Source organism: Bdellovibrio bacteriovorus (genome assembly GCF_001592755.1).
In the GTDB taxonomy this organism is placed as follows: Bacteria; Bdellovibrionota; Bdellovibrionia; order Bdellovibrionales; family Bdellovibrionaceae; genus Bdellovibrio; species Bdellovibrio bacteriovorus_E.
Map to the genome: position 1 here is coordinate 251646 of NZ_LUKF01000017.1, position 114093 is coordinate 365738.

Here is a 114093-nt window from a genome sequence, read left to right on the forward strand (position 1 = left end):
AGCTCTTCCATAAAAAGTTGCACGGCGTTTCAGGGTGAAGGGGAATATAGGGCAGGGCTTTTGTGGCCGCGCCAGCGTTTAGGTGCCTGCTTCTTTTTTGTACTGCTGTGTTTCATTTTTTTATTTTTTCCAAAAGGTGCCAGGGGACTTTTGGTTTTTTTGATTTGGAGAATTTGTTTTTTTAGATGGGATTCATTTTGTTTTTTGGTCTAGGGGAATGTGAATGGCCGCTCTTTGTAGCGACTTTGGGTTGGGATTTTGAAAGGGTGTTGAGAGTGGTTTATGGATCTTAGTTTTATTCTTCTTGTCGAAGGTTGATCTCTTTTCTTAATTACGAAATAGTTTGTTTGTTCAACAACATTGAACGACATCTTTTAAGGAGAAAATGATGAAACTAGTTTTGAGTGCATTGTTGGTTCTTTCGGCTGTTTCTGCTCAGGCGGCTGATGTTTATAAAATTGATACGAAGGCTTCGACTGTTGCTTGGAAGGGCACTAAGAAAGTTGGAAGTGCTCATGATGGCGCTATCGCGGTTAAAGAAGGTGATGTGACTGTTGATAAAGGACAGTTGAAATCAGCTAATATCGTTATTGATATGGCTACTATCACAAACAACGATGTGAAGGATGCTGAATACAATAAGAAACTTGTGGGTCACCTTTCTAACGATGACTTCTTTAACGTTCCAAAATTCCCGACTTCTACTTTCAAACTTACTAAAGTGACTCCAAAATCTAAAGAGGAAGTCACTGTCAAAGGTGAGTTGACGATCAAAGGTGTGACTCAACCTATCGAGTTCCCAGCGAAAGTTGTTGTGGGTAAAGATACTGTCACTGGCACTGCGGTTGTTAAAGTAGACCGTACTAAATGGGGTATCAAATACGGTTCAGGCAACTTCTTTAAAGAACTTGCTGGCGATAAAATCATCAGCGATGAGTTCGAATTGAACTTGAACCTGGTTGCTAAGAAGTAATTCAGAAAATTGAATTCTAAAAAAAAGCCTCGCTAAATATGCGGGGCTTTTTTTTATTCAACGAACGATACTCGTTGTTAATTTTTTAACGATGAATCTAAAAGAGAAACATTAAGTCGCCTGAAGTTTTTCAAGATCCAGTTTCCGCAAAGAAGGTGATAGATAGCCGATCAATCCGACCGTCAGAATGCACATGATCCCACCAAAATAAACAGCGGGCACAGTTCCTAAAAGCTTTGCGGCTATCCCAGATTCAAGTTCGCCAATTTCGTTTGATGAGCCGATAAAGATTGAATTCACGGCCGAGATCTTTCCACGCATATGATCCGGGGAAGACAGCTGGACGGCGGCAGAGCGAATCACCATGCTGATGCTGTCGAAGCTTCCACTGAGCGCTAGAGCAGCTACAGATAAATAAAAATTCGTACTTAAGCCAAACACCAAGATGCAAAAACCAAAACCGGTAACTGCACTTAAAAGCCATCGTCCGGTGCGCATTCCATTTGTTCTAGATAAGTAAAGACTCATCATGGTTGCACCGATAGCTGGTGCCGCTCTTAATATGCCTAGTCCTTTGGGTCCTACAAAAAGAATTTCATTCGCGAAGATGGGAAGAAGGGCGGTCACGCCTCCAAAAAGAACCGAGATCATATCCAAAGACAAGGCCGGCAGAAGAATCGGGTGTTTGAAAACGAATTTTCCGCCAGAAAGAAGTTCATCTTTGATTGAAGCATGCTGCACGGTTTGTTCCGGTGCTGGTAAGTCCTTACGAATTAACATCAGAGAAACTGAAGCTATCACCAACAAGATGCAAACAATACTTGAAGAGGCGACAGGTCCCCAGAAGCCAAAGATCAATCCACCAACCGCAGGCCCACCGATGCGGGCTACTTGCATCACCGAGCTTGAAACAGCACTGGCGCGCATAAGAAGACCGCGCTCCACCAGTCTTGGCACAATCGCAAAGATCGCCGGTTGAGAAAACGCACGGGCAAGACCCGTTAAGAAAGCGGCGAAGTATAGAAGCCCCACTTGAGTAGACACATTCATGTCGTGTGCGAAAAGATGCTCCGCTAGTACCACGAGACCTGAAAGCAAGCTCACGAAAATGACTCGACGATAAACCATCAAGGGGCGTAAACGATCCACCAGGTATCCCGCATACAGAGCAAAGCCAATCGCCGGAATCGCCTCCGTTAAGCCGATAAATCCTAAATACAACGGATCTTTCAAGAGATCATAAATACGCCACCCAAGAATGACGGCTTGCATTTGCACGGCGAAAGTAAAGAAGAAGCGGGCACTGACGAGTTTCTTAAAATCCAAAGGCATGCTCTTTATCTGCGCCTGGATTTCTTCTTTGGCAAGTTCTCATTTTGTGACGTCTGATTTCCTATCAATAGCAGTCCTAAATTGTCGCTATCTCAGACCGAGACATGCCAGCTCACTTATAGGGGAGCCCCTATGGCACCCTCCTTGCCTTTATTCATGTTGAGACGAATTTTTTGTTCAGGAGGGTTCTATGAAGATCCGTACCTTTAAAGCTTTAACAATGGCGATGGCGAGCACTTTTATCGTAGGCATGGCGGCACCGGTTTCTCAGGCTCACGCTTTCACGATGCCTTGGAAAAAGGCCGAAGCGGCTCCGCAAAAGGTACAAACAATTGTGATCGGCGTAGACGGACTTAGTTATTACGCTTTCAAAGCCGCACAACGCGAAGGTCTCTTTAAGGAGTTCTCACAATCAGGTGCGCACGTAGCTCCATTTCCTTCTATGACAGATCTTTCCTGGGCCTCCGTGACTCACACGGCAGACATCTTCGGTAATGCCGGTCGTATCAAATCTGTGGAAGCGACTTATTTCGATGATGCCACTCAATCCGTGCAAGGTGATCCTCGCGATTACTATCGTCGCCTTTCTTTTCCGAAGTACTACATGGGCGCTTTTGAGTTTTTCTTTAATCCGTATGTTGAAGCCTTGATGTATTTCCCAACAGAAGAAGTTCCAAAACTAGAAATCAAAACAGTTGTCGATGACCTTATTGCTGCTAAACCAAAGCAGTTCCTAACTGGCTATATCGGTGCGATTGATTCTACAGCGCACACTCAAAAGGACCGCTTATTCCCAGTCATGCGCATTCTTGATGCTGAATTAAAGCGTCTTTTAAAATCTTATAAAGACAAAGGCCAAGATGTTGAAGTGGTTCTAGTTTCGGACCACGGTAATATCGGACGATTCCAAGAAGGTAAGCCTGAAGAAGAATTAATAGGCGTTAACATTGGAGACGTAATTCAAAGAGCGGGTCTTAATAATGTTCAACAACTGAAAGATTCAAAAGATGTGGCTGTCCCTCTTATGGCATTGGGAACCTGGGCCCCCGTTTATCTAAAAGACCGCAAAAACATGCAAAACTTGATCGGAGAGTTCCGTAAGGAAAACTGGTTCGATCTTGCAGTGACTATCAATCGTAATAACGAAAGTGAAACTTTGATGGCCGTGACTTCTCAACAAGGAAGCGCCGTCATTCAGTACGATAAAAAGAACAAACTTTATTACTACTATGCCGAGACTGGAAATGCTCTTCGCATCGACAAAGAGTATATTTCTACGAAAGCGGCTCCCAAAGCCATCCAGCCTAAAGATCTAGTTAAAGCTTCTGAAAACTCATTATACCCAGACGCGATCTATCGTTTGGTCGAATCAGCTTCCGAAAGAAACTTCGACTTCCCAGATTTCATCCTGACTTTAAAAGATGGTTACTATATCAACTCTTCATTGGGCGCATTTACAAAAATGTACCGCACACACGGTTCATTGACGGCTTCATCTTCTTACGGATTGATGGCTTCAAATAAAAGAGCGATCCCTGGTCAAATCCGTTCTAAAGACATTCTTCCTTACCTTGGTATTGAACCTAAATCCCTTTTCGGAGAAACATCTCGCCGTTCTGATTTTTCAGCTCAGCAAGCGCTTGAAGACGTTGTGAAAAATGCCACTCGCGGTGTAGAGACGGAAGCAAAAAATCTTTCGCAAAAACGCATCTTCCAACATATTTCAAGATTCGTTTCTGACACGCGTCCGTATTTCCTAGTTTCAGAAATGAAAAGTTTCATGGATGCTTTCAAATTCGATCCATTCCAGAAATCGCCATCTCAAGCTCTGACTCCAATGAGCTTTGATATCAGTAAGTTCGACGTGACAACAATGATCAGCCCTGAAGATATCGGTGCGGTCACGGATGCAGTTCTAACTTCAGGTTCAGTTGATAACTTGATGAATGACCCGCGCGTGCAAAAAGTAAAAGAAAAAGTAGGTCTATTGCAAGACTCTAAAGGTGCGGGTATTGAGTGGAAGCAAGAAGAAGGGGCGACAGGCCTAGATTCTACTTTGAATAAATTTAAACAATACATCCTTCCGGCAAAACGTGCCGTGATGAAGATGTACCAAATGCCATATCTTTTAGAAAAATCCATCGTGGTTCAGGAAAAGCCTTACATCCCTGAAACTCGCGATCTGCAATTTGCTCGCACGTGGACTTCTAATAAATCTGACTTGGTTAAGAGTTATAAAGCTCTAAATTCTCCAAGCAATAAGCAAGTAGCCCAAGTTCAATCTCTGTTAAAAGAAGCTATCAAAGAAGCAGAGTTGGAAGAACGCGTTTACCCAACGGCTCTTTCTAAAGTCTATAATGAAAAACTTGATGACGTGACTCTAGTTTATGTTCCCGGCATCTATAACAGCATCTTTGACAGAGAAATCTTCAGTCTAGGCCTCAACGCTGTCAGCGATGAAATGGGTGTACGTGTCATCACGCCACCAGTAGAAGCAACATGCTCTAGTGATTACAATGCAGAGATCATTCTAAAATACCTTCGTGAAGATTTTAAGGCCCGTCAAGCGCGCGGTCATAAAGCTCCTCGCTACTTGATCGTGGGTTACTCTAAAGGTGCTGTTGATACACTTCATGCCTTTACAAAAGCAGGTTCTTTTGTGTCGACATACGTAAAAGGTTTCGTGGCAGTCGCGGCTCCTTTGCATGGCTCTAGCATCCTAAATACAACAGACGTTCCTTTCGCGTTGGTTTCAGCTCTTTCTGAAAATGAAGGTCCTGAAGTTTGTAAAACAGAAAAGACAGCTTCTAAGTCTATCACGCCAACAGCGATGGAAGCTTTCTGGAGAAAAAATGAGACATCCCTCATTGGTCTGACTCGTTACTTCTCTGTGACTTTCGAAAGTGATCCTGAAGATTCACACATCTTCATGAAAGCGACGAAAATCATCGGTCAGTTTGATGAAAGCAATGACGGTGTTGTGACGGTGTCTTCTTCGAAGTTCCCGAAAAAGCTGATGGCCTTGGATATGGGAACTATCAAAGCCGATCACTTGGCAGGTATCTTGTCTTCTCGCTTTAACCAAAAAGCCTTTATGAAAGGTTTGGTTCAATCGATGGCAGAATTGAATGTGACCGATGACAAAGAAAATCTTCGCTGGAACACGCAAGTGATCTTAGCTGAAGCGAATCGTCATCCCTTCAAAACTCAAAGCTACGCTCGTCTTGGAAAAGACGGTCTAGCGAAAGTGTACTCGTTAAAGGCTGAGCACTTGGTAGATTTCCTTCCGTACGGAAACTCTCACGAGTTGAACCGTCAATTAATCCCGGCGGTGAATGACCCGGCATCAAGCTATGAAGTGAAAACAAAACTTCCAAGCTCTCAGTTAAGCTATGATCCGTATGCGGTGTTGGATGTACAAAAACTTCCAGACATTATGGCGGTGAAAAAAGTCAGCCCAGCAACTCGCGCGAACATGCCAAACGGCATTAACATTGAGTACAATCACAAGAACATGGTGCACTTCCGTATGGATCACCAGTTCAATTACGAGTCGCGCTCTCCGGGTGGTTTGGATGACAACAAAGACTTTGGTTATATTACGGCGGAATACAATGGCGAGCCATGGGCTTTGATGAAGAGTGTTAATAACTCTATGCGCATGACTACTTTGGCCTACAGATTTTCACCGGTCGAGTTTTCAAAAATGAACTTAAAGCTGGCTGTAACCAAGGGTGTTAAAGGCGCGGACCCTGTAAAAGGCAAAACGGGCATTGATGACTCTGCTTTCCAGGTGTGGTTCACAGTTCGTATTGGTAAAGCGAACGGCGATCGTACTTTAGTAGATCCAAAGAATGACAAGGTTGTTCTTTTCGGTTACTACTGGGGTGATGAAGTTTCTGGTGAAAAAAGACAAGCCGGACAGATTTTTGAAAACTGGTACTCTAACAAAAATATTGTCGTAGCGACTTTGCCAGAGGCAAAACAACTTTTGCTAAACAATCAAGACATGCTGGGTAAAGCACAAAACTACCAGCGCAACTTGGCTGAAGACTTGGCAAAAGCTTTCCCGGGCGTTTCAGTTGATGATATGGAGATCGCAGCGATCACTATCCAGCATGACTCTAACGACGCGAAAGATTCTTCGGAAGCTTATTTCAAAGGATTGAGCTTCCAACCATAAAAGGAAGTTCATGTCGGGTTCTAGAGAGTGGGTCTTAATTCGTGGCATCGTCAGTGAAGAATTTCACTGGTGGGATTTTCTGCCCGAAATGAAGACCCGCTTCCCGCAAGATCTTCTGCATACTCCGGACATCATCGGTAATGGAAAGTTTTTTGAAAAGACCACTCCTTGGAGAGTGAAACCCAATATCGAAGGTCTTCGTTCCCAAGTTCCGACAAATAATAAAAAAATTCTTTTTGGGTTTTCTTTAGGCGGAATGCTTTCGCTTGAATGGGCGCATACCTACCCGGAAGAGGTGAGGGCGGTCGTTCTTGTAAACTCCAGTCTTAACAATTCTCCTTTTTATCGCCGAATGACTCCAGGAGCATTTCTGAATATTGCAAAGCTCGCGGCTGTGAAAGATCACGTCGTAAAAGAAGAACGCGTCTTAAAGATGACAAGCTTCCTTCCTGAAGAGCGAATTAAAAGCATGGCTCCTGTCTGGGGCGAACGAAGTCAGAAGTATCCACTGCGTCCTACCAACTTCTTGTGGCAATTGGCGCTAGCTTCGCAGATTCCGCAAAGGGAAAAACCCCAGATTCCGGTCTTAGTTTTATCGTCGGGTAAAGATAAGGTCGTGCATCCATCTTGCTCAGAGCGAATTGCAAAGAAATGGAATCTTCCTTTGATCACGCACCCCGAAGCAGGGCATGATCTTTTCTTGGACGACCCACACTGGATCCTGAATCAGCTGCAAAACTGGTTAGAAAAAGAAAAGATTTAAAACTGTGTGAGCCACTGATCAATGGCTGGAGAAAACTTCTCTGCCACCGTGAACATCCACAGGGCTGTGACTGCACCCGCAAAAACGTCCATCGTCCAATGAGCTCTTAATAAAAGAACAGTGATTACTTCGTAAATCACAATGAAAATAGCTAGCGCGGTAAATAAGGGCCCGCCTAAAGAAGCCACTTCTAAAGCACCAAAGACTGCTAAGGCCGTGTGACCAGAGAAAAACAAATCGTTCGAAACACCGTAAGTCACAAATAAGGAAGGAAAGCCCGGGTCTTTCCAAATCATACCTTCCGGCGTAGGCAATACGGTGATGACTTGATTGATCTGACGAAGCGCGAACAGAAAGAACAATCCAAAAAGAGGTCGGATGGACGGGCCCAATAAAGCCGATGCAATCAGAAAGATCCCCAAAGCATCCACAATCAAAGAGCTTGAGATTAAAAGCGCGCGTGATCCCCAAGGGTGATGTTGTAAAGTGGCGTTGATCTTGTCGGTGAACTTATGAACAGAATCATGAATAGCACCCGCATGCTTCTGATTTCTTTTTCCCAAAAGTTTTTGCGAGAATAACCAAATGGCGACAGCTCCTGCCGCGATCAAGCTTTTAATAACCAAACTCATAGCCCACACCTGCTTTGAGGTCACCATAGCCCATTGCTGCTTTTCAGAAAAGAAGAACTTGTAGATCCCTTGGGCGGCCCTCGACAAAATCTGTCTTCAGGCGCTTCAAGGCGTTCTGAGGTCTTCGTCTTATAATGAGAATCGTTAGAAATATCAGGAGATTAGAAGAACTCCCCAATGGCTTTTTCTTTGCACCGTAAAGAAGAGATCGAGGTGTATATGAAAGACGCTAAATTTTTAATCATCACTCTTCTTGCAGTAGCGGCAATGTCCCTCAGTGCGTGCGCGAAAAAGGATTCCGAATTTGCAGCTCGTTATCAAAGAAATAAAATGGGCGCAAAAGTGGTTGATGGCCCAAAAACCCAAGCCGCTGGCGAACAAGCTGCCGCGCAAGGTTTAGAAGCGGATGTTGTCAACGTCACTCGTCATTGGACTCCCGAAGGTCAGCCAGGCCCTCGCGTGGTCGTTTCAACAATCCTTGTGAATAACCAAGAAGTCCCTGTGACGACGGCTCATACAGGAACGGAACAAGTTAACGGCCGAGTCGATATTGCGGGTTATGTTGTAGCCTTCCATGCCATGTGTGGAAACGCGACTTGCAATCCCTACTATGCAACGATGGAAGTCTATCAAAACAATCGTATGCTTATTCAAGAGGGCGTGCGAGTTTTCTTCGACAAGCAAACTCCTGCTGATGAAGATCGCTATCAATGGTTTAAGCCTGAAGAGTCTTTGCCTTTAGTGGGCGCAGGCGGGGTGAGTGATCCATCAGGAATGGTGGGTTACTTCAACACGACCCAAGCCGTGATCGGTTCAGGTCGTATCAAATAGTCTGTCTTCTAATATTAAGTCAGTTGTGACGGAGAGTTCTTGCGCAGTCTCTCCGTTTTTCCTTTTTCGATCTCTTCATTTAGAATTTCTGAAAGATGTGTGTTTCGAGTTTTCACTAAAGAATCTATCTTAAGAAGATAATCGGCCAGATGATGAAACAGTCTTTCAATCTCTGAGTCCGTTTCTAAGCGCCCTTCCTCTTCTTTAATCTCCTCGGTCAGGCGATCCACAATAAAAAGGGCCGCGTTTAAGGAAATACCAATCTGATGAAGATAATCACGCTCGAGATAGAGTTGGCGTTGCGACTCGTCCATGAGGCCTCCTGTTCTTCTCAGTATCAAAAGCTCTTACGCGCTGGGCAACTTGTAGCTTTGCAAGTGAATTGGAAGGGTGATGAAAGCTGAATATTTTTCAGTGGAGTTTGTGAATTACTCATTCTTAAGCATTGGCCATCTGTGTCTAAAGTCACTTTGAACCCAGCAAATTCCGTCAGATCAAATTTAAGAGGTTTTTATTTTAGGTTTTAGTTAAGAAATGGTGTTGAAACGGGACTGAAGTCGTGGCACCTTACTTGCTCATTAGGGTTCGGTGGCTCCAATTTGGGACCAGTTTGACTCCTTTTTTCAGCCCCATTTGGTTTGGGTGCCGAAAGAACGTGAATTTGATTTTTGATTTAAAGTTTTTGGGAAGTTTAACAAGAACAAAAAACCATTAAGGAAAGGGAAACCAGTGAAAAAACAAATTTTGATGTCACTGATTTTGGGAACTATGGTTACTGTAGCTGCTCATGCAGAAGAGCAAGCACAAAACCAAACAGCGAACACAAGCACTGTAAAAGTGACTGACGTTCAAAACAAAGAAGAACAAAAGAAAGATATCGACGAAGAGATCACGAATGCTCGTATGCGTTCTGAACTTGGTTCGAAATCTCAATGGTCTTTCAAATCTAGCCTTGGCTACAACGGTGGATCTCTTCAAAGACCATTCGATGCTATCCGTCCTAACTACCGCGCGTCTGCTTCAATCGAGTCCTTGACTCAATTGTCTGGTAACGTAGGTGTTAACTACCGTGTTTCTAAAGGTGGTAACCTTTCTTTCGGTACTGGTATCGTTGTAATGGATCCTCTTCACGGTGACATCACGAAGGATTTCCAAGATCCTCGTAACTCAAACCGTAAAGTACGCCGTTCTCAAGTTTCTACTCCGTACCTTGATTACAGCCACGGTTACCGCGCTTTCGACATGCAAATGATCTCTAGCGTGACTTACTCTCACTACACTGAAGAAGATTCTACTGATTACTACAACCTTTTGGGTAACGTATCTGTAAGCCAAACTGTGCTTGCTGATTTCGGTTCTTCTAAATGGTCTGGTGGTGCTTCTATCTCTATCGATAAAGACATCGCTAAAGGCGCAATGGACCAAGTTGATGCTCGTTATGACTACGGTGTAGGTTTGTTCCCATTCGCGGAATACACTTTCAACGATACATTCTCTTTCAGAACAGTTTTCGGTTACTTCCAATTTGCTAGATACGAAGACTACACTGAAGAAGGTCTTTACCAACTTGAGCCATACCAATCAGTTGGTATCGGTATCTCTGTTACTCGTGATATCTACGTTTATCCAAACGTACAATTCACTCCTAAAGATATCCGCGACGACCGTACAAACGTTGCAGTATCTGCTAACTTGAACTTGTTCTAATTTGAACTCGCTCATTTGAGTGAAATAGAAACCCACGGCCACAAGCTGTGGGTTTTTTTTTATGTCTATTCCTCTTCTGTTTTCTCAGGATTGTTTTCAACTGGAGGCGTCTGCAATCGCCGCCCCGGTGAATAAAGAGATACCTACAAGGCAAGCTACCAGATACTTCGACGTCATAATCTCTCCTTTGTTTCAAACTGTACGGACAGTATTCAAAACAAAGCGTCCTTATTGGATCTTAAATAGGGGATTCTGTCTTTATACAGAAATTAGCGCTGCGGGCACGGGGCACGAGAAGCTCGTCTTCTTAGAAAGAAAAAACCCACTTTGCAGTGGGTTTTTGAAGTTTGATTTAAAGTTTTGCTGTCGCTGACATCGGCAACAGAGGAAGAGGATCAATCGGACCGCGATCTTTGCGGATCTCGAAGTGCAAATGAACGCCTGTAGCGCGTCCTGTACGGCCCATGGCGCCGATAACTTCGCCTTGGTGAACTCTTTGGCCTTCCGACACCAAGATCTTGTCAAAGTGAGCGTAAAGCGTTGCCCAGCCATCGCCAGACTCGATCAAAACCATTTTTCCATAACCACGGAACTCACGACCCGCATAGATCACAGTTCCTGATTGAGAAGCCAAAATCGGCGTTCCTTTAGGAGCGGCCAAATCAATACCCAAATGAGGGCGTTTTTTCTTAGGTAAAAAACCACGTGTCATACGAGCGCGATCCACGGGCCAATCAAACGTCAACTGTTGTTGTATCGAAGGGCTGTGGTCAGAAGCCGTGCTGCGAGCGTCAGACGCGCCGCCCGGCTTGAAATACTCGCGTGAAAGGGGAGTGTGAAAAGTGGTGCAGGAGCCCAACGCTCCTACAAAGAAAATGCATCCTGCAAATTTAACTAGCTGATTCCATCCTGGTGTCATGCTTTGAGTATACTTAATAACCCCGCGGATCCAAAGCATTATTTTGGAATTACCGGATGATAATTCCAAAACGACACAGGTCTTTTAATACTAATAAATGGGGAACTGTTTGCAGAGTTGCTTCACATCTTCATGAATTTTGGACTTCATTGCGACATCTTCTGGATTATTCAGAACTTGCGCAATCCATTTAGCAATCTGCTTCATCTCGGAAGTGCCCATACCTCTTGTTGTTAAAGCAGGTGTTCCAATACGAACACCACTTGTGACAAACGGCGAGCGCTTTTCATTTGGCACAGTGTTTTTATTTACAGTGATGCCGGCCTCATCCAAAGAATGTTCCGCCACTTTGCCTGTGATTTCACGATCGCTCAAATCCACAAGAATCAAGTGATTGTCTGTGCCGCCAGTCACAAGTTTGAAGCCCAAAGAAAGCATTTCATCGGCCAAAGCTTTCGCGTTTTGAATCACTTTTTCGCTGTATTGCTTAAACTCGGGCTTTAAAGCTTCGCCGAAAGCCACGGCTTTTCCGGCGATAATATGTTCAAGCGGTCCACCTTGGATGCCCGGGAAGATGCGTGAATTCATGGTCTTCGCTTTTTCTTCTGAGTTCGTCAGAATCATACCGCCACGAGGACCGCGCAAAGTTTTGTGCGTAGTAGTCGTGATATAGTCTGCATACGGAACGGGAGAAGGATGATGTCCTGTCGCCACAAGACCTGCAAAGTGAGCCATGTCGACAAGCAACTGTGCGCCGACTTCATCTGCGATCTCTTTGAATTTTGCGAAGTCCAAAAGGCGAGGGTAGGCGCTGTAACCAGCGATAATTAACTTCGGTTGTGTTTCTTTCGCTGTGGCGCGGATTGTATCATAATTGATGCGACCCGTTTCAGCATCTAACTTGTAAGAAGCCGCTTTAAATAAAAGTCCGCTGAAGTTCACCGGAGAACCGTGAGTTAAATGTCCACCGTGGGAAAGATCCATTCCAAGAATAGTGTCACCCGCTTTACAAGCCGCCAAGTAAACAGCCATATTTGCTTGAGAGCCTGAGTGAGGTTGTACGTTCGCAAAACCCACACCAAAAAGTTTTTTGGCTCTTTCGATTGCAAGACTTTCTACAGTGTCGACGTTGACGCAACCACCGTAATAGCGTTTTCCCGGGTAACCTTCCGCATACTTATTTGTCAAAATGGAGCCTTGAGCCTCCATCACCGCACGCGAAGTGTAGTTTTCAGAAGCAATCATCTCTAATCCGAATTGCTGACGATCTGATTCTTTGTTAATCGCCGCTAAAATTTCAGGATCAACTTGCGCTAAAGATTGAGACGTAGAATGCATAAAAGCTCCTTCATGGCTTCTGATTAGAAGGATTATTGCGTGAATGGGACTTAATGAAAAGCCTCAACAACCAGTGTCGCTGTTAGGATCTTTTGAAGCTTCTGATGCAAAAAATGGAATCAACATCGGCATTATCATCGCCAATGATCAGTTTCAGGAGGAATTATTTCTAGCAGGGAAGTTCGAGCTTATTGACTCGATTTCGATGTCGGCCGCCAGCAAACTTCGTTTCTAAAAAAGCTTTGATCATTTTCACGGCCAAATTAGGCGCAATGAAACGAGCCCCCATGCAAAGAATGTTTGCATTATTATGTTCCCTTGAAAGACGAGCGACATCTTCGTCCCAACAAAGAGCGGCGCGCACTTGCGGGTAACGATTTGCACGGATCGCCATACCTTGGCCTGATCCACAGATCAAAATACCCAAAGCAGGACCTTCAAGTGAATCTTGAACTCCGTTTTTCTTGTTTTGAAGTTCTACTTCAACAATGTTTTTGCAAACTTTGTCGGCGTAATCGGGATAATCGATAGAATCGGGTGTGTGTGTCCCTAAATCCTTCCATTGAAGGTCGGGGAAGGCTGCCATCACTTTCAGTTTTAAATCCAACCCTGCGTGATCACAACCTATGTACACAACCATGTTTCACCCTATTTTAATTTTGAGAATATAATCGACGCGTTTGTTCCGCCGAAACCGAAGCTGTTGTTGATAACATTATCAATCTTACCTTCACGAGCTTTGTTAGGAACATAGTCCAAATCACAGTCTTCGCTTGGGTTTTCTAGATTGATTGTCGGTGGAGCTACTTGATCGCGAATCGCCATCACACAGAAAGCAGACTCAATCGCACCTGCAGCTCCCAACGCGTGACCTGTCATAGATTTCGTAGAAGAAACCCAGACCTTCTTCGCGTGATCGCCCAAAAGACGTTTGATAGCTGCGGACTCAAGACCATCACCCATCGGTGTGCTTGTGCCGTGTGCGTTTACATACTGAATGTCAGAAGCTTTCAGACCTGAATCTTCCAAAGCCATTTTCATCGCACGGAAGCCACCTTCTCCTTCTGGAGCTGGGGACGTCATGTGATAAGCGTCGGAAGAAACGCCGTAGCCCGTGATCTCGCAAAGAATTTTAGCGCCACGTTTTTCAGCGTGCTCTAAAGACTCAAGGCAAAGAACTGCGGCCCCCTCTGCTAGCACAAAACCATCACGGTCTTTGTCCCAAGGACGGCTGGCTTTTTCCGGGGCATCATTGCGAGTGGAAAGAGCTCTCATAGAAGCAAAACCACCGACGGCAAGTCCGCAGATAGTGCTTTCTGCTCCGCCCGCAAGCATCACTTCCGTATTTCCATCACGAATGTAGCGAACAGCATCACCAATAGAGTGAACGCCAGACGCACAGGCTGAAGTGATAGAATAGTTAGGACCTTTCAGTCCTAAAGCGATAGAAACTTGTCCAGCTGCCAAGTTGGTGATGACAGCAGGGATGAAGAAAGGACTGATGCGGCCTGGTCCTTTTTCCTTCAATTTTATCGATGTTTCCTCGATGGTATGAAGACCACCGATACCCACACCGATAATGACTCCCGTTTGATCTTTCACATCTTGAGTCAGCTCCAATTTGGCCATTTCAAGAGCCATCTTGGAAGCTGCGATCGAATAGTGAATGAACTCGTCCATTTTCTTCTGTTCTTTTTTCTCGACGTAAAGATCAGCATTAAAGCCTTTCACTTCGCCGGCAAAAGTAACATCGAAACCCGTTGTATCGAATTTAGTGATCTTAGCAATACCAGATTGCCCACGTTTTGCGGCAGACCAGCTATCCTCAATGGTATTACCAAGGGGAGTGACTGCGCCCACGCCAGTGACGACGACTCTTCTTTGCGGTTTTGATGGACGTTCAAATCGGGAGTTCATAAAAAATTAAGCTTTTCCTTTTTTCTCAAGGTAAGAAGCTACGTCTTGAACAGTTTTCAACTTCTCAGCGTCTTCGTCTGGAATTTCAAGATCGAATTCTTCTTCCATAGCCATCACAAGTTCAACGATATCAAGGCTGTCTGCACCTAGGTCGTCGATGAAAGAAGCTTCAGGCTTCACTTTATCTGGATCTACGCCTAATTGCTCAACGATGATGTCTTTTACTTTTGGATGAATTGCCATTTGTCCTCCTAATATGCGTTCATCTAATTTAATTCACAAGTCTAGTCGTCATCTGCCTTTTAATTGCAGCTGACTTTTTATTTTTGCGAATAGGCTCTGAAAACAGAGTTCTATTCAGCAAAAAAATTTAATTCATATGCATGCCGCCGTTTACATCCAGAGTATGCCCTGTGATGTATTTCGATTCGTCACTGAGAAGGAATCGAACGGCTTGCGCAACGTCTGTTCCTTCGCCGATTTTAGCCAAAGGGATTTTCTCCATCATCTTGGCTTTAACGTCTTCAGAAAGAACTTCTGTCATTTCAGTTCCAATAAATCCAGGCGCTACGTTGTTCACGCGGATATTGCGTGAGGCAAGTTCTTGAGCCACGGATTTCGCAAAAGCGATAGTTCCAGCTTTAGAAGCCGCGTAGTTCGCCTGTCCGGCATTTCCAATTTCACCAATGATCGAAGTGATATTCACGATGGAACCTTTGCGAGATTTCATCATCGGTTTAGTGAAAGCTTTCGTGACTAGGAAAGTGCCACGAAGATTTGTATTGATAACAGAGTCAAAGTCTTCGGCTTTCATGCGCAGAAGAAGTTGGTCTTTAGTGATACCCGCGTTATTTACCACGCCATCCACTTCAGGCCATTTTTCCAAAATGTGTTCGACAGCTTCGTTTACGGAAGCTTCGTTAGCGATGTCCATTTTGATGTAGAAGTGACCTTCACCCGGAAGAGTGTGAGCAACTTGTTGAGCGGCTTCTTCGCGTGAAGAGTAAGTGAACGCTACCTGAGCGCCTTCTTCCGCAAGAAGTTTTACGATAGCAGCTCCAATGCCGCGGCTACCGCCAGTTACAACGATTTTCTTTCCTTGAAGAGATTTTCCACTCATGTGCAAGTCCTTTTCAGCACACTTTGGCCGAACTCAGAGTAAAGCTCAAGAAATTTCAATGACTCGAAGCTTTCAAAAAATCCTCAATATTTTTAATATCTTCCATGCTTGTTGTGGTCATCACTTTGAAGTAATCACCATCAATCTTTTTTAGAAGACCTTGAAGGACTTTACCTGCGCCACATTCGATGATTTGAGAGTGACCCAGGGATTTTAAAGTCTCCATGCTTTGAGTCCAACGAACAGGTGCAGAAACTTGGCGAATCAAATTTTCGCGAAGAACAGAACCTTCTGTTTCAGATTTAGCATGGAAGTTTTGAATAACAGGGAATGCGGCCTTGTTGAATTCCATCGCAGTCAGCACTTCGCGCATTTTATCTTCGGCAGGCTTCATCATTTCGCAATGAAATGGTGCTGACACCGTCAATGGAATAAGTTTGGCTCTTTTTGGAGCATCGGCAAAGATAACTTCTGGTTTGAAGTTGTCTTTCAACCAATTGATAGCGGCCTGTGATCCTGAAATCACGATCTGTCCCGGAGAGTTGAAATTCGCTGGAGAAAGTGGCCCCACTCCGGAATTTTTCACGACGTAATTGCAAAGGGTTTCAACTTGATCGGGCTCTAAGCCAAGAACGGCAACCATGCCACCTTTACCAACAGGAACAGCCGATTGCATAGCTTGTCCACGAGTGCGAACCGCGCGCATGCCTTGATCAAAACGAATCACATCAGCTGCAACTAAAGCCGCGTACTCGCCGATAGAGTGTCCAGCCGCTGCAGAAACTTTCAAATTAAATTCATTGCGCAAAACTCTTTGCGTGGCTGTTGATACCAAAAGCAATGCGGGTTGAGTGTTTTCCGTCAAAGCAAGATCTGATTCACTGCCTTCAAAGCACAGTTTTTTCATGTCTTGCTTCAGAGCTTCAGAGCCTTCTTCGAAAGTCTCTTGAGCGATTTTGAAGTTATCAAACAAAAAACGGCCCATGCCAGGTTGTTGGCTGCCTTGTCCAGGAAATGCTAATGTAAACATTTTTAGTACCTCAATAGAATACTGCCGGAAGTAAGACCTGCACCGAAAGCGGTAAGCAGAATCGTCTGACCCCGTTTGATTTTTCCATTTTTAACTGCCCAATCAAAGGCAAGAGGGATGGAGGCTGCAGAAGTGTTACCTGTTTCTTGAAGGTAAACAATCACGCGCTCCATAGGGAACTTGAACTGATCTGCAACAGCTTCGATGATGCGCTTATTGGCCTGGTGAGGCACGATCCAGTCAACTTGTTCAGGAGAAACTTTATTGTGCTCAAGAGCTTCTTGGCAGCACAACGCCATTGTACGAACGGCATTTTTGAAGATTTCACGGCCCTTCATTGTCATGAAGTTTAAGCCTTTATCAATCGCCTCATGAGATTGAGGGATGCGACTTCCGCCCGCAGGTAAAATCAAAAGCTCAGCTAAAGTTCCATCCGCATGCAGATGTGAACTTTCGATGACGTTTTTATCGCCTTCAGCCGCACGAGAAAGAACCCACGCACCCGCACCATCTCCGAAAAGAATGCAAGTTTCGCGGTCTTTGTAATTCATGTAGCGAGAAAGAACTTCGGCACCAATCACCAGAACGTTTTTGTACATTCCTGTACGGATGAATTGGTCCGCGATGGAGATACCATAAAGAAAGCCGGAACAAGCGGCATTCAAATCCACCGCCATGATGTTTTTAGCCCCCAACTTGGCTTGCACGAATGCAGCCGTGGATGGCATCTGGTGGTCACCAGTCACGGTGCCCACAAGAATCATGTCGATGTCTTCGATTTTTAAATTGGCGTCTTCAAGAGCTCTTTTGGCGGCGATCACGCAAAGATCAGATGTAGCCTGATCTTCGGATGCGATATGGCGGCGTTCGATCCCTGTTCTTTCAACGATCCATTGGTCGTTTGTCTCCACCATTTTTTCAAGATCCTTATTTGAAAGAATCTTTTCTGGTAGATACGAGCCTATCCCTGAAACTCGAGATCGATACATTCCTGCCATGGAGTCAACCTTGCTGTAAGTGATTACTTAGCTGCGCTGATTTGTTTGCCTTTGTAGTACAATGCACCGTCAGCACCTTTAGATGCACGGTGAGGGCGTACTAGCTCGCCAGTTTTCTTTTCAACAGCTACTGCTGGAGCAGATAGACCGTCATGAGAGCGGCGCATGTCACGGCGAGAGCGAGACGTTTTCTTCTTAGGAGTTGGCATTTCAAACCTCTTTTTGAGTCATTTATAATTGAAGCACGTTAATTTAACCAAAGAACAATAAAAATCAACACTTTAATTGAGTTTGATATTCTTTAGAACCGCAAATGGGTTCTGGGGCTTTTCTGAGGGCATCTCTTCATTGTAGCTAAAGGGCTGTCCTTCCTCGGGAATTCTGCAATCCGAAGGCTTTCCGTCGACAGTTTCCGGGCATGCTGGATTAAAAGGCGCAGCAAGAGCCACGATCTCATGAAGGAATTCCCCCATATCAAACACCATATTTTCGTATTCAGAGAATTCAGGGCCTTCCGTTGGAAGATCACTGACGTGGTTCACCTTTGAATACTTGCTATTGCGAGGCTGATCTTGTTTAGGGATCAGGATCTCGTGAAACTTCTCATTCACTGGATAATCAATGTCGATACCGCAGCGAGAGCACACTTCCGGAGACTTCGTCACGATACGGCCCGTAAGTTCGAAATCGCGAGAATTTAAGGGTTTAATGAAAAACTCAGTCTGATAATGATTCTTACCGACGATATCCTTCAGAACGGCATTGGCCTCGCCCGTTTCTGTGGACCAGGAATAAGAGCGTCCTTCTTCAGGAACTTCGGTCAGTTTAATTTTCATAAGAACTCCTCAAGTGCGGCCAAAATCAAGACTTTAACTAGTGGCAAGCAGGATGTTTTAAGGCATTTGGAAGCGCTAGGTCAAGCCCTGTTTTGCCCCCTTTTTCCTAATTGGAAATAACGGGGATTAGACGGGAAAGATTCTAGGCGGCCTCAAAATAGGCGGTTTTAAGATTGTTAACATAAAGGCCCCGAGGCTTTTGGAATCCCACGGCAACTTGTTTATTTTTATATAAATCACAAGGAGAGACTCATGAAGCGTTTGGTTTTAGCTTTAGCAGCGGTATCTATGTTTCATTCATTCCCGGCATATGCCGCTATCAACACGGCGAACATTATTCAGGTTCAGGCGACCGTGGTTTCGGTAGATCAGAAAAGTCGCAAGATTGTTTTAAAAACAGATTCTGGTGAAGAGGTCGCAGTGGTCGCTGGAGACGAAGTTAGAAACTTCGCCCAAATTAAAAAAGGCGATGTTCTGAAAGTCGACTATCAAGAGTCCCTAGCTTGGGATATTAAAAAAGGGGGCGGGGCTCCGGTGGCGATGAGTGAGTCGACTGAAATGGATGAGGCGCAACCCGGACAAAAACCTGCCGCGCGCATGGTGAATCAAGTGACGGCGACAGGCACTGTGATCAAAGTGAATTCAAAAGCTCAGGCTATTACGGTGAAAGGTCCGGAAAGAACTATTGTTCTTCAGGTGCCTAAACCAGATGTCTTAAAAAGTATAAAAGTGGGAGATCAGATCCAGGCCTCTTATACAGAAGCCATGGCTGTCTCTGTTGAATCCGTGAAAAAATAATTAGTAGTTCGTATAGAGGTCTTCAGCTTTGGGTGAAGACTTAATCAGCTTTAGATCCTTTAACTGTTGAACCAAGGTGCTCCAGCGGGTGGAACTCATGGAGCCCAAGGTTTCTTTTGTTTCAATCAAAGGCTTTTGAACTTCTGCCGCCTTATTGAAAGTTTGCAAATCAAAGGCTTTGTTCAGTGTAGCCATGTGTTTATTCGTCTCTTTAGGATCTTTCAGATAGGCGATCCAACCTTCACGCGAAGCTGCGACAAACTTTTTAACTAGTTCTGGCTTTTTAGAAAGCGTTTCTTCTGTGGCGCCAATCACCACCAGATAGGGGTTAAAACCCTCTTCGGCAATTAAGAATGTCTTTACTTTAGCTCCGGCTTTTTCTGCGCTTAAAGGCTCTGTTGTGATGAAGCCCTGCTGAGAGAAATTCTTGTCGTTCAAAAAGTTACTCACTCCGCCAGCGTAAGGCACTACTTTCACTTTGGGTTTGCCGAATTTTTTTACGAGGTACTGATAGTAAGGCAGACCCGACTGCATCGAAAGAATGCCTTCACTCATAAAAACATCTTTCAGGTTTTTATAATTTTTTTCCGCGTGGCTCATCACGATGTAAGGTGATGTTTGATAGACAGCAAACAGACCTTTGACTTTGTTTTTCGAATTGCGATCTTGAGAAAGAATCACTTCATCAGCACTGACAATAGCGAATTCCACTTTGCCGTTTGCAAGCATTTGTACTGTGGGCGTGCCAGATCCACCTTCTAAGATTTTCACATCTAAACCATGCTTTTTGTAAATCCCTTGAAGGGCGGCCGCATAAAATCCACCGAATTCTGGTTCTGCTTTCCAATTCAACGCCAGTGTGACTGACGTCGGTGTTTGAGCAAAAGCCGGGGAGACTAAAAGAAAAGCGAAACTTAAAAGCCAAGATTTCATTTCAAAGTCCTTATTCTTGTGATGAAGAGGCAAAAGGTCGTCGCAACACGATGAGTTTGTGTACGGCTGTTAGTGTGCCCATAAATAATAGTCCCATGAGTGATAACAATAATAATGCCGCAAAGACGATGTCTACTCTTTGCTGTGTGCGTGCTGAATCAATCAAAGCACCTAAGCCGCCACCGCCGACGAACTCCCCCGCGATGGCTCCGATAATGGAAAGACCGGCTGAGATCTTTAGTCCAGAATAGATATAAGAGTAGGCCGAAGGGATGCGAAGTTTTAAAAGCATTTGCAAACGAGACGCATGATAAATCCGAAAGAGATCTTTTTGAGATTCACTGGCACTTTCTAGGCCCATCAGTGTATTTGCGATAATCGGAAACAACGAGACGATAAAGCTAGACGCGATTACTGTGGGCGCTCCAAAGCCGAAATAGATCACCAATAACGGAGCAATGGCGATAATCGGGACAGTTTGAAAAAACACGGCAAACGGCAAAATGGCGCGTTTTAAGAGATCTGACAGTGAGAATACAAACGCGATCAAGTTGCCGATGAGGATACTCAAGGCGAGTCCAGCAAGAACATTGAAAAGAGTTTCTTTAAATGCCGTCGCAAGGTCCTCATGTATTTCTTGAAGTGTTTTTAAGACGGATGTTGGTGCAGGAATTAAAGTATCACTTATAAGACCTATTTGAACGGCTAGTTCTAAAAGCAAAGTAAGAACAATGAAGCTTATCACTGCAGGAAGAAAGCGTTTCATTCTTTAAACCTCGCCGAGATACTTCTAACAATATGGTTTAAGTCTTCAGATGTGCGAAGCTCTTCCGTGCGATGGGCGGGAAGTTCCACTTTTTGATCAACGACTTTTTTTGCACCAGGTCCTTTTAACATAATAATTCGCTCAGAAAGATAAGTGGATTCAAACAAAGAATGAGTCACAAACACGATCGTCATTTTTTCTTTCTTCCACAATTCTAGAAGCTGATTTTGCATTTCAAAGCGCGTGTTTTCATCCAGGGCGGCGAAAGGTTCGTCCATTAACAAAAGTCGAGGTTGGTTGACTAAAGCCCGCGCTAACGAAACACGCATTTTCATTCCGCCAGACAGTTCATGGGGAAAAAGATTTTCGCTGTCTTCCAGGTGAACTTTTTTAAGTGCCGCACGGACGCGATTTGATTTTTCGTCGGCAGAAACTTTTTTTAAATCATCACTGAGCTCAAAAGGCAGAGCGACATTTTCAAAGACATTGCGCCAGGGGAGTAGGTTGGCTTCTTGAAAAACGAAACTAAAAATATTTCTGCCAGACGGGGAGAGGCTCACCTCCCCTTTTGTGGGTTTTTCTAGACCTGCGATCAATCTCAAAAGAGTGGACTTGCCGCAACCTGACGGACCGACGAGTGAAACAAACGAGCCGGGTTCAATCTTTAGATTCAGATCCTGAATGACTTCACGCTTTTGAAAGCTTTTATGAAGATCTTTGATTTCAATGCCCAAGCCCTCGCTCATCCCTACACCCAGTCGTAATTAAAGCTGATGCTAATGCGTTCTTTGTGGGCATCGTTCTTAGGCACTTCATGACGAAGCCAGCTTTCAAACAACACCACGTGACCTTCTTGAGGTGCTAAAGAGTAATGACGTTGGTTATGGTCTTTCGCATTGTGTTTGCGCGGGGGCGACGCCATAAAAGAATCAAGGCGTGGGTCTTCAAACTTGATGGAAGAACAGTTTTTCGGTGTTTGAACATAATAAGTTCCGCTGATCACCGAAAGCGGATGAATGTGCATGGTGTGAATCACATCCGTCGGCATGATATTCACCCAGCAGGAAGTCATTCTCAGCTCTTTGGGGTCGATATCCATCTCTAGATGCTTTACGAATTTACGAACATGTTTGTTGATTTCTTTTTCTAGCGTTTCAAATGTCGAAGAGTAGCGATGCAGTTGCGATAAAGAACCATAAGAAGTGTAGCCTCCTTTATAATTCTTTTTTGACCATGCCTGTCCTTCTTCATCGATCTGGGCAAACTTGTACGCTTCATCTTTAAGTTCTTTAAGAAGTTTTGGCTGCCCCTTCACTGCCAAAGGGGAGTAATAAACGAATGTCGGGAACAGGGTTTTGATCATTTTGAGACGCCTTTTAAAGTCGCTTTATTAGCTTTCAAGATAGGGCGAATCCCGTCTCATTTCAAGAAGTTCACTACTAGTTAGACATGTGTTAGGCGCTTTTTCGGCGTCACCTCTGTCAGCGCAAAAATAACGGGGTTCCGCGTGGCACCGCACTTGCTTTAGTAATCAGTATCCACAAGGAGTGAAACTATGAAAAAGCAAGTTCTTGTAACAATCATCGCTATGATTCCTGCTGTGAGCTTCGCTAAGATCTCGGACTTTAACGCTCTTATTTCTGAGAACGTAAAAGCTCAAGGCGAGTTGCACTCTACAGTGAAGGGCAATATTGATGAAGCCCGCGATCAAGCCGCTGCAGCTCAAGTTCGTGAGCGTATCGTTGTTGTTGAAAATTCAGGCGTGTCTTATAATTCTCCGACTAAAAAAGATCTTTTGGCTTTTAAAAAGGAAAAGAGATCTCACCGCGCTTCTGAATCAAAACAATTCGAGCGTTTGGCTTCTGAAATCAGCTCTGCAGAGTAATTTTCTAAGTTAATTTAAATATGAACCACCAACGCCTTCCTAAAAAGAAGGCGTTTTTTTATTGAGCAAAAGGCCGGGTTAAGTGCCGATCAGGCGGTTAGTTTAAAACCGCGACATATCTGGAGTTAAAGGATGAGCTTGCGAAGCTCTTGTTGTGAGTAAACGTAGTCTGCGTAAACCATCGTGTTCGTGATGTTTCTATGGCCTAAAGCTACCTGAACTAGGCGCAAATCCTTTGTCTTCTGATAGAGTTCGATCGCAAAAGTATGCCTTAACGCATGGAACTTCTTTGGAACGGGGCGATATAGCTGCCAGACCTGATAGAGACGATCATAGGTGATAGGAAAAACCTTCGTTCCACCTTGGTTTTCGGCGAAGCGATGAAGTCTTGCAAAAAGCTGGGAATGAAGCGGGATTTCACGGTCATTCGAGCTCTTTAAACCCCGGATAAAAACCGTTTCATCATAAGGGTTCAAATCGCTGCGTTGAATGTTCAAAATTTCCTGAGCCCGGGCGCCAGTTCTTAATCCCACCCAAATCATCAAGCAGTTGCGGGGATCGCGATCTTCAAAATCTGTGAGAATTTTTCGCAAACGTTCTGATTCGGGCGCGAGAAGATATTTGTTTTTATTGAGCTGATACCGAGGTGCTGCCGATGCCATAACTCATCATCAAGAGTCCAGGTGGCTTTGACAACCGATATTCGTGACGCTTCGCATCCAAAGTGGTGATATATAGAAAATCTTTGTTTAGACGCAATGCGTGATAAATAGATGCACCGCAATAGCCGGGGATCCCTCAAAAACCATCAATAAAATATCTAATAATATCAATAACTTAATACTAAAGAATATAACTATAAGCTTTAGGCGAATTTGAAAAAAGGCATGCTGGGGTACCACTGGATGGATTCTTTTGTGGTTTCAATGACTTAGCTTGACTCCTCAAAGACCCTCAAACAATCATATATGTATTATACAACGTTATTTATTGTGAGTAACAATATAAATATTGTGAAATGCAATAGTCCTGAAGGGGTTTAAATGGAAATGGACGTTCTGGGTCTAGGTCAGGAGATGGATGAAAAGACCACTTTAAACGAGGGCTTTTTGGAGGGGGATGCAGGCCCCCGTTCAAAGACATCGCTTCGAATCCATTACGAGGCTCAAGTCTCAGTCATTCAAAAACAGATCGGGAGCTTGGAAGAAATTCGCGGGATTTTAGGGCTTTCTCAACGCAAAATGGCCCAACTTCTTTTGGTCGATCCTTCCAGTTGGACGCGTTGGACGAAACAGAGTGATGAAGCACCCCCACATATTTGGCGGGCGTTGCAATGGTATATGGCTCTTCGCGAAAAGATTCCGGGTTTAACTCCTCAGTATTTTATCAGTACAAATCCCCAGGTTTTGCATCAAAAGGCTTTAAAAGAAGTCGATTTGGAACGTCAGCAGCGCATGGAAGACATGGCGCAATTGTCGGTAAAATTAGAGGGAATCGCTCATGAACGCGATACTCTTCGCGGGGAGATTTCTTCGCTGAAAAAAGACCTGAATTTTCATAAGAAGATGAGTATAGTCATCCTTTTAATTAGTTTATCCTGGTTCGCCGTTTTGTGGTTTTGGAAAGGCCTATGATTAAGCACGACTCAATTCGACTTTTAGCTACGAAAAAAATCTCTGAAGCCATTCAAAAGATGGGTCAAAGCCTTTCGGAAGAAGAAATCTATAAAGCTCTTGTTGAACCTCCTCAATCAGATATGGGTGATCTGGCTTTTGGTTGTTTTACGTTGGCAAAAGCTTTAAAAAAAGGTCCTCCACAAATTGCCGGAGAAATCGCGCAGAATTTTTTAGCGGATCCATTAATTGAAAAAGTTCAGGCGGCAGGTCCTTATTTAAATATCACTTTTTCTCCTGTTTGCCATGGAACTCAAGTTTTAGAGACTATTTTAGATGGCAGTTTCTTTAAGAAGCCTTTGGTCGAAAAATCTCCAAAAACAATGATCGAATATTCTCAGCCGAACACTCACAAAGAACTTCATGTGGGTCATATGAGAAATCTGTGTCTTGGTGATGCAATTGTTCGCATGCTTCGCTATGCGGGTCGCGATATTGTCGCTTCCACTTTCCCGGGCGATATGGGAACACACGTGGCGAAATGCCTTTGGTATATGAAAAAGCACAACCAAGAGCCTGTCCCTGAAACTGGCAAGGGCGAGTGGTTGGGCCGCATGTATTCCAAAGCCAATCTTCTTTTAGAAGATCAAAACGGAACTCCGCAAGAAGCTATTAATAGACAAGAATTGACAGACATTCTTCATCAGTTGGAATCTAAATCCGGTCCTTACTTTGATCTATGGAAAGAGACCCGCGAATGGTCGATTGCCTTGATGAAAAAGGTCTATGACTGGGCCGGTGTTCACTTCGACGAATGGTATTTTGAATCTGAAATGGATTCTCCATCTGTGGCTTGGGTGAAGGATCTTTATGCGCAAGGAAAGCTTGAAAAGTCAGAAGGCGCGATCGGTAAGAATTTGGAAGCTGAAAACTTAGGTTTTTGCATGCTTTTAAAATCCGATGGCACAGGTCTTTACGCGACGAAAGATTTGCTACTTGCAAAGCATAAGTTTGAAGATGTGCACATTGAAAAAAGCGTTTACGTCGTGGATATGCGCCAGGCTTTGCATTTTAAACAAGTTTTCCGCGTTCTTGAGATGTTGGGTTTTGAGCAAGCTAAAAACTGCTTCCATCTTCAATATAATTATGTGGAACTTCCTGATGGCGCCATGAGTTCTCGTAAAGGAAATATTGTTCCCTTAACTGAGCTTGTCCATCGCATGGAAGAACACGTTAAGACGACGTACTTACACCGTTATGAAAACGAGTGGAGCAAAGAAGATATTGTGCGCACGGCTGAACAGGTGGCTAAAGGCGCGATCTTCTATGGAATGCTTCGTATGGATACAAATAAGAAGATCGTGTTCGACATGAACGAGTGGCTGAAGCTAGATGGGGAGTCTGGACCTTTTGTTCAGTACTCTTATGCGCGTATTGCAAGTCTGGGACGGAAGTTCCCGCGCACGCAAAAGAATGTGGATTGGTCTAAACTGACTCACTCTTCAGAGCGTCAGTTGATGCAGGCCCTGTTCGGGTTCAATACCGCGGTTGCGCAAGCGGCAGAAAACTTTAAGCCGGCGGCGATCTGTACTTATTTGTATGAGTTGGCGAAAAAGTTTAACGTCTTTTATCATGAGTGTCCGATTGGCACCGAGAAGGATGAAACAACTCGTGAAGCACGTCTTGCTTTGGCGTCCGCAGTGGGTGTCACTCTTAAAAACGGCCTTTCTGTTCTAGGAATGCCGGCACCAGAGAAAATGTAATGGGAATGTCCCTCTTTCCAGAGGGATTTTCGCTCTCTTTTTATGCAATTAATGCGGTGAACATATTCGCCGCATTAACGCTAGTCTTTTTACTCAAATGGACACATGATCTCCTCGCACTTAAATAAATGAAGGAGCCTACTTTGGGAACTTTTGAGCTTATTTCTAAGCATGGAGACCATGAGCAAGTTGTTTTCTGTAACGACCCTCACGTTGGTCTTAAAGCCATCATCGCAATTCACAACACTTCTTTAGGGCCTGCTCTTGGTGGTACACGTATGTGGAACTACAAGAATGAAGATGAGGCTTTGGTAGACGTTCTTCGTTTGTCTAAAGGTATGACTTACAAAGCAGCTGCTTCAGGTTTGAACTTGGGTGGCGGTAAAGCGGTCATCATCGGCGATCCAAAAACTCAAAAATCAGAAGGCCTTTTCAGAGCTTTTGGTCAGTTCGTAAACTCTTTAAATGGTAAATACATCACGGCTGAAGACGTAGGTACTTCAGTTCAAGATATGGAACACATCTACATGGAAACTCCTTGGGTGACAGGTATCCCTAAGGATTTCGGTGGTTCTGGTGACCCGTCTCCTTACACAGCACACGGTGTTTTGATGGGGATCAAAGCTTCTGCGAAAGAAAAATTCGGTACAGATTCTTTGAAAGGTTTGAGAGTGGCGGTTCAAGGTCTTGGTAACGTGGGTTCCAACCTTGTGAAGTACTTGAAAGAAGAAGGCGCGGAAATCACGGTTGCGGATATCGATATGGGCCGCACTAAAAAAGTCGCTGAAGCTTCGGGTTCTAAGGCCGTTTCTCCAGACGAAATTCTTTCTGTAGAGTGTGATATCTTGGCGCCATGTGCGTTGGGTGCGATCGTCAATGATCAAACTATCACGAAGTTCAAAACTAAAGTGATCGCTGGTGGAGCAAACAACATCCTTGCTGAAGCACGCCACGGTGATCAATTGAAAGAATTGGGCATCCTTTACGCTCCAGACTACGTGATCAATGCCGGCGGCTTGATGAACGTCTTCGTAGAGCTAGAGGGTTACTCTCAAGAACGTGCGTTCGAAAAAACGAAACGCGTTTACGACAACATCCTTAAAGTTTACGAAATCGCAAAACGTGACAATATCGGAACTCACACTGCGGCAGACCGTTTGGCTGAAGAGCGTATCAACACGATTGGTCGCTTGAAACAACGTCACCCAGGTAAGTCTTCTCGTTCATTCACTACGCTTAAAGAAGTTTATAACCGCTAGTCCGCGGCAGCGGGCAGAGCACCGACGGATGTCGGTAGAGCCGAAGCGCCTTCGGGCGCGCAGGCTGAAGCAGCATCTGCGCTTTACAAACTTCCTAGCAAAATCAGGGGCCCCAAAGCCCCTTTTTTTATGCGCCGAGTGATACGAAATCTCTCTCTGGCCCCATTTCTTGACAAGCCACCTCGACCAAAGAACAATCTTTCCTCGTAAGTATTTATTAACAGCGAGGAATTATCTTGAGCACAAAGATTTCTAAAGAAGATTTGAAGTCCCCAGATCAGGTTACACAAACTTTGAGAAAGGGTTTTATTTGGACAACAACTCACTCCAAAATGGTGATTATCGCCGTGATTGCTTTTGTGGTTGTTGGTCTTGGTGCTTCTATTGCGGGTTATTTGTCGCAAAAGAAAGAAGTGTCTCAACAGGAAAAGTATTTCCTTCTGGAAAAGGCTTATAACGAAAAGAAGGCTGGCTTTGAAGAAGCGGCTCGCGCAGAAATCATGGCTGCTCAAACAAAAGATAAAAAGAACGTTCCTGCGTTTGATCCAGCTAAAAAAGCGTCTGGTGATTTGCAAAAAGATTACGGCACTGTGATCACTGGCTTTGAGTCATTTATTTCTGAGGCGCCAAAAACAAAAGCGGCGCAAATGGCGGCTTTGAACGTTAGCGAAATCTATGCAAACTACGGTAAGCAAGATGAAGCTTTGTCGACACTACAAAAAGTAGAAGCAGGTCTGGATAAAGACGATATGCTAACGGCTTTGGTGTGGATGCAAATGGGCAACATCCTTGCTGCGAAAAATGACTGCAAAGGTGCGATTGAAAAATGGCAAGCTTTGTCTGGTCAGAAGTCTTTGGCGTTTGCGCATGACGAAGCTAAACTTCGTATGGGCCTTTGCTTTGAATCTATGAATGACCTGACTAAGGCTGAAGAGATTTACACTGAGATCGCGAAAAAAGAAGATCAAAATACGACAGACTTTGCAGCCGCACGTGAAGCTCAAAAATATCTTCGTCTTTTGAAAGCTAAGAAGAACCTTTAATCTGGGGCTTTAATGAAGAATTTGCTTCTAGGATCTCTTTTATTATGTCTTGCGGGGTGTACGACCATGGATCGCACCCTTGAGCAATGGAGTTCTAAAAATAACAATAAAAGAGAATACGAAGTTAAAACAGCTTGGGTTCGTCAGACGACCGAAAAAGACAACCTAGGCTTTCGTAAAATCAATCGCATGACTCCAGTTCTTGCGGGGGATTTAGTGATTCAAGGAAATGGTCTTGATGGCTTGGTTGCTTATGAAAAAGAAAGCGGCCAGTTGAAATGGCGTCTTCCGATCCAGAACGGGATTGAGCCTAGCGCTACGATCATTCGCGATCGCCTTTTCGTCGGCGCGAGTGACGGGAATTTCTATTCTATTTCTGCCAGTACTGGCGAAATTCAGTGGTCTTTTGCAACGAAGGCCGAAAATCTTTCAGCACCTTTGCTTGAAGAAGGGGTTGTTTACTTCTTAGCTGGAAATAACGTTTTTTACGCGTTAGATGCCGCTACCGGAAGACAGATCTGGCTTTACTCTCGCCAGGATACGTCTCAGTTTTCTATCCGTGGTGGCAGTCAGGCCGCATTTAAGAACGGAACCTTGTATGTCGGATTCTCGGATGGTTCTTTAGTCGCGTTGAACGCGCAAACGGGTGCGGTCGTTTGGGAGCTTCAATTAAATCGTAACAAACGTTTCCGTGATATCGATGCCACTCCGGTGATTGATGGCAATCAGCTTTATATCGCAGGCTATGATGACAAGCTTTACTGTGTGTCCGTTGATAAAGGTGAAGTCTTGTGGCGTATTGATGGCGGTGGTTACAGTGCTGTGACTATGGCCGGAGATAAAATCTTTTACCCTACGACGAACGGCGAAGTCTGGGCTTTAAAAAAGTCCAACGGCGACAAAGTGTGGACTTATAAATTAAAAGACGGCATCGCTTCTCAGGTAAAGACATATAAAGGAACATTGGTGTTTGGAGAATCTCAAGGAAGCCTTCGTTTCTTAGATCCAAATACAGGTTCTGCTTTGGGAAGTATCGAGCCAGGACGTGGTATTCTTTCATCTCCCCAGGTAGATGAAAAAGCCGGCCGTGTGTATTTCATTTCAGGCGAAGCCAATCTTTTTGCGATTCAAGCAGGTTGGATTAAAACACCTTATTTTAAGGAGTAAGAGATGAAACAGCTTTTGGCAGTTCTTCCGTTCGTTTTGGTTTTAGGTGCATGCACACATGGAAATTGTCGCACACAGAAGCAGCCCGATAAGGCGGCCGCCACTGCGACTGGCGCAACAAGCGAGGCTCCCGTGACAAAGTCAGCAGCTACAGATCGTGTGAAAGTTCATAAACCTGATGGTTCTTTGCAATGCGGTCAGGGAAAAGCCATTCCTGTCGCGGAAATGCAAAAGCAGCTTAAAGGGATTAAAGTCTATTCTTCTTCGAATCAGAATGACGGCATGATGCGCATTCAAGTGTGTGGAAGCCCGACGGGTATGTCGAATGTTTATGAAATCGATCGCAAAGATCTTGAAGCCGCTTTAAAGCTCGGCTTTAAGGAATGGACTTTAGAATAAGTCCGAAAGAGCAGGGGAGATGATCTCATTCTGAGACGTCTTCCCGATTGACAGGGGAGTGACAAAGCTTGAAAAGCCTCCCCGTCTCATCTTGAGAATCTCAAGTATTATCGCCACTTAAGTAATGCCACAGAGCTTGCATAGATACCCTGTGAGGTGTTTTCTATGCGTAAGATCTATACTCTGCTTTTAGCGTTCCTGATGTTCCAAGGCAGCCTTCATGCGCGCGCGGAATTAACAGCAGAACACAAAGTTCAACTTTCACAGCTGGAATATCTTTTAGCTGTAGATCGTTTGGATTTCTATTCTGATGGTCTGGCAGACTATTTGATGGACCATGAACAAAAGCTCGCAGCAGAAGCCATTCGTCGCATCGAACCCGAAGATCTTGCAAAAGAACAATTCAACTCTCGCGATTTAAATAATCCTGATAAATGGAATGAACTTATTCTTTCCGTGTTACATAAAAAATTCCCAGAATTTAAGCACCTCACTTTGAAAGATATCGAGTGGAATTATAACTTCTTCCGTAAAAAGTTGATGGAAGGCTTTAAGGCAGATCCGATTGCTTTAAAACGTGAAGCTTCAGTTTCAGACTTAAACAAAGGTCCTGTTGCTTACAATAAAAGATCCATTCCTAAATTGGATGGCAAAAGCATTTTGTTAGATGCGGAAAGATATATCTCTGAAAAAACAACGCGCGCCCTTTTCTGGGATGCGGCTTTAACGGATAAATCTGTTGAATTTCACTTAGGAACTGAGCGTGATTTCCGCCAAAGAATCTCTCAAGAAGAGCGTGAAGTCGTTGCGGAAGTAAAAACGCGCGCGGCGAATTACAACAAAATCTATCTGGTATTTGATCCACGTTCGAAAGAATATTCTTACGCCTTTACGCGTATTTCGGGCGATGACCGTGTGAAACACTTGATCGCTCAATTGCGCATCCTGAAATACGATAACAAAGTCGCTTTGAAAGACGATTTTGTGCGCGTGTACGGAAATGCCAATGAAGTGCACCGCGATCAAGAAAAACGTTTGTTGGATATGTTTAAAACTCTTCCTAAAGCCGACATGGTTGTAATCGGTCAAAAGTCAGCCATTGCAAATGTTATTACAATGGCTGGCATGATGTCTCAAGTTCAGCCGAACCCTCAGGAGTCAGTAGGTCCTGCGAAATCACAAATTCAAAAGCTTTCAGAAAGAGTTAAAGAAACAGGTTCTTACTTTTCTGTGACGACAAAAGCCTCTGTTGTAAAAACGGAGTTTGAGAAAATGACGAATCCAATGGCTTCGAGTTTTGAAATCTTCAATTCAGAACAACCTAGCCATGATGTTTCAGATGTTCTTTTAGAAACTAAAGACGGTCGTATTGTGCGCTGGAGATTTATCTCTAACATGTGGGGAGATGAAGTAGTTCCCGTAGCTCGCGCGCTTAAAAACTCGGGCCACGACAAAGTCGTTTATATCGGCACAGCCGGTGGAATCATTGGTAAAGGTCTTAAAGTCGGGGATGTTGTGGCTCCTGCTTACACATACACTCAAGACGGTAAACTCTTGCCTTTAGAAAAGCCGACATATGGAACTGACTTCGTAAAGATGGGTCAGACTTTAGGTCAAGTGACGTCTCCGTTTGATGAAACTAAGAAATGGTTCGCGAAATGGGAAACTAAAATTGACGTTGTTGAATTAGAGACAGGTTATTTGAAAGAAAATCTAGGTCCCAAAGTCAGCTTCCAGCCATATCTTCTTATTTCTGACGTGGTTGGTTCTGAACACGAAAGCTTGGCCGTGGCTGCAGCGGACTCTGGAAAGCGTAAGAACGGTCAATTAAAGCTTTTAGAAAGTTTATTTATCAACAATGGTATCAGATCTCCGATTTCAAACTTTCAAATGATCTCGGCAGAATCAGCTGTACAAAGAATGTATCATAAAATTGATACTCTAAGACCGTCTCGCGATGTGACTTCTAAATTGCAACTAACTCAATTGGCTCTTCGTCAAGGTCTTACGACCGATGCTGAGTTGGAAGCATTAATTAAAAAAGAAGCTTCATTTGATCGTCAGATCCTAATGGATAAGCTAGAAAAATTCAGCGGCGGCCTAGAGCTTCTTTCTAAAAAGTTCTCTGGAGTTTCTTTCGCGATCGTTGGTGGCGAAGAACTTTTAAATGGAACCTGGAACCCTAAGAAAGCATTAAAGCTTCAAGTAATGGTTGGCAATACGACGGCAGAAAAAGCCAAGTCTGTATATCAAACAGAGCTTGCGAAGATTCAGTCCGCAATGGGAGCTGAACTGCAATTGGAACTTGTGAATTATGATGCAGAAAAAACGCGCAATGCGATTTTCTTTAATTCAAATTCACGCAAAGTTCTAGTTCAGCACTACGAAGGCACGATTTTAAAGAAATTAGGTTTAACAAAAGAAATCGATAAAAACGGCGGTGTCCGTTTCCGCGAGATCATCGAAACTTCTGGAGGTATGAGATGCGAAGCCATCCTTTTGTAAAAAGAACTCTTCCTTGTTTGGCAGTGATTGTTGCCTTGAGTTCGACGTCTCCGGCTTATGCGGCGAACGACGGTTTCTTTGGGAAACTTAAGAGTGCGGCGACTCACTTTATCAACGCGGCAACAAAACCAGGTGGTCCGACTAAAGTCGTTCAGCCAGAAAATAAGCAAGACGGAACGGCGGCACAGAAAAATGCCTTTATGTCGATGGATGCTTCTTTAGATTCTGTTGCAGAAGGAAAGCAGCCGTTTTCTTTTGAAAAAGACTTTGTTGAAAAAGCAATTGGTGCTACGAACCAGAAAGCCTGGAACTCTTCAGATCTTCGTCGCAGTGCCACGGGTCTTTTAGAAAAAGTAGAATCTGTCTCTACAGCGACACATACTGAAATCGTTCCTGAATATACTAAAGACGGTCTGGTCTTCCGTTTGCGCTATGACGAAACAGCTTTGCAAAACAAAGAGACTTTGATTCGCGATGTCGCTTTGATCACGGCCTTAACTAAAAATGGTGGCTACGGAATCTTTGAACATGTTTCTTTGGGCGTGTCTGTTTCAGCAGAAATTGAATCACCGCACTCTATTGCTGAGCTTCTGACAAACGCGCGCGAAGGAAGTCCGACGGCGCAAGCTCGTCTGAATCTTCTATTCTCTAAAATATTAGGACAAATGCGTGTATCACAAACGATGTTAGCGCAAATGGGTCTTACTCAGGATGGTCTGTTAAATCAAGCCAATGAATTGAAAGACCGCCAAGCCGCTCTAGATGAGCTGGCCGCTAAACATCAAAGAAAACAACAAAAGGCTTTGGATGCTTGGAAGTCCGATACAGGTGCCTTAGATAAGCTTGAGGCGATGAACGAGAAACTGGATGATTTGATTTTAAAGAACGATCGTAAAGGCGTTCGTAAGATGCTGGAAGCCTATCTTCCATGGGCTGTTATGGAGCCGGTAGAAGCGAATACTTGGAAAATCTGGCTTGAAGCAATTGAAAACCCGAATCACGAAAAGTCTGTTATCGCGTTCCGCGGTTTAAAATACGATACGGATAAAATCCAACGCAAACAAACAGCTCAAGGTGAAGTGTTTGGATTTATGTCGACTGTTTTAACTAAAAACCAGGGAAGCTACACGCGCCGCTTGCGTTCGCTATCAACGAATCGCGAGAAAAACGGTGATGTTTCTTTCGTTAGATTGGCTCAAGAAAAGTCAACGGACATTCAATCGATCCGTATTACTGATCAAATGACTGCACATGCAAGAGATCCAAAGGCATCTAGCTTTATCTCTTTCACATATGATCCCAACGTTGCTTATCGTTTCATGGGGAACGACGTAACAAAGCAAATAAAAGGGGAGAGTGTAACAGTTCCTTACGGTGGAATCTTGGTGGTGAAAATGGATGCTCGCCGTATGATTCCGAATGTTCCTTCCATGTACGGTAACGAGATCGAACTTTTAGCTCCACTTATCGTTTTCCCGGATGAGGTTGTAAAATACAAGGAAGGTTCATTCAAATCGGGCGAATACGCTACGTTTGTTAAAGAAATCTCTGAAAAAACCGGCGTGAATTTTGCTCAATGGAATACGGCAAAAGATGGTAACGATGAAAGTCTTAAACAACGTTACAACCGTGATGGTCATGAGTTCTTAAAACAAATGATCGATACGAAGTACTTAAAAGCCATGTCTTGTTCGAAAGTCTTTTAATAATCTAGCCAAAGTCCCGGCCGATCTATAGAGTGATTCTTATTAACGAAGGATCACTCTATGGAAATCGGATTTCTTGGTGGTGCGAGCACCGTTACAGGCTCTAAGTTTTTAGTTCACAATGAGGGAACCCGTATTCTTGTTGATTGCGGCATGTTTCAAGGTCTTAAAGAGCTTCGTGAATTAAACTGGTCTGACTTTCCAATTGATCCAAAACATATCGACGCCGTTGTTTTAACTCATGCCCATTTAGATCATTGCGGCGCTTTACCTTTGTTAGTACGTAAGGGATTTAAAGGGGAGATTCACTGTACAGAAGCGACTTTAGAATTAACCAAGATCATCTTGCTCGACTCTGCAAAAATCCAGGAAGAAGACGCTGAATACGCGAATAAAAAACGCTTCTCAAAACATCATCCGGCGCTGGCTTTATATACGGTTGATGATGTCGCTAAAACTTTGCCGTTATTTAGAACCCATAAAGTCCATGAAGAATTTCAAATTGGTTCTTTATCTATTGAGTTGTTTAATTCAGGACACATCCTGGGTGCGTCTTCGGTGTTAGTTTCTAATGGAGAAAAGAAGGTTTATTTTTCGGGAGATCTAGGTCGTAATAATGATCCTTTAATGTGGCCACCAGAACCTCCGCAAGAGGCCGATTATATCGTGATGGAATCCACCTATGGAAATCGTGATCATTCGGAAATTCCCTCTAAAGAAGTCTTAAAACAATGCATTCTAGAGATAGCGAAATCAAAAGGGGTTCTTCTTATTCCGAGCTTTGCCGTGGGCCGTGCGCAAAACTTGATGTATGAAATTGTCGAATTAAAAAGGGCAGGGGAAGTCCCCTCGCAAATCCCCGTTTATTTAAATACCCCGATGGGACAAGAGATTTCCAATTTCTATGAGCTCTACCCGTTTTTTCACCGTCTAGGTCCAGGTCAATTCGCGGAAATTATGTCTGAAATTCACACCGTTAAAACCGCCGAAGATTCGAAGGTTTTAAATGAGCGCTCCGGACCCATGATTATTATCGCTGCCAGCGGAATGCTAACTGGCGGCCGAGTTTTACATCATTTAAAAGCTTTCGCCCCAAACCCACGAAATATCCTGTTATTAGCAGGCTTTCAAAGCGCTGGGACTCGTGGGCGAAAGATCTTGGATGGAGAAAAAGAAATCAAATTGCACGGAATGTATGTAGATATCGCATGCAAAGTGGTTCCTTCGGATTCATTTTCAGCCCATGCAGATCGCAGTGATCTAATGAACTGGTTAAAACAAGCTCCTAAAACCCCGCAGAAAGTGTTTTTAGTGCATGGGGAAAGGTCAGCGTCGGAAGAGTTCGAAAAACGCATTAAAACGTCTTTAAACTGGAATGTCGAAATTCCAGAAATGAACCAAATAATCAGGCTTTAAAGCGTTTAAATCAAAGCTGACATATAGGTATCGTTACATAATATAACTTATCAGAAGAATATATCTAGACCTTCCCGAGCTTCCAGATTCGTGGAAATCAACGCGCTTTTCGCCAAAGTATGTTGTTTCCAAGCTTAAACGATTCCATGACTCCATGGTCTTTCAAACAATTTAGCGAAGCTTGAGTGATCACAATACTTTCTGGTAAGCCACCCCAATCAATCCAATAATAATGAATTCCTTCAACCGTATCTGCGGCATTAGGTTCTTTCGTAATATGGATGATGATCTGGTCTTTGGCGAAATCAACGAATCGATCGCCGCAACTGAATGCTTGAGTTGTTGATGAAACGAATATTACTAACGCGATAATAGAAAAAATATTTCTCATTCAATCCCCGTCAATTCTCAAATTGATTTATTTCTGAACGACGAAGTTGTCACGATAATTTCATTTACTGAAGAATTTCTTCCTATTACAGATGCTCTAAAATATTCACCGTTCGTCCAAAAGGATCTAGGACAAAGAACCGACGTACATTCCAAGGCTCTTCCGTTAAAGGATAGACGATTTTAAAACGGGCTTTTTTCATGCGGCGGTAAGCTTCATCGACATCATCAACCTCAATCGACATGTCCGGCACCTTGGTATTTGAACCGCCTTGTGAAGCGAAGTTCACTTGAACTGTCATTTTAGAATTAGAACCGTATGTTTTAAGCCAGCCATGATCCATAAGGACCTCTAAGCCCAAAACCTTTTCGTAAAACCGACGAGCGGCGGAAATCTTCTTTGTTTCAAAATTAGCGACGATACGTTTGACTTTCATATCCAAATCTCACCACATCAACCCTGGCCTGTCATCTATTCCAAAGGACAGAAACCTTCCAATAAGTTCTGGTAAATCGACAAAAAACCGTGGAAAACCTATGACGAATTTTGCTGGAAAGAGAAATTTTTGTAAGGCAAATATTATTTCGCCCAAGATCGAAGCACCTTATGGAATGATACGTTCATTTAATTAAGGAGTTCTGTATGAAAACCCTCAAAAATGCGTCTTTTCTAAGTGCACTCATCATCGGCTTTTCTTCGCTTTCCCAGGCCGCCCATATTGAATGTTCTGGCAAGGATGGAAGTGGTCGCCAAGTCCTTATTCGGTTGGTCAATATCGCAAAAGATGTTGAGGGATACGGCGTCGGCACTTTGCAAGCCGTGACTATTGATGGATTAGGTCTGATTTCATCAGATGCTTATGCCGTCGGTCGCCGTGGAAAAGTCGAAGATCCTGCCTATGGTCTTAATAAAGACCTCTACATTGAAGGTGGCGAGGCTTTTATGAACCTTAAAAAGATCGGCTCTCAGAAGTATACTGGTGAGTTCTGCGGCCCACAGAAGAACTCTAACGTTGGCGGCGTTCGTCTTACCGACAATGACTGTATTTCTGTTTCATGTATATCTAAAGGCTTAAGCACCCTTCGCGATCTTTAATAGAAACAAACCTTCGCAAAAATTTTTGGGCCTGTCTAATTTCTGAACGATCCTAAAAATGCTTCACGAGTTGCAAAACCCCAGGGCTGTGAAATTTGACGAAGGTCTTTTCCCACAGTAAAAGTGCGAAATCACCCCTAGGAAGACACTTATGAAACACGTGGCTCTTACCATACTGACTCTTTTAATCACATCCACAGCTGGCGCTGTCACGGCGGAAGAATTTGTCCGTGATTTCACCATACAGACTGAAAGAAGCTTAAAGTACATCAACGAAGAAAGAGCCCTTGAAGGAAAGCGTCTTTACTGCGAAAAACTGAGCGATGAACAAGTCGCCGTTATCGCGGAAGCTGTTGAAAATCCTGAAACAACAGTCGCTGAATTTGTTGAATATGTCGGAAATAATATGAAATGTTACCCAGAGTTTTTCGAACCCCTAGGTCGCGAAAATTTAGGTGGATTTCTTTTAAATACCAAAGCTTATGTCATGGACGTTCTTATGATACATGAGGTGTTGGAATCACTGAATGAAGGTCGAAGCCCTCATGATTCAGAATTGATTCTAGAAAGCTACGATCCGGACTATCTAGAAAGACTTCTTAACTCTCAATAAAGAAAAGGCGCAGAAAAAAACTGCGCCTTCTTTGTTTTATTATTCAGGATCCGGTGTGCCGCCTGTTGGTGGTGGCGTTGGAACTTTTTGGCAAAGAACTCCGCACTTCACAAAGCAACCACGATATTCATTCCAGCAGTACTTCGCAACCGGACGAGTGCCTGATGGGCAACCTCGTAGCATCGGTTCAATCACCGCATCCGCCGGCATTTCGGCTTCAGTTCGAAATTCTTCAGCATGAGCATTAATACTAGCCAAACATACACTCGCAAACAAAACTGCAATCCATTTCTTCATAGGTCCTCCGTTGTTGAGAACGCAAGCATAGAAGCCTGTATTTTATTTTGACTATGACAAAGAAGAATCACTGCTATATTTCATAATTCTCGCGTCCGACTAAGTACGAAGACAAAGACTGAGGTCCTTATCCAAGTTTATTTTGCCACCAGTCCTCGCCGATTCTTTACTTCGCCCCGTCCCCTTTTAGAATCAGGCCAGGAGGATTTATGAAATCACTGCTTTCACTCATCGCCTTTTTATCTTTGAGTATGTTTACTGAAGCAGCCATCGCTTCACCGGGAAACACCGGAGGACAAGGAGCGCTGGAAAACGTATTTCCACTCTCAGAAGAAGCCATGAGCTTACCTGACTTCGCAGAACGTCTTCAGACGCCCCAAGGAGACGTGGAAAATAAGACCTACACTTGCAGGGCCTGGACGACATGCCCAAATGGTGGAAGGATTTCTTGTTGGTCTCAAGGGTATCGCTGTTACTCTTCGGTGACTCCGGGCCACCGAGTTTACTGTAGTGCTACATCTCGAAGCGGTTACACACGCTACTGGGTTTACTATTGTTACTGATTTGCAAAAAAATTTCTGTAAGAGGAGTTCAGAAACTCCTCTTATTCTTGTCAAAACTACGCAAATACCTTCGTACAATCGACAACTCACAAAGAAGAAGTGCGGCATTTTGATTGTTACCAAACGGACCATTTAAGAATTCCATTCCCCTACCAAAGCATGGCTTACTTAGCTCATGAAAAAACTCATACTACTACCCCTAACATTATTGGCGTTCATCGGTTGTGCTAACTCTTCAGACGATTCTCCAGGTGGAGAAGTTCTTCAAGGAACAGAGTCTGTGGTTGATGAAGCTTCCGCTGAAGAAAGAAACATTGTCGACGAAAACATGGCGCTAATCCGCGATTATGCCGCTCAGTTTTCTATCAACGTGGATTGGAACAAAATCCCTGTTGTCGTATCGAAGACTCACTTGCAACGTGAATCTTCCTCTTGCGTCAGAGATGCAAACGGTGTTGGAACGAAAATCGTTCTGAACAAAAAGTTCTTCTCTGCACGTGTGTTTGATAAAGAGACAGGGTATGCATCCCCACTTTACAACTTGTTGATTCATGAAATCGGTCATTGCTACATGAACCGCAATCATGAAGAAGCCTTGTTGAAAAAAGCGGGCTATCGCGCCCAATTCGTGATCGATGGTAAAAACGGCCGTCAGGTGGTTTCTTACCCATCTATCCAAGTGTCTATGATGCAAAACGCTTTCTTCCAAATGCCTAAAGTCTTGATGCCATACTATGTAGGTGAAATCTTCGGTGCTTACCGCGCGAAGAGCTTGGAAGATTTGCAACAACGCTACGAATTTGACATCGTACGTGCGTCTAACTTCGTAGAAGAAGCGCAATAGTTCGAACTTAAAATTTTAACTTTAGCGGCGCGAAGGAAACTTCGCGCTTTTCTTTTTAAAGAGACATCTGAACAGACGATTCCTGCGTGAGTGACGAAGCACGATAAAGCTGGCGCGGATCACGAGAGTATTTGCTAAAGAATCTTTCTCGCTCACAAACCATAATGGCTGAAGTTCGTTCGGGGAGCTGAATGATTTCTCTTTGCACAAAACAAGTCGCTTCGGCATAAGTCAGTACGGCCTTATTACGAATGTCTGGCTCGCCAATAATATTTTGTGTTCGCGAATCACTAAAGATGAGCTTCATAAAGGCGGCTGTGGCCGACGAAGTATGACTTCTCCCCAAAAACTCAGGCTCACCGATCAGAAAATGCAGGCCCTGATCAAAACTTTCATGCTGAATATGATTTCCCAGGACGTCTTCTGAAATCCAATATCGCTCCCAATAACTAACAGGAACCCCATCAATAAGGCCGATATAAAGAAGTTGGTGACTGTCTTCAAGTTCAGAAATCAGTTTTCGCGTCAGATCTTCACGGGTCTGCCCACGTCCCCACCATTGAGCAACATAAGGTTGTTGCATCCACTTGCAATAGAGATCGATATCTTTATCAAAAGAGAGAGGACGAAAAGCGTAGTAGCTGTTATTTCGATGATTATAGACTTCGAACTCAGAACCCAACATAGGATCTAAAGTTTTAAAAGGCCTTCCCGACAGGGGCAACCCCCGGTCTGAAATGGCCTTTAACTGAAAAGGAACTGAGTTTCAAATGAAAGCTTATTGCAAATGGAATCCGCAGGAACACCAGAACTAGAACGTTTCCATCTTATACGGGTATTTCTACAATAGAACGGATCCCCGTTCGTGCCGTCATTGCATGCACAACTGCACGAAGACCCATGATTGTTTTACCCTGACTTCCGATCACCTGACCGAGGTTTTCTTTTGCACAGTTCACACGATACACCGTCGTCTTCGGCCCCACATAAGTCGTCACTGTCACGGTCTCGGGCTGATCTACTAATAAGCGAGTGATGTGCTCTACCAAAGAGCGAATCTCTTCACGGTAAGCCTCCTGTGCTTCCAAAGTCAGACCTTTAGGATTATTGGTTTCATCAAATTTATAGGATTCCATCTCAGTCATAAAAGTTAATCTCCCATGATGAAGTAAGCCGTGTTTTTTCTATTAAAATTGCAGTGACCACCCGGAACCGGGACCCATCTGGATAAGAAGGACTTCCCGTGAGCCATATCATAAAAATCTTTCGATCCTTCTTGGAAGCCATATCCATCGATCATGCCGGTAGACAGATAGAATTTTGCCCGTTTAGAAGAGTTGTATTTTTTTAACAAATTAAAGGGATTGTGAAGATCCCAGTCCTGTTTGTTAAGAAAAATAGACCGCGAAATATTCAACATTTTTTTAACAAGTCGCAGCTTCGCTCCCGTACGGGCGACATATTTGTGGATGTCTTTTTCTGAATCATAAGGCCCGATGTGAGTGATCGCAGGACATAACAAAGCCACCCGCGAAAACATCCCGGGATTACGTAACGCTATTTGGGTCGCATTAAAACCGCCCATCGACTGACCGATCACGTGACGTTTCCCGCGTCTTAATCCTCCCATGCGCTTTTCCATCATCGGCATGATTTCTTGCGTGAAGAGTGGAAGCAGCGGATATTTTTTATTATTTACTAAAAGCCACTTCGGGCCAAAAGAGATCGACACAACTCGCGGTTGATATCCCCGGAAGTACCACCATTTTTGGATAAACCAAGTTCCCCAAAATTGACGATGCCAACTTTTTTCAGATCCATAAAGACCGTGAAAGAAATAGACAATGTCGTCGTTGTTCGTGGCCGAGGACTTCCGGTAACAGTATTTGAATTCAATACCGCGCGCAGAATCAGTTCCACACTGATAGTTGAAACTTTCGATTTCTATTTCGTTTTGGATTTCTTCTTCAGATTGTGCCCACGAATTTACTGAAACGTACAGAAGGAGCAAGAATACGGATACGCTTTTCATAGCCTCCCCCTTGAGAACTCATTCTGGTGGAGGCTATGAGAAAATCAATTTGCAATGTCGAAATCTTCGCGGATTCTGTCCTTAGACACCTGCACAGTTTCACCTGTGTACATGCACTTCAAAAACAAATGATTGTAAGCTCTGTTAGTCACCACGAAGCGACCCGGATTTGTCGGTGTGACTTTACGGCAAAGCACATCGCCCACTTCAAGCTTTTCATACTTTCTAACAAGCTTTTCGCTGATGTTGCTGCGAAGGGCGTGCAGCCACAAAGCAACCACACCCAATACAAAACCAACAGCGCTACACAAAGGCCACTGGATTTTTTGATTCAACATCAGCGTGAAAGAAATCGGCGCTAGCACCGACACCAAAACCAAGGCTCCTGTTAGAAGTCTTTCTTGTTTTTGATATTTCTTAAATTCTTTCACGAAAGATGACATAAATCCTCACGCCTCAATGGGGCTTTGCAATTTAGATTGTAGGGGGATGTCCCTATAGAACCACGAAGCTCGCGGACCTTCGAGTCCAGATTTTGTCATTTTTTTAATGTCGCCACGCTTTACTTACTGACAGCGGATTTCCGTTAGGTTCTGCTTAATAAAGAGGTGTTTATGAAACCACATTGTTTGTTTTTCTTAACATATTTTTTGATCTCGTCAGCATTTGCTAGTGATCCCGTTTGTAAGAACGTTGTAGAACGCGGTGGCAGCATTCAGATTCAAATGAATACGTTCTCAAGCGGAGAATGCTTCTTGTCCGTGCGCAACTATAAAGCTCAGAACCTGATTTACAGAGACTATATGTTCACTAAAGGTGGTGACTTTATGGTCTTTAATTCTTTCGGCCAGGGCTCAAATTCTGAAGACACAGGCGCCAGAGAATTCTATTTGTTCCCACGTAAAACTGTCATTCCACAGTATAAGTGGAACGTGGAAACCCGCCAACTTGAGGTGACCTCAGTTGCTGGCAATGTCTTTTATTTTGATTATGAAACCGCCGACGTCGTGACGATTTCTAATGCCTCCGTGAAAGTGGCTTCTGAAATCTCTAGAAACAACCGTGGCGGGGTTGAAATCACAAACTACAAAGGTCTATTGCTGGACGCTGGATTCACTAAAGGAAGAGCTCCTACAGAGGTTCTGTCTGCTTCCTCCGTACTGACAGATGAAAAAGGCAAAACTTGTAAGATTAAAAACAGCGAAGTCTTTGCCAAAACTTCAGATGGCGACGTTTACTTTAAACATTCCGATAAGGCCTTCGCAAGTTTGCTAAAAACCCGCTGCCCTCAATTGACATTCACTCCGTAAAAATTAAAAAGCCCTCGCGAAGAGGGCTTTTTTTTATTCTTTTAATCTTGGTGTGATCTTCAGATCGATCACTTTTCCATCACGCAGAACTTTCATGATGGTTTCTTTATTCGGCTTCACAGCCTGTAAAGTATAAACATAATCATAAAGATTTTCGATCTTGGTATTATCAAACTCAACGATGATGTCTTTTTCCTTCACTCCCGCGGCTTCTGCAGGACTGTCTTTAGAAGCGCCCGTGATACGTACACCTTTTACGCCTTCTTGGGAGTAATCAGGAATTGTTCCCAGATAAACGCGGAAGCTGCGACCTTCTAGTTTATTTTGAGAACCCGCGACTTTGACGTATTTCACCATTGGCAAGGAAGAGTCCGCCAAGACATCACTAAAGCCTTGAACGACTTTCAGAACCTTAACGACGCCTTCGTAATTCACCAGGTCGGCCGTGTCGCGAGGAGTGTGGTATTCACTGTGTGAACCTGTGAAGAAGTTAGCCGTGGGTACTCCAGCCATATAAAATGCCAAAGAATCCGTTGGAAGGTAGGGATCTTCTTGCACCACCATCGGAACTGCAGAGCGAATTCCCACTTCTTCGGCTAACGGAACCCAGTGATCTCCAGAACCCAAACCTTGTACAAACAAACGGTCTTTCAAGCGACCGACCATATCCATGTTCAGATAAGCGGCGATGTTATGTTTCGCAATATTCTTAGTGAAGTGAGAAGAACCAAGATTTCCCAATTCCTCCCCGGACCACACGCCGAAGTAAAGATTCTTCTTAATCTTATTGGGAGAAACCTTCGCTAGATTTGCGTAATAATGTGCGAGTTCCATCACGCCAGAAACGCCCGAAGCATTGTCGTCAGCGCCGTAGTGTGATTTACCGATTTCATCACCACGAGCGAGTGTGCTACCGAATTGCCCGTTCCCAAGGTGATCACCGTGAGCTCCAATCATCACGGAACTCTTCGCTCCCGCAACTGGAAGTTTCGCGACCACATTAACGCCCGTTGATTTTTGGAATTGTAAATCGACTTTGGCTTTGATGTAAGCCGATGGAATAACAACAGCCTCGACAACCTCTCCCTTATCTAAGCGTTTTTGCAAAGCACCCAGGTCTTGACCTGCATACTTCAACAGATCTGTCGCTGCAGCCTCAGACATTCTTAAGACCGCAAGTGTGCCCTCTGACAAAGAGCCTTCAAATTTGATCTTGCCAAACTTTTCAGGCAAGCCACTAGCTGGACCATTCGCAATGATGATACCTAATGCTCCCTCGTTCTTTGCTACCGTCACCTTATGTTGCAGACGAGAATACAGATTCAGATAGTGACGTCTTTGGGATGTGATATCCCCCGGCAGATCCGTCAATGCCAAGACCCATTTACCTTTAACATCCAGTCCTTTATAGGAATTGTATTCAGGCTCTTTATCACTGGCTGGAGCTTTAATTCCGTACCCGACAAAAACGATCGGTGCTTCGCGGAAGTCACCAATTTTAGAGAACGAAATCGGCTCGAAGTCTTTAGAAACTTCGTATTTCTTTTTATAAGAACCCACAACTTCAAGTAAATTCTGAGGTCCCAATTGAACACCTGAAGTGAATTCGAAAGTATCAAAGTAAGAACCCTTAGGTCCGGCACCTTGCAAACCCCAAGACTTAAAGAGTTGCGCTAACTTTTCTGTATAAACCTTTTCTTGAACAGACCCTGTTCCACGCCCTTGAAACTCAGGTGATGCCAAATAGTAAACCCACTTCTTGATGTCCTCGACCTTCACTTCAGGAGAAAGAGAACCCGCCGCCGGATCTTGCGCAGGAAGCCCTAGAAGTTTTCTTGCTAAGACATCGTTCCACTTGGCAATCAGGATTTGCGACTCCCCTTTTTCGTTTCTATGAGTCCAGGAAAGGCTGTTGCCATCGGGAGTGAAAACAGGAAGACCATCAAAACCATCATCAAAAGTGACGCGGACTGGAGCCTGCTTACCGTCAGCATCTACGATGAAAAGTTCAAAGTTAGAGTAACCTAGAACGCTTGAACCAAATATTATGTAATCTCCGGAAGGATGAAAGAACGGCGCCCACGACATGGACTTTAAACGCGTGATTTGTTTTTGGTCAGAACCATCTACATTCATCGTATAGATTTCAGCCGTTGATCCATTCGGGGCAAAACGGCGCCACGTGATCTTTTTACCATCAGCGCTAAAGAAAGGACCGCCGTCATAACCTTTTGAATCCGTCAGACGCTTTACCTGAGAGCCGTCGGATTTCATGATGTAGATGTCCATCATATAAGAAGGGTCTTGCTCAAAAAGCTTTTTGTCTTCGCCTTCTAATTTTTCAGTGTATCCAGCGCGATTTGAAGCAAACGCAATCCACTGACCATCTGGAGAGTAAGAGGCTTCTGCATCATAGCCTTTTTCTTTCGTCAGACGATGAATGCTACCTCCTTGAAGATTTGAATCAAAGATGTCGTAGCTATCATCAAAGCTCCATGAATAACGGGCTTTGACAGCTTTTTTTCGATTGTCGATTTCCTCTTGGGTCTTCTTTTTTGTTGCGGGATCTAAATGCGTAGAAGAGTAAAGCACCTTCTTCATCGAAGGATGAATCCATCCGCATGTCGTTTTCCCTTGCCCCGGCGAAACTCGCACAGTGTCACCACTGACTAAATCCATCACGTACATTTGATAGAAGGGATTTCCCGGCTCTCTTTCACTTTGAAAGATCATCTTCTTTCCATCTGGACTGAAATAGCCTTCTCCTGACTTAGGTCCAACAAAAGTCATCTGGCGAGATTCAGTCATCAGCTGATGGGGCTCATTCACGAAAGAGCCGCTGGAGGCAGCCACAGTCTCAGACTTGGACTGGGTGGGTTTTGCCTCCTTGTACTGGCAGGAAATAGCAGAGAAAATGCAGGCACTTGTAAGAAGAACTTTCACTTTTTTCATAGTGCGTGTAGCCTAAAAGTACGACAGTTTTATGTCAACCGCCGGAAGGAAAAGAATGAATATGATGCGCACGTTTCACGGATTTATCATTTCACTTTCACTGACTGCCTGTGCAAGCTCATCTCCTTACAAGCTCTCATCGCTGCACTATAACGAGTCAGACCTTAAAGTTTCCAGCCGCTCCATCGCGTCGGTCGATCACAAAAGCCCTTCGAACTATCTTTCATTGGATCTTCCCTACACGGCCTTTGAAAAACTGCGTGTGGATTTAGAGAAATCTCAACACGTTTCCTTACAACACCGGGGAGAGGCTCATATCACCGTGATCACTCCGCCGGAGTATAAGAAAATTCAGAAGAAAGTTTCGATGAAAGAGATTCAAGCCTTGGCTGATAAGATGGATCTTAAGAAAGCACCTTACAAACTTTTGTGTGTAGGCCAAGGATCACTGGAAGATCGCGGGCATAAAGAATCTACCTACTACGTGGTCGTAGAATCCGATCGTCTTTTCCAAATTAGAAAAGCCGTGCAAATGCTCTATACATCAAAAGGCGGAAAAGCTCAGGATTTCAATCCCGAAGCTTTCCATCCGCATGTCACACTGGGTTTTACAAAAAGAGATCTTCACTTAGAAGATGGAATCACGAAGGACGCAAGCTCATGTATCTACTCACTGCGCCCTGAAGAAACAGCCAAGAACTAGTAAGTTTTTGAAAGGGCGCGATCCAAGGCTTCGTTCGAACCGGAGCCTGCGCCTAACCACAAAGTGGTCTCTTCAATCAAAGAACCATCATCAAAACGGCAGATATTAAACGTACGACCCGAAGTGTCTTTTCCTTCGATAAGTTCCGCATCAAAGGCGCCACAGACACCACCGCGAGGTGATGAGGATTTGCGGTGCTTGTAAGCGTCGATAGCGTCACCCACACCGGCATTGGTTTTAAAAAGAAAGAAAGTCTCAGCTCCGATAGAGGCATCACCAAACAAACACAGAGCCTGTTCGTCACTGCCTACCTTAATTGTCCAGAATTGGCCTTGATCGATACGGCATGTGCGCATCCAAGGATTATTAGCAGCCTGTGCTGTTAGTCCCGCGAAAATCATTGTGATGGAAAGCAAGAAAACCTTCATCATCCCCTCCAATACCTGCTAAAATAGGTGTTCAGAAATATATCACCGAAAAGGTCGGGGCAAGCATTCAATGGCAAACCTGTTAGAAAAAGAAAACTTTGACCACCAAGCTGTGGTACCTTGCCCGTATCAAGCTGATTGCTCGGGATGTCAATCCCTGGGAGTGCCTTATGGGGCCCAAATAGAGCTTAAAAAAGAGCAACTAAAGCAATTATTTAGAGCCTCAAACCTTCTTTCATCCTCACCAATTCAAGCTCTGTCCGCCGGGCCGGGGTTCTTACGTGACCGCCTTGATTTCAGCCTCGAAGACGGTCGTTTAGGGCTTTATCATAAAGGCAAACGAGAGATCGTCGACCTCGCCATGTGCTCCCAGCTTTCGCCGGAGCTTTCTGCTTGGCTGACTGAGTTTCGCGAGTTTCAATGGCCCTTTAAAAAAGGCTCCATCCGCCTGCGTGTAGGACCGCAAGGTCAAAAGGGGGTGTGGCTTGATTTTGCCAATGTCGATATCAAAGCTTTGTTAGATGAAAAAAACCTTTTACGTCGCCTCCAAGAAAAAGCCTTCGTCGAAATCGGCCAGCGACGCAAAGTTCCTTTTTGGAATGGACAAGAATACAAACTGCGAGATCCTGAACTTCATGTTTGGTTTCAAACGTGGATGGGACATCGCCCGGTGGATTTGTATTGCCAAGTGGCGAGCTTCACTCAACCCAGTCTTCGCGCCAATAAAGTTATCTGTGACGTGATCAATGCCTGGATCGCTTCGTTTCCCCGCAGTCGCATTATCGAGTTTGGCTCGGGGATCGGCAATTTAACTTTGCCTACCCTTGCGGCGGCAGAAAGTGTTTTAGCCTGTGAAATTGACGAGCTTTCCTTAGATGGTTTGCGAATGACTCTAGATCATTTGCCTTCGGATCTTCAGCATCTTAAATCGAAGATTGAAATCCACCGGGGAGATTTTCAGAAAAAACTCACCGAAGATTTTTCTCAGTTCGATGGCGTTTTAGCAAACCCACCGCGATCGGGATTGATGAATTTCTTAAATCCCCTAGGCGAACTTTCTTTAGAAAAGCGTCCGCCGTTTTTTATTTACATGTCTTGTTTTCCAGAATCCATGGTGAAGGATTTAGAACGTCTTCAGGAGTATGGTTATGAGTTGCGGGAAACTTTCATCGTCGATCAGTTCCCGCAGACAAATCACTATGAGGTTTTAGGATTACTTCAAAGAAAACAGTCTTAAGCCAGAAAGCACTCCGGCAAGATCTTCTCCTGAAAGCAAAGAAAGCACCGGCAAAGTCACAACACCTGTGAGTAAAATCAAAGTGCTACGCAAAGCGACTCGGAAAATATAACCCGACTGCATGCGCTCGTGGGGCTGACCTAATCTTAAATCACATGCCCATTCGCCTATTGTGGATCCCATCAGCGTGCGGATGGAAATCATATAAATCCAACCGAAAACAAAAAACACTTCAGCAAAGAACAACAGCTGATGCTGACTGTGAGTGAGCGTGCCTAAAAGAGACCCCACCGAAGTGCGCATAATAAGTGAGAACGACGCAATAAAAGCACAGCTTGCTGAAATTAAAATCAAGGCATCAATGAAAGAAGCTAGCCACGACCAGAGCGCCAAACGATAGCCTTTACGGCGCGAAGCTCCTCCATGAAATCCTGTATTTTGATCAAAATTAAGAGCCTTGCGATCTTTAAAGATCTCATTCACTTTCGAAGTGGGAGGCGTCCCGGGAGCGCGCCTGCGGCGAATTCCAGGCCCTATTAACGGAACAGGGGCTTCTCTTTTCAGAGGAGCCCGCTGTGGATTTGTCTTATCGTGATTTTTATCAATAAACATTTGCTTCCTTGCAAGGGGCCAGGGTTATCGAACCCCGCCCGCTTTGATTCCATCATCCGTCTTCGTTCCACCTTCTGTGGTGGTGGTCGGAGGAGGCACAACGACCGGTGGCACACACACTCCATTCACCAATGTATTTGGTGCTGGACATGGCGCTGGAGGAGGAGGCTCAACAACTGGTGGAGTCGCCGTAGCCGTTGCCGTCGGTTCTGGCACTGGAGCTGGTGGTACATACACAGGATCTGTGCTCTTCGCTTTGCTGTCTTTTTTGAACAACCACCAGAAAGCACCTAGAGCTAACAAACCAACACCCACTGGAATGATCCAGTTTTTATTACGGCACCAGAAACCACAGCTGTCTTCTTTCGGTGCTACTTCTTTACCGCCTGGAAGATCGCCGCCACCGCCGGTTTCAACGATCATACAGATGCCGCCTTCCCCCTCTTTTTGACCCTCTGGACATTTACATTGTCCATTAGGACCTGCTTGGCCACGGCCTTGATCCGTACAGTTATTGACACCTGGATCTGGATTCGGAAGTGGCGTTGGAGGCGTTGGGTTCACAGCGAAAGCTTGCAACTCAAACGCGCGGTCTTTGATCTCTTGGCAGGCGTTGACTTGGTCTTCACGCTGCTTTTGGATATCTTTCAAAGGCGCTGTATCACAAGCACCGATGGCTGACGAGATATAAGCTTTTAAATCTGTCAGATATGTAGAGATCTGTTTGTATTGCTCTTCAGGAATCTTGTTTTCATCGTTCAACTGAAGATCAATGTTTTGACCTTTGCTTTTCAGATAAGACTCGATAATACGTTTCTTATTCAAAGCCGTTGATTTTTCATCACCACCATTCAGTGGAGACATTGAGTTACAAGTACGAGTTGCATACTTCACGTCAGCGCGGCTTACACAGAACGCTTGACCTGAAGAATTGAAACCATAAACCATTGGATTACAAGCAACACCATTGCTAGCACAAGAAGCGCCACTTGCTGCCATCTTACGTTTTAGATCATCAGCACCTTGCTTGTTACCACCGCAAGATCCGTTTTCACCGTAGACAGATAAGTAACCCGCCACGATACAGTTTTTACCCGTAAGACCTGCGGCCTGAGCTTCCTCACCGAATAGGAAATTTAAAACGAACTCATACTTATTACTGCTATTGAACTCGTTCATCGCTTGGGCGCCGTAGATCGCGGTGTACACACGTTGAGCCGCTTCCATCGCACGACGCATACGAATCATGTATTCCGCTTTTTGACGTGCAGAAAGTTTTACGTATTCTTTGTAAGAAAGAACGAAGTCTTTTCCTAACGGCTTTTGTTTGCCGGTTTTTAGGGATTTGTTGATCATGGGATCTTGTTTTGCCAACTTACCAGCCAAAGCATTAAAGCTGTTATAGTTGAGAAGTTCTTTTTTCTGAACAGGAACGCCATTGACCTTCAACGGATTTTCTTCATCACCCGTGAAATTCAAATTCATTGTTTGACCATCTTTTGTCAGCGTCAAACGAACTTGTTCATTGCCATTAGCATCTTTGAAAGTGCTGGCTTCAATCGAAGGCATCATCTGGTTGCGGTTTAATGCCACCCATTGATCCATTTGTGATTGAAGATGATCTGGGTAAACGTGACGAACCATGCGCCAGTATTCACCGACAGTCATTTTCTTTGTCGTTAAACCCGTTTCTTTCAGGTATTGATTGATCAACTTCTTTTGGTTCGATGCTGCTGCACCTTCAGCTACCGGCGCAATACACATAGTCACAACAGAAATTCCTGCTGCGAGATTTTTTAGCAACGAACTTGGCTTAAACTTCCCAATCATATCGACCTCATGCTTTTGAGTCTTTTCGGTACACTTTTTAAAATACTTAACGAGAACCTAGACTTAACCTTCGGATTTCTGATTCGTCTCAATCTGAGACCGAAACCAGTCGTGCAGATACCCTCGATCCCTACGACTTAAGTCTTTAAATTTCAAGCGAAGCACGTTTTCGTGATATTCCACGACTTTAGACTTCACCTTCACATTACGAATGGCAGGAAAAATCACGTCCACAAAGCGCAAATCCCGCGAACCTCCCTCAAGATCTCTTTTGAGGCGAATGCGCGCGCCCGACACCGAAATGGATTCGGTGACACCCTCAAAGATATCTTGAGCAACCACGTCCACCGGAGTGACGAAATCATAGCGATGCGCCGTTGGGAAAAGCCATTGCGCGCGACGATCTAGATAAGGAAAGCGGAAATAAAAGGCTAAAAGAAGAACTCCGACTGTGACAAAGCTTGAAAGAACCAGTTGGGTTTGCACGAACAGGCCATCACCCTCTAGGGCATGAGTGCTAAAGCGATAGATGTTCAGTCCTAAGACGAACACCAATGAAAGAATAGCCACGGTCCAAGAGGTTTTATGGGCTTTAAAAAGAAGAACTCCAGAAAGGAAAAGAAATCCCAACCAAGACCAATCAAGAATGGAGACCGCTTTTAGAAATTCAATCAATGTGGAAGGTAAATACCAATGAGGAACGCCACTGCCTGCAAAGCTGATCGCTAGATTCCCCAAAGGAGCGAGCATAAAAAGAACCGCCAGCAAATAAATCCCGGTTGGCCTTTTAAGTTCCGCTTCTGTCATGAAAATCCCCCAGAAATATGCTAAACGAAACGCACTTCAGGGGGCACGAATTCTTTGGATTCAACTGGACTTTGGTGGGTGAAAAAGAAAACCCCAAAGGGTCACTTTGGGGTTTCGGTGGTTCTTTATTTTAGGAACGTTGTTATTTGCTCATCGCGCAAATTTCAACCAGGGTGTTTTCTTTTACTAGAGAGTAAATTTCTTCAATTTCCTCATTCTTCACAGCCACACAACCTTGGGTCCAGTTACGTGGATGCCATAAGCTCATGGCATCTTGTTTTCGCTGTTGAGTGGGAAGACCATGAATCATGATATCTCCGCCCGGAGACTTCCCTTGAGATTTTGCATATTCGACATCCTGCTTGTTGGGATAAGATATGTGCAAACTCTTAGTATATTCGCTCTTGGGATTTTTATAGTCTATATGATAGATACCTTCAGGAGTTTTTCTATCACCTTCGAATTGTTTATGGCCTTCAGGATTTAACCCGAAAGCAACGGTATAAGCTTTAACCAAAACATCACCTGAAATTAAATAAAGTTCCTTGCGGTCTTTTGAAACCACGATGCGCTCGATCTTAACGCCTTCATCTTTAAATCTAGCAACATCTTGGGTTGTGCGATCTAAGAGTTTATCGACCTGAGTGATATCATCACAATACTTAAACTTCTTATCCAACGCTTTGGAAGAAGCTGCGAAAGACTGTGCAGAGATCAAACTTAAAGCTATCAGAGGTAAAATGATGTTTTTCATGACTTGAAGTTATACCACAAGGCGAAGACATTTTCTTATGTTCGTGCATTTATTTTTTTGTCATAAGTTTACCGACGCCAGATAGAAATAAAAAGAGCTCGGTGTTTCCACAGAGCCCTTTGTCGTCACTTCTGACTGAAAGTTCGTCAGCGAATTTTCTTACCGCTGCAACGAAGAACAAGACTGGATACAGCTTTCGCGGGCCATTTTTACCCTTGGGGCCATGCAATCCGCGGTGCCTTTGTGGCGAACCACTGACAGAGTGCCTACGTTCGGAGTGTAAGTCTTGCCGTTGAATTTAGAGAGGCACGTGTAATAGGCGTACTTCTCTAAGCCTGTTTTCATCTTGCTGCTAGTTGGAAGATAGTCGCGCGCCTGATAGTAGTTAATTCCAATGCCTTCTTTATTCGGGGAGCTTTGCGCCACCACGAAATCAAAGCGGTCGGAAGTTAATTTTGAACATTCGCTTTCCGATTTCACACTATTGATACCGAATGGATCTGCACCGACTTTATCAATCAAGAGAACGTGACCATAAACCGCGACGATATCGCCGGCCTTCATGGTTGTTGTTGGTGAAACAGAGATCTTATTTAAGCACGTCAAACCATTGTTTTGAGGTTCTACATATGAAGAAGATCCCCACGCCCAAGCATCAGAAGCCTTCAACGCGCGACCGGATTTCAGACGAAGTCCTGCCGTAGCCATTGATGTAAAGACATATCCTGAGCAGTCGATACCAAGAACACTGGTGCCATCGCCGTTGTTTTTAAACATGTCGATTTCAGCATTTGTCGCCGTCGTCGCATAGGGCTTTCCACCGTAGTCGTAGATCAAAGGATTTGAGCGCACATTGAAGCACCCTTGACCGTAAGAAGTCATATCCTTGATGTAATAGTGCGTGCTTTGAACTTTAGAAAGACTTGCGATCTGACGTTTGCTGCCCACTCCATCAGAATGCTTACCCACGATGCTGATCCCTTGAATATTCGGAACTTGAGCATTCAAAGAAGGAAGCTGCACGCTTTGACAGCTTTGATAAGTCGTTGCAAAAGCCCAACGACCACCAAACACCGACAATGGAGTGCCGGAATCTAAAGCTTGTTGTTTGTGCCATTCGTAGTCACGGTTGGGCTCTTCAACAACAGGAGCCGAAGGCTCTGTCGGAGTTGTCGGAGTTTCCGTTTCTTCTTCACCACCTGTAGATGGTGTTCCCGAAGATGCATTGTCATTAGAACAATTCACATCCAAAGCTTGAACTGTTTTTTGCAACTGAGTGAAGTTTCCACGAACCTTGTCTTGCATGTAAGAACGGAAGACGGTGGTGCGATCCCCGACATCGATAGCCGAAAGAAGCATCAAAAGTTGTTCTGGAGTCTCAACTCTTTCTCCTTCCGGGGCTTCACTTAGCAATGAATCCACCAAAGCATCCAGATCGGCGTTCAAACGCTTCACTTCAGCAGAAGTCAATTGAGGATTCTGTTCAGAAAGCTTTTCGACTTGATCATGAAAGGCTTCTTTCATGACGTCGGCCGTCGGAATGGTCTTTTGTTCAATCAAATAAGTTTTGAGGCCATCCCAGAGTTTCGTTTCAAGTTGTTGATCTTTACAAGCGATGTCCTGCACAGTGTCCGACGCGATATTTTGAACCGCATCAAATCCTTGTGGTGCGCAGGCTGTCATCATCATCCCTAAGGCGAAGTATAAACTGTGTTTTCTCATGCCTTACTTATCGGCAGCGGTTACGACACAGATTACCTTCCTCACAAATTTTAGACTCGACTAGACTAAAAAATAGCCACTATAATCAGACTTACGAGGAACACCGCAACTATGGCAGAAAAGTTTATCAAAATTCAGGCACTTTACGGACTTCTTGAACTTGAGCCCTTCATTCTTTTGGGCTGCTTAATCGCCATCACCTGGGTGTTTTATAAGTTCTTTTTGAAAGAGGCTTCTGAAGAAAGACATCGCAGCATTCGCAATCACTTCAGAACTTTGGTCCGCCATTACATCGTACTTAGTTTTTTGTTTTTAGTTTTTATCTTTCTGCAAACTTCAGAACCGCAAATCGGGAATGTCGCTAAGGTCACGCCTTACATAGCCATCGTCACCTTTCTTTGGGGAAACGTTGTCTTTGTTAAGACCAGTCGACTGATCGTCCTGCAGTATCTTTTCTTAGGCTCAATGAAGCATGGCGTGCCTTTGCTTCTGGTGAATATTTTTTCTTTAATCCTTTCTATCGTGCTTTTATTCTGGGGCGTGACTCACGTCTTTGGTTTGCAAGTCGGTCCTTTGTTGGCCACTTCCGCCGCCGCATCCGTCATTCTGGGTCTGGCTTTGCAGGACACCCTGGGAAATCTTTTTGCCGGAATTTCTTTACAGCTTGATAGAAACTTTGAAATCGGTGACTGGCTTGAAATTGTCAGCGGTATCCAAAAGACGACAGGTCAGGTGCGAGAGATCACTTGGCGTTCCACAACACTTGTGGGTTTTTCAGATGAGTTGATCACCCTCCCCAATCGGTTTATGGCGAATGCCACGATCTCGAATTTCTCTCCACCAGAAACACCCATTGTCCGCAGTCAGGTCTTCCGCTTGGCTTATGGAGAAAATGTCGAGCTGGCAAAACAGGTTCTGGAGCGCACTGTGGCCGGCATTGGTGAAATTCGCGGCATTCCAGCGCCTTGGGCGTATGTGAATGAATCTAACGAAAACTGGATTCAAATTAAAATTATCTACTTCCTGGATAATTACGGCTCGCAATTCAACGTGGGCGATAAGGTTCTTATCCGTGGCATCGAAGCACTTAGAGCGGCGAACTTGAAATTAGCTCGACAAGTGATCGAGTTTTCAGATAGAACCCTGAACCATGAGCACGGTAAACTTTGAGCATCCTTTAGCCATTAAAATTCGTAAACAGATCACTCAAGCCCTGAATGACTTCAATATGATTGAAGATGGCGACAAGGTGATGGTTTGCGTTTCTGGCGGCAAGGACTCAAGCGTTCTTTTGGCCTTACTCACAGAGATCCAACGTCGTTCCGAAAGAAAGTTTCAAGTCGAAGCCGCGATCTTAGATCAAAAGCAACCGGGCTTTGATGCGACAGCCTTTAAAGCCTGGGTTGAAAGCATTGGCGTAAAACTTCATATCGTTGAAAAAGACACGTACTCAATTGTTAAAGAAAAGGTTCAAGGAGCTACGTACTGTTCTTTATGCTCACGTCTTCGTCGCGCCATTTTATATGATTATGCTCATGCGCAAGGTTTCACGAAACTCGCTTTAGGACATCATCGCGATGACGTCGTTCATACCGCTTTATTGAACTTATTTTATGTCGGCACTATGGCGGCGATGCCTGCGAAATTAAAATCCGACGACGAAAGAAATATTTTAGTACGTCCTCTGACTTATGTTTCAGAGCGTGACATTGAGGAGCTTGCCGCTGCTTGGAACTTCCCGATCATTCCTTGCAACCTTTGTGGTTCTCAAGATGGATTAAAACGCCAGCGTATTAAAAAACTAGTGCGTGATCTGGAAAAAGAGATTCCCAATGTTTATGCCTCGATCCAAACAGCGCTTGGCAATATCAAACCAAGTCAGCTGATGGATCAAGAGCTTTGGGATTTCAAAAATCTTAAGGTATCACCTTCTTCACTGCAGGACGAGCGCCCACAGCCTGAGCCCAACGAAGAACTGAAGGTTTAGACTCAAACCATTCCGGTTTCGACTTGATGAAGTTGATCAACCAGGGATAGGTCGCAATGTCGGCGATCGTATAAGTTTCGCCGGCAAGATAGTGATTTTTCTCAAGCTGAATTTCCATCACTCCTAAAAGACGTAACGCTTCTTTTTCAAAACGTTCAATAAATCCTGGATTTTCAGGCTTCAGAGTGTGCTTTCCATAGTGGTAATTTCCAAAAATAGGGCCGATCGCTGACATCTGAAACATCAACCACTGCATGACGTGAGCCTTTTCTTCAAGACTATGACCGAAGAAAGCTTGATGCTTTTCTGCGAGATAATAAAGAATGGCGCCACTTTCAAAAACCGTTGTCTTGTGTTCATAAGAGCCGTCCGTATCGACAATCACCGGGATTTTTCCGTTGGGGTTTCTGGCAATAAAGTCGGCGGACTTTTGCTCTTGTTTTCCAAGATCGATATTGTGCTGGTTGTATGGAATTGCTAATTCCTCAAGCATAAGGGCGACTTTGCGGCCATTGGGCGTTTGCGCCGTGTAGAATTCAATCATGATTCACCTCTAAACACTCAGCATACGCCTGTTGTGATAAAAGGTTACCCCTGACCAGCTGCATCCATGATTGCCGCCAAAGGGTCCCGGTGTTAGCTTGAATACTCTTGTGCGGATATAGCGTAGTTGGTAGCGCGCTTCCTTGACATGGAAGAGGTCACTGGTTCAAGTCCAGTTATTCGCACCATTTCCCTTCCCATATATTTTCCAAAAAAAACAAACTCTGTGTTAGCGCAAAGTGAACGACATCACTCAGGCCTAAATGGACTTTCATTTATCTCAATACCTTGCTTTGCATTAGGGCCCGTGACATTCTTAAAAGCCAAAGTATGGCTAAGATTTTACTCATTGAGGACAATTTAACCAATCAACTGATGGTGAAAGAAACTCTTTCAACACATGACGTGACATGCGCAAACACTTTGAAAGAAGCAACGGTGCATATCACCTCCCCTTTTGATCTGGTGATCCTAGATGTTCAGTTGCCAGACGGAAGTGGTTTTGATTTTTACATGCATCACCACGTTCAGCTGCAAGACATTCCGGTTGTGATCTTAACTTCCCAAAGTGAAGTTACGGATAAGGTCGTAGGCTTTTCTTTAGGCGCTGAAGATTACGTGACGAAGCCCTTTGAACCTCTTGAACTGCGCGCCCGTATTGAAGCTAAGCTTCGCAAGAAAACGAAGCCTCATGACTCTGCCGTATTAAAAGTCGATAGTCTTTATTTCGACCTTACCATGCAAAGACTTACTTGCGAGATCAAGGGCGAAAAGAAACCCATTGAGACAACGTCTATCGAATTCAAAATTCTTTTGTATCTCGCAAAACACAAAGATCAAGTGATCACTCGCCAACAACTTTTAGACCAAGTCTGGGGCGGCAGTACCAGCGTCGTAGATCGCGCCATCGACACCCATATGTCGAAACTTCGCAAGAAACTGGAAGGCACGCCTTGGGAAATTAAATCGGTCTATGGCTCCGGTTATCGCTTCGAAAAACACGGCTAGTCTTATCTATAAAACTCTCAGATTCTTACTGTTGCTGGACAAGCTTTGGATTATTTTTGCGAAACTTTCGCTGCAAAACGTCCTTACGTTAAAGCACAGAAGCGCATTTACTCCTAATCACCTGTGTTAAAATAATTTTGAAAGCAGTCATACGGAGGTGGTTATGAGACAAGCTATCATCGTGGCAGCTCTCCTTATCCTTCCACAATTCGTTCAAGGGGCTCCTGAAGATCCCACGGTTCCGCTTAATGGATCCGCGACAGATGCAATGAAAATTGAAACCCAACGAGACCTAGCCGATCGCGTGGATCGACAGCCGACCAACGCAGAACAAGATCCTTCTCTCGTACCCTGCCCCCAAGTCAGTTATGAAGGACAAAAAGATGAGTTAGCCCGTTTAGAAAATCACAGCACCAACTGCCAACCTGAAGAAGGAGCCATTCAACAAAATCCTAATCCCGATCAGCAACTTCCCGACGCTGAACAAAACCAATCCGGCACTCCAATTCATCTTGAGTAGTTGAAAATAAAAAAGGGGAGCTTTAAGCAAGCTCCCCTTTTTATTTTGTTATTATCGTACTAATTATTTTTTCAAAGCATTCACGATGTAAGAGATGTTCGTGACATCTTCACCGCGGCAACCCGTTTCTGTACATCTATTTGAAACAGTACATTGTTTCGCTCTGTCATATGTGAAATCTTGCGCTCCACGCACCAGAATACCTACCACTTCATGAGTTCTTGCGTTGAAAACCGCAGAACCCGAATTTCCGCCGTAAGTGTCTAGGTTCGATGTAAAGTAAGTCCCTTGTTGAGCACGCACTTGCGCGCCATCAGCCACTTTCGTCGGAAGACCTGAAGGATGACCTACAACGTAGATTGCATCACCTGGTTGCGCTGGTGATTGCGCCAAAGTCAAAACGCGGTGACCACGGACAGGGCGATCCAAACGCACTAGAGCGTAATCTTGAGCACTTGTGTATTCACGTGCCACGATTTCCTTACAACCGTAAACTTCACCTTCAGGCAAAGTCTCTGGTGCTGTTTTAGCGTCTGTCATTTTATAACCGAAGACGAAAGCGTAACGAGAGCAATCCGAAGAACTGATGCAGTGACCTGCTGTCGCAATCAAATCCTCACCCACTAACGAACCAGAACAGTTCGCCGCTGAAGGCTGATCGAAGAAAGGCTCGTCCGAGCAAAGATTCATGCTCGAGCCATAACTTGAAGCCAGAATTTTTACCAAACCATTTCCTTGATTTTGAATATCGCGAGTTGGAATAAGAGCCACTGTAGAATCCGCGATTTCGCGAACGTCGGCTCTGGTTACTTGATAGACGTCGACACGATTGTCGTCGCCATAAATAACTCTGGGCGTGATGTTAACAAATCCAACTGAGAACGTTGCTGCAAGCGCGACAGTCATTGTCGCTACGAATGAATTCCTTTTCACTTTTTCCCCTCTGAATGTTCTTCCTGAACATCCCTCTGATAAAGTCTGAGAAAAGTGAGAATGAAAGACAAACTTTATTTTTTGGTTTTCAGAAGATAATCAAATGCCGTTGCGTAAAGTTTGATTTGCTTAAGCATAGAATGCAGACCATTGGCGCGGCTAGGAGAAAGGTTTCCTTCGAAGCCCAAAGCTTTCAAAAACTCGGGAGGTGTCGATAAAATCTCACTGGGAGTTGCGCCGGAGTAAACATACAACAAAAGTCCAACCAAACCCTTCACAATCAAAGCATCACTATCGCCTTGAAGTTGTATTTGGCCTTGATCATTTAAATTTGCAGAGAGCCAGACTTGCGACTGGCAGCCTTTCACAGCGTTTTGCTCTGTTTTCAAATTCTCTGGCATTTCAGGAAGCGCTTTTCCCATTTCGATGATTTTTTTATAGCGGTCTTCCCACTGATTCATCGCTGAAAAATCTTGGATTACTTTTTGTTGTCTTTCTTGGATGTTCATAACTAAACCACTTTCAATTTCGGCAAGAGAGTGAAAATATCTTCTTCCAGCATCTGTCCTTGCTCACCAATAAGTTCGTGAAAGGACTTCTTGTTCATATTCATCACGACATCGTGGCATTTCTTATAGAAACCTTCTTGATCATCGTAATACCCGTTCCACAGATCTTTGGCCTTGGCCTCTGGAAGCACCCAGGATTTTTTTTCAGCGGCCGTTCCATCGTAGCGATTGTGATAGTCTAAAAGATCCATGATTTGACGAGGCGAAAAATCTAACATCACCAAAGCTTCTTCTAAAAGCGCGAGCTCCACATACCAAAGATAGTTGCTCATTTTTTCCCAGAACTTAATTCCAGGTTTTCCGTAAGAGCTTTTGCAGAAGAAGGTCGTACAAACAACACCGCGATTGCGCCACACATTGCAGTTTTGTTTTTCTTTGTTGTAGTAAGGGCAAAGCCAGTCTTCGCGCTGACCGAACTCCCCTTCCGTGCGGTTATTAAACTCAACCTGGTATTTTACAGGCGCTACCATCCCAATCGGCAGAGCGTATTCGCGACGAGCGATTTTATCTCGGAAAATGCGATGAGCTTCTGTTGAAGACTCTTCTTTCAACAATGCTCCGATCATGAAATTTGCGAGGAACGGATGAAAGGTGCAGCACTTTAAATCCTCGCGATAATGAACTTTGCCTTTATGGCGGGGACGAGACATCGCACACGAGTCGCAGGTCGCTTTATTTTCTTCGGGAGAAAACTCCAGAATCTCTCGGGGTAAGAGACTTTCATAGACTCGTGGCAATTGGTACTTTAATAACATTCTTTACATTTTCAGGCGACAGCGGTCGGTCAATTTAAGCTTTAACTGCTTCATTGTATCAAACCTTTGCAGACTGTCGTCCCACTTCCATACGAAGGTTTGGCAATTCACGAAATAAGGAAAAGCCACATCACCCTCTGCCGCATAGCTGCTTGCATAGACGAAATCAGGGACCAGGGTCTTAACCAAAGTTTCAACAGCGGAATAACTCAAGATTCTGGCTTTTTCCAGCTCAAAAGAAATCTCTAAAGGAGTTACAAAGCCTGTCTGGCCATTGTGCAGAGCTGCGCCCCACTCTACAAAGGAATTGCGGTTATAAACGATACGAATGAATTGGTGAAACTCAATGCCCTGATTTGCGTACTCTTGAGCCAGTTGCGCATAAATATCAGCGTCTTGTTCGCCGTTATCGCCAATAAGAATCACTTTGCGAGGACGGTGTTCTTCCATGAGCTTGCGCAAGTTCGTGATTTTATGAACATCGCTATCATATTCGGTTTTTCCAATATAGGTTCCAGCCGGATAGTTCCCGTTTTTGAGGAAATTGCGGTGTGTGCGCCCCATAAACCATTCCGGCGCTTTCGAAAGATAAACCACTTGAATGTCAGAGTTCTCTTTTACAATCTGGTGATAAAGAGCATTCATCCCTAAGAAACGGCTTTTATCGTCAAAGGCATAGCGAGCGGCTTCACTGAGGTCCTTCACATTCGCTAACTTGATCGTGTCATCCACGTCGCTCACGAACAGGGTCTGAGCTTGAGAGGATAAAGAAACAATGAATATCAGAAATGCGATAAAGTTTTTCATGCGTCTTCCTCTTAAATACCTTGCTCGTCAAACCACATCACGAAGCGCTCCGGTGTGGCATGAATCGCAAAAGTCTGAGCCTCATCTTTGAAAGCAAAAAGTCCATTTTCAGAGTGAAACTGTTCAAACAAGGCCTTGGCTTCAGCGCCGCGAACTTCAAAGCGAGCCTTCCCCGGACCAATACGCGCGACATTGGATTTATGAATGTAGATCGCACAGTGGTAATTGTTTTCCGCTTTTTTAGCACAAATGAAATTCAGAACTTTTTTGGGAGCCTCTAGGGATTTTCCACGCCCCAACATAGAATCCTGTTCAGGACGATCCATCGCCAAGTAAAGCTCTTGAGGGGTGCCATCCACCGTTCCATCAACACTGTTTGACGCGATATTGATGATCATCTGCATGCCTAGATATCGACCGCTGGTCACGGCCCATGAACTAGAAACGCCAAAGCTCAAAATCAAAAATAGAAGAATTCTCATCGACACATCCCTTGTCTAAAGTTTATTCATTCGCCTTCCTCAGACTGTCACTGTCAGGCCCAGAAGACGCCCTATCTAGAACTCCCAAAATGAGACTATATTCCATTGTAATATTCAACACTTATACCGTCTCATCATGGGGCGCCATGCTATACCGTGGCCCATCGCTTGCTCTTCTACAAGGCAAGACGGAAATCCTTAAACAGGAGGGACTTATGAAAACGCTTCTAACTATCGCAATCTTGGCTTTCTCTTGCACTTCGTTTGCTTGGAAAAGCTCTGAAGCTCCTTCAAAAGAATATGTCTTTAAGTACAAATTGGCGGGCCAGTCGCTCGAGATCAAACGCGCAGCTGCCAGCTATGAGGACGCTTATGAACAAGCGGCTCAACAGTGCTTTAATTTCTATAGAGGTCGTGGCCCAGTCGCTGAAGAACGCGGACTAGATATCATCGACGTTTGCGCAAACCCACGCTCTTAAGACTTTTGACAAGCAGCATAAGTTCTTCGATTCCGTCTTTCCCTTCTGGCCGCTCCTCGCTTATATTAGAGCCTTATCTAAGGAGCGGTTTTAATGGGAGTTCTAAAAGCCATCGGCGATTTTTTATTTGGTAAAGATCCTGATATCTTCGACGAAAAAGGAAATGTTTCACACAAACTTCCTAAAAAGAAATGGGAAGCTTGGCACAATCGTACAAAGACAGATCCACAGTACAATTGGCGTAATCACACCGGCATCACCGGTGCGACTAAAAAGAAAAACAGCAACTAAAGCTGATACTTCTGCCTCAAGTTCGCGATCAGCTCTTGAGGCTCGCTTCCTAAAGACTTCACGGTAAAGATATCGTCGACCTGACGGCCCCAAGTATGAACACGGGCACTCTTAATACTGACACCCAATTCACTTAAAGACTTCGCCGCTGAGGCCAAGAGCCCTGACTGATCTGGTCCTTTAAAGCTGATCACCCATTCTTTTTCATCCGCACTAACAAGTTGAATCGACTCAAACTTCACGGCCGGAATATTCTTCGACTGCACTTGCGTGTTTTCTAAAATCTTTGTCAGCTGTTGAATGTTTCGAGTTGTCGATACTTGAAACCAGTCATACACGCCCACTTTAGAAAGCGTATGAATCGAGGCATGGCGAATGCCCAAGCCCAGGGAATACAATTGCCCCACATAATCACTTAAAAGCCCTTTACGGTCTTTTTTCTCGTGGAAGCGTATCCACACTTCCCCTTTGCGCGTTTTGTAAACCAAAGGCGCCAAAGAGCCTTCAGCGTGTTCTGCTTTTTTAAGATCGTTGACGAGGTCTTTAATAGCCAGACTGTCTAATAAAACAGGGCCCAATTCCTCGATCACTTCTGAAGATAGTTGCAACTTCTTACGCAAACGCAGAGTTTGAAAATCGAAGTAGTCTTGCGCTTTTTTAGATTCCAGGCTGACGACTAAATCGCGCAACAGTTTGGCCTTCCATTCGTTCCAGGCCTCTGGGTTCGTTGCACGAATATCGATGGCGGTGAATAAAGCCAGACGATAAAGCCTTGCTCCCTCAACCCCCTTGTCCCGCAAATCCTGCCACACTTTGGGGTCTTTCGGATTTTTTCTAAAAGCAGCCTGAGAAATTTCCAGATGATTTTTCACCATCCACTTCACTTCATCCGTGAACAACTTTGAGAAACCATAAGACTTAAAATCTCGTTCAACGATGGTCACGCCAAGATCCGAATGGTGGTCTCCACTTTCAAGGCCTTTTGCTAAATCATGATACAGACAGCTCCAAGAAAGAATGCGCCAGTCCTCTTTCGTGAGTTTTTGGTGCAAAGACTTTAATGGTCCTAGCTGAGATGATTTTTTATAGATACGTTTTACTTCACGGCACGCCTGCATGATATGAGAGTCGGCTGTAAAACGATGATACTGATCGTGCTGAACATAACCCACTAAGCGGCGGATTTCAGGCACGAGCTTATCAATCAAACGCGAGCGAAAAATACTTACCAAAAACTCATCTGTCGCTTTAATATCAAGAATAGATTCTAGAACTTGCCCACGTCGTTTCGCCAAGGACTTCACTTTGGCATCGGGTAAAAGACTGTCCAAGTTTTCACGCACTTTTTTCTGCACTAAAACGCTAGAGTTCTTATGTAACGCAAGCGAAAGATCCTCGAACTTTTTAAATTCGAATCGCTCTAGTTTTTTTAGTTCTTTCTCTGAAGACTCGGCAACTTCCACAATCCAGTCTGAATAAAAATGCACGCGCGATAGACCGCGCTGTAAATCACGCATAAAATCTTTATGCGTTTTAAATCCCATCCATTTCGCAAGATCAAACTGTACTGCATTGGAAAGAATATCGCCATGACCTTCCAGGTGCAGCTTCTGACGAATATTTAAAAAATAATTGCGATAGTAATGAAGAACATTCAGTGCATGTCCAGGGTGCGTGAACTTTTCGGCGAAGAGCTCGTAAATCTGCAAACCTTGTTCAAGATCGCGAAGTCCGCCGGGACCAAATTTAAGATTAGGCTCGAGATAATTTGTGATGGAATCAAAGCGCTTTGCGCGATTTTTTCTTTCTTCTTTGACGGCCTTTAAAAGAATCCGGCGATAGTAGTTCTTTTTCGACCAGATCTTTTTTTGCTGTTCAAAAAGTTTTTGGGCGCCTTCAGGGGTCCAGGGACGAGCTTTTAATAAAGCGAGAATATCAAAGGCCTCGACGTTTTCAGTCCAATCCGAAGGATTATGAGGCATGCGATAGCGAAGCTTAAGGCCTTGCTCATTGGCCTTATCGACGAAGAGTTTTACTTTTTCTTCATCGCCACAGAAAAGAACATCGATATCCGATTTGGGACTTAATTCACCCCGGGCCCAAGATCCTAAAATAATGGGATGACACTTTTCCCACTCGGGGGAGCTTTTAAAAATCTCTTCCAGGCGCGCCGACAGCCAACCCGAAAAGTTTTCGGCTGAAAAGCAAAACACCTGACGAACATCTCCGTCAGGTGTCATAAGTGGTGGTGTTAAAACCTCTTGCGCTTGCTCCCACTGAGTTGAAGACAAAAAAGATCTTGTTGCCATCGTGGCTACACTTCCTGTCCGTTACGAGCGACGATTTCTTTCCACTTCGCGATCTGGTTCATGGCATCCAGTGGACTCATCTGCATCAACGGGTATTTTTCCACTTCCGCCATCAAGCTTTTGATTTCTTCAGGTAAAGTAAATGTCGTGATTGGATCTACGTCCATCGCTGGAGTATCACTATGCAATTGATCTAAAAGTGAAAGCTGACTGGAAGCTTGAACACGTTTTGATTCAATATCACGCAAAAGACCTTTGGCTCTTTTTGTCACAGAAGCAGGAAGTCCTGCTAATTCTGCCACTTGCACCCCGTAAGATTTTAATGCCGGGCCTTTCACCAACGTGTGAAGGAAACGGATTTCACCGTTTCGTTCGGCCACCGTCATGTGAGCGTTTGTGATCTGACCAAAACTTTGATCTAACGACGTCAGCTCATGGTAGTGAGTCGCAAAGAAAGTCAGAGCTTTTGTTTCACTCAATAAGTGTTCAAGAATCGACTGCGCCAAGCACATGCCATCAAACGTGCTTGTACCACGACCAACTTCATCTAGGATCACCAAAGAATCTTTCGTCGCATTTTTTAGCATCGCGGAAGTTTCTGTCATCTCCACCATGAATGTAGAAAGACCTTCTGACAACTGGTCGCTGGCACCAATACGCGTGAAGATCGCATCAAAGACCGGGATCGAAACTTCATCTGCCGGGACGAAAGAACCCATTTGCGCCATAATAGCGATCAAAGCCACTTGTCTCATCAACGTCGATTTACCAGCCATATTCGGGCCCGTTAATAACAGGCAAGAGTGAGGGCGAAGTTCGATGTCGTTAGCAACGAAGTTCTTTTTCACGGTTTGCTCAACCACCGGGTGACGGCTGGCTCTTAATTTTAACGAACCATCTGTCGTGAATTGAGGACGTACGTATTTTTCTTCCAAACTCAGCCATGCCAAGCCTGAAACCACGTCGACCTCGCTACATTCATGAGCCAGCGTCAGTAAAGCCGGGCATTGCGCCAGAATCTCTTTTCTTAAGGCTTCAAAAAATTCAAATTCCAGATCAGCGCGCTTCGTATTGGCACTCAGAACTTTTCTTTCTAGTTCAACAAGCTCGTCGGTGCAGTAGCGTTCCGCATTGGTCAAAGTTTGTTTTCTTTGATAGTGCGCTGGCGCCTTGTCTTTGTGTGTATTCGTGATTTCGATATAATAACCGAAAACATTGTTATAGCGGATTTTAAGACTGGAAATACCGGTCTTTTCTTTTTCTTCCGCTTCCATGCGCGCCACCAAAGCTTGCGAATGAGTCGAAAGTTCAATCAACTCATCCAGCTCCGCAGAAACACCCTGACGAATCAAATAACCTTGCTTTGTTGCTAAAGGTGGATCTTCAACCAACGTGCGCTCAATCTTGTAAGCAAGATCACGCAAAGGTTCAAAGTTCGCCGTCCCCCCGGAAGCATGCACTAAAACTTCAAGCGCGCTGATACCGGCGTGAACACTTCCTGCCAAAGCTAAAAGATCTCGACCGTTGCATTGGGGTTGCGAGATTTTTCCAAGACGTCTTTCAATATCCCCCATTTGTCCCAGGATTTGACGAACCCGTTTTAACTCTAGAACGTGACTGCGCCAGAACTCCACAGAGGTAAGACGTTGTTCAATGGCCTTTGTATCGCGCAACGGGAAACTCAACCACTGACGAAGAAGACGACTTCCCGCAGACGTTTGCGTGCGGTTGATGGCGTGAAAAAGACTTCCCAGACCTTCACCTTTGTAAGTCGAAAAAACTTCCAAGTGACGAAGAACTGTTCCAGAAATTTCAAGACGGTGCTCAAGATCTCTTTCCACAAACGGCGAAAGCGTCTTGATAGACTCTTCACCTGAAAGCTGCGTGACATAAGAAACCAGACGAGCCGCCGACAAAGGTGCGCTGTTTTTTAATAAATCATGAAGAGCCTCTGCGACATCTTCATGGAAGCTAATAAGAACGCCATCAAGACCTTTCAGCAAGGCCTCGTCGTCTTTAGAAATCACAATCTCAGCTACCGGAAGAATTTGTAAGAAACGCAAAAGCTCTGTTGTTTTTTGCGATCTAAAGAAAAAAGCTTCGCCGGTTGTCGTATCTAAGAAGCTGATAGACTCGTTATCCAAACTCACAAGGTAGTGAGGCTTGGTTCCGTCCAAAGTATCAGAGTCATAAACCATGCCCGGAGTCAGGACTCGCGTGACACCTCTTTTGACGATACCTTTTGCCATCTTGGGATCTTCCAACTGATCACAGATCGCAACCTTGAAGCCTGCCGCTAAAAGTTTATTGATCGGACCGGCGATAGAATGATGAGGCACTCCGCACATCGGAGTTTCATCAGCCGATTTTTTATTTCTTTGTGTTAGCGCGATTCCCAAGACCGGCGCTGCTTTCACAGCATCATCGAAGAACATCTCAAAGAAGTCTCCCATGCGGAATAGAAGAATTTTATCTTGGTGAACGGACTTGATGTCCCAGAACTGTTTCATGAGCGGAGTAAGATTTGACATAGCCCAAAAAGTTAACGAAGGCGGGGCAGCAATTCACTCAAAAACGCATCGCATCCGTGAGGGAAAATAGGGCTTTAAAAACGAAAACCGCACTCATAAAGAGTGCGGCGCGTTAGCTATTTCTCTGGAGTGTTCGTATTCACCCATTTTTCGACGATGGCCCGCATTTTAGATGACATCAAGCCCTCTCGTGGCATGGGCGCGTTGGCGTCGTTAATCCTTAGAAGGATTTTTGCGGCCTTGGATTTCGACTGGGAATAACTGCTTAAATCTAAGCCACCCTGACTGCTAGCTCCTTGATGGCACGAGAAACACTGACTGCGGAAAACTCCCAAGTTGACGTCGCTTGAAATCAGCTGAGCAAAAGTGACTTTTTCCGGTGTCGTATCTACAGGCACGGTCACATCAGAGCCCGTTCCACACTTCGTCGAAGCATCGACTTTTTCAATAGAGCTAAACTGCAAGGCAAATTTGTCAGTTGTTTTACGGGAAGCTAAAACGATCAGCTGCGCATTTCCAACCGGTGCTAGATTTAAAGAAACATTCGGGCAGATAACCGCATCAATGCCTCGATAGACAGTGGCGGCATCGTTAAGAACGTTATTGACGTAAAAGAACAAACCTTTCACTCGATATTTTGCACTTCCGGAAGCAATTCCCATCGTTGGATTTTTAATCGCATATCCAACTTCAGTAGTACCCACCTTCGCGACCTGGACTTCTACAGAAATCGTTAAAGGAAATTTTGCAGCATTCGTTGGCATATCGGCGGCGGTGTTCATATTCCAAGAAAGTTTAGACCAATAAGTCGTATCTGATTTTTTATTCACAATATTCGCATCGGCCTTATTTCCAGTCACAACGGACTTATCTTCTACATCACTTCCTTTACACTGTGCCCATGCCGTCACCGCATTTTCCCAATCCGCTTTTAAGCTGCTGATGGTCCCGTTGTGGTGAGCCCCCGTTGATGGAGGATTGTGATTTGCACTGATCGCATTGGCGGAAACCGCTTGATAACCTTTGTCGCGGAAAACCTGATAGGAAGATAAAGAGTTTTTTGAAGCAAATGCCGGCGCTTCGTGCTCCCCATTGTGGCAGCCCGCGCAGTTATTCTTTAAAAAGACATAGTAGCCCGCACCAAACTTCGCATACAGCTGATCTTCGCAGATATCACCTGTGCTCTGTTCTTCAGATGATTCATCATCCGATAAAGATTCATCCACAGGAAGACTGCTGCCTGAGTTGAGTTGCACGGCTTTTGTATCTAATACGAAACCTTCTCCTAGGTTCTGACCGCAGTTTTGAAATGCAATCACCAGAAGAAAACTTCCTGATACAATCCCTAATACTTTAAGAGCTTGTGTTCTTTTCATTCCCAGATTCCCCATTCCCCTAACGAACCCGAACTCACGAACTTCTTTAAGATGCTTTGAGTTTTACAACTTTTTCAACGTCATCGTTTTGCAGTGTTGCCGGAGCTAGCTGCTTAAAGATTCCAAGCTTGTTATTAAGACTTAAGTAATTTGCAAGCACCGTCGCCGCTACGTAATCAGGACGTGAACCAACAAGCGTCGTCGTATCAACGCTCTGATCACTTAAGTAGTGTCCGATCTGATTTCCCGTGGAAGCCAGTTTTCCTTGCGGATGATAAGCGATGATAAACTGCAATGAAGAGCTGTAATCGCTTGACCAGATGGCTGTCGAAGATTCTGATTCTTCAGAAACGCAGGCTCCATCTGTCGTCACCAAAATAAACAATGACTTTTTCATGCGGTGAGCAAGTTCAATCATGCGACCGATTTGTTGACCGGCGGCGAAGTCGCGCTGATCAGCCACGGTTCTTAAACCGGGTGAATGATAGTCATAACCACCCAAAGTGATGCGACCGTGAGAAACGTTGCCATTTAAAGCATTGAAAACAACACCCGCCGTGATAGCACTGGCATTGTTAGCGGCTGTGGAAGCATTGATTCCATAAACAGCTTGAGCCAATGCATCCTTACGGGGATCAACACCGGCAGCGCCACCCGCCTTAATAATATCACCGGACTTGATCCCTGCTTCTTGAAGAGCGACTTTGATACCGTCGTCTTTGGCATTCAGTTTTGCCACTTGGGATTGAGTCATCTTGCCAATGAAACTGCTCAGTTTTTCTTTTTGAGGCTTTGAAAGTAGACCGTTATCAGCCAAGACGCTGGAATAATTCAAAGCGCCGAACATCGAGTCTAAACTTGCCAATTCCAAAACCGAGTTCGGTGCATTAAACACGGGCTTGATGTTTTCACTTGCTGTTCCTTGATGCACAGTTGGAAGGATCTTTCCGACCAAACCGGCTCTTTCAAGAGGACCTGAAAGATCATAGAAAGGGCGAAGTGCTGATTGACCGTTGGTATCGTTAGCCGTATTCGTACACAGAGCAACCAGACGAGATCTTCCTAAAGCCTCTGTGGAACACACAGCTTTGATACCTTTATGAAGCTGCGATGAGGAAGCAAAGTCAGCCCCCATAAGTTTTTCGGTGCCAAACCCTGCCTTACCTAGACCTAGCTTTGTATAGGATTTTAAAAGACTGCCACCGGCATCTTTCACGACGAAGTTTCCGTGCAGAGCTGCTCCACCACTTAGACTTAAAGTTACAAAAGGCATCATTGGTGTTGTTTGTGCGACGGCTTTTTCAGCCATGGTTAAAATAGAAGTCACCGCACCCGGTACTGCCACGCGAGCCGCAAAGGAAAGAACTCCAGCTTCTAACAACTCACGACGTGAAAGTCGAAGTCCTGTCGAGGCCTCATTTGGGTTTTCTAGAATTTTTTTAAGTTTATCGTTCTTCATAACTCCCCCAATTCCCCGCGCGTCCTACAACAAGTAGGATTCAGGCACCGATAACATTCCTGAACAAATAAAGATCGCGAGCTTGTCGGTTTCCGCTGCTTTCCCCATCGCAGCAGAATCCAGAGTGCTGTAGTACTCATCGATCGTTTTAGAAAACATTGTCAGCTCTTCGCTGCTGGGTTTGCGCATCCAGAAGCGATCGGCCATTGTGATATAGGTGTTCAATGCACCCAGCTTCCCGTAAGAGCTAGGGCCTTTGCTGAAATCAATAAATCTGAAAATATCGCGGGTGCCTTTTTTCTCTTTATTCACCGCTTGCTTACAAACCACAGCGGCAAGTGATGTCATGGCAATGATCGCTGGAGAATTCACCAGCGCAATATCGTTCTGTGACGCCAAAAGATTGCGACGATAATTGATCTCGGCATTCACCTCAGTTTGATTGATATCACTAGGTTTTAAATCCAAAAGAGACATCATTGATTCCAAAGTTTGTTTGGCATCCGTAGGCGCACCGTCAATCGCACTTTCTGCTTTCGAGTTCGTGGAATCAACAGAGTGGCCTTCTGGCATCGCCGCTTCTAAACTTGCAAAGTCTGCTTGCTCTGCGCAGTTCTGAAAGGCCATTCCTACAAACAAGAAAGAAAAGGTCATACCAATAGTTAAAGAGATTTTTTTCTTCAAGTTCATCTTAAGGCTCCTTCACGAGACCGCAGCTTGTATCCAAGGCGATATCTTGATAAAGGCTTTTAAGGTTGTAGTTCAATGCTTCAAAGCGATCACCCAAACGAACCAAAGTCGTGTACTGGGTCGTGTCTAATTTTTTAAAGCACACACTTTCATACACGCGTTTAGCCATACACTGACTGAAACGACGGGATTCCGAAATCATACGTCCGAAGTCTTTCACCCCTTGACCGCCCGTCTTGTTAGCTCCGCGCCAGCCAAAGAAAGAAGACTTGCTTCCCAAAGTCGCATTATTCACGAAGTTGTCACTATTCACGGTGAAACCGTAAGCATAAGTTCCTTTATTCATCTTCGTCGCGACACCCGTCTCTGAATCAAAGACGTTACGCGGGAAAAGTCTTAATTGATCTTTAGCTTGAAGATACGGCGCCATTAAATTCACGTTGGATTGACGACCGCGATTTATGAGTTTCCCTTGAAGGCGCGCAATTTCTGTCGCACTCACCTTGTCCGCTGTTAAAATCGCCGTGTAATACGCATAAAGAACGGACATATCTTTTTTTGAATCTAAGTTACACTGCAAGAATCTTTCTTCCTGCACTTTCGCCGTCAATGCTGTATTTCCCAAATGAGCCAAGCACGTTCTTACGTAGTCAGCTTGATATTGAGCATTGTTGCGGTTGTTGCGGAAAATCGTTAAGTCCGCTTGTTTCTTCGCACGATAGTCAGCGATCAACTCAACCACGGTTTGCGGATCACGGATCGTATTTAAAATGCCATTCATTGTCGTTGCGGCTTGCGTTGGCGTCGAACCACGAGTGATTAAAAAATTATAGCGGACTTTATAATAGTCCGATTCCTCCTGATTTTTTTCTAAATCAGGAATTACTGTCGTTGTTGATGGATTCACAACATTGGTTAAATACTCGGAATACTTCGTCGCGATTTTATTTGAGTTAAAGAAATCCCCGTGCACCGTTGAATAAATTCCGGTCGCTGCGGAATTGGTAAAGTTACCATAATCCATTTTTGCAAAAGCCGGGCGCATACCATCCATCACCGAGTGACAGCTCTTACAGCTCGTAAGATATTTATTATAGTCTCCCGCCGGAAAGCGCTCGACGTCTTTACCAACATATTGATCAGAAGCACTTGAATCCGCTGCTTCCGCCATGGAAACGCAAAGGAACTGCTTTAAGGTAAACTCCACCGCGCGACGATTACTGCCGCCGCCCAAGTTTCTTTCCGCAAAAGTACGAGTCGTTAATACACCGGCTGGATCCGGGTGATTAGCCGCCGTTAAAACCGGCGTGCTTTTTTCTTTCTGCATATAAGGCGTGTCGTTCGACGTAATCACCATCTGCTGGCGTGGCTTATAAGTTAAGACCTTCGTCAAATCCAAGAAAGCTGTTTCAACGGGTGTAAAGTTATTTTGGTTATAAAAACGTGTGCGAGGATCGTCATCATTCGCCACACCAGATACGTCGTAGTAATAATCTGAAGTCAGCACTTCACGGAAATCACGGTTGTCACGCACGACACCCACGATCAAAGCAGAAAAATCGTTGAAGCCTACTTTAACCGACTCGTCCTTATTGGAAAGACGTAAAGATAAGTTTTTAATCTGCACATTGAGAAAGTCCGGAGTTGTCGTGATGTATCTTGCCGCAGCTTTATAATCACCGTTCGCGATATGTTCCGCGACCACTTTCAGTTCCGCTCGTTTAGAAGATACTTTAACGCCCGTCATGCGTTCGTAAAGCTTCTTCGCACTTCGCATATCCGCATCTGAAGCAGCAAAAGCGTTTAAAGAAAACGCCGTCACGGCCGCAATGAGCAAATAGTGACCTTTCATACCGTATCCCCCGTGAATCTATTATCGTCCTTTTTACGAAAACTAGAGAGGGTAAATTGATGAAAAAATCCGTAATATCAGCTACATAAAAGTTCGACACTGACGTTCTTCTAAACAGTCGGCACACGACCTAGAATTAAAACGCTGCTGACGTCAGAGAAATTTCAAAGTGACACGTTTTGGGGGAATTTTATCAAGCACAAATTCTGTTCCGCGGGCGGATATCACCCACGGAAATCTGGTAATTGAGTCGAGTCAGAATGAGAATTTACGAGGGAAAATCCTTAATTTAAAGCCGTCATCAACTTTCCGTAGATGCCGTCAAAGCCGCCGTTGCTCATGATGAGGATAACGTCGCCTTTTTTAGCGCGGGCTTTTAAAGCCGCTACGATCTGATCAGCACTATCAAAGTCCGCCGCCGTGACGCCAGACTTTTGCAAATCCTCAACGAGCTCGTGCGATGAAAAACGATTTTCTTCGTCGATCTTAGACTGATCAAAAGCCTTTGCGAGCATGACTTCATGTGAACCTTTGAAGGCCTCTACGTAATCTTTCTGGAAGACTTTACGACGGGAAGTGGCACTGCGCGGTTCAAATACGGAAAAGACTTTGCGGTTGGGGTATTTCTTTTGGATACCTTTCACCGTTTCACGCACTGCTGTCGGATGGTGCGCAAAGTCTTCAATAACTAAAATTCCGCCGGGCTCACCTAAAATCTCCTGGCGGCGCTTGACGCCTTCAAAAGATTCCAAAGCGATCTGAATACGATTTTCAGAAAATCCAAGGCATTTCGACATCGCCACGACCGCCGTTGCATTGAGAATATTGTAGTCCCCCGTAATTTGCATAGCGTAAGGTCCTAAAATCTCGCCTTTGTGATGAACTTCAAACCCGATGCCTTTTTCGTTGTGGAACAGAACTCTCGCTCGGAAATCAGCGTTTTCGCCAAAACCATAAGTGAAAGAGTTCTTACACTTTGCAAGCTTACGAAGTTCCATAACGTTCGCATCTTCTGCACAAGCAAGAAGAGTTCCGTTTTCAGGAATCAAAGTCATCAAGCGCGCAAAAGAATCTTTCACCGCCTGCAAATCTTTATAAATATCGGCATGATCAAACTCGACAGAAGTGAGAATCACGTGCTTTGGTTTGTAATGCACAAACTTCGGTACTTTATCAAAAAAAGCCGTGTCGTACTCGTCACCTTCAATGACAAAGAAATTTCCCTCAGGATTTTTGAAGGATTGAGAAAAGTTTTTCGGAATTCCACCAATCAAGAAACCTGGTTTGACGCCCGCCTTTTCTGCCACCCACGACATCATGGATGTCGTCGTTGTTTTACCGTGAGTCCCAGAGATCACCACGCTTTCACGGTCTCCGATAATGAATTCGCCCATGGCTTTCGGCAATGAGGTGTAAGGAATATTCAACTTCATCAACTCTTGAGCTTCTTCGTTGCTGGCCGAAATCACGTTACCAACAATAACAAAGTCAGGCTGAGGATGAAGATTTTCCGCTTTATATCCCTTCATGATATTAATGCCGAGACTTTCTAGCTGTGTCGACATCGGAGGATACGGATTTAAGTCACTGCCTGTAATTTTAAAGCCGCGATCTTTTAGTAGACCCGCCAAAGAAGCCATCGCTGTTCCGCAGATCCCCATAAGGTGAATGTGGCTGCCTGATTTTAAGTTCATTTGCTACTCCAGTTCCGCGCCGATGGCGCTGCACTCTGTGCGCCTTCGCGCGAGATGCCGCTGCACTCTGTGCGCTTCCGCGCGCTAGACGCCGCTGCGACGGTAATTTTCAACAATCCAATTATGTATTTCAGGACGCAATTTTCCAAAGGCTTTATTGTCTGATCCGTACAAAACACGGTTGGAAAGAATGATGATGCTCATATCCATCTTAGGGTCATACCAAATCGAAGTCCCGGTAAAGCCCGTGTGACCAATAGAATCCAACGAGAAATAGCTGCCACAGCTTGCAGAGCCTGGTGTCGGCATCATATAGCCCATCGCCCAGTCGCCCTTCCCTTCCGGCAGGGCGCGCTTAGCAAAGAGCTGAGCCGTCTTCTGGCGAATAGAATAACGAGCAATACCCATCAACTGCGAGCGCAAGTGCAATGAGAACCAACCCACATCATCAATACTTCCGAAAAGTCCCGCATGCGTAGAAACTCCACCCAAAGACCAGCAGTTCAAATCATGAACTTCACCTTGGATAAGCTTGCGACGTACGGAACATTCCTCTGTTGGGGCAAAAAGACCTGTGCGAATGGAAGTTTGATTATTAGGATGGAATTCTAAAGTCGTTCCTAAATAGAATTTATTCTTAATTTCTTCCCACACATCATGCAAAGGCTTATCAAAGAATTTTTCTAAGATAAAACCTAGAACCAAGAATCCCACATCGGAATACACCGCCGTTTCTTGTTTTTCGATTTTAAGGCCTTGCAGAATTTCGCGAAGCTGTTCTCTTCTTTTTTCTAGTGGTAACTGAGTGTTAATTTCCTGATACAAAGGAAGCCACCACGCAAGTCCCGAAGAGTGTGTCAAAAGCTCAGTAATTCTTGTTTCCTTGTGCGGAAACCAAGAAAGAACATCAGCGACTTTGGTTTCAAAGTTCCATTTGGAAAGTTCAAACGCATACATCATGGCCTGAGTCGTGAAGATCACTTTTGTTAAACTGGCTAAGTCATAATAGGCAAAAGTGTTTCCGGCAGACACGTCACAGATAATACGTCCACCTTGATAGGCGCGCACCATCACTCCGGGAGTGGTGTCACGAATGCGCTCTTCAAGCTGCTTCATCAAATTTTTCTCAAGGACTGAAAACTTCATTTACGCCCTCCTGTTTGAATAATCAAATGACCCTTCCCTGCTTCGACGTTCAGAACGCACGAAGTGTTAAATGGAACAGGTCTTTGAATCATGGCATGACCGGACTCCAAACCTTGAAACATGGGAATATCCAAATCCTGCGCCCAGCGTTTAAATACTTGCTTAAAATTATTCTTCTTCGTTGCAGGTTCTTCGCCACCAACGAAATCACCCAAAATCAGACCGTGGCATTGTTTAAACAAGCCCGCCTGACGGAACTGTTCAAACATGCGATCGATACGGTAGCCGCGCTCCCCGATATCTTCGACGAAAAGCAAAGATTTGCGAGTGTCAATCTGCCAAGGCGTTCCCATGGTGGATTGAAGCACGGTTAGGTTTCCGCCCGTGATTTTGGATTTTAAATTTCTAACTTTACGAGCCGCCTCGTTCAGAGGTTTGATTTTTTTAAATTCAATCTGATTCGTTTGACCAAAAAGAATGTCGTGCATTTCTTTTTCATGCTTCGGCGCAATCAGATTTCTTCCAAAACGATCTAAGATCGGCGCATGCAAAGAAGTCCAACCCCACTCTTGCGTTACAAAGGTGTGTAAAGACGTGATGTCACTTAACCCAATGAGCAGCTTCGGCTCTTTGGGTTTTTTAAGTTTTGCAAGCATCGGCACTAAACGATTGCTGCCGTACCCTCCACGCAAACACCAAATCACGTGAGAGTCCTTCGCCTCTATCGCTGCCTTTAAAAACTTAAATCTTTGTTCGTCATCATTAGCGTGCAAGAAGTGCGGCTTGATCAAGCCTTTGGGAATGCGCGGCTGTAATTTCCATCTTAAAAGAAAATCACGCGAGCCCTCAACATCTTGAGGCTGAGACGGGTAACCGGGGGCTACCACATCGATAATGTCATTTTCTTTAAAATACTTCCAGTAACTCACTATTAAACTCTTTTGATAATGTCTTTGATGGATTTTTTATGTTTTTTGCCCGTGAAAATTTCGTCGATTTCTTTGGGCTTTAAAAGAGCGCGAACCTGATCATCGACCAAAAGTTTGTCTCTTAAGTGTTCTCCGTACCCCATAGAGTGACAAAGACGTTGCACCAAAGCGTACGCTTCTTCACGAATCATTCCTTTGGCGACCAAGGCTAAAAGAACATGAGAACTGAAGAGCTGACCTTGGGAACTATCGATATTGTCGAGCATGCGCTTTTTATTTACGTCCAGACCATCCAGCAAAATGCTCATGCGGATGAGGGCATAGTCTGCGACGATGAAGGCGTCCGGGAAAACCACGCGCTCTACAGACGAGTGACTGATATCACGTTCATGCCATAAGGCGACGTTTTCCATCCCGGCAATCGCGTAACCGCGAAGCAGTCGAGAAAGACCTGTGATGTTTTCAGCACTGATCGGATTTTTCTTATGAGGCATAGCCGAAGAACCTTTTTGGCCCTTCGTAAAACCTTCGGTCACTTCACCGACTTCACTTCTTTGCAAATGACGAAGCTCGACCGCCAGTCTTTCTAGACCTGTTCCTAAAAGGGCCAAGGCGTTGAGCATCTCTGCATGGCGATCCCGCGGGATCACTTGAGTCGCAATAGTTTCCGGTTTTAAGCGCAATTTTTTCGCAACGGCAGCTTCCACTTTCGCGGGCTGACTGGAGTAAGTTCCCACAGCTCCACTCAGTTTACAGATCATCATATTGTCTAAAGCGGCTTTCACGCGCTTTTTATTTCTTTCGGTTTCCGCAAGGAAGCCGGCCATTTTATAACCGAAAGTTGTCGGCTCTGCGAACATGCCATGAGTACGACCTGCGCACAAAGTTTCTGCGTGTTTTTTTACTAAAGACTTTAATGACTTTTCTAAAGTCGTGATGGAGTTCATCAGAACAACGCCCGCCTCACGAATCTGCAAACTAAAAGCCGTATCCAAAACATCGGAAGAGGTCATTCCATAATGAATGTACTTTCCATGAGGACCGACGTTTTCAGCGAGGTTGGAAACAAACGCGATCACATCATGCTTGGTTTCTTTTTCAATTTCAGAAATACGTTTGACGTTGAAGCGTGATTTTTGCGCGATGGATTTCGCAGCGACCTTAGGAATAATACCCATCTGTGCTTGAACTTCAGCAACGGCGATCTCGACTTCCATCATTTTGCCAAATCTGTGGTCGGCATGCCATAAAAGACCCATCTCCGGGCGCGTGTAACGTTCGATCACGTTGCCTGTTCCTTTCTACGTTTTTCTTTTTGCTCTTTCAGAAGTTTTTCTTTCCACCATTGAGTCAAACGACCCAAGATCATTTCGTCACGATCGAAGTAAGCCCCCCAAGAATAATGAGGCCACTCTTCAGGACTGCTTAAGTGCAGATTGCTATAAAGAACTTTTCCGCGACGACTGCTTTGTTTGTCTCCAAAGACCGGGAAGCGCGCGGCACCTAACTGCGCGTAGGTATAATAATACTCTTGCGGAAAACTTAAAATCTGCGGCTCTGAGAGCGACATTCTTTCCGACAAGTGGTGGCGCATACGATCACTACGAACTGTCAGATATTCTTTATTGAAACGCTGAACCGTCGGAATACGCATCCACACATCGAATTGATCAGCCAGTGTGGTTCTTTGCAAAATCAGCATGTTTTCATGTGTCCATGGTGACTGCATATCATTCATCACCAGTGTGTGCGAGGGAAGATGATCGCGCTCAAAACACTGCTGCAAACTTACACGATAGCGCACCCAACACCACTCGGGTTCCAACGCTCCTTCGGGAAAAAAGTATTTCCCAAGTCGCTCATTTAAAAAATAAGTTTCTTCACTCGTCAGAAGCCACACAATTTGTTCTAGACGGAAAAGACCTTGCTTTTCGCCCGAGATCTCAAGTCCGGTGATGGATTTTCCGCCACCGAAAGACGCATCCACGATCTGTTGCGGGCGCATGACTTCCACACCTTTAGCCGCGAGCCACTCAAAAGACTTTTCCAAACCATTGCGCGTGGCCTGACGAACTAAGAAAGAAGAAAAAAGCGGAAGATTTTCACCGCGAGCAGCACCTTGGGCATTCGGCATATAAGTCGTGCCGGCCCACTGATGGGAAAGATGCAAAAGCCAGCTTTGTTCAAAATTAAAAGCTTCTAAATTTTTATAAAGACCTTTGCTGTTTTTCGAAGAGAGCATAAAGTCTTTGATATGCGAAGACAGCGAAGCCTTATCGATTTTGAATTTCGTTAAAGGGCCTTTGCACTCGAAAGGGCCTTCCTTTAACCACATTGTAAATCCATTAGGAACTTCTTCAAAGTGATCATCCGAATACAGACGTTCCATCTGAGATTCAGAAATTCGCTCTGTGCGGAAAAAACCAAAGGGGCCTTCGACGTCTTCCGAAGGCCATACGCCAAGTTTTGTCGATACATCAACAAGAGTGGTTTTTATTCCCTCTTTCGCCAAAGCCGCCGCCAACCAATGACCGCGCCCAAAGGCCGAAACCAAGATGACTGGACTTCCCAACTCCATTGAAACAAAACTCCTCAAAATAGTATGTAAACTGTCTTAATGATTAGAAAATCAGGCGTTCGCAAAGTCAAAGGTGCGCACCGCATCCAAAACACTGAAAGGGTCTTTTTCTTGAGATTTTAAAAAGCCCCTCTTAGACTCGGAGCTCATCGGGGGTTCCTATGCGATTACTAATTCTTCTTAGCCTCACTTTATTTTCACTGCTCACTCAGGCTTACGACGCCCCTAAAAACTTCTTCGAGCTTTCAGCCACTAGTATTTCAGGCAAAAAAGTGAATTTTTCCACTTATCGAGGCAAAGTCGTGCTGGTTGTGAACACAGCATCGCAATGCGGATTCACTCCTCAGCTTAAAGAGCTTGAAGATATGTACAAAAAATACGCAGATCGTGGCTTCGTCGTCTTAGCCTTCCCTTCGAATGACTTTAAACAGGAAAAAGGCGAAAACACCGAAGTTCAGAAGTTTGCAGAGAAAGAATACGGCGTTACATTCCCACTTTTTGATAAAGCGCCCGTCAGTGGAAAAGACAAACAACCCGTCTATCAATTCCTCACCGAGAAAAAGCCCGGCGTTCTTTTCAAAGATGTGGGTTGGAATTTTGAAAAATTCCTCATCAATCGTCGTGGTGAGGTGATCGAGCGCTGGAGTTCTGTCACGAAACCTTCCTCTGACAGCATCACAAATGCCGTCGAAAAAGCTTTGGCTGAGCCTCTATAACTTCGACAAAATCTTTGAATGTTTCAGAGTGAGACAAAGAGCGAAGACTGGACTTCGTTTTGATACTTTTTTTTGAAGTTTTGCCCTCTTTTATTCGATAATAATCAGAGGGGGACCTTGTGAAAACCGCATCCACTTTTCAGTTTATACTTCTGGCTTTCCTGCTGAGCACATTGGCAGTTCCAAACATCGCGCAAGCTCAGTCGGATCACAAATCCTATCTTCTTTCGCAAGTAGATCCAGATGAGGCTTATGACCCCTTCACTGACTACAGTGAGTTCGATGAAGAATCTGATGAAGAAGCCGACATCAACTTTTTCCGTAACGGACGTTTCTTTACGATTGGTCTTGCCGGCGGCTATCGTGGTTTCACAGGGAACTTTGCGGACGCTTACGAAGCGGCTCCTACTTTCGGTATCTTCTTAAGCTATTTCTTTGATCTTCGTTTAGCGATGACTTTGGGCTTTCAAACGGGTGACCACGCCGTCAAATTTACGGTGAACAACCAATCTAAAACTTACACCGGGAATGTCTCTATCACTTCGGTGAATGTGGACTTGAAGTATTACTTAAATACTCAAAACGTCACTCGCGGTCTTGCCGATTTAAATCCTTATATCCTGGGTGGTCTGGGTCAGTTCTATCGCACTTATACAATTTCAGGCCTTGATGGTTTCTCGCGCGATTCGACGATGGGCTTTGATGTGGGTGCGGGTTTAGAAATTCCTTTGATGCGCAAAAAAGCTTATTTGGGAATTCAAGGGACTTATCACTATGTGAACTTCAGTGACGAGAACAAGTCTTACGTGGATGGCTCTGAAAAACTGGATAAGAACCTGACCGGCGATTTTTACAACTTCCTCTTTATCTTGGGGATGAACTTCTAATCCCATTAAAACCTGGTTTAAAAAAAGCTCCGAGGTCGGAGCTTTTTTTATTTCAAGACTTATCAATTCGCAACGTGACACTCGGCGCGACTTTGATAAGCATAAAAGCATGAAAAACCTCCTCCTTTTATTTCCTTTGTTAGCCGCCTCTTTCAGTCATGCGCAGCTTCTGATCGAAGATCCGGTCAGTTTAAAATCAATGGAAGTCCAAGGGCTGAGTTTTTCGGAAGTTCTGTTTGAAAAGAAGCTCGGTAACAATAAAGATCTTTTCAATCAGACAGAATATAAAGCTTTAGTAGCCGACCTTGAGTCCGATCTTAAAGAACTTCAAGCCGTAGACGCAAATCTTGGACCTTCAATGAAATACAGTCATCGTCTTTTTGATGTGCGCTGGCTTCATTCTTCATCTGCGATGTTTGAACTTGTGGGTATCGTCAATCGTATGGACCGTGCGGTTTTTAATCCAGGCACTTGCGGAGAACTTCGCTTGATCTACCGCCTTTCTTACGAGAAAAATCAAGGTGGAGCCCTCATCAACTCTCGACTTCCTATGACTGCGAATGTCGTCTTTAAGCTTCCTTTTAAAAATTCTTGCAAAGAGATTGCCGCTCATTGGACTCAAGTTAACACCTCCACTCTTCTAGAATGGACCAAGAAGTCGCACTTGAAATCCTTAGAACTTAATTTACAATCCGTTCGCTGGCCTTCCACGGTTCGCGGCGATATGGGCGGACATGCCGAATACTTTATGCGCGTTTACCGTTTCGCGGATGGCAAATGGGCTGCCGCACCTTTAGAGAACACTCCTAATGTAGAAGCTCTCAATGCAAATTCAGCATTGAAAGAAGAACTATTAAGCTGGCTTTTAAAGCCACAACAAATTCGGGCCTTAGATGAGGGTACTATAAATATTCCCGAAAAATTTTTAGCCCGCAAAGTGAGTTCTTTCGCTCTTCACGGTATGAACCGTCTTGCCAATCGCCCCTTTGATTCGGTTTTTAAGAAAGAAGATTTTCAGACAATAGATTACACGAAACTCAAAAATATCTATGGCGCCTCGTCCTTTCGCCGACGCCTGAATGACATGAGTTGTGCCGGCTGTCACTAGGGTCGTACTATTGCAGGTTTTCACTTTTTAGGAAAAGACCACGCAAAAACTGTTTTCGCCAACTCTATTTTCTCTTCGCAGTCTCCGCATATGATGGATGAGATTCCTCGCAGAAGAAAATACTGGGCTGCGATCTTAGAGGGAAAAACAGCCGATGCTTCCCGTCCCTTCTCGGAAAGAGATCCACAAAAGCCCGGCACCTTAAATGCCCATTGCGGACTTTCTTCCGAATACAAAGCTTGGACTTGTGCTGCAGGTTTAAAGTGCACGCCGGTGGTAAATCCAGAAAAAAATATTGAAATCGGAGAATGCCTTCCCGAAACTCCGATGGCAGGAAACCCTTGCGAACCGGGACTGATTTCTCAAACAAGCAATGCTCACAAAGACAGCTTAAAGCCGCTGGCGAAAACTTCGTGTGGTCCTGGCATGTTTTGCGAAACCACTCGCGTGGGTTTTCCCGCAGGGATGTGTTCTGGTGGCTGCGGGGACCTTAAGCCTGGAGAAACTTGCGGAGCGATCGCGGTGCTCGTGGGATTTAATAATTGTCTTGCGAAATCTCGTCCGTTTTCACAGTGCTTAGCGGAAAACACTCGGCCGGGAGCTTTGCAGGCTTGCGACGATCAAACAGCCTGTCGCGCAGATTATATTTGTATGAAAACTGCCAGTGGAAAAGGCGCTTGCATTCCACCTTACTTCCTTTTCCAACTGCGTGTCGACGGTCACCCGTCTCCGATTTAGTTATTTAAAAAAGACGCCAATCACCTGCATAAAAAGACCTAGAACGATCACGGCAGGTGCGGCCCAGCGCAAAGTGAAGCGCCAATGCGGATACATCGTGTAAGAGACGAATTTTTCTTTATCGATAAAACTCAGCTCTTTTTCTTTCTCTGAAGTTCCGATGTTGTAGGCAATCAAAATGCTTAAAGCCACTAAAGGCAAAGCCCAGTTGATTAAAAGAGAATCCAAGGATTCAATCACAGAACGACCGGCAACTCGAACTTCTTTAAAGATTGAACTTGAAAGCGCCGGCAGAATTGTCAGCACCAAAGCAACCAGTCCTGAATACCACGTCGCGCGCCCGCGCTCCATGGTCTTTTGGGCATCCACCCAGTTCGACACCACGACTTCCAGTAATCCAATGCTCGCGTTTAAAGCCGCCATATAAAGACAGGCAAAGAACGCAAGACCAAACAAAGTTCCGCCGCGAATCCCCAAAAGATAGCGCGGCAAAACCTCAAACATCAAAGCCGGGTCGGTCAAAGGCACATTGGTCGCCTGAAAAGCCACGGGGAAAATCATCACCACCGCAATGAGCGAAATAGCCGTGTCCACCAAAGTCACACGAAAACCTGCGGTCGGTGCATGATCCTCTTCACGCATATAAGAACCAAATGTCACCATGGTTCCAAAACCCACCGACAAAGTGAAAAACACATGGCCCAAAGCATGATTCAAAGAGGACCAAGTGAGTTTTGAAAAATCAGGATAAAATAAGAAACGCAAAACTTCCGGTGTCGAAGGCAATGAAAACGAACGCATCACCAGTACGAAAACCAGGATCGCAAAAAGGGGCATCGTGTAGCTAATGAATTTTTCAAGACCCTCTTGAACACCCTTCACGACGACGACAACCGTAATCAACAAATGCGCACTGGCCAGCATCAACTGCAGCCAGCCATTTCCCATCAAGGCAGCAAGATTTGTTTTCGCCGTGACCATTTCTGGAGGACTAAAAAGAGAGATCAAGAACTGGGTCATAAAGTGCAAAACCCAACCACTGATCACCGCATAATAAGAAAGAACAACAATGCTTAAGATAACCGCCAGGCGCCCGGCCCAACGAAAACCTTTACCGGCTTTTTGACTGAGTTGCTGAGTGGCGACGATCACGGAACGACGGCTGTTTTTACCCATCATCAATTCCGCAATCAGCATCGGCGCACCAATAGCTAATGATAAAAACACGTACATAAGAATGAAGGCCCCGCCTCCATTCTCACCGACTACGTAAGGAAAGCGCCAAAGATTCCCGAGGCCACAGGCAGAACCAATGGCCAAAAGGTAAAATCCAAAGCGCGTTCTCCACGAGCCGCGTTTCATCATTACTCACCACCACGACGAGACTTCATACAGAAGATACGAATCGGCATCCCGTGAAGATCCCAGCGCTCTTTGATATTTTTAATCAAGAAGCGGCGATACGAGTTAGTCACGCCATCCGGATGATTCGCAAAAGCGATAAATGCCGGTGGACGTTGGTATGTCTGAGTCAGGTAATAGAACTTCACATTCGTTGTTCCCCAAACAGGAGCTGGAGCTTTACGAATCGTTTCAAAGAAGAAGTCATTCAATTCTGATGTCGGAACACGGAAGTTCATTTGATCAGAAACCTTTTCGATCATATCAAAAAGATCACCCAGACCTTGTTCCGTCTTCGCACTTGTGAATACGACGTGCACATCTTTAAAGAAGTGGAACGTGCGTTCTACTTGTTCACGGAACGTCTTGCGGTATTCAGGAACTTCTTTACCACCAAGATCGGATTTGTTGGCAACTAAGATCACGCCCTTATGGTCTTCCAAAATCGCCTGCATGATGCGCGCATCTTGATCCGTAGGGCCGATAGTTCCATCCACCATCAACAAGACGATGTCAGCGCGGCGAATGGCTTCTTGAGATTTAAAGGCCGAGATGATCTCTAGATCTTCTTCACGTCGTGCCGACTTACGAAGACCTGCCGTATCCACCAAGGTGTATTTCTTGCCATTGTAAATAAACGGAGAGTCGACAGAGTCAATCGTCGTTCCCGCGATATCCGAAACGATCATACGTTTAGCACCTAAGATCGCATTGCAGATGGAACTTTTACCGACGTTGGGTTTACCGACGATGGCGATATTCATTCCCTCTTTCACGGTTCCTGGATTATCCGGGATCTGCTTTGTCACCCACTCAAGAATGTCAGAAAGACCGCGACGCTGTTCGAAAGAAGCAGAAATGATATCGACGCCGAATTCATAGAAATCCGCTTTCGCCATTTCTTCATCACTGACTTTATCAACTTTATTGATCACCAAAAGGAAGGGTTTCCCTGTTTGTTTGGCAACACGGATAATATCACGATCTTCAGGCACAAGACCCGCACGACCGTCCATAACAGCCACGATCAAATCCACAGAGTGCAAAAACTCGGTCACTTGTTCACGGATCAGTTTAGAAAAGATATCACCGGCTTCGGTGATACCACCGGTATCGATCAAATCAAATTGCTTACCCCAGATATCTACAGGTTCAATGATAATATCACGAGTTACGCCGGCCTGGTTTTTCACCACGGCTTTGCGAGTCTCGGTGACGATATTAAACAATGTTGATTTTCCTACGTTCGGGCGGCCAATAATGGCCACCTTGGGCGCAAACTCAGTTCTCAGATTTTGTTGCATAGCCCAACTCCTTCATCATTCTTTTGTTCTCAAACCACTCAGGCTTCGCGATGACTTGAAGGTCGAGGAATACTTTTTCACCCATCAGTTTTTCAATTTCTTTGCGAGAATCCATTCCGATTTGCTTAATCACTTTGGCTTCTTTACCAATCACGATGGCTTTGTGACTGTCTTTAGAAACGATGATTTCAGCATAAATCTTAGGAACTGGCGCCGCGGCTTCATCAAATTTTATGATACGTACAGCCAGTGAGTACGGAATTTCTTGATGTAAAGATTCAAAACATTTTTCACGGATGATTTCAGAAGCCATTTCACGCACATTTTCATTCGTGAAAAGTTCGACGTCATAAAGAGGCGCCGGCGTTTCTGGAAGAAGTTCCAAGAACTCAATCAGCATTGCTTCACGCTCTTCTTGATCGTCTTTAGAATCTTTTACGGAAACCGACATGGCTTTACCGCCGCGGTCTTCGATCATCTTTTTAAGAATCAAAACACGATGTGCTTTTTCTTCGATATCCGCTTTAGTGACAATACCAATCCAAGGTTTGCCGCTTTTTGAAACCAGATCCAAGATTTTTTCAGCATCTTCTGGTTTTCCTTCATCGACACTGACGATAGCCAAAAGAGCATCTGAATCGGCGATCACCTCTTCGGCCTCTTTAGCCAAGAAATTATTCAGACCTTTATCAGCCTTGATGATACCTGGAGCATCAACAAAAACAATCTGTCCTTTATCCGTGCTCCAAATACCTAAGATACGACGGCGAGTCGTTTGTGGTTTCGCCGACACGATAGAGACTTTTTCATCCACAAGGTAGTTCATCAAAGTGCTCTTCCCTGCGTTGGGTTGTCCGATCAATCCCAAAAATCCTGCTTTATAACCCATTTTAATTCGTCTCCTTATACTTCATTTCCAGGGCTTGTTTTGCCGCAGATTGCTCTGCATTCTTTTTACTGCGCCCTCGCCCCTGGGCCCAAACATCATCTTTAATCTTCACACACACCAAGAACTGTCGGTCATGAGGCGGTCCTTCTTCAGCTAAGACCTCGTAGCGAGGTGTTTCTTTGAGGGACTTTTGCACCAGTTCTTGAAGGCGCGTTTTATAATCTCGTTCAAAATCTTCAGTGCCGCACACTTTTTCAGTGAGCTTCGTGAATTCGCTGCGGATAAATTTTTTGGCCGCCTCGAATCCACCATCTAAGTACATCGCACCGACGATGGCTTCAAAAGAAGAGGCAATAAGTCGGGGCTTCTGTGCTCCCCCGGTCATTGTCTCGCCTTTTCCTAGATGCATAAGTTTATTTAATTCCATGTCCAGCGCGAGTTCAGAAAGAACTTCTTCATTCACGATGCTGGCGCGCTTTTTTGAAAGCCCGCCTTCAGTGTCTTCCGGGAACTTTTCAAAAAGGAATTCCCCGACCACTAAATCCAAAACCGCGTCACCCAGAAATTCTAATTTCTCGTTATGCTCGGTCGCGTTTTTAAGTTCGTTCGCGTAACTCTTATGAGTCAAAGCTCGTTGCAAGAGGGCTTGGTTTTTAAAAGTGTACCCTAGCCTCGTTTCAAGATTTGTCACGGCACCACCTCACCAAGCAAGTGACCTTCCATGTGTTGTTTATTGGAATGGTCGTAGCCCGAAATCTTTACGTCGATCTCTTGGCCCGCCCAGTGATCGATAAAGCTATCCGCCCCTAAAATATCCACGGGCCAGTAATCATGGCTGAGCCCCTGACCACCCTTTGCCGCATTCTTAAGAATCAAAACTTTCTTGGTTTGACCGATTTGCGATTTCGCAAGATCTGTATAACGAGAAAGACTTAGCTCACGAAGGCGCGCCGCACGCTCCGCACGAATATGCGGATAAACCGAGACGTCCATTGCCGCTGCACGAGTTCCTTGTCTTTCACTGTAGGGAAAAACGTGGATTTTCGTCCAAGGCGTTTGCGCTAAAGTATTGTAAGTGTCTTGGAACTGTTCTTCGGTTTCCGTGGGAAATCCTACGATCACATCCATACCGACAAAAGAGCCCGGTACTTTTTTAGCAATCGCATTTAAAGACTTCACCACATCCTCTTGCGTGTATTTGCGCTTCATATGGAAAAGCACATCTGTATTCGCACTTTGAATACTCATATGGAAATGAGGACACATACGCGGATCTTGGTAAAGCTCTAAAAGTCTTTCAGACACTTCGACAGGTTCTAGACTTGATAGACGGAAGCGAGGCATTTTCGTGCGCACTAAAAGATTTTCGATTAAATCTTCCATCACGTACTTCTTGCCGCCCACTTCATCTTCGTAATCACCGATGTGAACGCCCGTAAGGACAACTTCGCGAGAACCCTCGGCGTAAAGTTCATTCACGCGATTGACTAGATCGGCAACAGAGATCGATCGACTCTTTCCGCGAGCGTACGGAATGATACAGTAAGTGCAAAAGCTATTACAGCCATCTTGAATCTTTAAGAAAGTGCGAGTGTGATGTTTTTCAATACCACCACCAGCTTCTAAGTCTTCTTTTTTAAAGATGTTCGACTTAAATACTTTTTCTGTAAGTTCACCGCGGAAGTGTTTGTTTAAAAGATCTGGCAAAGATCCTTTATGAGAATTGGCAACAACCAAATCCGCACCCGGAAGGTTAGAAAAAGACCCGGTATCCACTTGCGCCGCACAGCCTGTAACAACGATCGTGCAGAAAGGATCTTTTACTTTTAAACGACGAATATAGCGAAGTGCTTCTTTCGTAGCTTCGGCCGTCACCGCACACGTGTTAAGAACATGAACGCGCGCATTTTTCTCTCCAGAGACAATCGGAGCAAAACCGTTGGCGTTCAGATTCTTTTGAATCAAGCCCGTGTCGTAAGTATTCACCTTACAACCAAAGGTATGGACTTGATACTTCACAGAGTGATCCATCCGCCCCCCACCAATTGTTTATTGCGATAGAACACGGCCGCTTGTCCCGGAGTCACCGCACGTTGTGGTTCTTGAAATTTAAGTCTATAGCCTGTTTCCGTTTTGAAAACTTGCGCCAGTGAACCTTTGTGCTGGTAACGAATCTTCACACTCATGACTTCGCCGTCTTGAACTTCGTCCAAAAGCTTCGGATCTACCACGGTGACTTCAAGGGCATGTAGGTGAGATTCCTCACCTACCCAAACCGTATTGTCAGCAGAGTCGATTTTAATCACGAAAAGTTTTTCATGATGATCCATACCCAGGCCTTTACTTTGACCAATTGTGAAATTGTGAATGCCTTCATGAGAAGCCATCACTTCACCGGCTGGATAGCGTTTGATCAGACCTTTTTTAGACGCCAGGATGGTTTTATCCACTTGGCCTTTAATAAAGTTCTGATAACCCTGATTACCCACGAAGCAAATACCTTGAGAGTCTTTTTTGCGAGCTGTCACCAAACCACGGCTTTCAGAGTAGGCACGGACTTCAGGCTTTTTCATATCGCCGACGGGAAATAACAACTTCGGAACAAGCTCTGGATCAATAGTGAATAAGAAATACGTTTGATCTTTCCAGTCGTCTGTTGACGTGTGAATGGAAGCTTTGCCGTTTTCATCGTAAACGATCTTTGCGTAGTGACCTGTTGCCAGGTAATCGCACTCAAGCTCACGCATCTTTTTAACCAAGTGATCAAACTTCAAGTACGTATTGCAGTTCACGCACGGAAGTGGTGTTTGTCCTTCAAGATAAGCTTTTAAAAAAGGATCAATAACGGCTGCGCGGAATTTCGCCTCGCAGTTTAAAACATAGAATGGAATTCCTAAACGATCGGCTACGGCACGAGCATCATCAACGTCGATGCTTGAGCAGCAAGTCCCATTCCCTTCTTCGATATCACAAGTCGAGTAATCCCAGACTTGCATTGTCGCCCCAATAACTTCGTACCCCTGTTCGACCAAGAGCGCAGCCGCGGCAGAACTGTCCACGCCTCCGCTCATAGCAACAAGGACTCTCCCTTTAGACATGGCAAGAATCTCCTTCGTTGTTGTTCAGTGATCGCAGTCTAGCCACTACGACCTTTAATGCTTCAATAAAACCATCGACTTCTTCTTGAGTCGTGTCCCAACCTAGACTGACACGCAAACTGTTTTGCGCTTCCGCACGTGTTAAGCCCATCGCGAGCAACACAGGACTTGGCTCGGGATTTCCGCTGGAACAAGCAGCACCCGTAGAAACCGCATACCCTTTGATATCCAAAGACATCAACATGGTTTCGCCATCCACACCGTTTAAGACCAAAGAGCTTGTGTTCGGAAGACGTGCCGTCTCTCCTGCGGTGATCGTGACTTCTTCAATCTCAGAAAGAATTCTTTTTTCCATGTAGTCGCGAAGCTTCGTCAGCGTTTCCACTTTTTGTGGAATCAACGACGCTCTTTTTGCAACAACTCCCAACGCGCCAATACCCAAAGTATTTTCCGTGCCTCCACGACGATGTCTTTCTTGGCCACCACCATGAATCAAAGAGCTGACGTTATTACCTTTACGCGTGTAAAGAACGCCCGTTCCTTTGAGCGAGTAAAACTTGTGACCCGAAAAAGAAGCAAAGTCGACACCCAGCTCTTGGACATCCACTGGAATTTTTCCGAAACCTTGAACAGCATCGGTGTGAAACAAAGCGCCTTTTGTATGAGCCATCTCGGCCATGCGTTTGATCGGAAACAAAGTGCCGGTTTCATTGTTCGCCATCATCACGGATACGAGAGCTGTTTCTTCACTCAGGTGAGCTTGATAAAATTCTAGATCAATCTCTCCTTGGCGATTCACCGGGATGTAATCCACGCGCGCTCCCAAAGACTGCAAGTGCTGCATGGCTTTCATGATGCTTGGATGTTCTACTGTTGTCGTCATGTAGTGAGTGCGACGACGTTGTTCTGGAGTGAGGAATTGCGCTGTTTGATAGTAATCAAAAAGGCCTTTAAGTACGGTGTTGTTCGCTTCACTACCACCAGAAGTAAAAACAATTTCCAAAGGGCTTGCGTGAATCGCATCCGCCATAGCTTTACGTGCATCGCGAAGAATATTCTTCGGCATGCGACCACCCCAGTGAATGGAGCTAGGGTTTCCCCAAGCTTGCGCAAGTTCGGGCAAGGCTTCAAGGACCTCTTTGCACACAGGAGTTGTGGCGTTGTGGTCGAAATAATGAAAGACACGGCTTTGATTCATAAGTCCGGGGAAACTAGCATACTTCTTAAGTATTGAAAACTTCTAAGAATATTTGCGGTTTTGAGCCGTCTAATGCGTTAACAGAAGTGGAAATTCTACACCCCCTAAAGTGCTTTAAAAAGGGGCTTTTTCCAACCGAAGCTAGACTAGACCTCGGATTCTTAATGTTCTGGCCTAAAATTCCGATAAAACCCTAGATGAGTATTCATGCCTGGTTTGAACATTTTAAAGAGCAACTTCAAGGACTTACCGAATCTTTTGAACAAAGCGGTTCGCACCTAAGCCTGTTGGGTTATGCTTTGAAGGAACAACGCCTCAGCTCTGAGCTGTATTTAAACTGGGCACAGGATCACTACAAACTACCAAAACTTCAGTCACGATTTTTTACAGAGACTTCCGTTTCCCAGGAAATGTTCGCAAAGTGGGCGACCCATTACCCGTGGTCTGCGGAGTGTCTGCCTGTGGCGGAGTGGGATGGCTCACTCATCGTAGCTTGTCTTCAACCGCCACAGGATTTTCCTCAAACACCTTCGGCGATTTTAGTGCTGGCGCACTTTGACAGCCTAGAACAGGTTTGGGAACAGTTGCATCCTCGTGCGGCAGCAACACCTGCTGCGACCACGACGACTCCTGTCACCGCTTCACCTGCTGAAGAAGCCCCCGAAGGAATGGATTTTTCTGTCGCGACCGCCACCAAACAAGGTCCTAAAGACAGTTTTTCATTTGATGATTTAGCTGTCGCTGAAAATGAAAATGCAGCTCCAAGTTTAGAACCTCTTTCTTTGGATCAAAACACTTCAGAAGAAGGTCTAGACGGTTTGTTTGACGGCCCGACTGTGATTCGTCTTGAAGCTTTGTCGACAGCAGAGACTGCTTCGTCAGAAGCACCTGTTGCTGCAGAAACTTCTAGTGACTCTGTCGTCGTTGAATTTTCTGAAGACTCCGAGCCAAAAACTCAAGTGGAGGAAATAGCTTTAACTCCGGCAGCGGCATCTGCTCCCGTTGTTGAACCGCTTGTAGTGAAAGAAGAAAAAGCGCCGGTCGTGGCCGCTGTGAATGAAGCTTTGGGTGGTAAAAAAATCCCGCCACCTCCGCCGAAATCAGAGATGCCTCCTCCTTTTGAGGATAGCTTTGGTAATAAACCGATTCCAATCGTTCCCCGTCCTGCGGGTGTCGCGAAACCCACAATCAACCCTGTGGCTTCCGGGAATTTTGCTTTGGAAAGAATGAAAAAGAAAAATGCCGCGATCTTAAATGAAAGAGTGAAACAGATCTTAAGTGAGATGAAAGCGCATTTTGAAAAATCAATGATTTTGACATTGGATGAGCAGGAAACTCAAATGACAGCTTTTGCTTGGGATGAAAACTTCCAAGGCATGAAGGACACGTCGATGCGTTTCCCTCTACAAACTCCAAGTATTTTTAACATCGTGGCTTCGACGCAAAAGTCTTTCCACGGTTACATTTCTTTAAATGAAATCAACGAAAAATTCTTCGAAGACTGGAATCAGGGACGCATCCCCGACCACGTCACGATTTCCCCGATCATCATCAACGAAAAACTGGTAGGAATGCTAGTGGGCTTCGCTGAAAAAGCCGCCTACAACAAAGTCTCATTAACCTTAGCCGAAAAGCTCTCCATCGACTTCGTCAAAGGCCTCGCCGCCTAAAAGGTGCCTGCTTCTTTTTTGCCCTACACCGCATTATTTTTTTTGCCGCCCCTATTCATTTGCGTGAACTAAAGTTAAAATTTACCTATGAAAAAAGCCCTTTTAGTTATTGATCTGCAAGTTTGTTATCTGAAAATGAATGCAACCGAAGATGCGGCGATGAAAGCCATTTCAAAGGTCAATCAACTCACAGAGAAAGCAATGAAAGAAGATTTCGAGATCTTTTACATTCAGCACTTCTTTGATAAGGGCCCTGAAAAATGGGTTCTCAAGTGGTTCTTTAAGGGCGCTGGCTTACGCTCAGACCCCAACGCCATCTTTGATCCGCGTTTGGAAATTCGCAATTCTCAAATTCTTCAAAAGAATACAGAAAATACTTTTTTATCGACGGATCTTCATCGCATCCTGCAAGAAAAAGGCATTAACGAAATCCACATTGTTGGACAGGATGGCACAGCCTGCATTCAGGCAACAGCCTACGGAGCCCTCAAACTCGGCTATTCAGTGAAGATCGTGGATGAAGCTATCCTGAGTGGCTCTCCTAAAAAGTGGGCCAAGATCAAGGCCGACTTGATCACTCGTCCTCATTGCGAGTTGATTTAAGCCTTCCGGCTTACTATTTAAAACCAATTAAGAGTGCTCTGAAGAGAGGATCTTTGTCATAAGTTTATACACTAGAGGAAATTCTTCTCTATGAAGGGAATCCTTGGATTCTCAGAGCTGAAAGTTTTAAAACCTTCTCTATGAAAAAAACGCTCTTCTTATTACTTTTTCTTCTGCCCATTTCCGTCTTTGCCGATCTTCAAATCCGGGTGATCAGCGTGCATGACGGCGACACATTAACAGCGACCGGTGTATCAGATTCACAGAAGTACAAAGTTCGCCTATTGGGAGTCGATACTCCGGAAGTAGACTTCTATAAGAGCACCCAAGGTGATGTGGCCCTTAGGGCCCGCGATGTTTTACGGAAATTAGCTCCGGTAGGAAGCATCCTCACACTTTCTGAAGACAGTCAGGTCGACAAGCATGGTCGTGTTCTAGGGCGTTTATTAAGAAACGGGAAAGACATTAATATCGAAATGCTTCGTCTGGGCTGGGGAGCGATGTACTTTATCTACCCATTCGATAAACGCATTGTTTCTGATTACAGCAAGGCCTCTAAAGAAGCCTTCGACAACAAACGCGGTATTTTTTCTAACGAATTCAAAGGCACAGAAATTCCTTACGAGTTCCGCATGCGCGTGCAAAACCAAGTGGGTCGCAATGTCATCGGCGACTTCGAACTTAAAAAAGTCCTTCCACCTGAAGACTCTGCCAACATCCCAGTATGGAAAAGAGTCTTCTTCCCCAGCTTCGAACAAGCCTACAAAAACGGCTACAACTAACCAAAAGGTGCCAGGGGACTTTTTAGAGGGTTTGGATTTTTAATTTTCTTTCGGTGTCGGAAAGTTTTTGGAATTGGACTTCGATTTTTTGCCAGTTCATGGGGAGATATTCGTAGTCCAGGCGATTGGCCCATTCGATGATGATCAATGATTTTTGCTGACTGAAAAGATCCCAGAAGCCTGAGCTTTCAAGGTCGTCGTCGTCTTTAAGACGATAGAGATCTAAGTGATCCAAGGCTTGGCCTTGTTGATTTTCATAACGTAAGTGAATCGCAAAAGACGGAGATTGAACATCTCGCATTCCTAAAATCTCTGCAATCAGTTGGACGGAGGTGGTTTTACCAGCTCCGACATCACCGCTCATTAATAAAATGCAGCGATCTTTGAGGGCTGGCAAAACTTCTTTCCAGAACTCTTTAAGTTCAGCAAGGTTTCTCACTGTTCTTTCCGAGTTTAAAACTTCAGACATTACTTTAAAATCTTTCGCATCTTGCGCACAGATTCTTGGAGGCCGTCTTCAAGAGCGTAACAAATCAAAGAATGACCGATATTCACTTCCTGAAGGAAAGGAAGTTTATTGATCAACTTTGAGTGATGATAATCAAGACCGTGGCCGGCGTGAACATTCAAACCTAAATAGTTCGCCCACACAGCAGCATCTACCAAGCGCTTCCACTCTTTTTCTTTTTTCGCGCCTGTGAGCAGGACCCATTTTCCTGTGTGCAGTTCAACAGCATCCGCACCGATTTCATAAGACGCTTCAACTTGTTCAATGGAAGGCTCAATGAACATGGAGATTTCAATCCCGATACGCCCTAGTTTTTCAACCATCGGCGCCATTTTCTTAAAGCCTTTCTTTACATCAAGGCCACCTTCTGTTGTTAGCTCCGCTCTTTTTTCAGGAACAAAGCACACCCAGTCAGGACGATACTTCTTCGCGAATTTTACCATCTGCGCGGTCGCAGCCATCTCTAAATTAAGAGGCACCGGACATACCTTAGAAAGTACTTTAAGATCTTCTAACTGAATATGGCGGCGATCTTCACGCAAATGAATCGTGATTTGTTCTGCGCCACCTTTAACCGAGGCTTTCACTGCGTCGACAAGATTAGGATAAGGCGTAGTTCCGCCTCTCACTTGGCGAAGAGTTGCCACGTGATCTACATTCACACCCAAACGAATTTTATGTTTCATACTATGATAACTCTTTTTCTAAGAAGGAGGCGATCTCTTCAGCAAACTGACTGATTTGTGTTTTATTAGAACCTTCCACCAAAACACGAATCACGGGTTCTGTTCCTGAGAAACGCACAAAGACGCGGCCTTCGCCGCCTAATTTCTTTTCAATACTTGCAATCAAACTGTCGTAGCCCGCAATCTCATGAAGCTCTGTACGACGTTTTACACGGCAATTGATAAGCACTTGAGGCATGTCTTCAAACACGCGGTTCAACTCGCTCATCTTTTTACCGGTCTGTTTCATCACTGCAAGAACACTCAAAGCCGCGATACAGCCGTCACCCGTCGTAGTGTGATCTAAGAAAATAATATGGCCGGATTGTTCGCCGCCCAGGTTGTAACCATTTTTTCTCATCTCATCGACGACGTACTTATCACCAACGCCTGTTTTCACAAGCTTAATGCCAGCTTCGTTCATGCGTTTTTCAAGACCGAAGTTCGACATTTGCGTCGCCACCAAGGTGTTCCCCTTAAGAAGACCGCGCTCTTTCATATGAAGCGCACAGATCGCAAGAATACGGTCTCCGTTTACGATCTCCCCTTTTTCATCCACCATGATCACGCGATCGGCGTCACCATCAAGACTGATTCCGACATCCGCGCGATACTGAATCACAGCTTCAGAAAGTTTTTGTGGATACAAAGCACCGACCTTGTCGTTGATGTTCGTTCCATTGGGATCATCACCCAGCTGAATCACTTCGGCACCCAACTCTTGAAATACCGAAGGAGCTACTTTGTAAGAAGCACCATTTGCCGTATCTAGAACGATACGCATTCCATCTAGCGTGTACTCTAAAGGGAAAGTGCCCTTCACATAAACAATGTAGCGACCTTGGGAGTCTTCGATGCGCTTTGTGCGACCGATGTCTTTGCTTGGCGGAAGAAACTCTGTCAGATCTTCTTCAAGTACCAGGCGTTCGATTTCTTTTTCCATCGTATCGGAGATTTTAAAACCATCCGGACCGAAAACTTTAATTCCATTATCATGGAAAGGATTGTGAGATGCAGAGATAACAATACCTGCCGCCGCTCTCATCGTGCGAGTTAAATACCCGATACCCGGAGTTGGAAGTGGACCCACCAATTGAACGAACACGCCCATAGAGTTTAAACCACTCGCTAGAGCTTGCTCGATCATGTATCCAGAAAGACGCGTGTCTTTACCGATAACCACTTTACGAGGCGTCACTGCCGGAGAACCGTGAGTTTCTTTTTGTAAGAGATACCCGATAGCCTGCCCGATTTTAACCACCATATCCGGTGTCATGGGCCACTGATTCGCAGTACCGCGAATACCGTCGGTACCAAAAAGCTTTGCTTTCTTTTCCACTTTACTGACCTTTTTGTTCGTCATTTGTCTGACCTCTCACTGGAACCACTTCGGCTTGAATCTGATTAGGCCGCACGCCGAGGATTCTTACGCCCAGGGGCACTTCTATCTTATTCAAAGGGATGTCCACATAAACCACCCCTTCACCCTTTTGTGAAATATCAAGTGTGATAGCTTGAGATAGGGAACTCTCCAAGAATTTTTTCAGGGAGGAACGCGGCCCAGAAACTTTTACTTTGATGTGGTCTGTTGTCTGCGCTACGACCTGCGTCCCCGGAGCCGTGATCAACTCAACATCAATGTTCTTGCTAAGGACGAAGTCCCGGCGGCCCAAAATGGTCAGCCACAAGATCAAAGAGATAAAAAGCGCGACCACTTTATAGCTGAAATTTTCAGTGACGATATTGGACCAACGGCGCTTCACAGAACCTCCCCTTGTTGAGAGAAGGCTTTGTATTTAAGGCCGAAGGTTTCATAAAGAGCCTTGCGGATATCGCCCAATTCGACATTCGGGCTTAAGTGACCACCTTGTACAATACCGATCGATTTATTTTCTTCAGAAACCACAAACACCAAGGCGTCTGTTTCTTCGGTTAAACCAATCGCAGCACGGTGACGTGTGCCCAGGTTTTTATCTAAAGCTGGATTTTTACTTAAAGGCAAAAAGCATCCGGCAGAATGAAGTTTCCCATTTCGAATAAGAACAGCCCCATCATGCATGGGGCTTTCAGGATGGAAGATGGAAGCCAGTAGCTCAGCTGAGACTTTAGAATCCATTTCCGTTCCGAACTCGATGTGATAGTCGATCACGATTTCACGCTCGACAACAACCAAGGCACCAAAACCTTTTTGTGCGGTTAAGATGATACCCTTAGCAATCTCTTCAATGATTTGCGTTTCTTGAATCGTCGAGGCGTCATTAAAGAAAGGATTGCTTCCAATGTGCGCTAAAGCACGGCGAATCTCGCCTTGGAAAAGGACGACCACGATCACGAAAAGATTTGAAAAGAATTTTTCTAAGATCCAATTAAACGTAAAAAGTTCTAGCCAAATACTCAGGATGTACCCGATGGCTAGAACTCCAAGACCGGAAAGCATTTGGATGGTGCCGGTTCTTTTGATCAGAACCAGGATCCGGTAAACCACCATCCACACTAGAAGCATATCGACAGCATCTTGCACGCGCAGATGCTGGACGATAAATATCAAGTTGTCGACAAACTGTTGCAACATCAAGATGCCTCTAAATTATTAAAACGTTCTACCAAAACTCTTCGCGCGGATACTAGATAGTCACGGGGCCCGTGTTACCTACAGGGTCAGATCCCGAAGAATCTTTTTTACCTGCAGTCACGACAGCGCCTAAGCCGCCACCATCTCTTTTGTTGTTACGGTATTTTTCAATCTCCGCAACAGCTGCACCGTTCACGAGCATTTCTACTTCATGACCGTCGATAGTTTCGTACTCAAGAAGGGCATTCGCCAATCTTTCCAGAGCGTCTTTGTAATCCGTCAGGATACGAACCGCGATCGAGTATCCTTCGTTGATGATCTTAGAAACTTCCGCGTCGATCTCTTGCGCTTTTGATTCAGAGTAATCTTTATGCGTGTGACCGTATTGCATTCCTAGGAACACCGGACCTTCACGTTTTTCAAAAGCCAAAGGACCTAACTTACTCATACCCCATTGGCAAACCATGTGGCGAGCTAAGTCTGTCGCGCGCTCAATATCATTACCCGCGCCCGTTGTGATGTCTTTAAAGATCACTTCTTCTGCGGCACGACCGCCGAACAAGAAGGCGATCATGTTTTCAGCTTTTTGCTTAGACAAAGACACGCTTTCTTTTTCTGGCAATGTCTGAGTCACACCCAACGCCATACCGCGAGGGATGATCGTGACTTTATGAATTGGATCAAGACCTGTTAGTTTTTTACCAACAAGCGTATGCCCTGCTTCATGGTAAGCGGTAACGCGTTTATCTTCGTCAGAGATAACCATGGATCTTCTTTCAGAACCCATGATGACTTTGTCTTTCGCTTTTTCAAAGTCTTCCATATCCAAATATTTTTTATCGGTACGAGCTGCGATCAACGCCGCTTCGTTCACCAAGTTCTCTAGGTCAGCACCCGAGAAGCCCGGAGTCCCACGAGCAATCTTAGAAGGTTCTACGTCAGGACCCAATGGAGTCTTACGCATGTGAACCGTTAGGATTTGCTCACGACCTTTAAGGTCTGGCTTATTCACAACGACACGGCGGTCGAAACGACCCGGACGAAGAAGAGCAGGATCGAGAACGTCAGGACGGTTCGTCGCTGCGATCAAGATAACACCTTCAGAAGATTCAAAGCCATCCATCTCAACAAGAAGCTGATTCAGAGTTTGCTCACGTTCGTCGTGACCACCACCCATACCAGCACCACGATGACGTCCTACCGCATCGATCTCGTCGATGAAGATCAAACATGGAGCATTCTTTTTACCTTGTTCAAACAAGTCACGAACACGGCTCGCACCCACACCCACGAACATCTCGACGAAGTCAGATCCCGAGATTGTGAAGAATGGCACGCCCGCTTCACCCGCAACTGCACGAGCAAGCAATGTTTTACCTGTTCCCGGAGGACCTACTAGCAAAACACCTTTAGGAATACGACCACCTAATTTTGTGTATTTTTTTGGATCTTTTAAGAAGCTGACGATTTCTTGTAAATCTTCTTTAGCCTCATCCACACCTGCAACTTCTTTGAACGTCACACGGTTTTTATGTTCCGTCAGAAGGCGCGCACGGCTTTTGCCGAACGACATAGCTTTACCACCGCCGACTTGAATCTGGCGCATGATGAACAAGAACATCGCGACGATTAAAATCAATGGCAACCAGTTCACAATCAAAGATTGGAAGAAACCACCGTTGTCAGCACGTTCGTAGTTTGGAGTAATACCGTTTGCTTGAAGAAATTTATAACCCTCATCTTGAGTGTTACCAATAATGGCAAAGTGAGTTCCACTATATTTCTTTTCAAATTCAGGTTTCATTTCACCGACAATTTCACTTGTATCCTGACGGAAAGTGACAGTCGCAACTTCTCCAGCCTTCACAGCCTCTGTGAATTTCGAGAAGTTAAAATCAGCAATCACTTTTTGGTGCTTACTCTCATAGGCCTGAAACAGAAAGACAGCCATAATGATGAGGAAGAACCAGAGTGCTAGCGTTTTTTGAGTAGAGCGCATTTCAGTTCCTTTCAAACGAGGTCTAAAGTCACCCTCAAGGGTAACACGGTTTAAGGGTCACAAACACCTCTCAAATCAGGACTGGACCTTAATTTGCTCTGCGTTAACTTCCCAGTGGCATCCGCCGACTTTGAATGTGATCACTTTTTGTGACTTGTCTAGGCGCTTTTGTATTTCTTCGAGATGAGACTGCGAAAAGTCTTTTTTCCCTAGAGCAAATAAATATTGCGCTAGCAGTCGTTTTTGTTCGAAGGGGCTTAATGTGAGATAAAAACCTCGAGATAAGCCCTGTGTCTTATAAGCCTCATTTTGACTCAAAAGATCTCCCCAGGCGCGATTTTCCATCTCAAGCGCAATCGTTTCTAATGAGCGCGCCAACGAAGAAGTCGCTCCTCGAGAGCGTTTCTCCAGCGCCTTTAGCCACTCTTCACGAATCCAATTGCGCAGAGGGTCCAGCTTGTCATTGCTAGGATCTTCAAAAACACGCAGTTTTTCTTCGCGTAAATATTTTTTTAATTCTCGTTTTGTGACTTCCAAAAAGGGACGAAACTTGTCGTCTTTTAGGACATGCATGGCGTGAAATCCTTGGGACCCCGTACCTCGTATCAAACGCAAAAGCCGAGTTTCCAAAAGATCATCGCGATGATGTCCTGTAGCAAGAATTTGAAAGCCTTGTTCTTTCATCAAGCGACTCAAAGCTTCGTAACGCAGTTCGCGATATTCAGCTTCGGACTTCGCCAACACAGAGGATTTCAGAGGGAAAAATTCTACGCCCAGTTTGGCGCAAAGTTTTTCGCAGAACACTTGGGCTTCTTTGCGATATTCTTGATTGGAGTCTTCGCCGTGATGAAAATAGCAAGCGCCCAAAAGATCTTTTTTATGAATTTTTGAGAACACACGCAACAGCGCTACTGAATCCGTTCCACCAGAAAGAGCCACCAAAATCTTTTTCTCATTCAGCGAGTGCGTTTTTACCAACTTCCACACGTGATGATCTAAATCTTGCTTGGCTCTTTTCAGTTTCACTTTTACTCCCCGGCCACCGCCACTGTTTTGATATTCACAAATTCCAGAATACCAAAGTGACCCAATTCTCTTCCGTAGCCGGACTCTTTCACACCTCCGAAAGGAATGCGCGGGTCTGACTTCACATAATCATTCACTACGACAAATCCTGCCTGCAACTCTTTTTCGACAAGCTCTTTGCCTTTTTTTAAGTCACTGGTGAACAAACCTCCACCCAATCCATAAGGAGACGAGTTTGCAAAATCCAACGCCTCCTGTGTGCTTTTTGCAATAATGATCGAAGCCACGGGCCCGAACACTTCTTCCGCGTGCAACTCAGGATGATTCTTTTCAAAAACAACAACTGTCGCGGGATAATAAGCTCCCTCACCTTGCGGCGCTGTGCCACCCAGAACGATTTTTCCGCCCCAAGATTTCAATTTTTCAACCTGTTCGATAATCGTTTTTTGAAACTTTTTACTCGCCAACGGAGCAATCTCTGCCGCCTTCATTTCGTTCACAAAATACTGAATAAAATCCTTCGCGATTTTTTCATGCACGATAAATCTTTTACCTGCCACACAGCTTTGACCACAGTTGACGAGCCTTGCTTTCACACAAGTTTTTGCGGCCATTTCGACGTCGGCATCTTCTAGAACCAGATAAGCATCACTGCCTCCCAACTCTAGAACAATCTTTTTTAAATTTTTGGCTGCTTCGGTCGCGACCGATCGTCCGCCATTAGAACTTCCCGTGAAGGTCACGCCACGCACATTTTTATCCGCGATGACTTTAGCTGCGACTTCGTGGTCCACTTGGATGTTTCTTAAAAGTTTATAGTCAGAAGTAAGATCAGAAAAAATCTGTCCCACCATCGCCGCAGTTCCTGCCGTCAAGTCGGCGTGTTTTAGTAAAATCACATTCCCTGCCATCAAAGCCGGCGCTGCAAAACGAATCGTCTGCCACAGCGGAAAATTCCAAGGCATGATACTAAAAACAACCCCCAACGGTTGAAAACTCACTTCAGCAAATTTATAAGGTGATGAAGGAGCAACTTGATTTTTCAGCATCTGGGCCGCTTCCTTCGCGTAGTACTCACACGTCACCGCGCACTTTTCCACTTCCGCTTTTCCTTCGGCGATCAGCTTTCCCATCTCGGCATTCATCAGTTGCGCGAGTTCTGTTTTATGCTGACGAAGACTTTGCGCTAATTTATTTAAAACAACGGCTCGCTCTTCAAACGAAGTTTTGCGCCACTTGCTGAAATCTTCACACGCCGCTTGAATGGCTTTTTGTGATTCTTCCCAAGATGTGTGTTGATATGTTTTTAGAGTTTCGCCTGTGGCTGGATTGACTGTGGAAAATGTGTTCATGGCAGACCTCCATCAGCAAGGCTGCCATAGAATTTTCGTTTTTAGGAGAACTAAAGAGCTGTAAATACTTGGGTGAACGAATAAACGAGGCCCAACAAAAAAGCGCCGGTCATAGAGCCCCAGGCCATTGATTTATAGAATTTGCCAAGCTGCATTGCCGCACGCGCATAAGGTCTTTCGGAAGCTAAGAGCGGAATGGGTTTCACCACCGTTCGAATGAACTGGTGACAACATAAACAAAAAAGCACGACTGAAATGACACTTAAGATTTCGTTTTCCATGCCCTCCTTGTCGGAGGAAAAACGTCTCAACTTGAGATCAACCTTGGTCGAGTTCTTTAGGGACAAACTTTATAGATTCCGCGCACGACGCCAGACCGCGGCCCCATCGCTTGCCGTTTATTCGTGCGAAGTACCCGCGTAGACTCTTGATCTTTTTCCTGCCACTGCAACATCTCGGGAGTCACTAGCGTCGCTTTAAACGAAGCGTAGCCTCCGTTATAACCATTGGACGTTACCCAGCGATATTCACAGTAAACATCAAACGACTCACTGGTATCTAAATCTTCTTCACCTAAACCACTGGATGCTGAAACTGTGCCGCAAGAATCGATAATCTTTGCGCGATCCGGAGATCCAGAAAGAGTTTTGATGATCTGCTGAGTTTGTAACGGACGAAGCGGGTAAGCCAGTGAGGATTCATCAAAAGTAATTTCAAAAACGCCTTTGTATTCGTCAGGATTTCCTGTGGGATAAATATCTTTGAACGTGATGCTTTTTACTTTAATGCTAGAGCCCGGAAGACTGTCGCCTGCTTTCGCAACAATCGCAGAAGAGTTATTCACACCTTGACGAAGTTCTTTTAAATTCAAAACTGTCTCTGAAGGTTTCGCTGCGGTCGGCGAAGCAGCCACGTCGATCACGCGGCCTTTTAGCTGCCACGAACACACTTCCGTTTTCGTCAGCTGTGCGAGCATAAGATTTTTCAGTTCGATGACTTCTTGTTTCTGACGGAGCGAGCGCACTTCTTTTTGCTGCGCTTGAAACATTGAAGCCACCATCACCAACATGATACTGCCAATCGCCACCGCGACCAGCATTTCGATCAGACTTAATCCCGCAGAATTCAATTTCTTCGTCATTAAGTGGGATCGGAATCTTTAGAAGTGTTTTCTTTTTTAATGATATCGATTTCAGCCGTGATTTTGAATTTATGAGTCTCGGCAAACTTCGAGGCCTCTTTCACGAAATCGATTTTTTGAATGATGCCTAAGATTTCTTTCGTCACGCGATTGGTGACTTCTTCTTTAGACTTATTGGCACCTTGAATAAGAAGATTTAAAGCCTCTTTCGGAAGTTTCAGTTCAGAGACGTAAGCACGCAAGCTTTCTTCGGTCATGAACGCCGCACTGACCCCGGCTGTAAAAACTTTTTTTACAGTGTCACCCAGAAGACCTTTAAGGTCTCCCGAGGCGTTGTCCTTATCGTCTTTTCTATTTGAATCATCAGACGCCATAAAGCTGTTTCACTCGCTTGTGATAGCTGCTAATCATATTCGGAAGGTTTACGCTGACCAAGGCATTTGCAATAGGACCGGGAACAAACATGCTGAAAGTCGCTTCGACAGAATAAGTCGCGCGCGTTTTGCCAGCTTCGTTTTCTAATTTCCAAGATCCTACAGACGTTTTAAAAATATCTCCGGACGCAAATTCCCACGTGATACTGGTCGGTGCATTTTCAGTCATCCAAAGGCTGTATTTAAAGGACTTCATCACTTGCACGTTGTATTCAACAAGCTTGCGATTGCCCTCAGACTTCAGAACTTTGCACTGTTTTACCTCTGGTAAAAACTCGTGGTATTTTTCATAGTCGGCGATGATTTTATAAAATTGCTCGGGAGTACAATTGAAAACTTCGGTGGTTGATGCTTTTGCCATAAAATAAGTGTGTCTTTGCAACGACTCTCAAGTCAACGCCGACCTAGACCACGAATGATTATGTTACAACAACCTAAGACTTTTTAAATAGAGCTTCGGCCGCAGCCTTTAAAGCAGCCGCCTTATCAATACCGCCGCCACTGCCTTTGCGCGGAGTAAAGTAGTCACAAAAGTTCGCTCGATCTTTTTCGCGAACCACATCCGCTTGTGGCTCACGACATTCATTATAAACTTTGGGATCGTAGTATTCGCAATTCTTGCACACGTGAACATCCGCTCGACAATGAGGGCACTCTTCGCGACGTCCGATGACTCCCGCAAAAGCCATCTCTTTATTGCAATTAAAGCAGAACAGCTTTCCTTCCATTATTGAGGCTTCTTATTTAAAACGTGATGAGCTTCAATATTACGGATGGTGCCCGTTGCCGAACGCATGACGATAGAATGAGTCTTTGCTTGTCCGCCTGGCATGAAACGAACACCTTTTAAAAGAGATCCGTCCGTCACACCTGTCGCGATAAACATCACAGGGCCTGAAGCCAATTCATCAATCGTAAATTTCTTTTCTAGATCCGCAACACCCATACGTTTTGCGCGCGCTTTTTCTTCATCATTTCTAAATTTCAAACGACCTTGGAAGTCTCCGCCCAAGCATTGCATGGCCGCTGCGGAAATCACGCCTTCTGGCGCGCCACCAATACCTAAAAGCAAATCAATCCCCGTGTCATTCCATCCTGTAGAGACGGCAGCCGAAACGTCACCGTCACCGATCAAGTTGATGCGAGCGCCCGTTGCGCGCGCTTCAGCAATTAATTTTTCATGGCGAGGGCGATTCAAAATAACCACAGTCATTTCGCTCACGGACTTACCTAGGGCTTTCGCGACGGCTTTGATATTTTCGGTTGCTGACTTATCGATGTCGATGTGACCTTTCGCACCAGGACCGCAAGCGATTTTATCCATGTAAGTGTCAGGTGCATGCAGGAACTTCCCTTGTTCTGCAACCGCGATAACAGAAATAGACCCTGGACCGCCTGTTGCACAGATTGTTGTTCCTTCTAAAGGATCTAAAGCGATATCTAGTTTTGGAGAATCTTCAGTCTTATGACCGACTTTTTCGCCAATATAAAGCATGGGTGCTTCGTCACGCTCACCTTCACCGATAACAACTGTGCCATCCATACGGATGTGATCGAAGGCTTTTCTCATGGCATCGACGGCGGCTTTATCAGCGGTTTTTTCTTCGCCACGTCCCACCCATGTTGCTGACGCTAAAGCTGCTGCCTCGGTTACACGTACGAATTCTAAAGCCAGGTTTCTGTCCATGAGTCACTCTCCGCCGCGGCCTTCATTTCAGCCGACAGTCTTTGTAGTTTTAAGTCCGGTCCTAATGCTACATGCACGGTCTTCGCAAGCGAACAAATTTCTTTATTACGTCCCCGCAAGCGATACTGCAAAACAATGCGATTGCCTTCAGTTCGACCCTGCACTTCAATTTCTAAATCATCGCCAAAAAAAGTCGGCTTTATATGCCGAACCTGGGTCTCGTAAACAGCAAACTGACTTGCCGACCCCGGCTTCTGATAATCCAAAAGACCCTTCGCATGCGCCCACCCTACCCGCGCTTCTTCATAAAAACGCAAATAGTTGCTATGGTGAACAATCCCCATAAGGTCTGTTTCATAAAACTGCACTTTGTGACGATGAATAAACATTGATTATTTCTAGTCTAAACGGTTAGTTTTAGTCAACCGGCGGACGCCGGCAGAGCCGAAGCGCCTTGGCGCGCAGGCTGAAGCAGCATCAGGGCCGCGAGGCCGCAGAGCGAAGGGCCCTCGGCCCGTAGCTGAAGCAGAAGCATCAACAAAGGACGATATGACAGCAACCGAGTTTCAAAAAAATCTTCCGATGAGAATCACCCTCAGTCGTATCTTCGCTGTGCCCGTTATTGTGGCAATGATGTGGCCCGACACTCTCACTTGGAATATCGCAGCTGCCGTGTTTTTCATTCTAGCTTCGATCACAGATTACTACGATGGTTACTACGCTCGTAAGTACAACGCTGTTAGCAATTTCGGTAAATTCATGGACCCGATTGCCGACAAAATTCTTGTGACAAGTGTCTTAGCCATGCTTCTAGCTCAAGGTAAAATCGATGCCTGGATGGTCATTATTATTTTGGCGCGTGACAACTTTATCGGAGGCATCCGCTCCGTTGCTGCGGCAGATCAAATCATTATCGCCGCCAAACCTGCCGGAAAATGGAAAACGGCCATGCAAATGGTGGCCATCCCTATTGTAATTATTGGAAATTTGGAGCCTTACTTGCCCTATTTGGACAAAATTGGCTACGGCGTCTTGTGGATCAGCGTCATTTTGAGTATAACCAGCGGTATCGAATACTACTTAGGTTATCTTAAAAGCCGGAAGGCTTAATGGACGGTTATGCTTTTGCATTTATCACCTAGCAATTGGTTCTTCATTTTCTTAGCTCTTTTGCTATCGAGCTATTTGAAGATTGCTTCGGCTAAAACGCAAAAGCCCGTTTCTTTCGCCAGTTCCTCTTTCAGTTCCATCCTGCGCTAATTAGTGAGCATCCACGACCTTGTTTGTCTTCTCTTTAAACTTTAAGAAGTAAAGAGGGATGAACGACAAAGAAAAGATCAACATCATTAAGAACATCAACTGAGTAAAGCTCAGCATAAAGACTTGATTCTGAATCCGTCCGTAAAGACTTCGCAAAGCAGCCTCGGATCCCGTGGCCATCCCTAAGCCTTCACTCATTTTAACTCCCAATCCGGAAGCTGAAGAGTAGTAGGCATTCTGCGTTTGCGGATTTAGCAATGACACCTTCCCCGCCAGATCCAGATAGTTTTGATGACTGTTCTTAGTTAAAAGCGTGCCGATAAGAGCAATCCCTACACTTCCACCAATTTGCCGAGCCAGATTCAACAAGCCGGAAACTTGCCCCATCTCGACACCTTTAAACTGGCTTAAGATGGAAGAGTTGATAGGCACAAATAAGAAGGCCATTCCGAATCCGCGCACAAACATCATGTTTAGCACATCTCGCTCTGAAGACTGCGGTGATAAACGTGTCATCAATAGCAAACAAATCTCTAAAGAAACCAAACCGATAAAAATTAAAATCTTCGGATTCGTCCCTTTAAACATCTGTCGTCCCACGAAAGGCATGATGGCCGCCGTTAATAAGGATCCGGGGATAAAGAGCATTCCCGTTTGAGTTGCATCCAAATGCAATGTTCGCCCCACAAAAATAGGCAAGATAAAGACGACGCCATAAAGGAAGAATCCCACCATCGCCATCAACATCACACCGTTACTAACTAACGGCTTTAAGAAAAGGCGCACATTGATGATCGGATTTTTCACGCGCAATTCCCACCATACAAAGAGTGGCAAGCTGACCACGGCGATGATCGTATTAAACACGATCATACGTGAAGCAAACCAATCTTCGGCTTCGCCGCGCTCTAAGACAAATTGCAGACATCCAATACCTAACACCAAAAAGGTCAGACCCCAGATATCAAGCTCTTGTTTTTCCTGATGCTGCCCTTCTTCTTTCGGGCGATTGAAAATCACGGCAGCACCAATGAAGAACGCGATCAAACCCAAAGGAAGATTGATATTGAAAATAGATCTCCAACCGAAATTGTCCGTCAAATATCCACCCATCGTGGGACCGAGTGTGGGACCAATCATCACACTCATCCCGAAGATCGCACCCGCGATCCCTGCTTTTTCTTTCGGGAATTGTTCATAGATTAAAGTCTGCGATGTGGGAAGAAGAGCTCCGCCCGCCAACCCTTGAAGGATACGGAAGATGGTGAGTGTCTCTAAATTCGGCGCAAGACCACAGGCGACGGACGTGCCTGTAAAAAGAAGAATACATCCCAGAAAGTAAGTCCTGCGACCAATGCGTTCCCCCAACCAAGCAGAGACCGGTAAGACAATGGCATTGGCGATCGCGTAGCCCGTGATCACCATACTGATGTCTTCCAACGTAGCCCCTAAGTTCCCCATCATAGAGGGCAAAGCCACGTTCACGATCGAGGCGTCGATGATTTCTAAAAGCGAAGCCATCACCGCCACGACTATAATCAGTACGGATTCCTTTTTCATAAAAAACGACCTTAGTGCTTATGCACCTTTACGAAAGCTGATAGACCCGCTTTTAAAGCTTCGACTTCTTCAGCCGTCACATTTTCAAATCTGATTTTTACAGGAACGCGCTGAACGACCTTAGTAAAGTTTCCGGTGGCGTTGTCTGGAGGAAGCAGTGTGAAGGTAGCACCCGTCGCAGAACTAATCGACTCGACCACTCCCACAAAACTGCGTCCCGAGATCGCATCCACATCGATATTCACGCGTTTACCGGGTTGGACTCCTTCGATTTCTGTTTCTTTGAAGTTTGCTGTCACCCATCTTTCACCCGCATCGACGAAGCCGACTAAGGGAACTCCAGGTGCTGCCAACTGACCCACCTCAACCGACTTTTTTGCAATGAAACCATCGGAAGGAGCTTTGATTTTTGTATTTTCAAAATTCAATTCAGCTTGAGCCACTTGTGCCGAAAGAGCTTCGAACTTGGCCTTCGCCTCTGCAAAGGCGGTGGAAGCGGCGTCGTATTGTTGTTGCGAAACGACACCTTTCGAGAAAAGCTCCGACAGACGTCTTTGGTTCTTTTCTAAATCCCGTTTACGGGCCTCTAAAGATGAAAGCTCCCCTTTCATCTGACGAAGAGTGTTTTGATAATCACGCTCATCCAGCTCGATCAGCAAATCACCCTTCTTCACACGCAAACCTTCCGTGACATGCACTGCCTTCACATAACCGCCGACCTTCGCGGCGATCATCACGGAGTGAGCTTCCACCTGCGCGTTGTCCGTTGTCACAAACATAAAATGTTCGTACACGAAATAGAGCGCGCCCAACACTGCTATGGCACCGATACCTGATAAAATCTTTTTCTTCTTATCCATTTTCAACCTCAATTAAAATCAACCAATTTTTGACCCGTGCTCAGCTCAAGATTCACAAGAGCTTCAATCGCCCCGATTTGCGCATTCACCGCACCGGCTTTTGCTCGATAAAGTTCCGCTTCGGCATCAAGAACATCTGTATTCGTTCTTGCTCCCACTTTTTGTCCTTCACGGGATAAACGAACGCTTTCTTCAGACTTCGCGATGTCGTTTTGACGAGCTTCAAAAACCGCGCAGTAGTACAAATATTTGCGCTTCCAGAAATCGAAGTCGCGTTTGGCTTTAAGCTCCGCCTGGCGAAGAGTTTTTTCTGCTTGATATTTTTGTTCGATGCTTTGTTTAGAGCGCGAAATCGAAGTCATGCCATCAAAGATATTCCAGGTCAGACTGATGCCGTATTGCCAAGCATCGCGGAAGCCATTTTCGTAGTCATCGAAACGGTCATTGCGGTTGTTGTAATACTGATACTGTCCAATCAAAGCCAGACGAGGCACCCAATATTTTTCCGCTGAATCTTCTTGATAACGAAACCCTTCCGCCTTTTGACGAAGAGATTGAAGATCTTTTCGCTCGTTCGAGTTAAACTCGGTCACTTTGGCAACCAATTCCGGTTTTAGTCGAGGCAGTGCCCCTTCAACTTCAGGAACATCTTGGTCTTTCCCCAAAGCTTCACTCAGGCGGGCGCGTGCGACTTCCACATTGTCAGTGGCATTAAGAAGTTCCGACTGTGCTTCACTCATTTGAACTTCCACACGCAAAACATCATAATTTGTCGATGTCCCGACTTTTTTAAATAGACGAACATCTTTAAGATGATCATTAAGTGCACGCACATTCTGTTCAGCGACGGCTTTTAATTCTTTAGCAGCTAGAGCTTTATAAAAAAGAACCACGACTTCACGCTCTACCTGAAAGCGAGTCCAATCATAATCGTTCTTTGCCGAATCTTCAAAAGCTCCAGCACTCAGATAACGGTTGGTACTGGAAAAGCCATCAAAGAGAGACCATTGCGCAGTCAGGTAAAGGTTTGTGGTCGGCACGACCTGGGGAATGGTCAGTGGAGTGTTGTTCATATTTACATCCACCAAGGCATATTTCTTATCAAAGAGATAACTGGCATTGGCCGACAAGGTCGGTAAAAAGCCAGAGTAAGTCTCGGTCTTTTTCCAGCTGCTTTCCTTATATTGGGATTCGGATTTTTGGACTTTCGGTGATTGAGTCAGGGCCTCGGTCACCGCCTCACCGAGGTTCAAGACTTGAGAGTGAGATTCTAGAGAAACGAACAAGATTAAAGAAGAGAAGATCCATTTAAGATGATTCATAAGCCACCTAACTATGTAATGGTTGTAACACAAAACCGTTTGCGTCGCAAACCATTTGTGTTACTATCAATTGAGTATTAAAAACCACACCCCTTGGTTTTCGATTGGAGGTCGACTTTGAAAAAGAATGAGGCAGGCTCAATTCCCGCATGTTATAACGGCGTACACCCTGCGCTAAAGGCCTCGTTTGGCTATTCTTTCATCAAAGCGGCCATGAAGTTTCGTACTATGCTCTCACAGGAACTAGAGAAGCATAAACTTGTGACTGCGCATATTGGGATTTTAAAGCTTCTTAGTCTCAATGGCCCAGCAAGCCAAATCGCCCTGGGTCAGGATATGGGCGTCGACAAAGCGTCCATGGTGAAATTCTTGGATGGACTAGAAAAGATGAAGTGGGTTCGCCGAGTTCCAGACAAAGTTGACCGACGCATTAAGCTTGTGGAAATCACCTCAAAAGGCGCCGAGGGATTAAAGAAAGTATTGGATGTACATTCGACCGTCACCAACGAGTTTCTAAGTCCGCTATCTGCCAAGGAACGCCAGACTCTTCATGAGATGCTGAATAAGCTCACTTAACTTATTGATAGGATTTCAAGATTTTCCGCAACAGCCATTGCGCTGAATAGTCTGAATAGCTTTCTCGAAGCTTTCTGGACTGATAGATGACTTTTTCGACAGAGCACACTTTGTTTGCACTGAATCCATACTTAAATCTACAGCATCGAGTGTGGGATAAATTCGTTTATAGAAATCAAACTCCAAATTCGACATCACCAAGTAATCGATGCGGCCCTTCAAAATCTTTTGAATATTGCTTTCGTTGGTTGGTGCATCTTCACGCAGGATCTGTTTCTTTGCAAAATATGGATCTAGATTTTGATAGATGAAATTTAAAACAGTCCCGACACGTGCGCCATAAAGATCGCTGATGCTTTTGATGGGCTTGCTATCGATGTGGACAATAAGGTTGCGACTTTCATAGAGGTCGTCACTCCAGTACACATCATCCTTAATCGCCGGTTGCCAAACTTCGTTCAGATGACAAAGAACATCTATACTGCCCTGTTTCAGATTTTCGGCGACACGTATTTTCGGCAGAAGAATAAACTGAGGTTCACGCTTAAGTTCTTTGGCCAAAGCTTCACCAAGATCTTTAAGGACCCCCTCTTGCAAAACCTGCCCTTGCGGCAATCGGGTCACTCCCAATAATGGCATCGCATAGTTGGAGTTCACGCCATAACGAAGCACCTGTTTTTCTTTTGCAAAAACACAGCAAGAAAAAAGAACGACTGATAGAATCACACCCAACTTCATATTCACGCCTGAGACTATAGAGTATGACTTCTATGTCACCGAAAAAGACGAAACAGTGCCGACTTTCTTTAAGTCTTATTGTTTGCGCACAACTGGAACCGAAAGAGTCCCATCAATTACCCATCCAAGATGGGGTCAAACCCATGGAGATTTTTACAACAAATGGAACAGCGTAAATTGTTTATTTCATGAAGGAATTTCATTCTAACGGAAGTACATGGAACACTCTGGAACAATATGGAGGGGGTTTTCCAGTCTATGAGTGACACTCGGATAATTCCCGTCTACACCCTCGCTCATGGCAAAACACCACTATCGAGACTATATCCTAAAAGAACTTGAACGTAGACAAAGAAAGAACCCTTCCTACTCTCTTCGCGCTTATGCTCGCGACCTTGAGGTTCCCTGTTCACGACTGAGTGAAATCCTTAATGGCAAAGTGGGTCTTTCAGAATCCCGCGCTATGAACTTAGCGGTGAAGCTGAACTTAGCTCCCTCAGAAAAAGACTTCTTCGTCGATTTGGCTCTTTCTGAACACGCCCGCAGTGCGGTCCTTCGTGAGATGGCCTTGAAGCGTGTGCAAGCTCGCGAAGAAGCTTTTGAAAAAATCGGCGAAGATCAATTTGCGATTATTTCTGACTGGTATCACACGGCTATTGCTGAACTTTTGAATCTGGATCAATTCGTGGCGACACCTGAAAATATGTCACAGCGCCTAGGCCTTACTGTAGATACAGTGGAAAAGGCTTTAGAGCGTTTGCAAAACGTGGGTCTGGTTACAAAAACGGCGGAAGGTGTTTGGACTTCTAGCAACAACAAATACTCTTCAAGTTATGCGGGCTCTTCTGAAGCCGCTCGTGCTTTCTACAATCAAATGCAAAGCAAGGCGTCCGAGGCCATGGTACCTAACAGTGGAAAACGCTGGGATATGGGCTGCACATTAGTGCCGACAAATCGCGATAAAGCGAAAGAAATCTCTCAGAAAATTCGCGCTTTCCGTCTAGAGATCATGCAAGAACTGCAAAACTCTGAAAGCAAGAATTCACTTTTTGCACTGGCTACAAGCTTCTTTGAAATCACAGAACAACAGTCCTCTTAGTTTCAGCAAGACTTAATGAATAAAACTAAAACGCCACAATGCACTTGCTTGTGGCGTTTTTTATTTTTAGGCCTTTAGATTGCATTTTAGTCTCGACATGAAAAAACACGTCTCAACGCTCCTATATTTCATCTTAGGTTTCTGCTTTGTTTTCTTTACAGGCTTGTCCACGACTTATGCAAAACCGAAACGGGGTGAAAAGCCGGCTCCGATTTCTTCTGTAAATAACCCTTTGGAAATAGTGAAGCCTTTTAGCAATCTGACGGCCGATTTTTACGATTTTGTTTTACGCTACAACGGCCGCCTGATACCCGGCAAAGATCTGCAACCCTGGCTAACAAAAATCCAAAATTCGGCAGAAGACTATTTCAACTCTATAGGCGTTCAATACGAAATCCAGATGGTCAAAAGAGAAGATTTGGAGTTTCAAGGAAGCTTTATCGAAAAACTCTCTTACCCTCTTTTCATAATTTCGGGTGTTTCTGAAGCGCGCGAAAGCAATGGGCAGTTTTTTGAAAAGGTTCTTTCAGACAGCCGCCTGCAAAATTTGAAGTTGGTTTTTGATCCTTTCTTGCCTCTTTGGAGTGGCCCGATTCAAGGCTTCTTTGAACCCAGTTCAAATTCACTTTACTTCAGCGTAACCGCACTTTCTTATCGCACTGGAGGCTTAGGAGACACCTTAGAGCACGAGCTTCGGCATGTCCTTGAAAATGAAAGCCTGCTTAAGGGAAGCCTCACCCTCGCCGCTATTACTCTGATGGCGGATCAACGAACGCCCGAAGTTTATTCCGACTTCTTACGTCTAGACGAAATTGAAACGCATCTTTTAGATATCGAATTTCTGACTGAAAAATCACCCCAGTTAGAAGAAAATGTTTTAGATAAAGGATCTTTAAAGCGCCTTCGAGAAGAGCGAAACAAAAATCTGGAATTTAAAAAAGAAACCGTCCAAAGACTTCTTAAAAACTCTTTGAGATATCTTTCTAAGTTAAGAGAAAACATCAGCACCATCGCGATGAACTGTCGAGCCGATGACCTCTTGCCGCTGCGGGTGTGCAAAACATCTGGGATCACCGGCGAAAGCTATGATCGAGTCGAGATTCGTTTTCCCGCGACGCCTGGGACCGATCTGCAAAAAATGAAAGAGCTCCTGGATTGGTCCCTTCAAAGACTTTTGCTTTATCAGCACTCCCTTTAGCCCTTACCTTTAGTAAGAATTTCATAGAGTCTTTCAGACTGCCGGTGCGTCTTTAATTTTAGCGACGCACTATTTTTTCAATATTCCTGAATTAATAATTTGTTTCGTAGGATGCATTGTATTCTCCGCACTCAGTTAGAGTATTAGAACACTCACTAAGGAGATTTATATGATCCGCTTTATGCAATCTTTCGCATTTTTGATGTTAGTGGTTTTTGGAGTTCAAAGTGCTTCAGCTCGCCAACTGGAACTTCCCCTTCAACATCCCGATGAAATTTTAGTGAAAGCTACTGTCTTTTCTAAAAACATCGAGCGCACTAGCTTTCAAAAACTTCCAAAGAAAATTCAAAAGACCGCATCTGAAATTGAAATCCCTTGGGAATTGGGAGATGGTTATTACGATACTCAGGCAAAGGTTATCTATCGCGTCTTTGACCCGGCGACAAAAGCCACAGTAGGATACATTTTTGCGGAATTCATTACCTACACCGAAGATCCAGAAGCCTACATCGTCGGTGCCTACGTCAATGCAGAAGGCCGTCGCATCGGAAAGTTAACATACATGGAATACTACTATGGAGATCGCGAGAATTGGATCGACAGCGTGCCTGAAGATTTCCGCGAACAGATGACTGAGGAAGATTAAGTTAACCGGTATTTGGGGTTCTTCCCACTTAACTAG

Annotated in this window: 117 protein-coding genes, 1 tRNA gene and 1 pseudogene; 43 read left to right on the forward strand and 76 right to left on the reverse strand. The window is 44.8% G+C overall.

What is annotated here, in order from left to right; all coding sequences use genetic code 11:
* Together AZI85_RS17805 and AZI85_RS13605 are read left to right on the forward strand one after the other, a co-directional pair.
* The coding region (locus AZI85_RS17805; RefSeq protein ID WP_216635869.1) for a hypothetical protein at positions 1 to 213 on the forward strand (213 nt) is incomplete at its 5' end.
* 172 nt (positions 214 to 385) lie between these two features.
* Complete coding sequence (locus AZI85_RS13605) at positions 386 to 973, forward strand: YceI family protein (protein WP_063244576.1); 588 nt, start codon at positions 386 to 388, stop codon at positions 971 to 973.
* Positions 974 to 1084: 111 nt separating this feature from the next.
* Here the strand turns inward: AZI85_RS13605 and AZI85_RS13610 are convergent, their stop codons facing one another.
* Complete coding sequence (locus AZI85_RS13610) at positions 1085 to 2299, reverse strand: MFS transporter (protein ID WP_172795337.1); 1215 nt, start codon at positions 2297 to 2299, stop codon at positions 1085 to 1087.
* 196 nt (positions 2300 to 2495) lie between these two features.
* Here AZI85_RS13610 and AZI85_RS13615 point away from each other — a divergent pair, with 196 nt between their 5' ends.
* Positions 2496 to 6488, forward strand: a complete 3993-nt coding sequence (locus AZI85_RS13615; protein WP_155724041.1) for an alkaline phosphatase family protein — start codon at positions 2496 to 2498, stop codon at positions 6486 to 6488.
* Positions 6489 to 6498: 10 nt separating this feature from the next.
* Positions 6499 to 7251 (forward strand): alpha/beta fold hydrolase, encoded by a 753-nt coding sequence (locus AZI85_RS13620; RefSeq protein WP_063244578.1) that lies wholly within the window; start codon positions 6499 to 6501, stop codon positions 7249 to 7251.
* Here AZI85_RS13620 and AZI85_RS13625 read toward each other — a convergent pair.
* Positions 7248 to 7883 carry a phosphatase PAP2-related protein gene (locus AZI85_RS13625; protein ID WP_172795338.1) on the reverse strand — a complete coding sequence of 212 codons (636 nt, stop codon included), beginning with the start codon at positions 7881 to 7883 and terminating at the stop codon, positions 7248 to 7250. The genes AZI85_RS13620 and AZI85_RS13625 overlap by 4 nt on opposite strands.
* Positions 7884 to 8060: 177 nt before the next feature.
* Here AZI85_RS13625 and AZI85_RS13630 point away from each other — a divergent pair, with 177 nt between their 5' ends.
* Complete coding sequence (locus AZI85_RS13630; RefSeq protein WP_253720993.1) at positions 8061 to 8714, forward strand: hypothetical protein; 654 nt, start codon at positions 8061 to 8063, stop codon at positions 8712 to 8714.
* A 14-nt stretch (positions 8715 to 8728) separates the two neighbouring features.
* Here the strand turns inward: AZI85_RS13630 and AZI85_RS13635 are convergent, their stop codons facing one another.
* Positions 8729 to 9028 (reverse strand): hypothetical protein, encoded by a 300-nt coding sequence (locus tag AZI85_RS13635; RefSeq protein WP_063244580.1) that lies wholly within the window; start codon positions 9026 to 9028, stop codon positions 8729 to 8731.
* Between the two features lie 415 nt (positions 9029 to 9443).
* On the opposite strand from AZI85_RS13635, the gene AZI85_RS13640 reads away from it, so the two are divergent.
* The gene (locus AZI85_RS13640) at positions 9444 to 10421 is read left to right on the forward strand and encodes a hypothetical protein (RefSeq protein ID WP_081111023.1); all 978 of its coding nucleotides are present in this window, start codon (positions 9444 to 9446) and stop codon (positions 10419 to 10421) included.
* A gap of 352 nt (positions 10422 to 10773) precedes the next feature.
* On the opposite strand, the gene AZI85_RS13645 is transcribed toward AZI85_RS13640, so the two are convergent.
* The 10 genes from AZI85_RS13645 to AZI85_RS13690 form a co-directional block, all read right to left on the reverse strand.
* Entirely contained in the window at positions 10774 to 11340 is a 567-nt protein-coding gene (locus AZI85_RS13645; protein ID WP_253720994.1) for a M23 family metallopeptidase, read from the reverse strand.
* A gap of 90 nt (positions 11341 to 11430) precedes the next feature.
* Entirely contained in the window at positions 11431 to 12678 is a 1248-nt protein-coding gene (gene glyA, locus AZI85_RS13650) for a serine hydroxymethyltransferase (protein ID WP_063244581.1), read from the reverse strand.
* Between the two features lie 169 nt (positions 12679 to 12847).
* Positions 12848 to 13318 carry an RpiB/LacA/LacB family sugar-phosphate isomerase gene (locus AZI85_RS13655; RefSeq protein WP_063244582.1) on the reverse strand — a complete coding sequence of 157 codons (471 nt, stop codon included), beginning with the start codon at positions 13316 to 13318 and terminating at the stop codon, positions 12848 to 12850.
* 8 nt (positions 13319 to 13326) lie between these two features.
* The gene (gene fabF, locus AZI85_RS13660) at positions 13327 to 14595 is read right to left on the reverse strand and encodes a beta-ketoacyl-ACP synthase II (RefSeq protein WP_063244583.1); all 1269 of its coding nucleotides are present in this window, start codon (positions 14593 to 14595) and stop codon (positions 13327 to 13329) included.
* Between the two features lie 6 nt (positions 14596 to 14601).
* Positions 14602 to 14838 carry an acyl carrier protein gene (gene acpP / locus AZI85_RS13665; protein ID WP_041871683.1) on the reverse strand — a complete coding sequence of 79 codons (237 nt, stop codon included), beginning with the start codon at positions 14836 to 14838 and terminating at the stop codon, positions 14602 to 14604.
* Positions 14839 to 14965: 127 nt separating this feature from the next.
* Positions 14966 to 15715, reverse strand: coding sequence for a 3-oxoacyl-[acyl-carrier-protein] reductase (fabG, locus tag AZI85_RS13670; protein ID WP_063244584.1), 750 nt, complete (start codon positions 15713 to 15715; stop codon positions 14966 to 14968).
* 55 nt (positions 15716 to 15770) lie between these two features.
* Positions 15771 to 16745: an ACP S-malonyltransferase gene (gene fabD / locus AZI85_RS13675; RefSeq protein WP_063244585.1), complete on the reverse strand. Its 975-nt coding sequence runs from the start codon at positions 16743 to 16745 to the stop codon at positions 15771 to 15773.
* A 2-nt stretch (positions 16746 to 16747) separates the two neighbouring features.
* Positions 16748 to 17743 carry a beta-ketoacyl-ACP synthase III gene (locus AZI85_RS13680; protein WP_063244586.1) on the reverse strand — a complete coding sequence of 332 codons (996 nt, stop codon included), beginning with the start codon at positions 17741 to 17743 and terminating at the stop codon, positions 16748 to 16750.
* Between the two features lie 23 nt (positions 17744 to 17766).
* Complete coding sequence (gene rpmF, locus AZI85_RS13685) at positions 17767 to 17952, reverse strand: 50S ribosomal protein L32 (protein ID WP_063207251.1); 186 nt, start codon at positions 17950 to 17952, stop codon at positions 17767 to 17769.
* A 72-nt stretch (positions 17953 to 18024) separates the two neighbouring features.
* Complete coding sequence (locus AZI85_RS13690; RefSeq protein ID WP_063244587.1) at positions 18025 to 18579, reverse strand: DUF177 domain-containing protein; 555 nt, start codon at positions 18577 to 18579, stop codon at positions 18025 to 18027.
* Positions 18580 to 18831: 252 nt separating this feature from the next.
* On the opposite strand from AZI85_RS13690, the gene AZI85_RS13695 reads away from it, so the two are divergent.
* On the forward strand, positions 18832 to 19377 hold the full coding sequence (locus AZI85_RS13695; RefSeq protein WP_063244588.1) for a hypothetical protein: 546 nt from the start codon (positions 18832 to 18834) through the stop codon (positions 19375 to 19377).
* Here the strand turns inward: AZI85_RS13695 and AZI85_RS13700 are convergent, their stop codons facing one another.
* From AZI85_RS13700 to AZI85_RS13715, 4 genes are read right to left on the reverse strand one after another with little or no spacing between them, the layout of a single operon-like run.
* Positions 19378 to 20310, reverse strand: a complete 933-nt coding sequence (locus AZI85_RS13700) for an ABC transporter substrate-binding protein (protein ID WP_063244589.1) — start codon at positions 20308 to 20310, stop codon at positions 19378 to 19380. It lies immediately after the preceding gene.
* Between the two features lie 10 nt (positions 20311 to 20320).
* Positions 20321 to 21076 (reverse strand): ABC transporter permease, encoded by a 756-nt coding sequence (locus tag AZI85_RS13705; protein WP_063244590.1) that lies wholly within the window; start codon positions 21074 to 21076, stop codon positions 20321 to 20323.
* Positions 21073 to 21822 carry an ABC transporter ATP-binding protein gene (locus AZI85_RS13710; protein WP_063244591.1) on the reverse strand — a complete coding sequence of 250 codons (750 nt, stop codon included), beginning with the start codon at positions 21820 to 21822 and terminating at the stop codon, positions 21073 to 21075. The genes AZI85_RS13705 and AZI85_RS13710 overlap by 4 nt, the downstream gene beginning before the upstream one ends.
* A gap of 2 nt (positions 21823 to 21824) precedes the next feature.
* The gene (locus AZI85_RS13715) at positions 21825 to 22439 is read right to left on the reverse strand and encodes a 2OG-Fe(II) oxygenase family protein (protein ID WP_063244592.1); all 615 of its coding nucleotides are present in this window, start codon (positions 22437 to 22439) and stop codon (positions 21825 to 21827) included.
* 192 nt (positions 22440 to 22631) lie between these two features.
* Between AZI85_RS13715 and AZI85_RS13720 the strand changes: the two genes are divergently transcribed.
* Complete coding sequence (locus AZI85_RS13720; RefSeq protein WP_063207272.1) at positions 22632 to 22961, forward strand: hypothetical protein; 330 nt, start codon at positions 22632 to 22634, stop codon at positions 22959 to 22961.
* 125 nt (positions 22962 to 23086) lie between these two features.
* Here the strand turns inward: AZI85_RS13720 and AZI85_RS13725 are convergent, their stop codons facing one another.
* Positions 23087 to 23623: a tyrosine-type recombinase/integrase gene (locus AZI85_RS13725; RefSeq protein ID WP_081111024.1), complete on the reverse strand. Its 537-nt coding sequence runs from the start codon at positions 23621 to 23623 to the stop codon at positions 23087 to 23089.
* A 381-nt stretch (positions 23624 to 24004) separates the two neighbouring features.
* Between AZI85_RS13725 and AZI85_RS13730 the strand changes: the two genes are divergently transcribed.
* The 9 genes from AZI85_RS13730 to AZI85_RS13770 all read left to right on the forward strand — a co-directional run bounded on the left by AZI85_RS13730 (position 24005) and on the right by AZI85_RS13770 (position 35832).
* On the forward strand, positions 24005 to 24595 hold the full coding sequence (locus tag AZI85_RS13730) for a hypothetical protein (protein WP_063244593.1): 591 nt from the start codon (positions 24005 to 24007) through the stop codon (positions 24593 to 24595).
* The gene (gene argS, locus AZI85_RS13735; RefSeq protein ID WP_063244594.1) at positions 24592 to 26337 is read left to right on the forward strand and encodes an arginine--tRNA ligase; all 1746 of its coding nucleotides are present in this window, start codon (positions 24592 to 24594) and stop codon (positions 26335 to 26337) included. Before AZI85_RS13730 ends, argS begins: the two co-directional genes overlap by 4 nt.
* Before the next feature lie 128 nt (positions 26338 to 26465).
* Positions 26466 to 27596, forward strand: coding sequence for a Glu/Leu/Phe/Val family dehydrogenase (locus AZI85_RS13740; RefSeq protein WP_063244595.1), 1131 nt, complete (start codon positions 26466 to 26468; stop codon positions 27594 to 27596).
* A 236-nt stretch (positions 27597 to 27832) separates the two neighbouring features.
* Entirely contained in the window at positions 27833 to 28639 is an 807-nt protein-coding gene (locus AZI85_RS13745) for a tetratricopeptide repeat protein (protein ID WP_063244596.1), read from the forward strand.
* Between the two features lie 12 nt (positions 28640 to 28651).
* Positions 28652 to 29806, forward strand: coding sequence for an outer membrane protein assembly factor BamB family protein (locus tag AZI85_RS13750; RefSeq protein ID WP_063244597.1), 1155 nt, complete (start codon positions 28652 to 28654; stop codon positions 29804 to 29806).
* Positions 29807 to 29809: 3 nt separating this feature from the next.
* On the forward strand, positions 29810 to 30205 hold the full coding sequence (locus AZI85_RS13755) for a hypothetical protein (RefSeq protein WP_063244598.1): 396 nt from the start codon (positions 29810 to 29812) through the stop codon (positions 30203 to 30205).
* Between the two features lie 165 nt (positions 30206 to 30370).
* Positions 30371 to 32710 (forward strand): hypothetical protein, encoded by a 2340-nt coding sequence (locus AZI85_RS13760; RefSeq protein ID WP_063244599.1) that lies wholly within the window; start codon positions 30371 to 30373, stop codon positions 32708 to 32710.
* Positions 32689 to 34416, forward strand: a complete 1728-nt coding sequence (locus AZI85_RS13765) for a hypothetical protein (RefSeq protein WP_063244600.1) — start codon at positions 32689 to 32691, stop codon at positions 34414 to 34416. The genes AZI85_RS13760 and AZI85_RS13765 overlap by 22 nt, the downstream gene beginning before the upstream one ends.
* 60 nt (positions 34417 to 34476) lie before the next feature.
* Positions 34477 to 35832 (forward strand): MBL fold metallo-hydrolase, encoded by a 1356-nt coding sequence (locus AZI85_RS13770; RefSeq protein WP_063244601.1) that lies wholly within the window; start codon positions 34477 to 34479, stop codon positions 35830 to 35832.
* A gap of 97 nt (positions 35833 to 35929) precedes the next feature.
* Here the strand turns inward: AZI85_RS13770 and AZI85_RS13775 are convergent, their stop codons facing one another.
* Both AZI85_RS13775 and AZI85_RS13780 read right to left on the reverse strand, forming a co-directional pair.
* A complete protein-coding gene (locus AZI85_RS13775) occupies positions 35930 to 36223 on the reverse strand; it encodes a hypothetical protein (protein ID WP_063244602.1) in 294 nt (97 codons plus the stop codon).
* Positions 36224 to 36308: 85 nt separating this feature from the next.
* Positions 36309 to 36659 carry a VOC family protein gene (locus AZI85_RS13780; RefSeq protein ID WP_063244603.1) on the reverse strand — a complete coding sequence of 117 codons (351 nt, stop codon included), beginning with the start codon at positions 36657 to 36659 and terminating at the stop codon, positions 36309 to 36311.
* Between the two features lie 206 nt (positions 36660 to 36865).
* Between AZI85_RS13780 and AZI85_RS13785 the strand changes: the two genes are divergently transcribed.
* Entirely contained in the window at positions 36866 to 37318 is a 453-nt protein-coding gene (locus AZI85_RS13785; RefSeq protein ID WP_063244604.1) for a hypothetical protein, read from the forward strand.
* Between the two features lie 151 nt (positions 37319 to 37469).
* Entirely contained in the window at positions 37470 to 37931 is a 462-nt protein-coding gene (locus tag AZI85_RS13790) for a hypothetical protein (protein ID WP_063244605.1), read from the forward strand.
* Between the two features lie 39 nt (positions 37932 to 37970).
* Here the strand turns inward: AZI85_RS13790 and AZI85_RS13795 are convergent, their stop codons facing one another.
* Positions 37971 to 38228 (reverse strand): hypothetical protein, encoded by a 258-nt coding sequence (locus tag AZI85_RS13795; protein WP_063244606.1) that lies wholly within the window; start codon positions 38226 to 38228, stop codon positions 37971 to 37973.
* 209 nt (positions 38229 to 38437) lie between these two features.
* Between AZI85_RS13795 and AZI85_RS17680 the strand changes: the two genes are divergently transcribed.
* Complete coding sequence (locus AZI85_RS17680; protein WP_155724043.1) at positions 38438 to 38791, forward strand: hypothetical protein; 354 nt, start codon at positions 38438 to 38440, stop codon at positions 38789 to 38791.
* A 175-nt stretch (positions 38792 to 38966) separates the two neighbouring features.
* Complete coding sequence (locus tag AZI85_RS13800; protein ID WP_155724045.1) at positions 38967 to 39635, forward strand: hypothetical protein; 669 nt, start codon at positions 38967 to 38969, stop codon at positions 39633 to 39635.
* Positions 39636 to 39690: 55 nt separating this feature from the next.
* Here AZI85_RS13800 and AZI85_RS13805 read toward each other — a convergent pair whose 3' ends face one another.
* The 4 genes from AZI85_RS13805 to AZI85_RS13820 form a co-directional block, all read right to left on the reverse strand.
* The gene (locus tag AZI85_RS13805) at positions 39691 to 40320 is read right to left on the reverse strand and encodes a GNAT family N-acetyltransferase (RefSeq protein WP_063244608.1); all 630 of its coding nucleotides are present in this window, start codon (positions 40318 to 40320) and stop codon (positions 39691 to 39693) included.
* 142 nt (positions 40321 to 40462) lie between these two features.
* On the reverse strand, positions 40463 to 40780 hold the full coding sequence (locus AZI85_RS13810) for a KH domain-containing protein (RefSeq protein ID WP_063244609.1): 318 nt from the start codon (positions 40778 to 40780) through the stop codon (positions 40463 to 40465).
* 5 nt (positions 40781 to 40785) lie between these two features.
* Positions 40786 to 41667 (reverse strand): alpha/beta fold hydrolase, encoded by an 882-nt coding sequence (locus tag AZI85_RS13815; RefSeq protein ID WP_063244610.1) that lies wholly within the window; start codon positions 41665 to 41667, stop codon positions 40786 to 40788.
* Positions 41668 to 41711: 44 nt separating this feature from the next.
* The gene (locus AZI85_RS13820; RefSeq protein WP_063244611.1) at positions 41712 to 42110 is read right to left on the reverse strand and encodes a hypothetical protein; all 399 of its coding nucleotides are present in this window, start codon (positions 42108 to 42110) and stop codon (positions 41712 to 41714) included.
* Positions 42111 to 42281: 171 nt separating this feature from the next.
* On the opposite strand from AZI85_RS13820, the gene AZI85_RS13825 reads away from it, so the two are divergent.
* The gene (locus tag AZI85_RS13825) at positions 42282 to 42977 is read left to right on the forward strand and encodes a hypothetical protein (RefSeq protein ID WP_063244612.1); all 696 of its coding nucleotides are present in this window, start codon (positions 42282 to 42284) and stop codon (positions 42975 to 42977) included.
* A 33-nt stretch (positions 42978 to 43010) separates the two neighbouring features.
* Here the strand turns inward: AZI85_RS13825 and AZI85_RS13830 are convergent, their stop codons facing one another.
* Entirely contained in the window at positions 43011 to 45929 is a 2919-nt protein-coding gene (locus AZI85_RS13830; RefSeq protein ID WP_063244613.1) for a M28 family peptidase, read from the reverse strand.
* A 55-nt stretch (positions 45930 to 45984) separates the two neighbouring features.
* On the opposite strand from AZI85_RS13830, the gene AZI85_RS13835 reads away from it, so the two are divergent.
* Entirely contained in the window at positions 45985 to 46632 is a 648-nt protein-coding gene (locus AZI85_RS13835) for a 2'-5' RNA ligase family protein (RefSeq protein WP_253720996.1), read from the forward strand.
* On the opposite strand, the gene AZI85_RS13840 is transcribed toward AZI85_RS13835, so the two are convergent.
* On the reverse strand, positions 46629 to 47063 hold the full coding sequence (locus AZI85_RS13840) for a hypothetical protein (RefSeq protein WP_063244614.1): 435 nt from the start codon (positions 47061 to 47063) through the stop codon (positions 46629 to 46631). The two genes, AZI85_RS13835 and AZI85_RS13840, sit on opposite strands and share 4 nt — an antisense overlap.
* A 67-nt stretch (positions 47064 to 47130) precedes the next feature.
* Between AZI85_RS13840 and AZI85_RS13845 the strand changes: the two genes are divergently transcribed.
* Entirely contained in the window at positions 47131 to 48297 is a 1167-nt protein-coding gene (locus AZI85_RS13845; protein WP_063244615.1) for a class I SAM-dependent RNA methyltransferase, read from the forward strand.
* Here the strand turns inward: AZI85_RS13845 and AZI85_RS13850 are convergent.
* The 5 genes from AZI85_RS13850 to AZI85_RS13870 all read right to left on the reverse strand — a co-directional run bounded on the left by AZI85_RS13850 (position 48274) and on the right by AZI85_RS13870 (position 54022).
* Positions 48274 to 48909 carry an RDD family protein gene (locus AZI85_RS13850; protein ID WP_063244616.1) on the reverse strand — a complete coding sequence of 212 codons (636 nt, stop codon included), beginning with the start codon at positions 48907 to 48909 and terminating at the stop codon, positions 48274 to 48276. The genes AZI85_RS13845 and AZI85_RS13850 overlap by 24 nt on opposite strands.
* 24 nt (positions 48910 to 48933) lie before the next feature.
* Positions 48934 to 50739, reverse strand: coding sequence for a hypothetical protein (locus AZI85_RS13855; protein WP_063244617.1), 1806 nt, complete (start codon positions 50737 to 50739; stop codon positions 48934 to 48936).
* Positions 50740 to 50802: 63 nt separating this feature from the next.
* The gene (locus tag AZI85_RS13860) at positions 50803 to 51546 is read right to left on the reverse strand and encodes a PilZ domain-containing protein (RefSeq protein WP_063244618.1); all 744 of its coding nucleotides are present in this window, start codon (positions 51544 to 51546) and stop codon (positions 50803 to 50805) included.
* A gap of 142 nt (positions 51547 to 51688) precedes the next feature.
* A complete protein-coding gene (locus AZI85_RS13865; RefSeq protein ID WP_063244619.1) occupies positions 51689 to 52300 on the reverse strand; it encodes a L,D-transpeptidase family protein in 612 nt (203 codons plus the stop codon).
* A gap of 159 nt (positions 52301 to 52459) precedes the next feature.
* On the reverse strand, positions 52460 to 54022 hold the full coding sequence (locus tag AZI85_RS13870) for a hypothetical protein (protein WP_063244620.1): 1563 nt from the start codon (positions 54020 to 54022) through the stop codon (positions 52460 to 52462).
* A gap of 111 nt (positions 54023 to 54133) precedes the next feature.
* Here AZI85_RS13870 and AZI85_RS13875 point away from each other — a divergent pair, with 111 nt between their 5' ends.
* Together AZI85_RS13875 and ttcA are read left to right on the forward strand one after the other, a co-directional pair.
* Positions 54134 to 55192 carry a mechanosensitive ion channel family protein gene (locus AZI85_RS13875; protein WP_063244621.1) on the forward strand — a complete coding sequence of 353 codons (1059 nt, stop codon included), beginning with the start codon at positions 54134 to 54136 and terminating at the stop codon, positions 55190 to 55192.
* Positions 55173 to 56009, forward strand: a complete 837-nt coding sequence (gene ttcA, locus AZI85_RS13880; RefSeq protein WP_063244622.1) for a tRNA 2-thiocytidine(32) synthetase TtcA — start codon at positions 55173 to 55175, stop codon at positions 56007 to 56009. The genes AZI85_RS13875 and ttcA overlap by 20 nt, the downstream gene beginning before the upstream one ends.
* Here the strand turns inward: ttcA and AZI85_RS13885 are convergent.
* Positions 55939 to 56553 carry a glutathione S-transferase family protein gene (locus tag AZI85_RS13885; RefSeq protein ID WP_063244623.1) on the reverse strand — a complete coding sequence of 205 codons (615 nt, stop codon included), beginning with the start codon at positions 56551 to 56553 and terminating at the stop codon, positions 55939 to 55941. The two genes, ttcA and AZI85_RS13885, sit on opposite strands and share 71 nt — an antisense overlap.
* A 111-nt stretch (positions 56554 to 56664) precedes the next feature.
* Here AZI85_RS13885 and AZI85_RS13890 point away from each other — a divergent pair.
* From AZI85_RS13890 to AZI85_RS13900, 3 genes are all read left to right on the forward strand, one after another.
* Positions 56665 to 56740 (forward strand) — tRNA-Val (locus AZI85_RS13890).
* A 142-nt stretch (positions 56741 to 56882) separates the two neighbouring features.
* Positions 56883 to 57560 (forward strand): response regulator transcription factor, encoded by a 678-nt coding sequence (locus AZI85_RS13895; RefSeq protein WP_063244624.1) that lies wholly within the window; start codon positions 56883 to 56885, stop codon positions 57558 to 57560.
* Positions 57561 to 57723: 163 nt separating this feature from the next.
* Positions 57724 to 58080, forward strand: a complete 357-nt coding sequence (locus AZI85_RS13900) for a hypothetical protein (protein WP_063244625.1) — start codon at positions 57724 to 57726, stop codon at positions 58078 to 58080.
* Positions 58081 to 58143: 63 nt separating this feature from the next.
* Here the strand turns inward: AZI85_RS13900 and AZI85_RS13905 are convergent, their stop codons facing one another.
* The 5 genes from AZI85_RS13905 to AZI85_RS13925 form a co-directional block, all read right to left on the reverse strand.
* Entirely contained in the window at positions 58144 to 59013 is an 870-nt protein-coding gene (locus AZI85_RS13905) for a trypsin-like serine peptidase (RefSeq protein WP_063244626.1), read from the reverse strand.
* 74 nt (positions 59014 to 59087) lie between these two features.
* Entirely contained in the window at positions 59088 to 59522 is a 435-nt protein-coding gene (locus AZI85_RS13910; RefSeq protein ID WP_063244627.1) for a SufE family protein, read from the reverse strand.
* 2 nt (positions 59523 to 59524) lie between these two features.
* Positions 59525 to 60337 (reverse strand): hypothetical protein, encoded by an 813-nt coding sequence (locus AZI85_RS13915; protein ID WP_063244628.1) that lies wholly within the window; start codon positions 60335 to 60337, stop codon positions 59525 to 59527.
* Positions 60338 to 60340: 3 nt separating this feature from the next.
* Positions 60341 to 61144, reverse strand: coding sequence for a phosphatase domain-containing protein (locus AZI85_RS13920; protein WP_063244629.1), 804 nt, complete (start codon positions 61142 to 61144; stop codon positions 60341 to 60343).
* Between the two features lie 11 nt (positions 61145 to 61155).
* A complete protein-coding gene (locus tag AZI85_RS13925; RefSeq protein WP_063244630.1) occupies positions 61156 to 61626 on the reverse strand; it encodes a hypothetical protein in 471 nt (156 codons plus the stop codon).
* A 215-nt stretch (positions 61627 to 61841) separates the two neighbouring features.
* On the opposite strand from AZI85_RS13925, the gene AZI85_RS13930 reads away from it, so the two are divergent.
* Together AZI85_RS13930 and AZI85_RS13935 are read left to right on the forward strand one after the other, a co-directional pair.
* On the forward strand, positions 61842 to 62105 hold the full coding sequence (locus AZI85_RS13930; RefSeq protein ID WP_063244631.1) for a hypothetical protein: 264 nt from the start codon (positions 61842 to 61844) through the stop codon (positions 62103 to 62105).
* Positions 62106 to 62198: 93 nt separating this feature from the next.
* Entirely contained in the window at positions 62199 to 62396 is a 198-nt protein-coding gene (locus AZI85_RS13935) for a hypothetical protein (protein ID WP_063207442.1), read from the forward strand.
* On the opposite strand, the gene AZI85_RS13940 is transcribed toward AZI85_RS13935, so the two are convergent.
* From AZI85_RS13940 to AZI85_RS13990, 11 genes are all read right to left on the reverse strand, one after another.
* On the reverse strand, positions 62393 to 64705 hold the full coding sequence (locus AZI85_RS13940; protein WP_063244632.1) for an HD domain-containing protein: 2313 nt from the start codon (positions 64703 to 64705) through the stop codon (positions 62393 to 62395). The two genes, AZI85_RS13935 and AZI85_RS13940, sit on opposite strands and share 4 nt — an antisense overlap.
* Before the next feature lie 5 nt (positions 64706 to 64710).
* Positions 64711 to 67236: a DNA mismatch repair protein MutS gene (gene mutS, locus AZI85_RS13945; protein ID WP_063244633.1), complete on the reverse strand. Its 2526-nt coding sequence runs from the start codon at positions 67234 to 67236 to the stop codon at positions 64711 to 64713.
* Positions 67237 to 67352: 116 nt separating this feature from the next.
* The gene (locus AZI85_RS13950; RefSeq protein WP_063244634.1) at positions 67353 to 68612 is read right to left on the reverse strand and encodes a hypothetical protein; all 1260 of its coding nucleotides are present in this window, start codon (positions 68610 to 68612) and stop codon (positions 67353 to 67355) included.
* Positions 68613 to 68658: 46 nt separating this feature from the next.
* Complete coding sequence (locus AZI85_RS13955) at positions 68659 to 70071, reverse strand: hypothetical protein (RefSeq protein WP_063244635.1); 1413 nt, start codon at positions 70069 to 70071, stop codon at positions 68659 to 68661.
* Positions 70072 to 70095: 24 nt separating this feature from the next.
* Positions 70096 to 70761: a hypothetical protein gene (locus tag AZI85_RS13960; protein ID WP_063244636.1), complete on the reverse strand. Its 666-nt coding sequence runs from the start codon at positions 70759 to 70761 to the stop codon at positions 70096 to 70098.
* 1 nt (position 70762) lies between these two features.
* A complete protein-coding gene (locus tag AZI85_RS13965) occupies positions 70763 to 72613 on the reverse strand; it encodes a hypothetical protein (protein WP_253720997.1) in 1851 nt (616 codons plus the stop codon).
* Positions 72614 to 72897: 284 nt separating this feature from the next.
* On the reverse strand, positions 72898 to 74307 hold the full coding sequence (gene mpl, locus AZI85_RS13970) for a UDP-N-acetylmuramate:L-alanyl-gamma-D-glutamyl-meso-diaminopimelate ligase (RefSeq protein WP_063244637.1): 1410 nt from the start codon (positions 74305 to 74307) through the stop codon (positions 72898 to 72900).
* An 84-nt stretch (positions 74308 to 74391) separates the two neighbouring features.
* Positions 74392 to 75453 carry a serine hydrolase domain-containing protein gene (locus AZI85_RS13975; protein ID WP_063244638.1) on the reverse strand — a complete coding sequence of 354 codons (1062 nt, stop codon included), beginning with the start codon at positions 75451 to 75453 and terminating at the stop codon, positions 74392 to 74394.
* Positions 75450 to 76382 carry an LD-carboxypeptidase gene (locus AZI85_RS13980; RefSeq protein WP_063244639.1) on the reverse strand — a complete coding sequence of 311 codons (933 nt, stop codon included), beginning with the start codon at positions 76380 to 76382 and terminating at the stop codon, positions 75450 to 75452. Before AZI85_RS13980 ends, AZI85_RS13975 begins: the two co-directional genes overlap by 4 nt.
* A 2-nt stretch (positions 76383 to 76384) precedes the next feature.
* Positions 76385 to 77668 carry an adenylosuccinate lyase gene (gene purB / locus AZI85_RS13985; protein ID WP_063244640.1) on the reverse strand — a complete coding sequence of 428 codons (1284 nt, stop codon included), beginning with the start codon at positions 77666 to 77668 and terminating at the stop codon, positions 76385 to 76387.
* Entirely contained in the window at positions 77665 to 78960 is a 1296-nt protein-coding gene (locus tag AZI85_RS13990) for a hypothetical protein (protein ID WP_063244641.1), read from the reverse strand. The genes purB and AZI85_RS13990 overlap by 4 nt, the downstream gene beginning before the upstream one ends.
* Before the next feature lie 161 nt (positions 78961 to 79121).
* Here AZI85_RS13990 and AZI85_RS13995 point away from each other — a divergent pair, with 161 nt between their 5' ends.
* Together AZI85_RS13995 and AZI85_RS14000 are read left to right on the forward strand one after the other, a co-directional pair.
* Positions 79122 to 79676, forward strand: coding sequence for a glutathione peroxidase (locus AZI85_RS13995; protein WP_081111025.1), 555 nt, complete (start codon positions 79122 to 79124; stop codon positions 79674 to 79676).
* A gap of 119 nt (positions 79677 to 79795) precedes the next feature.
* On the forward strand, positions 79796 to 80563 hold the full coding sequence (locus tag AZI85_RS14000) for an outer membrane beta-barrel protein (protein WP_063244642.1): 768 nt from the start codon (positions 79796 to 79798) through the stop codon (positions 80561 to 80563).
* Here AZI85_RS14000 and AZI85_RS18010 read toward each other — a convergent pair.
* A pseudogene (locus tag AZI85_RS18010) lies at positions 80501 to 80674 on the reverse strand (hypothetical protein); the annotation flags it as partial. The gene AZI85_RS14000 and the pseudogene AZI85_RS18010 sit on opposite strands and share 63 nt — an antisense overlap.
* Here AZI85_RS18010 and AZI85_RS17890 point away from each other — a divergent pair.
* Positions 80673 to 81671 (forward strand): hypothetical protein, encoded by a 999-nt coding sequence (locus AZI85_RS17890; RefSeq protein ID WP_253720998.1) that lies wholly within the window; start codon positions 80673 to 80675, stop codon positions 81669 to 81671. The pseudogene AZI85_RS18010 and the gene AZI85_RS17890 overlap by 2 nt on opposite strands.
* A 90-nt stretch (positions 81672 to 81761) precedes the next feature.
* Positions 81762 to 82409, forward strand: coding sequence for a hypothetical protein (locus AZI85_RS17895; protein ID WP_253720999.1), 648 nt, complete (start codon positions 81762 to 81764; stop codon positions 82407 to 82409).
* Here AZI85_RS17895 and AZI85_RS14010 read toward each other — a convergent pair whose 3' ends face one another.
* Genes AZI85_RS14010 through AZI85_RS14040 form a run of 7 tightly spaced genes read right to left on the reverse strand, consistent with a single transcriptional unit; the run spans position 82410 to position 90299 of the window.
* Positions 82410 to 83774 carry a sodium-dependent transporter gene (locus AZI85_RS14010; protein WP_063244643.1) on the reverse strand — a complete coding sequence of 455 codons (1365 nt, stop codon included), beginning with the start codon at positions 83772 to 83774 and terminating at the stop codon, positions 82410 to 82412. It lies immediately after the preceding gene.
* A complete protein-coding gene (der, locus tag AZI85_RS14015) occupies positions 83774 to 85114 on the reverse strand; it encodes a ribosome biogenesis GTPase Der (RefSeq protein ID WP_063244644.1) in 1341 nt (446 codons plus the stop codon). Before der ends, AZI85_RS14010 begins: the two co-directional genes overlap by 1 nt.
* Positions 85092 to 86003 carry a GTPase Era gene (era, locus tag AZI85_RS14020; RefSeq protein ID WP_063244645.1) on the reverse strand — a complete coding sequence of 304 codons (912 nt, stop codon included), beginning with the start codon at positions 86001 to 86003 and terminating at the stop codon, positions 85092 to 85094. The genes der and era overlap by 23 nt, the downstream gene beginning before the upstream one ends.
* 1 nt (position 86004) lies before the next feature.
* Positions 86005 to 86694: a ribonuclease III gene (rnc, locus tag AZI85_RS14025; RefSeq protein ID WP_063244646.1), complete on the reverse strand. Its 690-nt coding sequence runs from the start codon at positions 86692 to 86694 to the stop codon at positions 86005 to 86007.
* Positions 86691 to 88034, reverse strand: a complete 1344-nt coding sequence (mtaB, locus tag AZI85_RS14030) for a tRNA (N(6)-L-threonylcarbamoyladenosine(37)-C(2))-methylthiotransferase MtaB (RefSeq protein ID WP_063244647.1) — start codon at positions 88032 to 88034, stop codon at positions 86691 to 86693. Before mtaB ends, rnc begins: the two co-directional genes overlap by 4 nt.
* Positions 88019 to 89101, reverse strand: coding sequence for a tRNA 2-thiouridine(34) synthase MnmA (gene mnmA, locus AZI85_RS14035; protein ID WP_253721000.1), 1083 nt, complete (start codon positions 89099 to 89101; stop codon positions 88019 to 88021). The genes mtaB and mnmA overlap by 16 nt, the downstream gene beginning before the upstream one ends.
* Positions 89094 to 90299, reverse strand: a complete 1206-nt coding sequence (locus tag AZI85_RS14040) for a cysteine desulfurase family protein (protein WP_063244648.1) — start codon at positions 90297 to 90299, stop codon at positions 89094 to 89096. Before AZI85_RS14040 ends, mnmA begins: the two co-directional genes overlap by 8 nt.
* A gap of 197 nt (positions 90300 to 90496) precedes the next feature.
* On the opposite strand from AZI85_RS14040, the gene AZI85_RS14045 reads away from it, so the two are divergent.
* From AZI85_RS14045 to AZI85_RS14055, 3 genes are all read left to right on the forward strand, one after another.
* Positions 90497 to 91969 carry a hypothetical protein gene (locus tag AZI85_RS14045; RefSeq protein ID WP_063244649.1) on the forward strand — a complete coding sequence of 491 codons (1473 nt, stop codon included), beginning with the start codon at positions 90497 to 90499 and terminating at the stop codon, positions 91967 to 91969.
* A gap of 87 nt (positions 91970 to 92056) precedes the next feature.
* Complete coding sequence (locus tag AZI85_RS14050; RefSeq protein WP_063244650.1) at positions 92057 to 92572, forward strand: cysteine hydrolase family protein; 516 nt, start codon at positions 92057 to 92059, stop codon at positions 92570 to 92572.
* A 140-nt stretch (positions 92573 to 92712) separates the two neighbouring features.
* Positions 92713 to 93354: a thermonuclease family protein gene (locus AZI85_RS14055; RefSeq protein ID WP_063244651.1), complete on the forward strand. Its 642-nt coding sequence runs from the start codon at positions 92713 to 92715 to the stop codon at positions 93352 to 93354.
* Positions 93355 to 93376: 22 nt separating this feature from the next.
* Here AZI85_RS14055 and tsaE read toward each other — a convergent pair whose 3' ends face one another.
* From tsaE to AZI85_RS14130, 15 genes are all read right to left on the reverse strand, one after another.
* Positions 93377 to 93823 (reverse strand): tRNA (adenosine(37)-N6)-threonylcarbamoyltransferase complex ATPase subunit type 1 TsaE, encoded by a 447-nt coding sequence (gene tsaE / locus AZI85_RS14060; protein WP_063244652.1) that lies wholly within the window; start codon positions 93821 to 93823, stop codon positions 93377 to 93379.
* Positions 93823 to 94548, reverse strand: a complete 726-nt coding sequence (locus tag AZI85_RS14065) for a pyridoxine 5'-phosphate synthase (RefSeq protein ID WP_063207515.1) — start codon at positions 94546 to 94548, stop codon at positions 93823 to 93825. The genes tsaE and AZI85_RS14065 overlap by 1 nt, the downstream gene beginning before the upstream one ends.
* A gap of 1 nt (position 94549) precedes the next feature.
* Complete coding sequence (gene glmM, locus AZI85_RS14070) at positions 94550 to 95926, reverse strand: phosphoglucosamine mutase (protein ID WP_081111028.1); 1377 nt, start codon at positions 95924 to 95926, stop codon at positions 94550 to 94552.
* Position 95927: 1 nt separating this feature from the next.
* On the reverse strand, positions 95928 to 96350 hold the full coding sequence (locus AZI85_RS14075) for a hypothetical protein (protein WP_063244653.1): 423 nt from the start codon (positions 96348 to 96350) through the stop codon (positions 95928 to 95930).
* A complete protein-coding gene (gene cdaA / locus AZI85_RS14080) occupies positions 96347 to 97159 on the reverse strand; it encodes a diadenylate cyclase CdaA (RefSeq protein ID WP_063207521.1) in 813 nt (270 codons plus the stop codon). The genes AZI85_RS14075 and cdaA overlap by 4 nt, the downstream gene beginning before the upstream one ends.
* 52 nt (positions 97160 to 97211) lie before the next feature.
* A complete protein-coding gene (gene ftsH, locus AZI85_RS14085; protein ID WP_063244654.1) occupies positions 97212 to 99158 on the reverse strand; it encodes an ATP-dependent zinc metalloprotease FtsH in 1947 nt (648 codons plus the stop codon).
* 75 nt (positions 99159 to 99233) lie between these two features.
* Positions 99234 to 100184, reverse strand: a complete 951-nt coding sequence (gene tilS / locus AZI85_RS14090; RefSeq protein ID WP_063244655.1) for a tRNA lysidine(34) synthetase TilS — start codon at positions 100182 to 100184, stop codon at positions 99234 to 99236.
* A 2-nt stretch (positions 100185 to 100186) separates the two neighbouring features.
* Entirely contained in the window at positions 100187 to 101536 is a 1350-nt protein-coding gene (locus tag AZI85_RS14095; RefSeq protein ID WP_063244656.1) for an NAD-dependent succinate-semialdehyde dehydrogenase, read from the reverse strand.
* A gap of 50 nt (positions 101537 to 101586) precedes the next feature.
* Positions 101587 to 101817, reverse strand: coding sequence for a hypothetical protein (locus AZI85_RS14100; RefSeq protein ID WP_253721001.1), 231 nt, complete (start codon positions 101815 to 101817; stop codon positions 101587 to 101589).
* Between the two features lie 56 nt (positions 101818 to 101873).
* Positions 101874 to 102677 (reverse strand): PulJ/GspJ family protein, encoded by an 804-nt coding sequence (locus AZI85_RS14105; protein WP_063244658.1) that lies wholly within the window; start codon positions 102675 to 102677, stop codon positions 101874 to 101876.
* Positions 102677 to 103051 (reverse strand): hypothetical protein, encoded by a 375-nt coding sequence (locus tag AZI85_RS14110; protein WP_063244659.1) that lies wholly within the window; start codon positions 103049 to 103051, stop codon positions 102677 to 102679. Before AZI85_RS14110 ends, AZI85_RS14105 begins: the two co-directional genes overlap by 1 nt.
* A complete protein-coding gene (locus AZI85_RS14115; RefSeq protein ID WP_063207540.1) occupies positions 103041 to 103472 on the reverse strand; it encodes a type II toxin-antitoxin system RatA family toxin in 432 nt (143 codons plus the stop codon). The genes AZI85_RS14110 and AZI85_RS14115 overlap by 11 nt, the downstream gene beginning before the upstream one ends.
* 73 nt (positions 103473 to 103545) lie before the next feature.
* The gene (locus AZI85_RS14120) at positions 103546 to 103839 is read right to left on the reverse strand and encodes a hypothetical protein (RefSeq protein WP_063244660.1); all 294 of its coding nucleotides are present in this window, start codon (positions 103837 to 103839) and stop codon (positions 103546 to 103548) included.
* Positions 103839 to 104798 carry a class II fructose-bisphosphatase gene (glpX, locus tag AZI85_RS14125; RefSeq protein ID WP_063244661.1) on the reverse strand — a complete coding sequence of 320 codons (960 nt, stop codon included), beginning with the start codon at positions 104796 to 104798 and terminating at the stop codon, positions 103839 to 103841. The genes AZI85_RS14120 and glpX overlap by 1 nt, the downstream gene beginning before the upstream one ends.
* On the reverse strand, positions 104777 to 105187 hold the full coding sequence (locus AZI85_RS14130; protein WP_063207549.1) for an acyl-CoA thioesterase: 411 nt from the start codon (positions 105185 to 105187) through the stop codon (positions 104777 to 104779). Before AZI85_RS14130 ends, glpX begins: the two co-directional genes overlap by 22 nt.
* A 160-nt stretch (positions 105188 to 105347) precedes the next feature.
* Between AZI85_RS14130 and pgsA the strand changes: the two genes are divergently transcribed.
* A complete protein-coding gene (gene pgsA, locus AZI85_RS14135; RefSeq protein ID WP_063244662.1) occupies positions 105348 to 105908 on the forward strand; it encodes a CDP-diacylglycerol--glycerol-3-phosphate 3-phosphatidyltransferase in 561 nt (186 codons plus the stop codon).
* 150 nt (positions 105909 to 106058) lie between these two features.
* Here pgsA and AZI85_RS14140 read toward each other — a convergent pair whose 3' ends face one another.
* From AZI85_RS14140 to AZI85_RS14150, 3 genes are read right to left on the reverse strand one after another with little or no spacing between them, the layout of a single operon-like run.
* Positions 106059 to 107618, reverse strand: coding sequence for a DHA2 family efflux MFS transporter permease subunit (locus AZI85_RS14140; protein ID WP_063244663.1), 1560 nt, complete (start codon positions 107616 to 107618; stop codon positions 106059 to 106061).
* A gap of 11 nt (positions 107619 to 107629) precedes the next feature.
* A complete protein-coding gene (locus tag AZI85_RS14145; RefSeq protein ID WP_063244664.1) occupies positions 107630 to 108478 on the reverse strand; it encodes an HlyD family secretion protein in 849 nt (282 codons plus the stop codon).
* An 8-nt stretch (positions 108479 to 108486) separates the two neighbouring features.
* Positions 108487 to 109800: a TolC family protein gene (locus AZI85_RS14150; RefSeq protein ID WP_063244665.1), complete on the reverse strand. Its 1314-nt coding sequence runs from the start codon at positions 109798 to 109800 to the stop codon at positions 108487 to 108489.
* 117 nt (positions 109801 to 109917) lie between these two features.
* Between AZI85_RS14150 and AZI85_RS14155 the strand changes: the two genes are divergently transcribed.
* Entirely contained in the window at positions 109918 to 110376 is a 459-nt protein-coding gene (locus AZI85_RS14155) for a MarR family winged helix-turn-helix transcriptional regulator (protein WP_063244666.1), read from the forward strand.
* Between the two features lie 15 nt (positions 110377 to 110391).
* Here the strand turns inward: AZI85_RS14155 and AZI85_RS14160 are convergent, their stop codons facing one another.
* Positions 110392 to 111114 carry a substrate-binding periplasmic protein gene (locus AZI85_RS14160; protein WP_253721002.1) on the reverse strand — a complete coding sequence of 241 codons (723 nt, stop codon included), beginning with the start codon at positions 111112 to 111114 and terminating at the stop codon, positions 110392 to 110394.
* Positions 111115 to 111412: 298 nt separating this feature from the next.
* Here AZI85_RS14160 and AZI85_RS14165 point away from each other — a divergent pair, with 298 nt between their 5' ends.
* The 3 genes from AZI85_RS14165 (at position 111413) to AZI85_RS14175 (ending at position 114057) form a co-directional block, all read left to right on the forward strand.
* A complete protein-coding gene (locus AZI85_RS14165; RefSeq protein ID WP_063244667.1) occupies positions 111413 to 112213 on the forward strand; it encodes a TIGR02147 family protein in 801 nt (266 codons plus the stop codon).
* Between the two features lie 97 nt (positions 112214 to 112310).
* Positions 112311 to 113411 (forward strand): hypothetical protein, encoded by a 1101-nt coding sequence (locus tag AZI85_RS14170; protein ID WP_063244668.1) that lies wholly within the window; start codon positions 112311 to 112313, stop codon positions 113409 to 113411.
* A gap of 169 nt (positions 113412 to 113580) precedes the next feature.
* A complete protein-coding gene (locus tag AZI85_RS14175) occupies positions 113581 to 114057 on the forward strand; it encodes a hypothetical protein (protein WP_063244669.1) in 477 nt (158 codons plus the stop codon).
* The last annotated feature ends 36 nt before the right edge of the window (positions 114058 to 114093 follow it).

Excerpts from the sequence above, each read along its gene's own strand:
- AZI85_RS13990 (WP_063244641.1), bottom strand. The coding sequence starts at position 78,960 with ATGGAGTTGGGAAGTCCAGTCATCTTGGTTTCGGCCTTTGGGCGCGGT.
- AZI85_RS13930 (WP_063244631.1), top strand. The coding sequence starts at position 61,842 with ATGAAAACGCTTCTAACTATCGCAATCTTGGCTTTCTCTTGCACTTCG.
- AZI85_RS13725 (WP_081111024.1), bottom strand. The coding sequence starts at position 23,623 with ATGGCATCGGCAGCACCTCGGTATCAGCTCAATAAAAACAAATATCTT.
- AZI85_RS13915 (WP_063244628.1), bottom strand. The coding sequence starts at position 60,337 with ATGTTATTAAAGTACCAATTGCCACGAGTCTATGAAAGTCTCTTACCC.
- AZI85_RS13925 (WP_063244630.1), bottom strand. The coding sequence starts at position 61,626 with ATGAGAATTCTTCTATTTTTGATTTTGAGCTTTGGCGTTTCTAGTTCA.
- AZI85_RS13755 (WP_063244598.1), top strand. The coding sequence starts at position 29,810 with ATGAAACAGCTTTTGGCAGTTCTTCCGTTCGTTTTGGTTTTAGGTGCA.
- AZI85_RS13885 (WP_063244623.1), bottom strand. The coding sequence starts at position 56,553 with ATGATTGAATTCTACACGGCGCAAACGCCCAATGGCCGCAAAGTCGCC.
- AZI85_RS14140 (WP_063244663.1), bottom strand. The coding sequence starts at position 107,618 with ATGAAAAAGGAATCCGTACTGATTATAGTCGTGGCGGTGATGGCTTCG.
- AZI85_RS13730 (WP_063244593.1), top strand. The coding sequence starts at position 24,005 with ATGGAAATGGACGTTCTGGGTCTAGGTCAGGAGATGGATGAAAAGACC.
- AZI85_RS13695 (WP_063244588.1), top strand. The coding sequence starts at position 18,832 with ATGAAGCGTTTGGTTTTAGCTTTAGCAGCGGTATCTATGTTTCATTCA.
- rpmF (WP_063207251.1), bottom strand. The coding sequence starts at position 17,952 with ATGCCAACTCCTAAGAAGAAAACGTCTCGCTCTCGCCGTGACATGCGC.
- pgsA (WP_063244662.1), top strand. The coding sequence starts at position 105,348 with ATGACAGCAACCGAGTTTCAAAAAAATCTTCCGATGAGAATCACCCTC.
- der (WP_063244644.1), bottom strand. The coding sequence starts at position 85,114 with ATGCAACAAAATCTGAGAACTGAGTTTGCGCCCAAGGTGGCCATTATT.
- AZI85_RS13785 (WP_063244604.1), top strand. The coding sequence starts at position 36,866 with ATGAAAACCCTCAAAAATGCGTCTTTTCTAAGTGCACTCATCATCGGC.
- AZI85_RS13865 (WP_063244619.1), bottom strand. The coding sequence starts at position 52,300 with ATGAAAAACATCATTTTACCTCTGATAGCTTTAAGTTTGATCTCTGCA.
- AZI85_RS13935 (WP_063207442.1), top strand. The coding sequence starts at position 62,199 with ATGGGAGTTCTAAAAGCCATCGGCGATTTTTTATTTGGTAAAGATCCT.
- mutS (WP_063244633.1), bottom strand. The coding sequence starts at position 67,236 with ATGTCAAATCTTACTCCGCTCATGAAACAGTTCTGGGACATCAAGTCC.
- AZI85_RS17890 (WP_253720998.1), top strand. The coding sequence starts at position 80,673 with ATGAAAAACCTCCTCCTTTTATTTCCTTTGTTAGCCGCCTCTTTCAGT.
- AZI85_RS14150 (WP_063244665.1), bottom strand. The coding sequence starts at position 109,800 with ATGAATCATCTTAAATGGATCTTCTCTTCTTTAATCTTGTTCGTTTCT.
- AZI85_RS13715 (WP_063244592.1), bottom strand. The coding sequence starts at position 22,439 with ATGATCAAAACCCTGTTCCCGACATTCGTTTATTACTCCCCTTTGGCA.
- acpP (WP_041871683.1), bottom strand. The coding sequence starts at position 14,838 with ATGGCAATTCATCCAAAAGTAAAAGACATCATCGTTGAGCAATTAGGC.
- ttcA (WP_063244622.1), top strand. The coding sequence starts at position 55,173 with ATGAGCACGGTAAACTTTGAGCATCCTTTAGCCATTAAAATTCGTAAA.
- AZI85_RS14095 (WP_063244656.1), bottom strand. The coding sequence starts at position 101,536 with ATGAACACATTTTCCACAGTCAATCCAGCCACAGGCGAAACTCTAAAA.
- AZI85_RS13795 (WP_063244606.1), bottom strand. The coding sequence starts at position 38,228 with ATGAAGAAATGGATTGCAGTTTTGTTTGCGAGTGTATGTTTGGCTAGT.
- argS (WP_063244594.1), top strand. The coding sequence starts at position 24,592 with ATGATTAAGCACGACTCAATTCGACTTTTAGCTACGAAAAAAATCTCT.
- AZI85_RS13775 (WP_063244602.1), bottom strand. The coding sequence starts at position 36,223 with ATGAGAAATATTTTTTCTATTATCGCGTTAGTAATATTCGTTTCATCA.
- glyA (WP_063244581.1), bottom strand. The coding sequence starts at position 12,678 with ATGCATTCTACGTCTCAATCTTTAGCGCAAGTTGATCCTGAAATTTTA.
- AZI85_RS13895 (WP_063244624.1), top strand. The coding sequence starts at position 56,883 with ATGGCTAAGATTTTACTCATTGAGGACAATTTAACCAATCAACTGATG.
- mnmA (WP_253721000.1), bottom strand. The coding sequence starts at position 89,101 with ATGTCTAAAGGGAGAGTCCTTGTTGCTATGAGCGGAGGCGTGGACAGT.
- AZI85_RS13710 (WP_063244591.1), bottom strand. The coding sequence starts at position 21,822 with ATGAGCGAGGGCTTGGGCATTGAAATCAAAGATCTTCATAAAAGCTTT.
- AZI85_RS13800 (WP_155724045.1), top strand. The coding sequence starts at position 38,967 with ATGAAAAAACTCATACTACTACCCCTAACATTATTGGCGTTCATCGGT.
- AZI85_RS13810 (WP_063244609.1), bottom strand. The coding sequence starts at position 40,780 with ATGACTGAGATGGAATCCTATAAATTTGATGAAACCAATAATCCTAAA.
- AZI85_RS17895 (WP_253720999.1), top strand. The coding sequence starts at position 81,762 with ATGATGGATGAGATTCCTCGCAGAAGAAAATACTGGGCTGCGATCTTA.
- AZI85_RS14175 (WP_063244669.1), top strand. The coding sequence starts at position 113,581 with ATGATCCGCTTTATGCAATCTTTCGCATTTTTGATGTTAGTGGTTTTT.
- fabF (WP_063244583.1), bottom strand. The coding sequence starts at position 14,595 with ATGAACTCCCGATTTGAACGTCCATCAAAACCGCAAAGAAGAGTCGTC.
- AZI85_RS13950 (WP_063244634.1), bottom strand. The coding sequence starts at position 68,612 with ATGAAAAGAACACAAGCTCTTAAAGTATTAGGGATTGTATCAGGAAGT.
- AZI85_RS13720 (WP_063207272.1), top strand. The coding sequence starts at position 22,632 with ATGAAAAAGCAAGTTCTTGTAACAATCATCGCTATGATTCCTGCTGTG.
- AZI85_RS14160 (WP_253721002.1), bottom strand. The coding sequence starts at position 111,114 with ATGAAGTTGGGTGTGATTCTATCAGTCGTTCTTTTTTCTTGCTGTGTT.
- AZI85_RS13920 (WP_063244629.1), bottom strand. The coding sequence starts at position 61,144 with ATGAAAAACTTTATCGCATTTCTGATATTCATTGTTTCTTTATCCTCT.
- AZI85_RS13645 (WP_253720994.1), bottom strand. The coding sequence starts at position 11,340 with ATGACACCAGGATGGAATCAGCTAGTTAAATTTGCAGGATGCATTTTC.
- AZI85_RS14145 (WP_063244664.1), bottom strand. The coding sequence starts at position 108,478 with ATGGATAAGAAGAAAAAGATTTTATCAGGTATCGGTGCCATAGCAGTG.
- AZI85_RS14010 (WP_063244643.1), bottom strand. The coding sequence starts at position 83,774 with ATGATGAAACGCGGCTCGTGGAGAACGCGCTTTGGATTTTACCTTTTG.
- AZI85_RS13830 (WP_063244613.1), bottom strand. The coding sequence starts at position 45,929 with ATGAAAAAAGTGAAAGTTCTTCTTACAAGTGCCTGCATTTTCTCTGCT.
- AZI85_RS13995 (WP_081111025.1), top strand. The coding sequence starts at position 79,122 with ATGCGATTACTAATTCTTCTTAGCCTCACTTTATTTTCACTGCTCACT.
- glpX (WP_063244661.1), bottom strand. The coding sequence starts at position 104,798 with ATGGACAGAAACCTGGCTTTAGAATTCGTACGTGTAACCGAGGCAGCA.
- fabD (WP_063244585.1), bottom strand. The coding sequence starts at position 16,745 with ATGTTTACATTAGCATTTCCTGGACAAGGCAGCCAACAACCTGGCATG.
- AZI85_RS13960 (WP_063244636.1), bottom strand. The coding sequence starts at position 70,761 with ATGAACTTGAAGAAAAAAATCTCTTTAACTATTGGTATGACCTTTTCT.
- cdaA (WP_063207521.1), bottom strand. The coding sequence starts at position 97,159 with ATGTTGCAACAGTTTGTCGACAACTTGATATTTATCGTCCAGCATCTG.
- AZI85_RS13840 (WP_063244614.1), bottom strand. The coding sequence starts at position 47,063 with ATGATGAAGGTTTTCTTGCTTTCCATCACAATGATTTTCGCGGGACTA.
- AZI85_RS13655 (WP_063244582.1), bottom strand. The coding sequence starts at position 13,318 with ATGGTTGTGTACATAGGTTGTGATCACGCAGGGTTGGATTTAAAACTG.
- mtaB (WP_063244647.1), bottom strand. The coding sequence starts at position 88,034 with ATGGATCACTCTGTGAAGTATCAAGTCCATACCTTTGGTTGTAAGGTG.
- AZI85_RS14130 (WP_063207549.1), bottom strand. The coding sequence starts at position 105,187 with ATGTTTATTCATCGTCACAAAGTGCAGTTTTATGAAACAGACCTTATG.
- AZI85_RS13860 (WP_063244618.1), bottom strand. The coding sequence starts at position 51,546 with ATGACAGAAGCGGAACTTAAAAGGCCAACCGGGATTTATTTGCTGGCG.
- AZI85_RS17680 (WP_155724043.1), top strand. The coding sequence starts at position 38,438 with ATGAAATCACTGCTTTCACTCATCGCCTTTTTATCTTTGAGTATGTTT.
- AZI85_RS13850 (WP_063244616.1), bottom strand. The coding sequence starts at position 48,909 with ATGTTTATTGATAAAAATCACGATAAGACAAATCCACAGCGGGCTCCT.
- ftsH (WP_063244654.1), bottom strand. The coding sequence starts at position 99,158 with ATGCGCTCTACTCAAAAAACGCTAGCACTCTGGTTCTTCCTCATCATT.
- AZI85_RS13780 (WP_063244603.1), bottom strand. The coding sequence starts at position 36,659 with ATGAAAGTCAAACGTATCGTCGCTAATTTTGAAACAAAGAAGATTTCC.
- AZI85_RS13790 (WP_063244605.1), top strand. The coding sequence starts at position 37,470 with ATGAAACACGTGGCTCTTACCATACTGACTCTTTTAATCACATCCACA.
- AZI85_RS13875 (WP_063244621.1), top strand. The coding sequence starts at position 54,134 with ATGGCAGAAAAGTTTATCAAAATTCAGGCACTTTACGGACTTCTTGAA.
- AZI85_RS13855 (WP_063244617.1), bottom strand. The coding sequence starts at position 50,739 with ATGATTGGGAAGTTTAAGCCAAGTTCGTTGCTAAAAAATCTCGCAGCA.
- AZI85_RS13740 (WP_063244595.1), top strand. The coding sequence starts at position 26,466 with ATGAAGGAGCCTACTTTGGGAACTTTTGAGCTTATTTCTAAGCATGGA.
- AZI85_RS13825 (WP_063244612.1), top strand. The coding sequence starts at position 42,282 with ATGAAACCACATTGTTTGTTTTTCTTAACATATTTTTTGATCTCGTCA.
- AZI85_RS13620 (WP_063244578.1), top strand. The coding sequence starts at position 6,499 with ATGTCGGGTTCTAGAGAGTGGGTCTTAATTCGTGGCATCGTCAGTGAA.
- AZI85_RS13940 (WP_063244632.1), bottom strand. The coding sequence starts at position 64,705 with ATGGCAACAAGATCTTTTTTGTCTTCAACTCAGTGGGAGCAAGCGCAA.
- AZI85_RS14100 (WP_253721001.1), bottom strand. The coding sequence starts at position 101,817 with ATGGAAAACGAAATCTTAAGTGTCATTTCAGTCGTGCTTTTTTGTTTA.
- AZI85_RS13815 (WP_063244610.1), bottom strand. The coding sequence starts at position 41,667 with ATGAAAAGCGTATCCGTATTCTTGCTCCTTCTGTACGTTTCAGTAAAT.
- AZI85_RS14165 (WP_063244667.1), top strand. The coding sequence starts at position 111,413 with ATGGCAAAACACCACTATCGAGACTATATCCTAAAAGAACTTGAACGT.
- AZI85_RS13615 (WP_155724041.1), top strand. The coding sequence starts at position 2,496 with ATGAAGATCCGTACCTTTAAAGCTTTAACAATGGCGATGGCGAGCACT.
- AZI85_RS13760 (WP_063244599.1), top strand. The coding sequence starts at position 30,371 with ATGCGTAAGATCTATACTCTGCTTTTAGCGTTCCTGATGTTCCAAGGC.
- AZI85_RS13845 (WP_063244615.1), top strand. The coding sequence starts at position 47,131 with ATGGCAAACCTGTTAGAAAAAGAAAACTTTGACCACCAAGCTGTGGTA.
- AZI85_RS13975 (WP_063244638.1), bottom strand. The coding sequence starts at position 75,453 with ATGAAGTTTTCAGTCCTTGAGAAAAATTTGATGAAGCAGCTTGAAGAG.
- AZI85_RS14055 (WP_063244651.1), top strand. The coding sequence starts at position 92,713 with ATGAAAAAAACGCTCTTCTTATTACTTTTTCTTCTGCCCATTTCCGTC.
- AZI85_RS13820 (WP_063244611.1), bottom strand. The coding sequence starts at position 42,110 with ATGTCATCTTTCGTGAAAGAATTTAAGAAATATCAAAAACAAGAAAGA.
- AZI85_RS13630 (WP_253720993.1), top strand. The coding sequence starts at position 8,061 with ATGGCTTTTTCTTTGCACCGTAAAGAAGAGATCGAGGTGTATATGAAA.
- AZI85_RS13625 (WP_172795338.1), bottom strand. The coding sequence starts at position 7,883 with ATGAGTTTGGTTATTAAAAGCTTGATCGCGGCAGGAGCTGTCGCCATT.
- AZI85_RS14045 (WP_063244649.1), top strand. The coding sequence starts at position 90,497 with ATGAGTATTCATGCCTGGTTTGAACATTTTAAAGAGCAACTTCAAGGA.
- AZI85_RS13605 (WP_063244576.1), top strand. The coding sequence starts at position 386 with ATGATGAAACTAGTTTTGAGTGCATTGTTGGTTCTTTCGGCTGTTTCT.
- AZI85_RS13835 (WP_253720996.1), top strand. The coding sequence starts at position 45,985 with ATGAATATGATGCGCACGTTTCACGGATTTATCATTTCACTTTCACTG.
- AZI85_RS13690 (WP_063244587.1), bottom strand. The coding sequence starts at position 18,579 with ATGAAAATTAAACTGACCGAAGTTCCTGAAGAAGGACGCTCTTATTCC.
- AZI85_RS13770 (WP_063244601.1), top strand. The coding sequence starts at position 34,477 with ATGGAAATCGGATTTCTTGGTGGTGCGAGCACCGTTACAGGCTCTAAG.
- AZI85_RS13765 (WP_063244600.1), top strand. The coding sequence starts at position 32,689 with ATGCGAAGCCATCCTTTTGTAAAAAGAACTCTTCCTTGTTTGGCAGTG.
- AZI85_RS13870 (WP_063244620.1), bottom strand. The coding sequence starts at position 54,022 with ATGAGAAAACACAGTTTATACTTCGCCTTAGGGATGATGATGACAGCC.
- AZI85_RS14105 (WP_063244658.1), bottom strand. The coding sequence starts at position 102,677 with ATGACGAAGAAATTGAATTCTGCGGGATTAAGTCTGATCGAAATGCTG.
- AZI85_RS13805 (WP_063244608.1), bottom strand. The coding sequence starts at position 40,320 with ATGTTGGGTTCTGAGTTCGAAGTCTATAATCATCGAAATAACAGCTAC.
- AZI85_RS13680 (WP_063244586.1), bottom strand. The coding sequence starts at position 17,743 with ATGGCAGGAATGTATCGATCTCGAGTTTCAGGGATAGGCTCGTATCTA.
- AZI85_RS13635 (WP_063244580.1), bottom strand. The coding sequence starts at position 9,028 with ATGGACGAGTCGCAACGCCAACTCTATCTCGAGCGTGATTATCTTCAT.
- AZI85_RS14110 (WP_063244659.1), bottom strand. The coding sequence starts at position 103,051 with ATGGCGTCTGATGATTCAAATAGAAAAGACGATAAGGACAACGCCTCG.
- AZI85_RS14065 (WP_063207515.1), bottom strand. The coding sequence starts at position 94,548 with ATGAAACATAAAATTCGTTTGGGTGTGAATGTAGATCACGTGGCAACT.
- AZI85_RS13955 (WP_063244635.1), bottom strand. The coding sequence starts at position 70,071 with ATGAAGAACGATAAACTTAAAAAAATTCTAGAAAACCCAAATGAGGCC.
- AZI85_RS13965 (WP_253720997.1), bottom strand. The coding sequence starts at position 72,613 with ATGAAAGGTCACTATTTGCTCATTGCGGCCGTGACGGCGTTTTCTTTA.
- AZI85_RS14040 (WP_063244648.1), bottom strand. The coding sequence starts at position 90,299 with ATGAATCAAAGCCGTGTCTTTCATTATTTCGACCACAACGCCACAACT.
- AZI85_RS14120 (WP_063244660.1), bottom strand. The coding sequence starts at position 103,839 with ATGGAAGGAAAGCTGTTCTGCTTTAATTGCAATAAAGAGATGGCTTTT.
- era (WP_063244645.1), bottom strand. The coding sequence starts at position 86,003 with ATGGGTTATAAAGCAGGATTTTTGGGATTGATCGGACAACCCAACGCA.
- AZI85_RS14115 (WP_063207540.1), bottom strand. The coding sequence starts at position 103,472 with ATGGCAAAAGCATCAACCACCGAAGTTTTCAATTGTACTCCCGAGCAA.
- fabG (WP_063244584.1), bottom strand. The coding sequence starts at position 15,715 with ATGAGTGGAAAATCTCTTCAAGGAAAGAAAATCGTTGTAACTGGCGGT.
- AZI85_RS14050 (WP_063244650.1), top strand. The coding sequence starts at position 92,057 with ATGAAAAAAGCCCTTTTAGTTATTGATCTGCAAGTTTGTTATCTGAAA.
- AZI85_RS13900 (WP_063244625.1), top strand. The coding sequence starts at position 57,724 with ATGAGACAAGCTATCATCGTGGCAGCTCTCCTTATCCTTCCACAATTC.
- AZI85_RS13705 (WP_063244590.1), bottom strand. The coding sequence starts at position 21,076 with ATGAAACGCTTTCTTCCTGCAGTGATAAGCTTCATTGTTCTTACTTTG.
- mpl (WP_063244637.1), bottom strand. The coding sequence starts at position 74,307 with ATGAACTTAAAATCAGGCAGCCACATTCACCTTATGGGGATCTGCGGA.
- AZI85_RS13910 (WP_063244627.1), bottom strand. The coding sequence starts at position 59,522 with ATGAACATCCAAGAAAGACAACAAAAAGTAATCCAAGATTTTTCAGCG.
- AZI85_RS13700 (WP_063244589.1), bottom strand. The coding sequence starts at position 20,310 with ATGAAATCTTGGCTTTTAAGTTTCGCTTTTCTTTTAGTCTCCCCGGCT.
- tsaE (WP_063244652.1), bottom strand. The coding sequence starts at position 93,823 with ATGTCTGAAGTTTTAAACTCGGAAAGAACAGTGAGAAACCTTGCTGAA.
- AZI85_RS14170 (WP_063244668.1), top strand. The coding sequence starts at position 112,311 with ATGAAAAAACACGTCTCAACGCTCCTATATTTCATCTTAGGTTTCTGC.
- AZI85_RS13750 (WP_063244597.1), top strand. The coding sequence starts at position 28,652 with ATGAAGAATTTGCTTCTAGGATCTCTTTTATTATGTCTTGCGGGGTGT.